General features: G+C 72.9%; 88 protein-coding genes, 2 pseudogenes and 1 riboswitch. Of the genes and pseudogenes, 45 read left to right on the top strand and 45 right to left on the bottom strand.

Features of this window, described 5'->3' with window-relative positions:
• Positions 1-15 precede the first annotated feature (15 nt).
• Both A4V12_RS21220 and A4V12_RS21225 read right to left on the bottom strand, forming a co-directional pair.
• On the bottom strand, positions 16-447 hold the full coding sequence (locus A4V12_RS21220; RefSeq protein ID WP_064070992.1) for a VOC family protein: 432 nt from the start codon (positions 445-447) through the stop codon (positions 16-18).
• Between the two features lie 59 nt (positions 448-506).
• Entirely contained in the window at positions 507-2,513 is a 2,007-nt protein-coding gene (locus A4V12_RS21225) for a PIG-L family deacetylase (RefSeq protein ID WP_079137224.1), read from the bottom strand.
• 404 nt (positions 2,514-2,917) lie between these two features.
• Between A4V12_RS21225 and A4V12_RS21230 the strand changes: the two genes are divergently transcribed.
• Positions 2,918-5,902: a bifunctional [glutamine synthetase] adenylyltransferase/[glutamine synthetase]-adenylyl-L-tyrosine phosphorylase gene (locus A4V12_RS21230; protein ID WP_064070993.1), complete on the top strand. Its 2,985-nt coding sequence runs from the start codon at positions 2,918-2,920 to the stop codon at positions 5,900-5,902.
• A gap of 37 nt (positions 5,903-5,939) precedes the next feature.
• Here the strand turns inward: A4V12_RS21230 and A4V12_RS21235 are convergent, their stop codons facing one another.
• From A4V12_RS21235 to A4V12_RS21245, 3 genes are read right to left on the bottom strand one after another with little or no spacing between them, the layout of a single operon-like run.
• Positions 5,940-6,818 (bottom strand): phosphatase PAP2 family protein, encoded by an 879-nt coding sequence (locus A4V12_RS21235; RefSeq protein WP_079137225.1) that lies wholly within the window; start codon positions 6,816-6,818, stop codon positions 5,940-5,942.
• Between the two features lie 36 nt (positions 6,819-6,854).
• A complete protein-coding gene (locus tag A4V12_RS21240; RefSeq protein WP_064070994.1) occupies positions 6,855-7,925 on the bottom strand; it encodes a LacI family DNA-binding transcriptional regulator in 1,071 nt (356 codons plus the stop codon).
• 25 nt (positions 7,926-7,950) lie between these two features.
• Entirely contained in the window at positions 7,951-9,723 is a 1,773-nt protein-coding gene (locus A4V12_RS21245; protein ID WP_079137226.1) for a glycoside hydrolase family 13 protein, read from the bottom strand.
• A 349-nt stretch (positions 9,724-10,072) separates the two neighbouring features.
• On the opposite strand from A4V12_RS21245, the gene A4V12_RS21250 reads away from it, so the two are divergent.
• From A4V12_RS21250 to A4V12_RS21285, 8 genes are all read left to right on the top strand, one after another.
• Positions 10,073-11,347, top strand: coding sequence for an extracellular solute-binding protein (locus tag A4V12_RS21250; RefSeq protein WP_064070995.1), 1,275 nt, complete (start codon positions 10,073-10,075; stop codon positions 11,345-11,347).
• Between the two features lie 24 nt (positions 11,348-11,371).
• The gene (locus A4V12_RS21255; RefSeq protein ID WP_064070996.1) at positions 11,372-12,397 is read left to right on the top strand and encodes a carbohydrate ABC transporter permease; all 1,026 of its coding nucleotides are present in this window, start codon (positions 11,372-11,374) and stop codon (positions 12,395-12,397) included.
• Positions 12,394-13,257: a sugar ABC transporter permease gene (locus A4V12_RS21260; RefSeq protein ID WP_234372276.1), complete on the top strand. Its 864-nt coding sequence runs from the start codon at positions 12,394-12,396 to the stop codon at positions 13,255-13,257. Before A4V12_RS21255 ends, A4V12_RS21260 begins: the two co-directional genes overlap by 4 nt.
• Before the next feature lie 170 nt (positions 13,258-13,427).
• Positions 13,428-15,080 carry a glycoside hydrolase family 13 protein gene (locus A4V12_RS21265; protein WP_064070997.1) on the top strand — a complete coding sequence of 551 codons (1,653 nt, stop codon included), beginning with the start codon at positions 13,428-13,430 and terminating at the stop codon, positions 15,078-15,080.
• Complete coding sequence (locus A4V12_RS21270) at positions 15,068-16,150, top strand: LacI family DNA-binding transcriptional regulator (RefSeq protein WP_064070998.1); 1,083 nt, start codon at positions 15,068-15,070, stop codon at positions 16,148-16,150. Before A4V12_RS21265 ends, A4V12_RS21270 begins: the two co-directional genes overlap by 13 nt.
• A gap of 436 nt (positions 16,151-16,586) precedes the next feature.
• Positions 16,587-18,290: a carbohydrate-binding module family 20 domain-containing protein gene (locus tag A4V12_RS21275; RefSeq protein ID WP_064070999.1), complete on the top strand. Its 1,704-nt coding sequence runs from the start codon at positions 16,587-16,589 to the stop codon at positions 18,288-18,290.
• A gap of 142 nt (positions 18,291-18,432) precedes the next feature.
• Positions 18,433-23,778: a pullulanase-type alpha-1,6-glucosidase gene (gene pulA, locus A4V12_RS21280; protein WP_064071075.1), complete on the top strand. Its 5,346-nt coding sequence runs from the start codon at positions 18,433-18,435 to the stop codon at positions 23,776-23,778.
• A 101-nt stretch (positions 23,779-23,879) separates the two neighbouring features.
• Positions 23,880-24,230, top strand: coding sequence for a 5-carboxymethyl-2-hydroxymuconate Delta-isomerase (locus A4V12_RS21285; RefSeq protein WP_064071000.1), 351 nt, complete (start codon positions 23,880-23,882; stop codon positions 24,228-24,230).
• Between the two features lie 30 nt (positions 24,231-24,260).
• On the opposite strand, the gene A4V12_RS21290 is transcribed toward A4V12_RS21285, so the two are convergent.
• Positions 24,261-24,983 (bottom strand): TetR/AcrR family transcriptional regulator, encoded by a 723-nt coding sequence (locus A4V12_RS21290; protein ID WP_064071001.1) that lies wholly within the window; start codon positions 24,981-24,983, stop codon positions 24,261-24,263.
• Between the two features lie 73 nt (positions 24,984-25,056).
• Here A4V12_RS21290 and A4V12_RS21295 point away from each other — a divergent pair, with 73 nt between their 5' ends.
• The gene (locus A4V12_RS21295; protein ID WP_064071002.1) at positions 25,057-25,350 is read left to right on the top strand and encodes a hypothetical protein; all 294 of its coding nucleotides are present in this window, start codon (positions 25,057-25,059) and stop codon (positions 25,348-25,350) included.
• A 72-nt stretch (positions 25,351-25,422) separates the two neighbouring features.
• On the top strand, positions 25,423-25,902 hold the full coding sequence (locus tag A4V12_RS21300; RefSeq protein WP_159028907.1) for a hypothetical protein: 480 nt from the start codon (positions 25,423-25,425) through the stop codon (positions 25,900-25,902).
• A gap of 140 nt (positions 25,903-26,042) precedes the next feature.
• Here A4V12_RS21300 and A4V12_RS21305 read toward each other — a convergent pair whose 3' ends face one another.
• Both A4V12_RS21305 and A4V12_RS21310 read right to left on the bottom strand, forming a co-directional pair.
• Complete coding sequence (locus tag A4V12_RS21305; protein WP_107415471.1) at positions 26,043-27,995, bottom strand: hypothetical protein; 1,953 nt, start codon at positions 27,993-27,995, stop codon at positions 26,043-26,045.
• Between the two features lie 21 nt (positions 27,996-28,016).
• A complete protein-coding gene (locus A4V12_RS21310) occupies positions 28,017-31,121 on the bottom strand; it encodes an alpha-N-acetylglucosaminidase (protein WP_064071005.1) in 3,105 nt (1,034 codons plus the stop codon).
• Between the two features lie 104 nt (positions 31,122-31,225).
• Between A4V12_RS21310 and A4V12_RS21315 the strand changes: the two genes are divergently transcribed.
• Complete coding sequence (locus A4V12_RS21315) at positions 31,226-31,744, top strand: hypothetical protein (protein ID WP_064071006.1); 519 nt, start codon at positions 31,226-31,228, stop codon at positions 31,742-31,744.
• Positions 31,745-31,844: 100 nt separating this feature from the next.
• Here the strand turns inward: A4V12_RS21315 and A4V12_RS21320 are convergent, their stop codons facing one another.
• Positions 31,845-33,437 (bottom strand): DUF1996 domain-containing protein, encoded by a 1,593-nt coding sequence (locus A4V12_RS21320; protein ID WP_064071007.1) that lies wholly within the window; start codon positions 33,435-33,437, stop codon positions 31,845-31,847.
• Positions 33,438-33,564: 127 nt separating this feature from the next.
• A complete protein-coding gene (locus tag A4V12_RS21325; RefSeq protein ID WP_064071008.1) occupies positions 33,565-34,551 on the bottom strand; it encodes an NAD-dependent epimerase/dehydratase family protein in 987 nt (328 codons plus the stop codon).
• Between the two features lie 194 nt (positions 34,552-34,745).
• On the opposite strand from A4V12_RS21325, the gene A4V12_RS21330 reads away from it, so the two are divergent.
• Together A4V12_RS21330 and A4V12_RS21335 are read left to right on the top strand one after the other, a co-directional pair.
• Positions 34,746-35,378 (top strand): hypothetical protein, encoded by a 633-nt coding sequence (locus A4V12_RS21330; RefSeq protein WP_079137227.1) that lies wholly within the window; start codon positions 34,746-34,748, stop codon positions 35,376-35,378.
• A gap of 56 nt (positions 35,379-35,434) precedes the next feature.
• Positions 35,435-36,958 carry a PepSY-associated TM helix domain-containing protein gene (locus tag A4V12_RS21335; protein ID WP_064071010.1) on the top strand — a complete coding sequence of 508 codons (1,524 nt, stop codon included), beginning with the start codon at positions 35,435-35,437 and terminating at the stop codon, positions 36,956-36,958.
• Between the two features lie 55 nt (positions 36,959-37,013).
• On the opposite strand, the gene A4V12_RS21340 is transcribed toward A4V12_RS21335, so the two are convergent.
• The 3 genes from A4V12_RS21340 to glnII form a co-directional block, all read right to left on the bottom strand.
• On the bottom strand, positions 37,014-37,589 hold the full coding sequence (locus A4V12_RS21340) for a winged helix-turn-helix domain-containing protein (RefSeq protein WP_064071011.1): 576 nt from the start codon (positions 37,587-37,589) through the stop codon (positions 37,014-37,016).
• A gap of 280 nt (positions 37,590-37,869) precedes the next feature.
• The gene (locus A4V12_RS21345; RefSeq protein WP_064071012.1) at positions 37,870-38,781 is read right to left on the bottom strand and encodes a DUF6891 domain-containing protein; all 912 of its coding nucleotides are present in this window, start codon (positions 38,779-38,781) and stop codon (positions 37,870-37,872) included.
• Positions 38,782-38,880: 99 nt separating this feature from the next.
• Complete coding sequence (gene glnII / locus A4V12_RS21350; RefSeq protein ID WP_064071013.1) at positions 38,881-39,915, bottom strand: glutamine synthetase; 1,035 nt, start codon at positions 39,913-39,915, stop codon at positions 38,881-38,883.
• Between the two features lie 237 nt (positions 39,916-40,152).
• Here glnII and A4V12_RS21355 point away from each other — a divergent pair, with 237 nt between their 5' ends.
• Positions 40,153-41,046 (top strand): Gfo/Idh/MocA family protein, encoded by an 894-nt coding sequence (locus A4V12_RS21355; protein WP_064071014.1) that lies wholly within the window; start codon positions 40,153-40,155, stop codon positions 41,044-41,046.
• A gap of 41 nt (positions 41,047-41,087) precedes the next feature.
• Here A4V12_RS21355 and A4V12_RS37630 read toward each other — a convergent pair whose 3' ends face one another.
• Positions 41,088-41,870 carry a hypothetical protein gene (locus A4V12_RS37630; RefSeq protein WP_064071015.1) on the bottom strand — a complete coding sequence of 261 codons (783 nt, stop codon included), beginning with the start codon at positions 41,868-41,870 and terminating at the stop codon, positions 41,088-41,090.
• 163 nt (positions 41,871-42,033) lie between these two features.
• Complete coding sequence (locus A4V12_RS21365; RefSeq protein ID WP_064071016.1) at positions 42,034-42,396, bottom strand: arsenate reductase family protein; 363 nt, start codon at positions 42,394-42,396, stop codon at positions 42,034-42,036.
• Positions 42,397-42,529: 133 nt separating this feature from the next.
• On the opposite strand from A4V12_RS21365, the gene A4V12_RS21370 reads away from it, so the two are divergent.
• Complete coding sequence (locus A4V12_RS21370; protein ID WP_064071017.1) at positions 42,530-42,805, top strand: hypothetical protein; 276 nt, start codon at positions 42,530-42,532, stop codon at positions 42,803-42,805.
• Between the two features lie 48 nt (positions 42,806-42,853).
• Here A4V12_RS21370 and A4V12_RS21375 read toward each other — a convergent pair whose 3' ends face one another.
• A complete protein-coding gene (locus tag A4V12_RS21375) occupies positions 42,854-44,476 on the bottom strand; it encodes an alpha/beta fold hydrolase (RefSeq protein ID WP_064071018.1) in 1,623 nt (540 codons plus the stop codon).
• 37 nt (positions 44,477-44,513) lie between these two features.
• On the opposite strand from A4V12_RS21375, the gene A4V12_RS21380 reads away from it, so the two are divergent.
• Positions 44,514-45,674 (top strand): winged helix DNA-binding domain-containing protein, encoded by a 1,161-nt coding sequence (locus tag A4V12_RS21380; RefSeq protein ID WP_234372277.1) that lies wholly within the window; start codon positions 44,514-44,516, stop codon positions 45,672-45,674.
• Between the two features lie 35 nt (positions 45,675-45,709).
• On the opposite strand, the gene A4V12_RS21385 is transcribed toward A4V12_RS21380, so the two are convergent.
• Both A4V12_RS21385 and glnA read right to left on the bottom strand, forming a co-directional pair.
• Positions 45,710-47,398, bottom strand: coding sequence for an ankyrin repeat domain-containing protein (locus tag A4V12_RS21385; RefSeq protein WP_064071020.1), 1,689 nt, complete (start codon positions 47,396-47,398; stop codon positions 45,710-45,712).
• Between the two features lie 185 nt (positions 47,399-47,583).
• On the bottom strand, positions 47,584-48,993 hold the full coding sequence (glnA, locus tag A4V12_RS21390; RefSeq protein ID WP_064071021.1) for a type I glutamate--ammonia ligase: 1,410 nt from the start codon (positions 48,991-48,993) through the stop codon (positions 47,584-47,586).
• A 209-nt stretch (positions 48,994-49,202) separates the two neighbouring features.
• Here glnA and A4V12_RS21395 point away from each other — a divergent pair, with 209 nt between their 5' ends.
• Positions 49,203-49,670, top strand: a complete 468-nt coding sequence (locus tag A4V12_RS21395) for an RDD family protein (RefSeq protein ID WP_079137229.1) — start codon at positions 49,203-49,205, stop codon at positions 49,668-49,670.
• 121 nt (positions 49,671-49,791) lie between these two features.
• On the opposite strand, the gene A4V12_RS21400 is transcribed toward A4V12_RS21395, so the two are convergent.
• The 4 genes from A4V12_RS21400 to lipB all read right to left on the bottom strand — a co-directional run bounded on the left by A4V12_RS21400 (position 49,792) and on the right by lipB (position 52,927).
• Positions 49,792-50,499, bottom strand: a complete 708-nt coding sequence (locus tag A4V12_RS21400) for a DUF4191 domain-containing protein (RefSeq protein ID WP_064071023.1) — start codon at positions 50,497-50,499, stop codon at positions 49,792-49,794.
• A 10-nt stretch (positions 50,500-50,509) separates the two neighbouring features.
• Positions 50,510-50,713 (bottom strand): SCO2195 family GlnR-regulated protein, encoded by a 204-nt coding sequence (locus A4V12_RS21405; RefSeq protein WP_064071076.1) that lies wholly within the window; start codon positions 50,711-50,713, stop codon positions 50,510-50,512.
• A 314-nt stretch (positions 50,714-51,027) separates the two neighbouring features.
• Positions 51,028-51,981 (bottom strand): lipoyl synthase, encoded by a 954-nt coding sequence (gene lipA / locus A4V12_RS21410; RefSeq protein ID WP_064071024.1) that lies wholly within the window; start codon positions 51,979-51,981, stop codon positions 51,028-51,030.
• A 133-nt stretch (positions 51,982-52,114) separates the two neighbouring features.
• Positions 52,115-52,927, bottom strand: coding sequence for a lipoyl(octanoyl) transferase LipB (gene lipB, locus A4V12_RS21415; protein ID WP_064071025.1), 813 nt, complete (start codon positions 52,925-52,927; stop codon positions 52,115-52,117).
• A 259-nt stretch (positions 52,928-53,186) separates the two neighbouring features.
• Here lipB and A4V12_RS21420 point away from each other — a divergent pair, with 259 nt between their 5' ends.
• The gene (locus A4V12_RS21420) at positions 53,187-54,668 is read left to right on the top strand and encodes a hypothetical protein (RefSeq protein WP_064071026.1); all 1,482 of its coding nucleotides are present in this window, start codon (positions 53,187-53,189) and stop codon (positions 54,666-54,668) included.
• A gap of 60 nt (positions 54,669-54,728) precedes the next feature.
• Here the strand turns inward: A4V12_RS21420 and A4V12_RS21425 are convergent, their stop codons facing one another.
• Positions 54,729-56,000, bottom strand: coding sequence for an NAD(P)/FAD-dependent oxidoreductase (locus A4V12_RS21425; protein WP_064071027.1), 1,272 nt, complete (start codon positions 55,998-56,000; stop codon positions 54,729-54,731).
• A 604-nt stretch (positions 56,001-56,604) separates the two neighbouring features.
• Positions 56,605-57,510, bottom strand: coding sequence for a TIGR01777 family oxidoreductase (locus A4V12_RS21430; protein ID WP_064071028.1), 906 nt, complete (start codon positions 57,508-57,510; stop codon positions 56,605-56,607).
• Positions 57,511-57,543: 33 nt separating this feature from the next.
• Here A4V12_RS21430 and A4V12_RS21435 point away from each other — a divergent pair, with 33 nt between their 5' ends.
• Positions 57,544-58,041, top strand: a complete 498-nt coding sequence (locus A4V12_RS21435; RefSeq protein WP_064071077.1) for a GNAT family N-acetyltransferase — start codon at positions 57,544-57,546, stop codon at positions 58,039-58,041.
• Here the strand turns inward: A4V12_RS21435 and A4V12_RS21440 are convergent, their stop codons facing one another.
• The gene (locus A4V12_RS21440; RefSeq protein ID WP_064071029.1) at positions 58,042-58,560 is read right to left on the bottom strand and encodes a DUF4240 domain-containing protein; all 519 of its coding nucleotides are present in this window, start codon (positions 58,558-58,560) and stop codon (positions 58,042-58,044) included. It lies immediately after the preceding gene.
• Positions 58,561-58,658: 98 nt separating this feature from the next.
• Here A4V12_RS21440 and A4V12_RS21445 point away from each other — a divergent pair, with 98 nt between their 5' ends.
• Positions 58,659-59,591 carry an SDR family oxidoreductase gene (locus A4V12_RS21445; RefSeq protein WP_064071030.1) on the top strand — a complete coding sequence of 311 codons (933 nt, stop codon included), beginning with the start codon at positions 58,659-58,661 and terminating at the stop codon, positions 59,589-59,591.
• On the opposite strand, the gene A4V12_RS21450 is transcribed toward A4V12_RS21445, so the two are convergent.
• The 6 genes from A4V12_RS21450 to A4V12_RS21475 form a co-directional block, all read right to left on the bottom strand.
• On the bottom strand, positions 59,582-60,547 hold the full coding sequence (locus tag A4V12_RS21450) for a helix-turn-helix transcriptional regulator (RefSeq protein ID WP_064071031.1): 966 nt from the start codon (positions 60,545-60,547) through the stop codon (positions 59,582-59,584). The genes A4V12_RS21445 and A4V12_RS21450 overlap by 10 nt on opposite strands.
• A gap of 53 nt (positions 60,548-60,600) precedes the next feature.
• Positions 60,601-63,291 (bottom strand): pyruvate dehydrogenase (acetyl-transferring), homodimeric type, encoded by a 2,691-nt coding sequence (gene aceE, locus A4V12_RS21455; RefSeq protein WP_064071032.1) that lies wholly within the window; start codon positions 63,289-63,291, stop codon positions 60,601-60,603.
• Between the two features lie 401 nt (positions 63,292-63,692).
• Complete coding sequence (locus tag A4V12_RS21460) at positions 63,693-64,316, bottom strand: GntR family transcriptional regulator (RefSeq protein WP_064071033.1); 624 nt, start codon at positions 64,314-64,316, stop codon at positions 63,693-63,695.
• Between the two features lie 178 nt (positions 64,317-64,494).
• Positions 64,495-66,333 carry a 2-oxoglutarate dehydrogenase, E2 component, dihydrolipoamide succinyltransferase gene (sucB, locus tag A4V12_RS21465; protein ID WP_064071034.1) on the bottom strand — a complete coding sequence of 613 codons (1,839 nt, stop codon included), beginning with the start codon at positions 66,331-66,333 and terminating at the stop codon, positions 64,495-64,497.
• A 58-nt stretch (positions 66,334-66,391) separates the two neighbouring features.
• The gene (gene lpdA / locus A4V12_RS21470; protein ID WP_064071035.1) at positions 66,392-67,780 is read right to left on the bottom strand and encodes a dihydrolipoyl dehydrogenase; all 1,389 of its coding nucleotides are present in this window, start codon (positions 67,778-67,780) and stop codon (positions 66,392-66,394) included.
• Positions 67,781-68,070: 290 nt separating this feature from the next.
• A complete protein-coding gene (locus A4V12_RS21475; RefSeq protein ID WP_064071036.1) occupies positions 68,071-69,606 on the bottom strand; it encodes a leucyl aminopeptidase in 1,536 nt (511 codons plus the stop codon).
• A 305-nt stretch (positions 69,607-69,911) separates the two neighbouring features.
• Here A4V12_RS21475 and A4V12_RS21480 point away from each other — a divergent pair, with 305 nt between their 5' ends.
• The 5 genes from A4V12_RS21480 to A4V12_RS21500 are packed head-to-tail and all read left to right on the top strand — an operon-like array spanning position 69,912 to position 76,505.
• Positions 69,912-71,966, top strand: coding sequence for a hypothetical protein (locus tag A4V12_RS21480; protein ID WP_064071037.1), 2,055 nt, complete (start codon positions 69,912-69,914; stop codon positions 71,964-71,966).
• Positions 71,967-72,006: 40 nt separating this feature from the next.
• Positions 72,007-73,581 (top strand): GT4 family glycosyltransferase PelF, encoded by a 1,575-nt coding sequence (gene pelF / locus A4V12_RS21485; RefSeq protein WP_079137230.1) that lies wholly within the window; start codon positions 72,007-72,009, stop codon positions 73,579-73,581.
• Complete coding sequence (locus tag A4V12_RS21490; protein ID WP_064071038.1) at positions 73,581-75,068, top strand: hypothetical protein; 1,488 nt, start codon at positions 73,581-73,583, stop codon at positions 75,066-75,068. The genes pelF and A4V12_RS21490 overlap by 1 nt, the downstream gene beginning before the upstream one ends.
• A gap of 37 nt (positions 75,069-75,105) precedes the next feature.
• Positions 75,106-75,714: a spherulation-specific family 4 protein gene (locus tag A4V12_RS21495; RefSeq protein WP_064071039.1), complete on the top strand. Its 609-nt coding sequence runs from the start codon at positions 75,106-75,108 to the stop codon at positions 75,712-75,714.
• On the top strand, positions 75,711-76,505 hold the full coding sequence (locus tag A4V12_RS21500; protein WP_064071040.1) for an endo alpha-1,4 polygalactosaminidase: 795 nt from the start codon (positions 75,711-75,713) through the stop codon (positions 76,503-76,505). The genes A4V12_RS21495 and A4V12_RS21500 overlap by 4 nt, the downstream gene beginning before the upstream one ends.
• Positions 76,506-76,543: 38 nt before the next feature.
• On the opposite strand, the gene A4V12_RS21505 is transcribed toward A4V12_RS21500, so the two are convergent.
• Complete coding sequence (locus A4V12_RS21505) at positions 76,544-76,747, bottom strand: cold-shock protein (protein WP_064071041.1); 204 nt, start codon at positions 76,745-76,747, stop codon at positions 76,544-76,546.
• 127 nt (positions 76,748-76,874) lie between these two features.
• Positions 76,875-77,696, bottom strand: a complete 822-nt coding sequence (locus A4V12_RS21510) for an adenosylcobinamide-GDP ribazoletransferase (RefSeq protein ID WP_079137231.1) — start codon at positions 77,694-77,696, stop codon at positions 76,875-76,877.
• Between the two features lie 38 nt (positions 77,697-77,734).
• Here A4V12_RS21510 and A4V12_RS21515 point away from each other — a divergent pair.
• Positions 77,735-78,493, top strand: a pseudogene (locus tag A4V12_RS21515) (hypothetical protein); the annotation flags it as partial.
• A 215-nt stretch (positions 78,494-78,708) separates the two neighbouring features.
• Here A4V12_RS21515 and A4V12_RS38990 read toward each other — a convergent pair.
• The 3 genes and pseudogenes from A4V12_RS38990 to A4V12_RS21530 form a co-directional block, all read right to left on the bottom strand.
• Positions 78,709-79,404 (bottom strand): annotated as a pseudogene (locus A4V12_RS38990) (hypothetical protein); the annotation flags it as partial.
• Between the two features lie 274 nt (positions 79,405-79,678).
• Positions 79,679-80,755: a nicotinate-nucleotide--dimethylbenzimidazole phosphoribosyltransferase gene (gene cobT / locus A4V12_RS21525; RefSeq protein WP_064071043.1), complete on the bottom strand. Its 1,077-nt coding sequence runs from the start codon at positions 80,753-80,755 to the stop codon at positions 79,679-79,681.
• A gap of 17 nt (positions 80,756-80,772) precedes the next feature.
• Entirely contained in the window at positions 80,773-81,972 is a 1,200-nt protein-coding gene (locus A4V12_RS21530) for a bifunctional adenosylcobinamide kinase/adenosylcobinamide-phosphate guanylyltransferase (RefSeq protein ID WP_064071044.1), read from the bottom strand.
• An 80-nt stretch (positions 81,973-82,052) separates the two neighbouring features.
• Here A4V12_RS21530 and A4V12_RS21535 point away from each other — a divergent pair, with 80 nt between their 5' ends.
• Complete coding sequence (locus tag A4V12_RS21535; RefSeq protein ID WP_064071045.1) at positions 82,053-82,271, top strand: hypothetical protein; 219 nt, start codon at positions 82,053-82,055, stop codon at positions 82,269-82,271.
• A 237-nt stretch (positions 82,272-82,508) separates the two neighbouring features.
• Here A4V12_RS21535 and A4V12_RS21540 read toward each other — a convergent pair whose 3' ends face one another.
• The 4 genes from A4V12_RS21540 to A4V12_RS21555 form a co-directional block, all read right to left on the bottom strand.
• The gene (locus A4V12_RS21540) at positions 82,509-83,585 is read right to left on the bottom strand and encodes a S1C family serine protease (RefSeq protein WP_064071046.1); all 1,077 of its coding nucleotides are present in this window, start codon (positions 83,583-83,585) and stop codon (positions 82,509-82,511) included.
• A gap of 59 nt (positions 83,586-83,644) precedes the next feature.
• Positions 83,645-85,426, bottom strand: coding sequence for an ABC transporter ATP-binding protein (locus A4V12_RS21545; RefSeq protein ID WP_064071047.1), 1,782 nt, complete (start codon positions 85,424-85,426; stop codon positions 83,645-83,647).
• 54 nt (positions 85,427-85,480) lie between these two features.
• Positions 85,481-86,245 carry a methyltransferase domain-containing protein gene (locus A4V12_RS21550; protein ID WP_234372278.1) on the bottom strand — a complete coding sequence of 255 codons (765 nt, stop codon included), beginning with the start codon at positions 86,243-86,245 and terminating at the stop codon, positions 85,481-85,483.
• Between the two features lie 68 nt (positions 86,246-86,313).
• Positions 86,314-86,910 carry a DUF3043 domain-containing protein gene (locus A4V12_RS21555; protein WP_079137233.1) on the bottom strand — a complete coding sequence of 199 codons (597 nt, stop codon included), beginning with the start codon at positions 86,908-86,910 and terminating at the stop codon, positions 86,314-86,316.
• A 240-nt stretch (positions 86,911-87,150) separates the two neighbouring features.
• Here A4V12_RS21555 and A4V12_RS21560 point away from each other — a divergent pair, with 240 nt between their 5' ends.
• From A4V12_RS21560 to A4V12_RS21580, 5 genes are all read left to right on the top strand, one after another.
• The gene (locus tag A4V12_RS21560; protein ID WP_079137234.1) at positions 87,151-87,945 is read left to right on the top strand and encodes a PspA/IM30 family protein; all 795 of its coding nucleotides are present in this window, start codon (positions 87,151-87,153) and stop codon (positions 87,943-87,945) included.
• A 28-nt stretch (positions 87,946-87,973) separates the two neighbouring features.
• A complete protein-coding gene (gene pspAA / locus A4V12_RS21565; protein ID WP_064071051.1) occupies positions 87,974-88,252 on the top strand; it encodes a PspA-associated protein PspAA in 279 nt (92 codons plus the stop codon).
• 202 nt (positions 88,253-88,454) lie between these two features.
• The gene (locus A4V12_RS21570; RefSeq protein WP_064071052.1) at positions 88,455-89,681 is read left to right on the top strand and encodes a sensor histidine kinase; all 1,227 of its coding nucleotides are present in this window, start codon (positions 88,455-88,457) and stop codon (positions 89,679-89,681) included.
• Positions 89,678-90,367 carry a response regulator gene (locus tag A4V12_RS21575; protein WP_064071053.1) on the top strand — a complete coding sequence of 230 codons (690 nt, stop codon included), beginning with the start codon at positions 89,678-89,680 and terminating at the stop codon, positions 90,365-90,367. Before A4V12_RS21570 ends, A4V12_RS21575 begins: the two co-directional genes overlap by 4 nt.
• Positions 90,368-90,495: 128 nt before the next feature.
• On the top strand, positions 90,496-93,618 hold the full coding sequence (locus A4V12_RS21580; RefSeq protein WP_064071054.1) for an efflux RND transporter permease subunit: 3,123 nt from the start codon (positions 90,496-90,498) through the stop codon (positions 93,616-93,618).
• A 111-nt stretch (positions 93,619-93,729) separates the two neighbouring features.
• Here the strand turns inward: A4V12_RS21580 and nadA are convergent, their stop codons facing one another.
• Entirely contained in the window at positions 93,730-94,908 is a 1,179-nt protein-coding gene (nadA, locus tag A4V12_RS21585; protein WP_079137236.1) for a quinolinate synthase NadA, read from the bottom strand.
• Between the two features lie 253 nt (positions 94,909-95,161).
• On the opposite strand from nadA, the gene erpA reads away from it, so the two are divergent.
• Positions 95,162-95,518: an iron-sulfur cluster insertion protein ErpA gene (gene erpA, locus A4V12_RS21590; protein WP_064071056.1), complete on the top strand. Its 357-nt coding sequence runs from the start codon at positions 95,162-95,164 to the stop codon at positions 95,516-95,518.
• 114 nt (positions 95,519-95,632) lie between these two features.
• Here erpA and A4V12_RS21595 read toward each other — a convergent pair whose 3' ends face one another.
• Both A4V12_RS21595 and A4V12_RS21600 read right to left on the bottom strand, forming a co-directional pair.
• The gene (locus A4V12_RS21595) at positions 95,633-97,108 is read right to left on the bottom strand and encodes a hypothetical protein (RefSeq protein WP_064071057.1); all 1,476 of its coding nucleotides are present in this window, start codon (positions 97,106-97,108) and stop codon (positions 95,633-95,635) included.
• Positions 97,109-97,184: 76 nt separating this feature from the next.
• Positions 97,185-97,391: a hypothetical protein gene (locus A4V12_RS21600; RefSeq protein ID WP_064071058.1), complete on the bottom strand. Its 207-nt coding sequence runs from the start codon at positions 97,389-97,391 to the stop codon at positions 97,185-97,187.
• A 128-nt stretch (positions 97,392-97,519) separates the two neighbouring features.
• Here A4V12_RS21600 and A4V12_RS21605 point away from each other — a divergent pair, with 128 nt between their 5' ends.
• A complete protein-coding gene (locus A4V12_RS21605; protein ID WP_064071059.1) occupies positions 97,520-98,494 on the top strand; it encodes a carbohydrate kinase family protein in 975 nt (324 codons plus the stop codon).
• Between the two features lie 55 nt (positions 98,495-98,549).
• Here A4V12_RS21605 and A4V12_RS21610 read toward each other — a convergent pair whose 3' ends face one another.
• Entirely contained in the window at positions 98,550-99,929 is a 1,380-nt protein-coding gene (locus tag A4V12_RS21610; RefSeq protein ID WP_064071060.1) for a cysteine desulfurase/sulfurtransferase TusA family protein, read from the bottom strand.
• Between the two features lie 260 nt (positions 99,930-100,189).
• Here A4V12_RS21610 and ctaC point away from each other — a divergent pair, with 260 nt between their 5' ends.
• From ctaC to A4V12_RS21630, 4 genes are all read left to right on the top strand, one after another.
• Entirely contained in the window at positions 100,190-101,161 is a 972-nt protein-coding gene (ctaC, locus tag A4V12_RS21615; RefSeq protein WP_064071061.1) for an aa3-type cytochrome oxidase subunit II, read from the top strand.
• Positions 101,158-102,906, top strand: coding sequence for an aa3-type cytochrome oxidase subunit I (gene ctaD / locus A4V12_RS21620; RefSeq protein WP_064071062.1), 1,749 nt, complete (start codon positions 101,158-101,160; stop codon positions 102,904-102,906). The genes ctaC and ctaD overlap by 4 nt, the downstream gene beginning before the upstream one ends.
• Positions 102,903-103,301 carry a cytochrome c oxidase subunit 4 gene (locus A4V12_RS21625; protein ID WP_064071063.1) on the top strand — a complete coding sequence of 133 codons (399 nt, stop codon included), beginning with the start codon at positions 102,903-102,905 and terminating at the stop codon, positions 103,299-103,301. The genes ctaD and A4V12_RS21625 overlap by 4 nt, the downstream gene beginning before the upstream one ends.
• A 137-nt stretch (positions 103,302-103,438) precedes the next feature.
• Positions 103,439-104,680 carry a L,D-transpeptidase gene (locus A4V12_RS21630; protein ID WP_064071064.1) on the top strand — a complete coding sequence of 414 codons (1,242 nt, stop codon included), beginning with the start codon at positions 103,439-103,441 and terminating at the stop codon, positions 104,678-104,680.
• A gap of 70 nt (positions 104,681-104,750) precedes the next feature.
• Here A4V12_RS21630 and A4V12_RS21635 read toward each other — a convergent pair whose 3' ends face one another.
• Complete coding sequence (locus A4V12_RS21635) at positions 104,751-105,152, bottom strand: response regulator transcription factor (protein ID WP_064071065.1); 402 nt, start codon at positions 105,150-105,152, stop codon at positions 104,751-104,753.
• A 198-nt stretch (positions 105,153-105,350) separates the two neighbouring features.
• On the opposite strand from A4V12_RS21635, the gene ctaE reads away from it, so the two are divergent.
• The 6 genes from ctaE (at position 105,351) to A4V12_RS21665 (ending at position 112,615) form a co-directional block, all read left to right on the top strand.
• Positions 105,351-105,971 carry an aa3-type cytochrome oxidase subunit III gene (gene ctaE, locus A4V12_RS21640; RefSeq protein WP_064071066.1) on the top strand — a complete coding sequence of 207 codons (621 nt, stop codon included), beginning with the start codon at positions 105,351-105,353 and terminating at the stop codon, positions 105,969-105,971.
• Between the two features lie 74 nt (positions 105,972-106,045).
• Complete coding sequence (gene qcrC, locus A4V12_RS21645; protein ID WP_064071067.1) at positions 106,046-106,855, top strand: cytochrome bc1 complex diheme cytochrome c subunit; 810 nt, start codon at positions 106,046-106,048, stop codon at positions 106,853-106,855.
• Positions 106,852-107,901 (top strand): cytochrome bc1 complex Rieske iron-sulfur subunit, encoded by a 1,050-nt coding sequence (qcrA, locus tag A4V12_RS21650; RefSeq protein WP_064071068.1) that lies wholly within the window; start codon positions 106,852-106,854, stop codon positions 107,899-107,901. The genes qcrC and qcrA overlap by 4 nt, the downstream gene beginning before the upstream one ends.
• Positions 107,898-109,529: a cytochrome bc1 complex cytochrome b subunit gene (qcrB, locus tag A4V12_RS21655; RefSeq protein WP_064071069.1), complete on the top strand. Its 1,632-nt coding sequence runs from the start codon at positions 107,898-107,900 to the stop codon at positions 109,527-109,529. Before qcrA ends, qcrB begins: the two co-directional genes overlap by 4 nt.
• A 162-nt stretch (positions 109,530-109,691) precedes the next feature.
• Entirely contained in the window at positions 109,692-110,783 is a 1,092-nt protein-coding gene (gene trpD / locus A4V12_RS21660; protein ID WP_064071070.1) for an anthranilate phosphoribosyltransferase, read from the top strand.
• Between the two features lie 191 nt (positions 110,784-110,974).
• Positions 110,975-111,092, top strand: a riboswitch (SAM riboswitch).
• Between the two features lie 164 nt (positions 111,093-111,256).
• Complete coding sequence (locus A4V12_RS21665; RefSeq protein ID WP_064071071.1) at positions 111,257-112,615, top strand: aminotransferase class V-fold PLP-dependent enzyme; 1,359 nt, start codon at positions 111,257-111,259, stop codon at positions 112,613-112,615.
• Positions 112,616-112,735: the final 120 nt, after the last annotated feature.

Consider the following 112,735-nt stretch of genomic DNA (forward strand, 5'->3'; position numbering starts at 1 on the left):
CTTTGCGGACACGACCTAGCGCTCGGACAGCTCGGAGGGGGCCTCCTGGACCGTCCAGCCGTTGCCGTCCGGGTCCTTGAAGAACATGAACGAGTTCCACGTCTCGCCCTTGCCCTCCGTCCAGCCCGCCGGGCCCACGTGCCGGACCGGGCTCACCTCCACGCCGTGGGCCGTCAGCCGCTCCCGGGCCGCCTCGATGTCGGTCACGCACAGCTGGAGGCCGTGCAGCGAACCCGGCGCCATCACCTCCTCGCCCGGCGCCGCGGGCATACCGCTCTGGAGGGCGATCGAACAGCGGGACCCGGGCGGGGTCAGCTGGATGATGCGGATCCCCGGCGCCACCTCGGTGTCCAGGTCGACCCTGAAACCGCACTTGGTGCCGTAGAAGTCCTTCGCCCGGTCGAGGTCGGCGACCGGGACGAGGACCACTTCGAGTGTCCAGTTCATGCGTTCTCCTCCATGGGTGGGTACGTCCATCAAAGCCGGACTCCACCCGCGGCGGGGGCTCATCGCTCCCAGGGCGTCCAATTCAGCCGGCCGTCCAGCCCCAGCGTCGCGAAGCCGGCCGGTGCCGCCGCCGGGGCGCCGGCGAACAGCCCCCGACCGGTCGCCCACGGCCCACCGGCCGAGGCCGCCACCGCGCCGGAGCCCGCCCGCACGACCGGCCGGCCCTCCCATGCGGCCACCGCGCCGTGGCCGGCGACACCGCCCGGCGCGTCCCGCACCGGCGAGGCGTGACCGCTCCCGGCGAAGCGGGCCGAGCGGACGTCGCCCGAGGCCGGCTTCCGGAACCACAGCCGGACCCCGTCGGCGCCGTCGGGCGAGGCGCCCAGCGCCACGGTGGTCGCCGGCAGCCCGGTCGCCACCGGTCCGGCCACCGGCCCGCCCGGGGCGGCCTGCGCCCACGCCAGCACCGTCCTCGGCGTGCCCGCGAACACGTACCCGCGGCCCTTCGCGTCCGTCGCCGCCACCGGGTCGCCCCGCAGGTCCCGCCCGCCGGCCGGCCGCCACGGCCCCCAGCCGCCGTCCGCCCGCTGGGCGCTCGCGCTCAGGGAGTGACCGCCGTCGCGCACGTACACCGTCATCAGGCCCGCCCGGTCCACCAGTACCGCCGGCAGGCTGATGTCGGACGTCGCCGTCTCGTCGTCCCGCTCGGGCGTCCCCAGCGACCGCCACGCGCCGAACCGTCCGCCCGGCTCCGACTGCACGGACGTGACGACCTCGCGGCGGTACTCCCCGTCCAGGTCGGTCCGCGTGCCGAACACCGCGATCCGGCCGTCCGGCAGCCGCACCGAGGTCACCCCGGCGTCCAGCCCCGCGCCCGGCCGCAGGACCGGCCCCGTCCACCGCGCGGCGGCGGCGCCGTCCTTGTGCCACACCGCCAGGCGGCCGTCGAGCACGGCGAACGCGTACAGCTCGCCCTGCGACGCGCCCCGCTGCACCCAGGAGGCCGAATTGCCCCGGGCGTAGCGGATCGACTGCGCCCAGCCGTGTCCGGCGGGACGGGCGGCCACCTTGCGGTCGCCGCAGCCGGCCGGGTCCTCGCAGTAGTCGGTGTGGTCCCACCAGGCGTACGTCTTCAGCGTCCGCAGCTTCGCCGCGGTGCTCTTCGGGTCCAGGGAGTGCGGCAGGCCGCCGGTCGAGTAGCCGAGGTAGTTCTGCACGGCGAACGCAGGCCGGCCCGGCCTCTCCGCGTACCGGGCGAGCGCCGCCTGCGCGAACCGGGCGCCGTACATGTGGTCCTGGTGGTCGGAGAGCTTGCCGGTCCTGTCGTTCAGGCCGGGCGTCGGGTCCATCATCCGTACGAAGGTGGGCTTGAAGCGGGCCAGGACACCGGTGAGCGTCTCGACCGTCCCGTCCTTGGTGTACGCGAAGCCGTCCCGGACCGGGGAACCGGCGGCGAGCTGCGACTCCAGGCGCTCCACCCGGCCGTCCCACAGGCCGCGGAGGCTGTGCGGCCGGTCGCCGGTGATGCTGCCCGCCTCGCGCAGCTGGAGCCAGACCAGGCTGATCCGCGGGTCGGCGCGCAGTGTGTCCAGCTCGGCCCGGCCGCCGCCGGCGGTGGCCATGGAGGTGCGGTCCCAGGGGCTGGTGCGGTTGCCGGTGGCCATCTCGGCGTAGGCCGCGCGTATGCCGTTCTGCCGGGCCTCCGAGTACGCCGCCTTGTCGGCGCGCGGGGCGGGGTCCTGGCGGCGGGCGTTGCGGCCGTCGGACTCGCCCGCGGTGAGGTAGACGGACGTGAGGCTGTGACCGGAGGCGATGGACTGCGCGGTGTCGGGGTTCATGAAGAACAGGTCGTCGTCCGGGTGGGCCATGATCTGCACCACCGCCTCGCCGCTCGTCCGGACGGGCTTGACCGCGTCTGCCTCGGGCACGCCCCGGCTCGGTACGTCGGACGCGTCCGACGACCCGGCGGTGAATGTCAGGGTGCCGCCCGTGATGCCGGCCAGCACGGCGATCGGCGCGGCCCAGAGCAGGCCGCGGCGGAACGTGGACAGGGCGGGGCGAGGCATGGGCGGCGGCTTCCGTGAGCGGACGGGGGGTGAACCGGGGGTGAAGAGGGCCGGCGCGCCCGCCGGGTTCATCCGCCCCGGTGTGCGGTGCCTCACGCCCGCGCCCGCCTCCGGGCCCGCGCCCCCGGCGCCCCGCGCCCCGGGAGCCGCGCCCCCCGCCCCGCCCTCGCGCCCACCCCCCCCCGCGCCCGGACGCCGCGGCCCGTTCCCGGGGCCTCACGGTGCGGTGCGGGCGCGGGCCGATAGGCTCGGGAGGCACGCGAAGGCGAGTGAGCCGAAGGGGCGCGCGGGCGTCGTCAGGGAGAACGCGCGGAGGTCCCGGGGGACCGGGAACCGCGCACGATCGACCGTCGACGCACGCGGCGGGCGCCCCGGAGGGGAACCGAGCCTCAGAAAGGGGCGACATGACCGGGCCGGGGCGCAGGAGCAGTACCTTCACCCGACTGCTGCGGCACGGCTTCACCGATCCGTCCGCCGCCGAGCGGCTCCTGGAACTGCCCGTGCTGTCCGCCGTGCGCGGCGACCCGGTCCTCCTCGACGCGCTCGGCGCCACCGCCGACCCCGACCTGGCGCTGCGCGGGCTCGTCCGGCTCGCCGAGGCGCAGGGCGAGGACGGCCGGCAGCTCCTCGGCACCGTCCTGAGCGCCAAGCCGCTGCGCGACCGGCTGCTCGGCGTGCTGGGCGCCTCCGAGGCGCTGGGCGACCACCTGGCCCGCCACCCGCGCGACTGGGAGGCACTGGTCACGTACGAGTCGACCGACCTGCACCCGGGCGTCGCCGACTTCGAGCGCGGGCTGGCCGGGGCGACCGATCCCGTGTCGCTGCGCGTGGCCTACCGCCGTTGCCTGCTGGCCATAGCGGCCCGTGACGTGTGCGGCACCACCGACGTCGCCGAGACCGCCGCCGAGCTGGCCGACCTCGCCACGGCCACCCTCCGCAAGGCCCTCGCCCTGGCGAGCGCCGCCGCCCCGGAGGACGCGGCGCTGTGCCGCCTCGCGGTGATCGCGATGGGCAAGTGCGGCGGCAACGAACTGAACTACGTCTCGGACGTGGACGTCATCTTCGTCGGCGAGCCCGCCGACGGCGCCGACGAGGGCAAGGCCCTCCAGGCCGCGACCCGGCTGGCCTCGCACCTGATGCGCATCTGCTCCGAGCCGACCGTCGAGGGCACCATCTGGCCGGTCGACGCCAACCTGCGGCCCGAGGGCAGGAACGGGCCCCTGGTGCGCACCCTCTCCAGCCACCTTGCCTACTACCAGCGCTGGGCCAAGACGTGGGAGTTCCAGGCCCTCCTCAAGGCCCGTCCGGTGGCCGGGGACGCCCGGCTGGGCGCCGCGTACGCCGAGGCCGTCTCACCCCTGGTGTGGCAGGCCGCCGAGCGGGAGAACTTCGTCGCCGACGTACAGAAGATGCGCCGCCGCGTGGTGGACAACATTCCCGTCGCCCACGTCGACCGCGAGCTGAAGCTCGGTCCCGGCGGGCTCCGGGACGTCGAGTTCGCGGTGCAGCTGTTGCAGCTGGTGCACGGGCGCAGCGACGCCACCCTGCACAGCGGCACCACCCTGGAGGCGCTGAAGGCGCTGGCGGCCGGCGGCTACGTGGGCCGCGCCGACGCCGCCCAGCTCGACGAGGCCTACCGCTTCCTGCGCGCGATGGAGCACCGCATCCAGCTCTTCCGGCTGCGCCGCACCCACCTCGTCCCGGAGGGCGAGGAGGACCTGCGCCGGCTGGGCCGCTCCCTGGGGCTGCGCACCGACCCGGTCGCCACGCTGAACCGGGAGTGGCGGCGGCACGCTGCGGTGGTGCGGCGGCTGCACGAGAAGCTGTTCTACCGGCCGCTGCTGGACGCCGTCGCCCAGCTCACGCCCGGCGAGACCCGGCTGAGCGCCAAGGCCGCCGGGCAGCGGCTGGAGGCCCTGGGGTACGCCGATCCGGCCGCCGCCCTGCGGCACCTGGAGGCCCTGTCGTCGGGGGTCACCCGGAAGGCCGCGATCCAGCGGACGCTGCTGCCGGTGCTGCTCGGCTGGTTCGCCGACTCGGCGGACCCGGACGCCGGCCTGCTGGGCTTCCGCCAGGTGTCGGACGCGCTCGGCAAGACGCCCTGGTACCTGCGCCTCCTGCGCGACGAGGGCGCGGCGGCGGAGAACCTCGCCCGGGTGCTGTCCGCCGGGCGCCTCGCCCCCGACCTGCTGCTGCGCGCCCCGGAGGCGGTGGCGATCCTCGGCGCGCCCGAGGGCCTGCGGCCGCGCGGCCGGGACCACCTGGAGCCGGAGATCCTCGCGGCGGTCGGCCGCGCGGAGGACGCCGAACTGGCGGTCGCCGTCGCCCGCGGCGTACGGCGCCGGGAGCTGTTCCGCACCGCCGCCGCCGACATCATCGGCTCGTACGGCACGGAGGACAGCCCCGCCGAGGCCGATCCCGGTGCCCTGGTGGACCGTGTCGGCCAGGCCGTCACCGACCTGAACGCGGCGACCATCGCGGGCGCCCTGCGCGCCGCCGTGCGCGAGCAGTGGGGCGACACGCTGCCCACCCGGTTCGCGGTGATCGGCATGGGCCGGTTCGGAGGCCACGAGCTGGGGTACGGCTCCGACGCGGACGTGCTCTTCGTCCACGAGCCGCGCGAGGGCGTCGACGAGCAGGAGGCGGCGCGGGCGGCGAACGCCGTGGTCGCGGAGATGCGCCGGCTGCTCCAGCTGCCCACCGCCGACCCGCCGCTCCTCATCGACGCGGACCTGCGCCCCGAGGGCAAGAGCGGCCCCCTGGTGCGGACCCTGAAGTCGTACGCCGCCTACTACCGCCGCTGGTCGCTCGGCTGGGAGAGCCAGGCGCTGCTGCGCGCCGAGCCGATGGCCGGCGACCCCGACCTGGGCCGCCGGTTCATCGAGCTGGCCGACCCGCTGCGCTACCCCGAGCAGGGCCTGGACGAGGCCGCCGTGCGCGAGATCCGGCGCCTGAAGGCCCGGATGGAGACCGAGCGGCTCCCGCGCGGCGCCGACCCCGCCCTGCACACCAAGCTGGGGCGCGGCGGGCTGTCGGACGTCGAGTGGACGGTGCAGCTCCTCCAGATGTGCCACGGCCACCACGTGCCGGGCCTGCGCACCACCCGCACCCGCCAGGCCCTGGCCGCCGCCCGCGACGCGGGCCTGATCGGCGAGCAGGACGCCCGGACGCTCGACGAGGCGTGGGTGCTGGCGACCCGGGTCCGCAACGGCGTGATGCTGGTACGCGGCCGGGCGGGCGACACCTTCCCGTCCGACACCCGCGAGCTGGCGGCGGTCGGCCGGTACCTCGGCTACGGGCCCGGGCACGTCGGCGAGATGGTCGAGGACTACCGGCGTACGACGCGCCGGGCCCGGGCGGTGGTGGAGGAGCTGTTCTACGGCGGCTGAGTCCGCCGCCCGGGCCGGGCCCGGGCTGCGGCCGGCGTCAGCGGCGCGCCCTCCACAGGCGCGGGGCGTCGGCCGCCACGTGGCGGGCCAGCCGGTGCGGCATGCTGCCGTACCAGACGAACGCCAGGGTGTAGCCGAACGCCAGGCAGATCATGCCGCCCACCGCGTCCAGCCAGAAGTGGTTGGCCGTGGCGACGATGACGACGAGCGTGGCGGTCGGGTAGAGCAGGCCGAGGATCTTCGCCCAGGGCGCCTTGGCCAGGGCGAAGATGGTCAGGCCGCACCAGAGCGACCACCCGATGTGCATGGACGGCATCGCGGCGTACTGGTTGGACATGTTCTTCAGGTCGCCCGACGCCATCGAGCCCCACGTGTGGTGCACCAGCACGGTGTCGATGAACCGCTCGGAGGTCATCAGGCGCGGCGGCGCCAGCGGGTACAGGTAGTAGCCGAGCAGGGCGACGCCGGTGGTGGAGAACAGGACCAGGCGGGTGGCGGCGTACCGCCCCGGATGCCACCGGTACAGCCACACCAGGACACCGATGGTGACGATGAAGTGCAGCGTGGCGTAGTAGTAGTTCATGCCCACGATCAGCCACGTCACCGAGTCCACCGCGTGGTTCACGGTCTTCTCGACGGCGATGCCGAGGGACTGCTCCGCCCGCCAGATCCAGTCGGCGTTGCGCAGCGCCTCGGCCTTCTGCTCCGGCACGGCGTTGCGGATCAGCGAGTACGTCCAGTAGCTCACCGCGATCAGCAGGATCTCGAACCAGATGCGGGGCCGCCGCGGGGCGCGCGCACGCTGCCACACGGTCCGGCTGTCCGCCACGCGGGCCGGACCCTGTTCGATGGGTGATTCCACCGGTGGTGCCGGGGCCTCGCGGCCTTCCAGTGTCCTCACAGTCGTGTCACCCATGGGCCAAGAGTCTGCCAGATAGGTCTACTCGGTCGATCATCCGTCAGTCTGGTCCTCATCGCCATCGCTACGCCTTTCGGAGGACCTCTGACCCTGGGGTCCCGAGGCGGTGGAACCGCGTACGACCAGCTCGGGCATGAAGACGAACTCGCTGTGCGGGGCGGGGGTGCCGCCCACTTCCTCCAGCAGGGCCCGCACCGCCGCCTGGCCCATCGCCTGGACGGGCTGGCGGATGGTGGTCAGCGGAGGGTCGGTGAAGGCTATGAGGGGGGAGTCGTCGAAACCGACGACGGAGACGTCCCGGGGGACGTGCAGTCCCTTCTGGCGGGCGGCCCGGATGGCACCCAGTGCCATCATGTCGCTCGCGCAGACGACCGCGGTGCAGCCCCGCTCGATCAGCGCGGTCGCGGCGGCCTGCCCGCCCTCCAGGGTGTACAGCGAGTGCTGGATCAGCTCCTCGCACTGCTCCGGGTCGAGCCCCAGCCGGGCCTGCATGCCGAGCCGGAAGCCCTCGATCTTGCGCAGCACGGGGACGAACCGCTTGGGCCCGACCGCGAGGCCGATCCTGGTGTGCCCGAGGGAGGCGAGGTGCGTGACGGCGAGCTGCATCGCGGCCCGGTCGTCGGGGGAGACGAACGGCGCCTGCACCTTGGGGGAGAAGCCGTTGATCAGTACGTAGGGGACGCCCTGGCCGCGCAGCTGGTCGTAGCGCGTCATGTCGGCCGTGGTGTCGGCGTGCAGTCCGGACACGAAGATGATGCCGGAAACGCCCCGCTCGACCAGCATTTCGGTGAGTTCGTCCTCGGTGGAGCCGCCCGGGGTCTGGGTGGCGAGGACGGGCGTGTAGCCCTGGCGGGTCAGACCCTGGCCGATGACCTGGGCCAGGGCCGGGAAGATGGGGTTGTCCAGCTCGGGGGTTATCAGCCCGACCAGTCCGGCGCTGCGCTGGCGCAGGCGGACGGGACGTTCGTAGCCGAGCACGTCGAGCGCGGCCAGCACGGACTGACGGGTGGCCGCGGCCACACCGGGCTTGCCGTTGAGCACGCGGCTGACTGTGGCTTCGCTGACCCCCGCCTGGGCTGCGATGTCGGCTAGCCGCGCGGTCATGGAATGCGACTGTACCGGCCGCACGTCAGCTTGCCCACCAGATGCAGGACTCGGCGGGCAGCAGGACGGTCCGCCCGCCGTCCCCGGAGGCCGCCGGAACCGCCGACTCCCGTGCGGGGGGCGGCACTTTGACCCCCGGGACGGCGCCCCCGCCGAGCGGTCCGGCACCCTCGGGGGCACCGCCGCCGGGAAGCCCGTCGCCCGGTGCGCTCGCCAGCAGCACCCGGCCGCCCGGGGCGCGCAGGGCGACCGGACGGTCCGTGACGTTGACCGTGCACACCAGGTCGCCCCCGGCCGGCCCGTCGCCCGCGCCCTCGGCCCGCCGGCGGAAGGCCAGCACCCCGTCGGGCGCGGGCAGCCACTCCACCGCGTCGCCCGCGCCGAGCGCCGGGTGCTCGCGGCGCAGCGCGAGGGCGCTGCGGTACAGCTCCAGCGTCGAGTCCGGGTCGCCGGTCTGGGCCTCCACCGACAGGCCGCCCCACGACGCCGGCTGCGGCAGCCAGCTGTCGCCGGGGCCGAACCCGTACGAGGGGCCCGCGGCCGTCCACGGGATCGGCACCCGGCAGCCGTCGCGCAGCCCGTCCTGCCCCTCGCCCCGCAGGAAGGCCGGGTCCTGGCGCACCTCGTCCGGCAGCTCCGTGACCTCGGGCAGCCCCAGCTCCTCGCCCTGGTAGACGTAGGCCGACCCGGGCAGCGCCAGCATCAGCAGCGCGGCCGCCCGCGCCCGGCGCAGCCCCGTGGCGCCCTCGCCGTACCGCGTGGTGTGGCGGACCACGTCGTGGTTGGACAGCACCCAGGTGGTCGGCGCGCCCACGGAGGTGGTGGCCCGCAGTGAGTCGTCGATGACCCTGCGCAGCGCGTCCGCGTCCCACGGGCAGTTGAGGAACTGGAAGTTGAACGCCTGGTGCAGCTCGTCGGGGCGTACGTACAGCGCCAGCCGCTCCGCCGACGGCGCCCACGCCTCGGCGACGGCGATGCGCTCGCCCTCGTAGGTGTCCAGGAGCCGCCGCCAGGCGCGGTGGATCTCGTGGACGCCGTCCTGGTCGAAGAAGGGCAGCTGCTGCGTGCCGATCAGCCGGGCCTGCTCCCCGTGCCCGATGTCGGGCATCCCGGGGGCCTTGACCATGCCGTGCGCGACGTCGACGCGGAACCCGTCGACCCCGAGGTCCAGCCAGAACCGGAACACCGACTCGAACTCGGCCCTGACCTCCTCGTCGTCCCAGTTGAGGTCCGGCTGCTCGGGGGCGAACAGGTGCAGGTACCACTCGCCGTCGGGGACCCGGGTCCAGGCCGGGCCGCCGAAGACGGACTCCCAGTCGTTGGGCGGCAGGGAGCCGTCGGGTCCCTTGCCGGGGCGGAAGTGGTACCGCTTCCGCCCCCGGCCGGCCAGGGCCTCGCGGAACCACGGGTGCCGGTCCGAGGTGTGGTTGGGGACGATGTCGACGATCACCCGCAGCCCCAGGTCGTGCGCGGTGCGCACCAGGTCGTCGGCGTCCGCGAGGTCGCCGAAGAGGGGGTCGACGGCGCGGTAGTCGGCCACGTCGTAGCCGCCGTCGGCCTGGGGCGAGGCGTAGAAGGGGGTGAGCCACACCGCGTCGGCGCCCAGCCGCGCCAGGTGGGGGAGGCGCTCGCGGGCCCCGCGGAGATCACCGATGCCGTCGCCGTCGCTGTCGGCGAAGGACCTGACGTACACCTGGTAGATGACGGCCTCGCGCCACCATCCCGTGCGGTCGCCGGAAGGGCTTGCGGGGCGCAGGTCCTCCGGCGCCTGTACGGACGAGGTCAGCTCGTGGGCCATGTGCGGTGTCCCTCTCGGTGGGCCGGGATGGGGGCTACGTACATCTAACGAGGTGGGGGCGGTAATGAAACGGTCCTGCAAGCCTTTACGAAAAGGCTTGCAGAGGTCTCCCGGCCCGCGCAAGGCCGCGTCACCGCGTCTGTCAAGCGATGCGACGGCAACTGTAGGGACACGCGGATGTAACGATCAGCCGCCCTTGCAGAAATTTGCCGCAAGGTCTTTCGGCGCGTTTTCATCCCTGTTACGTTCCTGGCAACCCGGCGCACCGCGAGGGAGCGGTCTGCAGGAGGCACGAGATCCAGACATGTGATCCGCCTTCGTCTTCCCGGGATCAGTTGAAGGAGTTCACATGCGGCGTGGCATAGCGGCCACCGCGCTGGTCGCGGCCCTCGGTCTGACGACTGCGGCCTGCGGAGGCGGCGGCGACAACCAGGGCGGGACGAACAGCTCCGGCGAGCTGTCCGGCACCGTCACTTTCTGGGACACCTCGAACGAGGCCGAGAAGGCGACGTACCAGTCCCTGGCCGAGGGCTTCACCAAGCTGCACCCGAAGGTCAAGGTCAAGTACGTCAGCGTGCCGTTCGGCGAGGCCAACGCCAAGTTCAAGAACGCGGCCGGCGGCAACTCGGGCGCCCCCGACGTGATGCGCACCGAGGTCGCCTGGGTCGCCGACTTCGCCAGCCTGGGCTACCTCGCCCCGCTGGACGGCACCCGCGCCGTCGACAACCCGGGCGACTGGCTGCCGCAGGCCGCCGCGAGCACCAAGTTCGACGGCAAGACCTACGCGGTGCCGCAGGTCATCGACACCATGGCGCTCTTCTACAACAAGAAGATGCTCAAGGACGCCGGTGCCGAGGTCCCCTCGACCCTCGAGGCGCTGAAGGACGCGTCCGCGAAGGTCAGCAAGAAGTGGCCCGGCAAGAGCGGCCTGTACCTGCGCGGTGACGACCCGTACTGGTTCCTGTCCTTCCTCTACGGCGAGGGCGGCGACCTGGTCGACGCCAAGGGCAAGAAGATCACCATCGACGACCCGTCGGGCGTCAAGGCGTACAAGACCATCAAGGACCTGGTCGACTCGAAGGCGGCGATCACCGACGCCTCCGACGGCTGGAACAACATGCAGAACGCGTTCAAGTCCGGCAAGGTCGCCATGATGCTCAACGGCCCGTGGGCGATCGCCGACTCCCGCGCCGGTGCCGAGTTCAAGGACCCGAAGAACCTGGGCATCGCGCCCGTCCCGGCCGGCAGCGCCGGTCAGGGCGCCCCGCAGGGCGGCTGGAACCTCTCCGTCTACGCCGGTTCCAAGAACCTCGACGCGTCCTACGAGTTCGCCAAGTACATGAGCTCCGCCTCGGTGCAGCAGCAGACCACCGAGAAGCTCAGCCTGCTGCCGACCCGCCTCTCGGTCTACACGAAGCCGAGCGTGTCGGGCAACGAGATGGTCCAGTTCTTCAAGCCGGCCGTGGACAAGGCCGTCGAGCGCCCCTGGATCCCGCAGGGCAACGCCCTCTTCGAGCCGATCCGCCTCCAGATGGCCAACGTCCTCACGGGCAAGACCGCGCCGGAGAAGGCCGCCCAGGAGACCGGCGACGCCTACCGCAAGATGCTCAAGGACTACAAGTAAGCACTGGGAAGGGCTGACCGACCAATGGCTGTCGAGACCAGCCAGTCGGTGACGAAGGCCGCGGGCGCCGAGCGCGCCCGCGGCCGCGGTCACCGCACTGCGAAGAACCCGGGATCCCCGGCCCCCGGCCGGCTGCGCAGGGCGCTGAGCACCCACTGGTACGCCTGGAGCATGGTCGCTCCCGTGGTGGCCGTGATCGGTGTGATCATCGGGTACCCGTTGGCACGCGGCGTCTACCTGTCGCTGACGGACGCCAACGAGGCCAACGTCGAGCGCACCATCGGCGTGAACCACATCCCCGCGACGTACAAGTTCGTCGGTCTCGACAACTACACGGCCGTCCTCACCGACGAGGTGTTCTGGAACCGGCTCGGCTGGACCCTCGTGTGGACGGTCGCGTGTGTCGCCCTGTCGGTGTCCCTGGGCCTGGCGCTGGCCGTCATGCTCAACCGCAACATCAAGGGCCGGACCCTCTACCGGATGGCCCTGGTCCTGCCCTGGGCCGTCCCGCCGTTCGTCTCGGTCTTCACCTGGAAGCTGCTCTACAACGAGCGCAACGGCCTCTTCAACCAGCTGCTGGCCGGCGGCGGCATCGACGGCATCTCCTGGCTGAACGACCCCACCTGGGCCAAGGTGGCGGTCATCGCGGTCAACGTCTGGCTGGGCGTGCCGTTCATGATCCTCTCCATGCTGGGCGGCCTGCAGTCCATCCCCGGTGAGCTGTACGAGGCCGCCGAGATGGACGGCGCGAGCGCCTGGCAGCGCTTCCGCCACATCACGCTGCCCGGCCTGCGTCCCGTGTCCGCCACGGTGACGCTGCTGAGCTGCATCTGGACCTTCAACATGTTCCCGGTGATCTACCTGCTCACCCGGGGCGGTCCCGGCGACTCCACCGAAATCCTCGTCACGTACGCGTACCGGCTGTCGTTCATCGTCAGCCCGCGCGACTACGCGGCATCCGCGGCCTGGGGCGTGGTCATCCTGCTGCTCCTGTCGCTCTTCGCGGTGGTCTACCGCCGCGCGCTCAAGAAGCAGGGAGACATGTGGTGACCGACAAGACCTCTACCACGGGCAAGGTGCGGCTCCGCGGCGAGCGCTCGCCGCTGGCCTCCGTCGGGCTGCACCTGACGCTGCTGACCGCCGCCGTCATCGCCGTCTTCCCGCCGCTGTGGCTGGTGATCACGTCCTTCAAGCCGACGAACGACGCGTTCGACACCTCGCTCGTCAAGAACTTCACCTTCGCCAACTACAGCCACGTCGTCTCCGACACCCAGTTCCTCTCCTGGGTCGGCAACTCCCTGGTCGTCGTCGGGCTGACCACCGTCATCGGTGTCTTCATCTCCGCCACCACCGGCTACGCCGTCAGCCGCTTCCGCTTCCCCGGGCTGCGCCCGCTGATGTGGCTGCTGCTGATCACCCAGATGTTCCCGGTCGCCGTGCTGATCGTGCCGCTGTACAACCTGCTGGCCACGCTCGGCATGCTCAACCAGCCCGTCGGGCTCGTCATCACGTACCTCACCGTCGCCGTGCCGTTCTGCGCCTGGATGATGAAGGGGTACTTCGACGGCATCCCCGCCGAGATCGACGAGGCGGGGCGCGTCGACGGCCTCACCCCGTTCGGCACGTTCTGGCGGCTGATCATGCCGCTGGCCAAGCCGGGCCTCGCGGTCACCGCGTTCTACACGTTCATCACCGGCTGGGCCGAGGTCGCCTACGCGTCCGCGTTCATGACCGGCGAGGAGAACCTCACCCTCGCCGGCGGCCTCCAGACCTTCGTGAACCAGTACACGGCCGACTGGGGCTCGCTGACCGCCGCGGCCGTGCTGATCGCCGCACCCGCCGCGGTCGTGTTCGGCCTCGTCCAGCGTCACCTGGTCTCCGGCCTGACGGCCGGCGCCACCAAGTCGTAGGGGGGACGGCGGACCACGTGCGTCACGCCCTCCCCGCGCGCCGGACACGTCCCGCGCGGCAGGGGCGGGCCGCACGTCGTCCCGACGCCCCTCCCGTATTCCGGTCCGCGGCGCCGGTCCGGCCCCGTCCCGGGCCGGCGGCCGCTCCACTCCTCCACTCCAGGGAAGACATGACCCAGCACCTCGCTGCCCCCGCCGCCCCCGCCACCGGCACGCACACGGGCTGGTGGAGAGACGCGGTGATCTACCAGGTCTATCCGCGCAGCTTCGCCGACGGCAACGGCGACGGCATGGGCGACCTGGAAGGCATCCGCAGCCGTCTGCCGTACCTGAAGGACCTCGGCGTCGACGCCGTCTGGCTCAGCCCCTTCTACGCGTCGCCGCAGGCCGACGCCGGGTACGACGTCGCCGACTACCGCGCCATCGACCCCATGTTCGGCAACCTCCTCGACGCCGACGCCCTGATCCGCGAGGCCCACCAGCTGGGCCTGCGCATCATCGTCGACCTGGTGCCCAACCACTCGTCCGACCAGCACGAGTGGTTCCAGCGCGCGCTGCGCGAGGGTCCCGGGTCGCCGCTGCGCGAGCGCTACCACTTCCGCCCCGGCCGCGGCGCCGACGGCTCCGAGCCGCCCAACGACTGGGAGTCCATCTTCGGCGGCCCGGCGTGGACGCGCGTCGAGGACGGCGAGTGGTACCTGCACCTGTTCGCCCCCGAGCAGCCCGACTTCAACTGGGAACACCCCGCCGTACGCGACGAGTTCCGCTCCATCCTGCGCTTCTGGCTCGACATGGGCGTCGACGGCTTCCGCGTCGACGTCGCCCACGGCCTCGTCAAGGCGGCCGGGCTGCCCGACATCGGCGCCCACGACCAGCTCAAGCTGCTCGGAAACGATGTCATGCCGTTCTTCGACCAGGACGGCGTCCACGAGATCTACCGCAGCTGGCGCAAGGTCCTGGAGGAGTACGACGGGGAGCGCGTCCTGGTCGCCGAGGCCTGGACCCCGACCGTCGAGCGCACCGCCAACTACGTGCGCCCCGACGAGATGCACCAGGCGTTCAACTTCCAGTACCTGGGCACCTACTGGGACGCCGCCGAGCTGCGCAAGGTCATCGACGCCTCGCTCTCCGCGATGCGCCCCGTCGGCGCCCCCACCACCTGGGTGCTGTCCAACCACGACGTGACCCGCCACGCCACCCGGTTCGCCAACCCGCCCGGCCTCGGCACCCAGCTGCGCACGGCCGGCGACCGGGAGCTGGGGCTGCGCCGCGCGCGGGCGGCGACGCTGCTGATGCTGGCGCTGCCCGGCTCGGCGTACGTCTACCAGGGCGAGGAGCTCGGCCTGCCGGACGTCACGGACCTGCCCGACGAGGTGCGCCAGGACCCGTCGTTCTTCCGGGCGACCGGCCAGGACGGCTTCCGCGACGGCTGCCGGGTGCCGATCCCGTGGACGGCGGAGGGCTCGTCGTACGGCTTCGGCGGCGGCGGCAGCTGGCTGCCCCAGCCGGACGCCTGGGGGACCCTGAGCGTCGAGGCCCAGACCGGTGACCCGGGCTCCACCCTGGAGCTGTACCGCAGCGCGCTCGCCGTGCGCCGCGAGCAGCCCTCGCTGGGCGCCGGCGACGGCGTGGAGTGGCTGGACGCGCCCGAGGGCGTGCTCGCCTTCCGGCGCGGCACCTTCGTGTGCCACGCCAACACCACGGGCGAGGCCGTGCGGATACCGGTGCCCGGCCGGATGCTGCTCGCCAACGAGCAGGTGCGCACCAGCGTGGACGGCACCGCCGAGTTGCCCGCCGACACCACCGTCTGGTGGGCGGTGTGACGATCCTGTCGCCCCGTGGCGACGCACGGACCGAGCCGCGGGGCGACGGAGGAGGGGGCGCCCCGCGGCTCGCGGACATCGCCGCGCAGGCCGGCGTCAGCGAGGCCACGGTCAGCCGGGTCCTGAACGGCAAGGCGGGCGTCGCCGGGCCGACCAGGACCCGTGTGCTGGCCGCCCTCGACGTGCTCGGCTACGAGCGGCCGGTGCGGCTCAAGCGCCGCAGCGCCGGCCTGGTGGGGCTGGTCATCCCGGAGTTGACCAACCCCATCTTCCCGGCGTTCGCCCAGGTCATCGAGCAGGTCCTGGCCGGGCACGGCTACACGCCCGTGCTGTGCACCCAGATGCCGGGCGGTGCCACCGAGGACGAGCTGGTCGAGCAGCTGGAGGAGCGCGGCGTCACCGGCATCGTGTTCCTCTCCGGGCTGCACGCCGACACCAGCGCCGACCCGTCCCGGTACGTCCACCTGGCGTCCCGGGGCGTGCCGTTCGTCCTCATCAACGGCTTCAACGAGCACATCGACGCGCATTTCGTCTCGCCCGACGACCGCTCGGCCGCCCGCATGGCGGTGCGGCACCTCGTCGAGCTGGGGCACGAGCGGATCGGGCTGGCCATCGGGCCCACCCGGTACGTCCCCTCGCGGCGCAAGGCCGAGGGCTTCACGGCGGCGCTGCGCAGCCTGCTGGGGGTCGGCACCGAGGAGGCGGAACTGCGCGTGCAGCAGACCCTGTTCGGCGTCGAGGGCGGGCACGCGGCGGCCGGGACGCTGCTGGACCAGGGCTGCACGGGAATCGTGTGCGCCAGCGACCTGATGGCCCTCGGCGCCATACGGGCGGTGCGGGGGCGGGGGCTCGACGTGCCCCGCGACGTGTCGGTCGTCGGCTTCGACGACTCGCCGCTGATCGCGTTCACGGACCCGCCGCTGACGACGGTGCGCCAGCCGGTCCAGGCGATGGCCACGGCGGCGGTGGACGCGCTGCTGGAGGAGATCGACGGCAATCCGGTGCAGCGCACCGAGTTCGTGTTCCAGCCGGAGCTGGTCGTACGGGGTTCCACCGCACAGCGCAGGTGAGAGCGGTGAGCGGGGTGCGGGGGCCCGGGGCCCGCCCGTGATCGGGCGCGGCGGGGTCCTGTCGGCCCCGGGCCTCCCGGTTCATGACGCCGCCGGTCCCTGGTCGGGGCCGGCCGGCGTGCCCGGCCCGGCCGGCCGGGCGCGTGGGGCCCCGGGGTACGGGGACCCCCGGCCGACCGGACCGGAGTCGTCGTTGAACGTAACACCACTGCAAGTGCTTGCGAAAGGTCTTGCAGAGCTGAATCCGGCGGATTTCCTCTCTGTGAACCGCATGTGTCCAAGGGGTTGACCGCGCACCTGGGGACTCGTACGGTCACGACCGAAAAGTATTGCTGCTTTCTTGCAGCAAGAAGATTCACAGGGCCTTGCGGGCATGGCGCGTTGCCGTACGAGGCTGCACCGTCGCTACCGCACCTCCCATTCCCCAGGAGGAAACATGGCCCGCAAGACCGTGGCCGCCGCGCTCGCCCTCGTGGCCGGAGCCGCCGTGGCCGTCACGGCACCCCCCACCCCCGCCGCCGCGGCCCCGCCCGGCGACAAGGACGTCACGGCCGTGATGTTCGAGTGGACCTTCGCCTCGGTGGCCAAGGCGTGCACCGACAGCCTCGGCCCCGCCGGGTACGGCTACGTCCAGGTCTCCCCGCCCCAGGAGCACATCCAGGGCAGCCAGTGGTGGACCTCGTACCAGCCCGTCAGCTACCGCATCGCCGGCCGCCTCGGCGACCGGGCGGCCTTCCAGTCCATGGTGAACACCTGCCACGCCGCGGGCGTCAAGGTCGTCGTCGACACCGTCATCAACCACATGGCGGCCGGCAACGGCACCGGCACCGGCGGCACGGCGTACACCAAGTACGGCTACCCCGGGTTGTACTCGGCGCCCGACATGAACGACTGCACCGCCCAGATCTCCAACTACCAGGACCGGGCGAACGTCCAGAACTGCGAACTCGTCGGGCTCGCCGACCTCGACACCGGCGAGGAGTACGTCCGCACCAAGATCGCCGGCTATATGAACGACCTGCTGACGCTCGGCGTCGACGGCTTCCGCATCGACGCCGCCAAGCACATGCCGGCGAACGACCTGGCGGCCATCAAGGCCAAGCTCACCAACCCGGGCGTCTACTGGAAGCAGGAGGCGATCCACGGGGCCGGCGAGGCCGTCTCGCCCAGCGAGTACCTCGGCAACGGCGACGTCCAGGAGTTCCGCTACGCCCGCGACCTCAAGCGCGTCTTCCTCGGCGAGAACCTCGCGTACCTGAAGAACTTCGGCGAGGCCTGGGGCCACATGGAGTCCGGCAGGTCCGGCGTCTTCGTCGACAACCACGACACCGAGCGCGGCGGCGACACGCTGAACTACAAGAACGGCTCCGCGTACACCCTCGCCAACGTCTTCATGCTGGCCTGGCCGTACGGCTCCCCGGACGTCCACTCCGGCTACGAGTGGACCGACAAGGACGCCGGCCCGCCCGGCGGCGGCAACGTCGGCGCCTGCTACAGCGACGGCTGGAAGTGCCAGCACGCCTGGCGCGAGATCGCCTCCATGGTCGCCTTCCGGAACGTGGCCCGCGGTCAGGGCGTCACGAACTGGTGGGACAACGGCGGCGACCAGATCGCCTTCGGGCGCGGCACCAAGGCGTACGTGGCCATCAACCACGAGACGTCCGCCCTCACCCGGACGTTCCAGACCTCGCTGCCCGCCGGCGACTACTGCGACGTCCAGAACAACCGGCCCGTGACCGTCGACGGCTCCGGCCGCTTCACGGCGACGCTCGCCGCCGGCACGGCCGTCGCCCTGCACGCCGGCGCCCGCACCTGCGGCGCCGGATCCACCACGCCGCCGCCCGCCACCACGGGCGCGTCCTTCGCCGTGAACGCCACCACCGCCCCCGGCGAGAACATCCACGTCACCGGCAACCTGGCCGCCCTCGGCAACTGGAACACCGCCGCCGCGCCCAAGCTGGACCCGGCCGCCTACCCGGTGTGGAAGCTCGACGTGGCACTCCCGGCCGGCACGTCCTTCCAGTACAAGTACGTCCGCAAGGACGCCGCGGGGAACGTCACCTGGGAGTCCGGCGCCAACCGCACCGCGACCGTCCCAGCCTCCGGCACCGTCACCCTGAACGACACGTTCCGCTCCTGACCCCGGGTACGCCCGCACATCCGCCGCCCCGCGCCCTCCCCGGCCCGGGGCGGCTCGCAACCCCGTCTGAAGCAACCCTCCTCGAGGAGATCCGGCCTTGATACGCCCCCGATCCCTGCCGCGCGAGCCGCGCGACCCGCGCATGTCGCGCGTCCCGCGCAGAACCGCGGCCGCCCTCGCGGCGGCCACGGTCGCGGCACTCGTCCCGGCCCTGCCGGCGACCGCCGCCCCCGCGCCCCCCGCCCCGCCGTCCGACAAGGCACTCGCGGGCGAGCCCGCCCGGCACGACCTGACCCGCGAGCAGTTCTACTTCGTCCTGCCCGACCGGTTCGCCAACGGCGACCCCCGCAACGACCGCGGCGGACTGACCGGATCCCGCCTCACCACCGGCCACGACCCCGCCGACAAGGGCTTCTACCAGGGCGGCGACCTCAAGGGGCTCACCGACCGGCTCGACTACATCAAGGGCCTGGGCACCACCGCCATCTGGATGGCGCCCATCTTCAAGAACCAGCCCGTCCAGGGCGAGGGCAAGGACGCCTCGGCCGGCTACCACGGCTACTGGATCACCGACTTCACCCAGGTCGACCCGCACTTCGGCACCAACGCCGACCTCGAAAGACTCATCGACAAGGCCCACGCCAAGGGCATGAAGGTCTTCTTCGACGTCATCACCAACCACACCGCCGACGTCGTCGACTACAAGGAGAAGTCCTACAACTACCTCTCCAAGGGCGCCTTCCCCTACCTCACCAAGGACGGCGTCCCCTTCGACGACGCCGACTACGCCGACGGCACCGAGCCGTTCCCGAAGACCGACCGCGACTCCTTCCCGCGCACCCCGGTCGTCCCCGATGCCAAGAAGAACCTCAAGGTCCCCTCCTGGCTCAACGACCCCACGATGTACCACAACCGGGGCGACTCGACCTTCGCCGGCGAGTCCTCCACCCAGGGCGACTTCGCCGGCCTGGACGACCTGTGGACCGAGCGTCCCGAGGTCGTCGACGGCATGGAGAAGATCTACCAGCGCTGGGTGCGCGACTTCGACATCGACGGCTTCCGAATCGACACCGTCAAGCACGTCAACTCGGAGTTCTGGACCCAGTGGGCCACCGCCCTCGACGCGTACGCCGCGAAGCGCGGCCGGGACGACTTCTTCATGTTCGGTGAGGTCTACTCCGCCGACCCGGCCGTCACCGCCCCCTACGTCACCCGGGGCAGGCTCGACGCCACCCTCGACTTCCCCTTCCAGGACGCCGCCCGCCGGTACGCCTCCCAGGGCGGTCCCGCCACCAAGCTCTCCGAGCTGTTCGCCCAGGACTACCGCTACACCACCGACAAGGCCAACGCCTACGAGTCGGTGCCCTTCCTCGGCAACCACGACATGGGCCGCTTCGGCACCTTCCTGAAGCAGGACAACGAAGGGGCCGGCGACGCCGAACTGGTCAAGCGCTACCGGCTCGCCAACGAGCTGATGTTCCTCAGCCGCGGCAACCCGGTCGTCTACTACGGCGACGAGCAGGGCTTCACCGGCGCCGGCGGCGACAAGGACGCCCGCCAGACCCTGTTCGCGTCGAAGACCGCCGACTACCTCGACGACGACCAGCTCGGCACCGACCGCACGCACGCCACCGACGCGTACGACACCGGCCACCCCCTCTACCGCTCCATCGCCGCCCTCGCCCGGCTCACCAAGGCCCACCCGGCCCTCCGCGACGGCATCCAGACCGAGCGGCACGCCGACCCGGGCCAGGGCGTCTACGCCTTCTCCCGCACGGACGCCAAGGCGCGCACCGAGTACGTCGTCGCCGTCAACAACGCCACCACCGCCAAGACCGTGGAGCTGACCACCGACTCCCCGGACACCGCGTTCCGCTACCTGTACGGCGGCACCGGCACCGTCACGACCGGCGGCGACAGGCTGAAGCTGACGGTGCCCGCCCTGTCCTCCGTGGTCCTCAGGGCCGGCAAGCCCGTCCCGGCCCCGGCCACCGCCCCCACCCTCACGCTCAAGGCCCCGGCCGCCGGCGCCACCGGCACCGTCGAGGTCACCGCGGACGTCGACGGCGGCAGCCTGAACCGCGTCGTCTTCGCCGCCCAGACCGGCAACGGCAAGTGGCAGACCCTCGGCTCGGCCGACCACGCCCCGTACAAGGTCACCCACCACGTCCCGGCCTCCGTGGCGGCAGGCACCGCCCTGCGCTACAAGGCCGTCGTCATCGACAGCACCGGCCGCACCGCCGGCGCCCTCGCCGCCACCACCGCCGGACAGGCACCGAAGCCCGGCAAGCCCAGCGCCGTCGACCGCGACTACGCCGTCGTCCACTACCAGCGGCCCGACGGCGACTACGACGGCTGGCAGCTGCGGACGGGATCCACCACCACCGCCGCCTTCACCGGCCGCGACGCCTACGGCGCCTTCGCCTGGGTCAAGGTCGAGGACGGCGCCACGTCCGTCCCGTACACCGTCGAGAAGAACGGCACCCCCGACGGCCCGCAGCGCACCCTCGACCTCGCCGCCACCGGCGAGGTGTGGATCAAGCAGGGCTCCGACGCCCAGCAGAACAAGGCACCGGACGGCGCCTACCCGCCGCAGGACCAGGGCAAGGCCGTCATCCACTACCACCGCCCCGACGGCGCGTACGACGGCTGGGGCCTGCACACCTGGACCGGCGCCGCCACCCCCACCGACTGGTCCAAGCCCCTCCAGCCCGTGAAGAAGGACGCCTTCGGCCTCACCTTCGAAGTACCGCTCGCCGCCGGGGCCACGTCCCTCTCCTACATCGTCCACAAGGGCGACGAGAAGGACATCCCCGCCGACCGGTCCCTCGACTTCGGCACGTACGGCAAGGAGGTCTGGCTCCTCACCGGCGACACCGGCTACCTGCTGCCCACCACCGGCGCCGCCCCCGCCCTCGACCTCACCAGGGCCGAGGCCCAGTGGATCGACGCCGGCACCGTCGTCTGGAAGGTCAAGTCCGCGCCCGGCACCAGCACCCAGCTCGTCTACGACGCGGACGGCGGCATCACCGCCCCGGACGGCGCCCTCTCCGACGAGGGACGGTGGCTGCGCCTGAACCCGGGCACGCTCACCGACCCGCAGAAGGCGAAGTACCCGCACCTCAAGGAGTACCCGGCCTTCACCCTCGACCCCCGCGACGCCGACCGGGTCCGCACCGCGCTGCGCGGCCAGCTGCTCGCCACCCACCGCGCCCCCAACGGCGCCCTGCTCGCCGCCACCGGCGTCCAGATCCCGGGCGTCCTCGACGACCTGTACGGCGCCGGCGCCAAGCGGAAGGCCCTCGGCCCCGTCTTCCGCGACGGCACACCCACCCTCTCCCTCTGGGCGCCCACCGCCCAGAGCGTCGCCCTCGACCTCGACGGCCGGCGCGTGGCGATGAAGCGCGACGCGGCCACCGGCGTCTGGTCGGTCACCGGCAACAGGAGCTGGAAGAACAAGCCGTACCGGTACGAGGTCAAGGTCTGGGCGCCCACCGTCCAGAAGGTCGTCACCAACAAGGTCACCGACCCCTACTCCACCGCCCTCACCGCCGACTCCGCCCGCAGCCTGGTCACCGACCTCGCCGACCCGAAGCTCGCCCCCAAGGGCTGGACCTCCCTGAAGAAGCCGGCCGCCACCCCGCTGCGGGACGCGCAGATCCAGGAGCTGCACGTCCGCGACTTCTCCGTCGCGGACCGCACCTCCAAGCACCCGGGCGGCTACCTCGCCTTCACCGACACCGCGTCGGACGGCATGAAGCACCTGAAGAAGCTGGCCGGCAGCGGCACCTCCTACGTGCACCTGCTGCCCGTCTTCGACATCGGCACCATCCCCGAGAAGAAGTCCGCTCAGGCCACCCCCGACTGCGACCTGAAGGCGTACGCCCCCGACTCCGACGAGCAGCAGGCGTGCGTGTCCAAGGCCGCCGCCAAGGACGCCTTCAACTGGGGCTACGATCCGCTGCACTACACCGTCCCCGAGGGTTCCTACGCCTCCGACCCGGACGGCACGCGCCGCACGGTCGAGTTCCGGCAGATGGTCCAGGGCCTCAACGGGGCCGGGCTGCGCACCGTCATGGACGTGGTCTACAACCACACCGTGGCGAGCGGCCAGTCGGACAAGTCCGTCCTCGACAGGATCGTCCCCGGCTACTACCAGCGGCTCCTCGCCGACGGCACCGTCGCCACCTCCACCTGCTGCGCCAACACCGCGCCCGAGAACACCATGATGGGCAAGCTCGTCGTCGACTCGGTCGTCACCTGGGCCAAGGCGTACAAGGTGGACGGCTTCCGCTTCGACCTGATGGGCCACCACCCCAAGGCCAACATGCTGGAGGTCAGGAAGGCCCTCGACGCCCTCACGGTCGCGAAGGACGGCGTCGACGGAAAGAAGATCATCCTGTACGGCGAGGGCTGGAACTTCGGCGAGATCGCCGACGACGCCCGCTTCGTCCAGGCCACCCAGAAGAACATGGCCGGCACCGGCATCGCGACCTTCTCCGACCGCGCCCGCGACGCCGTGCGCGGCGGCGGCCCCTTCGACGCCGACCCCGGCGTCCAGGGCTTCGCCTCCGGCCTGTTCACCGACCCCAACACGTCCGAGGCCAACGGCACCCCGGCCGAGCAGAAGGCCCGCCTCCTGCACTACCAGGACCTGATCAAGGTCGGCCTGTCCGGCAACCTCGCCTCCTACACCTTCACCGACACCTCGGGGAAGAAGGTCAAGGGCTCCGAGGTCGACTACAACGGCGCCCCCGCCGGCTACGCCGCCGCCCCCGGCGACGCCCTCGCCTACGCGGACGCCCACGACAACGAGACCCTGTACGACGCGCTCGCCTTCAAGCTCCCGGCGGCCACGTCCCCCGACGACCGCGCCAGGATGCAGGTCCTCGCCATGGCGACGGCCGCGCTCTCCCAGGGCCCGGCGCTCTCCCAGGCGGGCAGCGACCTGCTCCGCTCCAAGTCGCTGGACCGCAACTCCTACGACAGCGGCGACTGGTTCAACGTCCTCAACTGGGACTGCCGGGCCGGCAACGGCTTCGGGCGCGGCCTGCCGCCGGCCGCCGACAACAAGGACAAGTGGTCCTTCGGCAAGCCGCTGCTGACCTCCCCGTCCCTCACGGTCGGCTGCCCGCAGATCACCGGCGCCTCCGCCGCCTACCGGGACCTGCTGAAGCTCCGTACGACGGAGAAGGCCTTCAGCCTGTCCACCGCCGAGCAGGTCCAGGACGCCCTGGACTTCCCGCTCTCCGGCACGGAGGAGACCCCCGGCGTGATCACCATGCGCCTCGGTGACCTGGTCGTGGTCTTCAACGCCACGCCCGCGAAGCAGACGCAGACCGTCGGCGCCCTGGCCGGCGAGGACCACGTCCTCCACCCGGTCCAGGCGAACGGCTCCGACGCCACCGTCAAGACCTCCTCCTACGAGGCGGCCACCGGCACCTTCACGGTCCCGGCCCGCACCGTGGCGGTGTTCACCCGGCGGTAGACCCGCGGCGGGGCGCCACGGACCGGACACCTGCTCCGGCCCGTGGCGCCCCGCTCTATCGTGGCCCGGACCCACGACACGGACCCACGGGAGTGCCACCCATGCCGCAGATCACCGTCGACTACTCCGCCTCCCTCGACGACGACTTCGACCGCCGGGGCTTCGCGCTGGCCCTGCACCCCCTGGTCGTCGAGACGGTCGGCGCCCGGCTCGCCGCCTGCAAGACCCGCACCCGCCGCGCGGAGGACACCGTGACCGGGGACGGCTCCGCCGACGACGCCCTGATCCACGTCGGCATCGACCTGCTGGCCGGGCGCAGCGACGAGGCCAAGGCCCGGCTGACCGAAGCGGTCCTCGCGCTCGTAGCGGAGTACGTCGAGCCGGCCGAGGGCCGGGTGCTGCACGTCTCCGCCGAGGTCCACGACCTCGACCCCTCGTACCGCTCGCGCTGACGCGCACCGGGCGGCACCGCCGGACACTCCCTAGACGGGCGTCTGCGCCGTCACCGCCGGGATCTTGGTCAGCAGCGTCGCCAGCCGGTCGACCAGGTCACCGAACGGCCCGTCGGCCGGCTCGTCGGCCAGCATGTGGATCAGCAGCGACGCCATCTCCCCGTCGTACGCCGCGCTCACCGACGCCAGCGCCGCGAAGTCGTGCACCAGCTGCAACTGCAGCTCCTCGCGCGGGATCCGGCGCCCGTCCAGCCAGAGCAGCGCCGTCGACTCGGCGAGCGACACCCACGACCGCACGACCAGCTCCAGCCGGGCGGGCGGGTCCGTGACGCCGAGATGGGCGAGGATCTGCTCGTACGCGGCCTGGCGCACCTCGTCGATCATCGCGTTCGTCGCGGTCGAACCGACCGCCGGCCCGCCGCGCATCAGCGCCGAGAACCCCGGCCCGTGCTCCTCCACGAAGTCGAAGAACCGCCCCATGACCCGCAGCAGCCGCGCCCCCAGCGGACCGCGGCGCGGCTCGACGAACCGGGCGGCCAGCTCGTCCGCCGCACGCCGCAGCGCCGCCTCGTACAGGCTCTGCTTGCCGGGGAAGTAGTGGTAGACCAGCGGCCGGGAGATGCCCGCGGCGGCGGCGATCTCGTCGATCGACACGTCCTCGGGGGAGCGGCGGCTGAACAGCTCCAGCGCCACCCCGATCAGCTGCTGCCTGCGCTCCTCGACGCCCATCCTGCGCCGCGCCCCGGTCGTCATGCGAACAGCCTAACGTCCGCCACCCGCGGCCCTTCGAACAGTGGCCCATACACAGTTCGCTACGCTGCCGGACATGACCACCCCCGACCCCGGAACCCCGGCACCGCGCCCCGGCCTCAGCCCCCGCCGGGCCCGCCATCTGCGGATCGCCGCGGCGTCCGTCCTGCTGGTGGCGCTGGCGGTCGTCCTGGTCCTCCGACTGGCCAGCCGGACCTCCGTACTCGTGGTCGGCGTCTACGGACTCGCCATGATCCTGTGCGGCGTCGTCATCGAGCTCAGCCGCAACGGCCGCACCCGCCTCGGCACCTGGCTCCTCGCCGCCGGCCTCGTCGCCGCCCTCGCCGCCGACTGGCTGCTGCTGCCGTAAATGACCGGAGACCGCGCCGGAAAGGATCTACGCTTCGACGTGCCGAACAGGTGATCAAGGGGAGGGGTGTTCGTGCGCAAGACGTTCAAGGGGGTCGCCGCCGGGGCGGCGCTGATCGGTGCCACCGTGCTGGGGTCGGGTACCGCCGTGGCGGCTCCCAACTGGCAGCCCGTCGCCGGGCCGTTCTACGACTGCGAGACGGCCGTGGAGCACCCGGCCGCGCCGAAGGTCAGGTTCCAGGGGTGCCTCGTCGTGAGCAGCCTCGGCAAGGCCCAGGTCGTGCTGGTGGCCAACAACTTCTCGGGCAAGCCCGTCACGATGAGCGGCCGCATCGTCAGTGACTTCGGTTCCGCCGACTGCAACGAGAAGACGCTGCCGACGGGCACGAACCACGCCTGCTACGGACCGACCGACGTCGTCGAGGACTGCTGGGAGTGGCACGCCAGCCAGGGCGGGCCGTACGGCGGTTACGTCACGCTCACCGTCAACGGTGTGCCGCACCAGGTGAAGTCGTCGGCGGTGTGCCTCAACTGGGGCGAGCCGCCGTTCTGACGGGAAGGGCGGTGGGGCACCGGCCGCCGGTGCCCCACCGCCTCACAGGTCCGGCACCAGCCGCCCCCGGGCAGCGCGAGACGCGGAGCTGCGCCGGAACCGACGAGCGGGACGCGGGTGCGCGGCCCGCTTTCGCCGGGTCAGCGCAGGGAAGTGATCCTCGTGCCGTCCTCCAGCCGCCCGGTCAGCTCCACCCGCTCGGCCGGCTTGCCCGGCAGCTCCACCGCCAGCAGCCGGTCGCGCTCCACGCCGCCCGTCACCCCGCCCGCCACGGCGACCGACGCCACCTGCCGGCTGCCCGCCGCCAGCATCCACCACCGCCCGTCCGGGGAGCGCCACAGCGCACCCGCCAGGACCTTCGGGTCCTTCGTCCCGCACGCCGGGGAACCCTCCGCCTTCCCCACCAGCGCACCGGCCCGCGCGGGCGGCGCCTGGAACTGCGCCAGCGCCACCCCACCCGTACCGCGCCAGGTCTCCGCGCGCGTGCACAGCCACGCGGCACGCGCCGCCGTGTCCGCCGCACCGGGCAGCTCCTGCTCCGCGAACCGCCAGGAGTTCACCGCCCGGACCCCGGTCGTGCGCACCTGCTGCAGCAGACAGGCCGTCCGCGCCCACTCCGCACGCGCCGTGACACCGGCGTCCGCCAGGTCGGCCGGCGCGGCCGGGGGGCCCGACGTCAGCCGGGCGGGCACCAGCTCGCCGAGGTCGGTCAGGGTCCGGGTCGCCGAGCCGTCCCGCACCTCCAGCACGTCCCACTCCCGGCACTCGCTCGGCGCCGCCGGACTGAGCAGCGCGCTCGTGACGCCGTGCGCGTCCCGCGCCACCGGGCGCGTCGCGGCCAGCGGCTGGACCAGGTCCCGCACCGCCACCTCCCGCACCCAGGGCGCCGTCAGGTACCGCACATTGGCGTGGCTGCGCCCCACCACCAGCGCGGCCGCCGACGCCGTGTCCGCGCCGTCCGTCCGCGCGAAGTCCAGCGCCGCGCCCTCCGTGCCGTCCATCGGCTCCGCGTACCGCACCGCCCGCAGCCCGTCGTGGAACAGCACCACCCGCGCATGGTCGACCTCACCGGCGAACAGCAGCTGCGGCGGGCCCATCGGCGGCCCCGGCGGCGTACCGGGCGTCGCCGACACCTGCACGCCCGCACCCGGCCGCGCCCACACCGCCAGCGCCCGCCGCAGCAGCGCCCGGTCACCGGTCAGAGCACCGCGCGCGGGCCACACCGAGAAGTCCGTACGGTCCGAGCGCTGCCAGGCGGCCGGGGCGACCCGCCGCAGATTGCCCGGGTCCAGGGCGGCCTCGGCCACCGGGTTGCGGGCGTACGACGGAGCGGCCGCCCCGTCCGGGCCCCAGCCGTCGCCCGGCAGCGCCAGCAGCGTCCCGCACACCACGGCCGCCGCGAGCGCGGCGAGCGCCGCCCTTCCGTGCCGGCGCCGCCGCATCAGGTCCGTGGGGCGGGCCTGCAACGAGCACGGATCGAACTCCGGCGACTCCAGCAGGCCGGCGGCGCTCAGCTCCCCCGGCGCGTCCACCCCGTCCGCCTCGGCCAGCGCCGCCTTCGGGTTCGCCACCCCGGCGTCCGCCAGCACCCGCCGCACCTCGGCGTCGCCCTGCCGCTCCAGCCCGCGCAGCACGTAGGCGGCGCGCCCCGGCCCCGACAGGGCCGACAACCGCTGGTCGAGGGAGAGCTCGTCGGCGCCCCCCGCGCGCGGGAACAGCCGCAGCCCCCACACCTGCGGCAGCAGCGGCGGCAGCTGCGCCCGCCTGGGCAGGGCCCTCAGGCGCAGCGGCAGCCCGGCGTCCAGCGCCTGGCGCAGCACCCGCACCCGCACGTACGCGTACCCGGGGTCGACCGCGTCCTCGGCCCGCCGCTGGCCCGGCATCCCGCCGGCGCCCGGCGTGCGGCGGCGCGGCAGCGCGCGCTGCACCAGGGAATGCGCGGTCAGCACACGGCGGTTGCGCCCGAGCGCGGGCGGCAGGACCAGGTAGGCGATCCGGACGAGCCTCGGGTAGTGCTCGACGAGGGCGGCCTCGGCCTGGTCGACGTCGACGGGTGCGGGGGCGGCGAGTTCCTGGGTGCTCACGTTCAGCAGAACGAGCGATTACGGGGATGGTCACCTGCCGGGCGTGTCCCGCCAGCCGGTCACCGCGCTGAACACGGCCGTCCCGCGCGCCCCGCCGGCCCCGTTCGTCGCGGTCATGAACAGTCCGGCGTCCTGCGCGGCCGCCGCGCCGGGCACCCGGACGGTGGCGACCGTCCGCCAGGTGGCGCCGTCGTCCGTGGAGCAGGAGCCGGTGACGGCGTCCCCCGCGCGGGACAGCCGCAGCAGCACCGGCGCCCGGACGCCGGTGATCCTCCGGTAGGTGTCGAGGGTGCCGTCGCCGTTCGCGTCGTGGGAGAGGACCACGCCGTTGAGCGGGGTCACCGCCAGGTTGAGGAAACCCGCCGCCCCGGGCGTCGGCAGGGAGTTCCGCGCCACGATCCCGGCTCGCGCCCAGGGGCCCGTCGCGTCCTGCGAGTCCACCCGTACGGTCAGGACCGCGCCGTCGCGCAGCACCCCCTCCTGGTAGAGGGCGCCGAACTCGGCGGTGGCCTTCCACAGGTCCTGTCCGCCGCCGTTCACGGCGTACCGGCCACCCGCCCGGCCGAAGACGGCCCCGCTGTTGGTGCAGGTGCGCCACCGTCGGTCCAGGGGGCCCGCCAGGTACAGGTGGCCCCGGTGGACGGCGGTGACCGGCGCCTCGCCCTTGGGGCCGTAGGTGGCGCGCAGTTCGTACGGGAGCGGTACGACGGGGGCGGCCGGCGGGCCGGCCGGGGCGGTGACGCCCCAGGAGACGGTCCCCGCGCCGGCCGCCGGGACGGACGGGAGCCCCAGCGGCGGCTGGTCGCCGAAGCCGGTGAGGACGAGCCCCACCGGGCCGGTGGCGCGCAGGCCGTTGACGTTGCGGAAGGTGGCGGTGACCTCGGCGGCGGCACCCGGGAGGAGGGCGGCGGGAGTGCTGGAGACGGTGACGGCACCCTGGAAGGGGGCGCGGGAGAGGGTCTCGTACACGCGCGTGGCCGTGCGGTGGGCGTCGTGGAACGGCCGCAGGGGGTAGGTCTCCGTCCCGTACGTCCAGGGCTCCTCGACCGCGTACCAGTCGAAGGCCCGGGGGGCCCGGCCCTGCGTGAGGGCGTCCTCCATCTCGTCGAGGTACGCCCGCCACTGGGGGAGGTGGAAGTCGGCGATCAGGCCGGACCAGTCGCGGTTGGCGTAGTTGGCGAGGCGCCCCCCGTCGGCGGTGGGGCGGTCGCCCCAGGTGGTGACGAGGACGCGGGCGGTGCGCTCCAGGCCCTCGCGGTGGGCGTCCGCCAGCCAGGGGCCGAGGAGGAAGGCGTGGTGCGAGCCGGTCATGTCGTCGCTCAGCCGCATCAGCCGCAGCCACAGCCGGGACAGCGCGCGGAAGGCGGCCGGGTCCTGGGCGGCGAACGCGTCCCGCAGCCGGCCGATCAGCTGCCAGGAGCGGTTGGCGAGGACCTGGCGGCCGAGGTCGGTGAGGTCGTGGCGGTACGCGTCCGAGCGGCGCAGCGGCTCCCGCACGCCCAGCAGCGCGGCGAACGCCGCGTCGAAGCGGGCGGGGTCGAAGGCGGGGGAGTGGGTGGCGTAATGGGCGCCGGAGGCGGCGTCGAGGCGGGGCCGCGCGGCGAAGACCGAGTCGTGCGGGCGGCCGTCGCGGCTGGTGATGCGGTACGCGGTGTCCCGCAGGACCGCGAAGGCCTCACGCGCGCGTGCGTCCCGGCCGCCGTAGCGCAGGTCGGCGTACCGCTCGAACCAGCGGGTCCGGTCGACCGGCTCGCGCCGCCAGGCCAGTTCGGTGAACAGCTCCAGGGCGGCCGGGTCCCGTTCGGCGGCCTCCGGCATGTAGGCCGTTCCGGCGAGGGCGGAGCCGGGCCTGTCGCGCCAGGCGGTGAAGCGCTCGGTCCACAGGTGGGTCTTGGCGCCGATGGTGGTGCGGCCGCCGAAGTTGGGGATGGTGCCGAAGGCGTAGGGGACGCCGCCCCAGTCCTTCTCGCGGTCGGTGACGGTCTCCAGGTCGGACAGCCCGTCCACGACGAGGAGCCCGGTCCGGTCGAGCGCGTCCAGCAGGTCGCGGCGCGGGTTGTCCTGCCAGCCGAGGATCACCCAGGTCGCGCCGGGGCGGGCCGAGCGCAGGGCGGCCTCCACCGCGCGGGCGGCCTCGGCGACGGGCACGTCGCCGGCCGACCCGCCCTCGTGGAGCAGGTCCATCTTGAAGTGGCGGACATCGCCGAAGAGCTCCTCCTGGTGCCGGTAGAAGGCCTTGGCCACGCGCGCGAAGACCTCCCCGCGCGGGTCGAGCCAGTCGGGGCGCCGCAGGCCCGCCCAAACGCCCTGGGGGACCGTCCGGGCGCCGGGATTGCGCTCCGCGAAGCCGTCCGGGACCGTGCCGAAGTAGCCGGGGAGGACGGGGTGCATCCCCAGTTCGCGCAGCCGGTCGGTGATGCGGCGGCCCAGTGCGGCGCGGCGGGCGAGCAGGGCGGGGGTGAGCGGGCCGCCGTAGCCGCTCATGTTCTGGAGCAGCCACCACGGCTGGTGGGAGGGGGCGGGCAGCCAGGCGCGGGCCTCGGCGTCGGTGTACCCGAAGTCCCGCAGGAGCCGGTGGTAGACGGCCTCCTGCCCGGTGGTGACGAGGACCTCGTTGCAGCCGTGCAGGGCGAGGACGTCGATCAGCCGTTCCCAGCGGGCCCAGTCGGCGTACGGCGCCGTGTACCCGTCGTGCGTGTCGTTGAGGGCGAACCGGTGCGGGACGGTGGCCTCGCGGGCGAGCGGTTCGCCGGGCGCGGGCAGGCGCGCCGGGAGGTCCGTCTGCCGGCCGGCCCAGGAGATGTGCGCCCCGCACCGGTACTTCAGGTACCAGTGGACGCCGGTGAGGGCGGTGGCCGGGCCGGTGGCGGCGACCTCCACGCGGCCGGCCGAGCCGGTGACCCGGAAGCGGTCCGGCCCGCCGTCGAGGCGGGTGAGCGCGAACTGGTCCGCGTGACGGGGCAGCAGCCGTCCGAGGGCGGCACGGGCCGGGGCCATGGGGTCCTCCTCCGCGCGGGCCGGGGCCATGGCGCCCTCCGCCGCGCGGGCCGGGGGCTGCGCCGCCCCGGCGAGCGCGGCGCCCGTGCCGAGCGTGCCGGCGGCTCCCAGCAGCGTTCGTCTCGACAGGTCGGTCACGGCGCGCTCCTCCACAGTGCTGACGGCACATCAGGTGACGGACGTGGCGCACGTTACTCGGCGTTCGCACCCGGAACAGGGGTGCGAACCGGCACGATGGCCAGATGCGTACGGAACGAACTCGTTTGGCGTTGGTGACGGCCGCCCTGGTGGCCCTGGCTCTGCCCACCGCGGTGGCGTGCGGCGCGGGCGGGGACGAACCCGACGCCGCGCCGAAGACGGCGACAGGCACCCTTGAGGAGCTGGCGGCGAAGGTCGCGTGCGAACCGAACATACAGACGGACGCGGAGGAGATCCGCCAGGCCAACTGCCGGACGAAGGACGGCGCGTACGTGCTGGCCACCTTCGCCACCGACCGCGGGCAGCGCGAGTGGATCAACGAGGCGAACGACTACGGCGGCTCGTACCTGGTCGGCCGCAAGTGGGTGGCCGTGGGTGAGGAGAAGGTCGTCACGGCGCTGCGCGACCGGCTCGGCGGCGACATGGAGGCCGGCTCCTCGCACCACTCCGGCAGCGGTGACGGCAAGGGCCACGGGGAGGGCGGCGAGGGCGACGGCGGCCACGAGGACGGCGGCAAGGGCGACGGCGGCCACGGCGGCCACTCGGGCGAGCACGGCGGCTGACCGCACACCGACGCCGAAGGGCCGGACCACCGGGTGGTGGTCCGGCCCTTCTTGTGTGAGCGGGGTCGCCGATCGGGTGGATCCGATCGGACGGTTCCGGTCAGGCGCAGCGGCGCCCGCCGTTGATGCAGCTCACCATCTGCTGCATCAGCCGGTTGTTGAAGACGTTGATGAAGTCTCCATGGTCGGTGATCGGCTTGTGGAGCTGCTCGGGGAACGAGTCCACGGCGAACACGGAACCCTGCGGCACGTCGTAGACGATCCGCTGGACGAGCTGCGGAATGGCCTGGAACCCGTTGGGGCAGTTGCCGTTCCCGTCGGCGAACGCGACGTGCGTGCGGTGGTTGGCGCTGTCGGTGTTCTGGCCGTCCCAGCAGCTCTGGAACTTGAACGACCGGACGACCTGGCTGCCCTGGGGACAGATCGGGTACTTGTCCTTCAGCTGCCGGTCCTCGAAGCCCGTGCAGCTCCAGGACGCGTTGGCGTTCGCGTCACCGTTGGTGAACGCCTTGGCGTCGCCGGTGATGATGCGGAGGAACTTCGGCATGGCCGTGACCTTGCCGACCGGGCTGCCGACGAAGTTCATCGTGACCTGGCTCGGCGTGAGGATCTCGCCGACGTTCTTGTCCTTGCCGCCGCCGTCCGCGTTGGCGTCGTTCTCGTTCTGGCCGTTCTGAAGGCGCAGGACCGGCCAGAAGTAGGTCGACTTGTCGCCCTGGTTGCGGCAGGTCGTCTGCCCGTTGGCGAGGTCGTCGTCGCTGGCGAAGGCGTCGTTGGCCTGGTTGCCCACGTAGTCGTGCATGTGGTGGGCGCCGTTGCTCACGCCGGGCGCGACGATCACGTTGTCGGGGTTGAACTTGCCGTTCTGGTTCGTCCCGCAATCGGTGGTGAAGGTTCCGCGCGAGGCGCCCTGCAGCTTGCGCGGGTTGCGGACGTTGGGCTGGACGCTCTGGATGTCGACGAAGTCACCGGCCACGGGCCCGTTGCCCGCCTGCCCCTGACCCTGTCCCTGACCGCCCTGGTCCTGGCCCTGGTCGCCGCCGTTCTGGTCCCCTCCGTTCTGGTCCCCTCCGTCCTGACCGCCGTCGTTCTGGCCGTCGTTCTGGCCGTCGCCGTTCTGGTCAGCGCCGTTCTGGCCGTCGTTCTGGCCGTCCCCGTTCTGGTCCCCGCCGTCCTGGCCGCCCTCGTTACCGTCCTTCACCTGGGCGGTGTCGTCCGCGCGCAGGGCACAGGGGGCCAGGCTCTGCAGACCGTCCGGGCGCTGGGCGGCGCGATCGATGGCGATCACGATCCGCTCGATCGCGGCGACCCGCTTGTCCTTCAAAGGATTCAGAATGGCATTCTGAGCAAAAGCCGGATCCTGCTGGATCTGTTCCTTCTGATCGGCGAACCGCTGGTACGCCTCGGTGATCTGGGTGTCCATGTTCGCCAGTTCCCGGTCCACCTCGGCGCGTGCCTGGTCGGGCACGGCCGGAAGACCGTTGGCGACTTCGGGACAGTCGATGGTCGACATCTGCTGCCCGGCGTTCAGCGGCTTCTGTTGCTGCTGCTGGGAGCCGGACCAACCGGACCAGCCCTCTCCGGCGGAAGCGTAGACGTTGGCCGCGACCAACCCGCCGCCGCCCAGTATCAGGGCAGCCGAGGCGGCGATCGCCCGGTTGGCCAGTGTCGAGCGTTTTCGTGTGCGTCGCATGGAACTCCAATCCTGGGCGGGGTGAACCGCTCCGTTCCATACGGCCTCCCTGCACAACTCGTTCACCGCACACGGGAATTCGTAGAAATCTACGTCCTCAAAGCGGGCGAAGCACGACTCCCCGCCCTCACGGGCCCAGGACCTCCGCCTCCTGCTCCGGGGTGATCCCCACGGCCGGCCGGTCCGTCCGCTGCGGCGCCGTCCCGCCCAGTCCGCACAGCCACGCCCAGGTGTCCGCGACCGTCTCGGCCGCCGGGCGGCACCGCAGCCCCGCGGCGAGGGCCTTGCTCACGTCGCCGGTGTGCATCGCGTCGTACGCCTCGCCCGGCGGGAGCCAGATCGGCAGCCCCGACCAGGGCTCGATGCCCGCGCCGAGGACGGTCTCCGGGTCCCTCCAGCGCAGTTCGGCGTCCGAACCGGTGACCCGCACACAGGCATCCAGCAACTCGCCCATGGTCGTGTGCCCCGGCTCGCTCACCAGGTTGTACGGGCCCGACAGCCCCGCCTCGCAGGCGTCCAGCAGCCACGCGGCCATGTCGCGGACGTCGATGTACTGGAGGGCCAGGTCGCGCGGCCCCGGGGCGAGCACCGGGCCGCCCCGCGCGATCCGGTTCAGCCACCACGGCAGGCGGCCGACGTTCTCCCACGGGCCGATGATCAGCCCGGCGCGGCCCGACAGCACCCGTTCCTCGCCGAACGCGGCGACCGCCGCCAGCTCCCCGCCCCGCTTGGCCTCCGCGTACGGCACACCGGTGGCGTCCGGCGAGGACGCGACCAGCGGCCCGTCCTCGGAGAGCCCGGCCGCCGGCGGCCAGGTGTGGACGCTGCGGCTGGAGACGTACACGTAACGCCCGGCCCGGCCGGCGAGCAGCCGTGCCGCGTCCCGCACCGCGACCGGGTCGGACGACCAGGTGTCGACGACCACGTCCCACTCGCCCCGGGCCAGCGCCGCGAGCCCGTCCGGCCGGGTGCGGTCACCCAGCAGCGGGACGACACCGGCGGGCGGCTCGTGGCGGCCCCGGTGAAAGACCGTCACCTCCCAGCCGCGGCCGAGCGCCGCCTCCACGACGGCGCGTCCGGCGAACTCCGTACCACCCAGCATCAGCAGTCTCATGCGCCGACTCTGCCCCGCCCGTCCCGCCTCCGACCAGCGGTTCTGCTGCCAGAAGAACGGGCCGCCTCCCGTCCTCGCCGACGGGATGGCAGCATGGGCCGACGATGACGAACGCCCAATCGCCGATGCGCGCCCTGCGTGCCGCACTTTTCGCGGCCGTATGCGTGACATTGGCCGCGGTGGGGCATTCGTCCATGTCTGCCCATGGTGTTCCGCCCGGCTCGCTGCTCCTCGCCTTCGCCGCCACCGTCGCGCCGGCCTGGGCCGCCGCGGGCCGCCGCCGTGGCGCGGCGTTCATCGGTACGGGACTGCTCACCGCGCAGGGCGTGCTGCACCTGACGTTCACGGCCGGCGGTGGGCACCACTCCCACGTCCCGGCGGCGGGCACGGCCCCGGACCCGATGCCCGCCATGGCGCACGGCGCCGGCGGCCTGGCGGGCGGCGCCGGTGCGGCCGGAGAGCCGCACGCGGTGGCCGGACCCGGCGGCCCGGCCGCCCTCCTCGCCGACCTCGCCGGCCTCGCCGACGGCGTCACCCCCGGCATGGCCGCCGTCCACCTGCTCGCCGCCGCCGTGTGCGCGCTCTGGCTCGCCCGCGGCGAGGCGGCGTTCTTCCGGCTCGCCCGCGCCGTCGCCGCCCTGGCCTTCACCCCGCTGCGGCTGCTGCTCGCCGTCGTCCTGCTGCCCGAGGCCCCCCGCCCGCCGCGCCCGCGCGCCCGTGACCTGCGCCGTGACCACGGCGTCGTCCTCGCGCACAGCGTGTCGCGGCGCGGCCCGCCCGCGGTCGCCGTACCCCGAGCCACGGTCCCCGGAGCGACGCACGTCTGACCCGGGGGCCGCTTCCCCGTGCAGACCTGCACTCGACGCCGACTCCTAGGACAGTCATGGCCATTGACGACCGCACGGCGGCCGTACCGGCGGAAGACCCCGCCGCGACCACCCCCGCCGAAGCCACCCCCGACCAAGCAGCTTCACCCGAAGCCACCTCACTTGAAGCCACCCCCGCCCCCACGGGCACCGGGTCCACCTGGGGCGCCCTGCGCCCCCTCTTCCTCCGCGTCCACTTCTACGCGGGCCTCCTCATAGCCCCGCTCCTGCTGATCGCCGCGACGAGCGGCCTGCTCTACGCCCTCTCCTTCCAGGCGGAGAGAATCCTCTACGGCCACGAACTCCGGGTCCCGGTCGGCGACACGGTCCTCCCGCTGTCCCAGCAGGTCGACGCCGCCCGCCGGGCCCACCCGGACGGCACCGTGACCGCCGTGTGGCCCTCCCCGGAGGACGGGGCCACCACCCGGGTCCTCATGAGCAGCCCGGCCGTCGAGGAGGGCAAGTCGCTCGCCGTCTTCGTCGACCCGTACACCGCCGAGGTGCGCGGAGACCTGCCCAGCTACGGCAGCTCGGGCGCCCTCCCGCTGCGCACCTGGCTGTCGGAGTTCCACGCCGACCTGCGGCTCGGTGAACTCGGGCGCCACTACAGCGAGATGGCCGCCAGCTGGATGTGGGTGGTCGCCCTCGGCGGCCTGGCCCTGTGGATCGGCCGCAGGCGCGCCACCCGGCGCGCCCTGTTCCTCCCCGAGCGCGGCCTCACGTCCCGCCGCCGCACCCTCTCCTGGCACGGATCGGTCGGCCTGTGGGCGGTGACCGGACTCGTCATCCTCTCCGCCACCGGTCTGACCTGGTCCCGGTACGCGGGCGAGAACATCGACGTCCTCCAGACCCGGCTGGGTGGCGCCACCCCCACCGTCTCCGCCACCCTCGACGGCGCGGCCGCGGGTGGCGACACCGGCCACGAGGGCCACGGCACGGGCCACGACACCGCCCCCGCCCCCCAGGGCCCGGACGTCGGCATCGACCAGGCTGTCGAGGCCGCCCGCGGCGCCGGTGTGGCCGGAAAGATCGCCGTGACCCTCCCGGCCGAGGGCAAGGGGTACGTCGTCAAGGAGACCGACACCCAGTACCCGGTGCACCTGGACTCGGTGGCGATCGACCCGGCCGACGGCGCGGTGATCGACGAACTGCGGTTCGCGGACTACCCGTTGCTCGCCAAGCTGACCCGCTTCGGTATCGACGCCCACATGGGCGTCCTGTTCGGGCTCGTCAACCAGCTCCTCCTCGCCGCCCTCATGGTCGGGCTGATCGCCCTCGTCGTGTGGGGTTACCGGATGTGGTGGCTGCGGCGGCCGACGAAGGAGCGGAGGCTGAGCGCGGGCCGGCCCGTGGCGCGCGGTGCCTGGCGCAAGGCGCCCGTCACCCTGCTCCTGCCGCTGGCCGCCGCGACGGCGCTGGTGGGCTGGTTCGTGCCCATGCTCGGCATCAGCCTGCTGGCGTTCCTCGCCGTGGACGTGGTCCTCGGCCGGGTGGCCATGGCCCGCACCCGCCGAGCCGCCCGGGAGGCGTCCGCGCGGTAGCCCCGGCCGTCCGCCGCGGGCGGGGGCCCTGCGTCCCCGCCCCCGGCCCGGCCGGTCACGGCGCGTACTTGTAGCCGACCCGCCGCACGGTCTGGATCGTGTGGCGGTGCTCGGCGCCCAGCTTGCGCCGCAGCCGGGCGACGTGGACGTCCACGGTGCGCCCGTCGCCCACGTGTCCGTACCCCCACACGGTGGTCACCAACTGATCCCGGGTGTGCACCCGGTGGGGGTGCGCGACCAGGTGCGCCAGCAGCTCGAACTCCAGGTACGTCAGGTCCAGCGGCTGCCCGTCCACCTGGGCCGTGCGCCGGGCGCCGTCGATCGTCACCGGACCGCCGGCCGGCGCGGCTCCCGCACCGGCCGGGTGCTGCTCGGCCGGCACCAGCACCAGGTACCCGACCATCGGCGGCCGGCCCGGCAGCGACGGCACGCTCTGCGGTGGCGCCGGCACCCAGGTGGCGCCCGGCGGCAGGAAGTCCGCGACGTCGACACCGCCGGGCAGACGGAGGGGTTCGTCGTGCTCGTCGACGGCACGAAGCCGGTGGCGGCCGGCCACCGGCGCCGCCTGAGCGGCCGGGACGGAAACGGCGGGAACGGCGGAAACGGCGGAAAGGGTGCGGGTGTTCGCCATGATGAGGTCAGCTTTCGCGCGAAGGGACGGGAGAGGACGTCACATGCGCGCCGGCCGAAGGCCTGTCCGGCTGTCGGGGCAGGGTGCCGAAGGCGTTAGAGGGCCGGCGCGTTCATCGCGCGGCAACACACCCGGTCGAAGTCGTGGTGCTGACGGGACGGCCAGAACGGCTGGAGGTCACTGCGACCCGTCGCGGTGTTCTGAAGGCTGGCCATGCCCCTATTGAAGCAGATGCCGGTGCACGGCACCCGCCCTTCTCACCCACCGGAACGGCACCGTCTCACGGCAGCCGCTTGCGCCACTCCAGCCCCGTCACCATGATCACCCGCTCCGGCGACCCGTCCCAGTCCACCGTCAACTCCTCGGCGCGCAGCGCCGCGACGACCTCCCGCCCGACGGCGGCCGTGGTCCGTGCGGAGCCGTCGAACCCGCCGTACAGCAACGGCAGGCCGTACCCGGCCGCCGCGCCCTCGGTGCCCTGGCTGTGGAAGAAGACGAAGCCGCGCGCGTCCCCGTCCGCCTCCGCCCCGATCTCCGACGTCCCGCAGGTGCGGCAGCAGGTGAAGTTCTCCCGGGCCACGATCCCCCGCGCGTCGAGCGCCGCGAACGCCCGCGCGACGCGCTCCGGGTCCGTCGTCCCCTCCCAGCCCGCCTGCTCCTCCAGCCGCTCCCGCCACAGCCGGTCCGTCAGCACGCGCGCCTGCGCCGGTGAGACCGGCCGGTCGTCCCCGCCGGCCGCCCAGTCCTCCGCCACCTGGGCGAGCTGCGCCCGGTTCGCGTACCCGCACACCAGCAGCTCGCGCACCCGCTGCCCGACCTGCTCGCGCAGCTGCGCGTCGAGCTCCGGCACCGGCTCGGGCAGCGGCAGACCGGCGCTCCGCCAGACCAGCCCGGCGTCCCAGCCGCTCTCCCGCCGGGCCCACCGCACCATGCGCTCGGCGACCTGCGCGGCGTCGTCCTGCTCCACCACGAAGTGCCGCTCGGGCGCCCCGTCACGGTGCTCCAGCTGGTAGCCGCCACCGTCCTCGTGCCACACCTGGACGAAGACGTCCGGCTCGTCCGGTATCCGCTGCACCACCAGGAAGCGGTCCCCGTGCCCCCCGATGCGCCGCACGAGGTCCTCGAGCCGCTCCGCCGTGACGCGGGCGCACTCCTCGCCGTTCCGCTCCGTCTCCACCCTGATCGCAAGCATGGGCCCACAGTGGCAGACACCACTGACAGCGACCGCGACGGCCGGAGGGCGCCCACCGCGACGGTGGGCGCCCTCCGGCCGTGACGGCGGTGCGGCGGATCAGACCTGACCGGCCTTCTCCAGCGCGGAGCAGCAGGTGTCCACCAGCAGACGGGTCACCGTGTACGGGTCGACGTTGGCGTTGGGGCGGCGGTCCTCGATGTAGCCCTTGCCGTCCTTCTCGACCTGCCACGGGATGCGGACCGAGGCGCCGCGGTCCGAGACGCCGTAGCTGTACTCGTTCCACGGGGCGGTCTCGTGCAGACCCGTCAGACGGTCGTCGATGCCGGCGCCGTAGTTCTTGACGTGGTCCATGGGCTTGGAGCCCTCACCCAGCGACTCGCACGCGGTGATGATCGCGTCGTAGCCCTCACGCATCGCCTTGGTGGAGAAGTTGGTGTGCGCACCGGCGCCGTTCCAGTCGCCCTTGACCGGCTTGGGGTCCAGGGTGGCGGAGACGTCGAAGTCCTCGGCGGTGCGGTAGAGCAGCCAGCGGGCGACCCACAGCTGGTCGGAGACCTCCAGCGGCGCCAGCGGGCCGACCTGGAACTCCCACTGGCCCGGCATGACCTCGGCGTTGATGCCGGAGATGCCCAGGCCCGCCTTCAGGCAGTTCTCCAGGTGCGCCTCGACGACGTCACGGCCGAAGATCTCGTCCGAGCCGACACCGCAGTAGTAGCCGCCCTGCGCGGCCGGGAAACCGCCCTCGGGGAAGCCGAGCGGGCGGGAGCCCTTGAAGAAGGTGTACTCCTGCTCGATGCCGAAGATCGGCTCCTGCGCCGCGAACCGCTCCGCGACCTCGGCCAGCGCGGCCCGCGTGTTCGACTCGTGCGGCGTCATGTCCGTGTTGAGGACCTCGCACAGCACGAGGATGTCGTCACCGCCGCGGATCGGGTCCGGGCAGGAGAAGACCGGCTTCAGCACGCGGTCGGAGGCGTGGCCCTCGGCCTGGTTGGTGCTGGACCCGTCGAAGCCCCAGATGGGCAGATCGGCGACGCCGGTCGGGGCGGAGCCGGCCAGTATCTTCGTCTTCGAGCGCAGCTTGGCGGTCGGCTCGGTGCCGTCGATCCAGATGTACTCAGCCTTGATGGTCACGGGGGCCTCATCCTTTGCGGGTGCAGCGGTATGCCGCGCAGCTTCGCAATACGGGATTTCCCGACCGTTGCCCGTTTGTGAACCCCGTGTTACTCAGGTTTCCTGTGTTTCGGCGGCCCGCTGTGCGTCCGCGGCCCCGCGCGGCCGGGCCCACCGTGCCCGGGGCGTACCCCGCCGGCCCGAAGGTATGCGACACCCGTCCGGTGCGGCGGTCGCACAGCGGGCAGACTGGCGGACATGGACAGCACGCCGCGCATCGGACTCCTCGGCACCGGCCCCTGGGCGGACCGCACCCACGCACCCGCGCTCGCCGCGCACCCCGGCATCACCTTCAGCGGGGTGTGGGGCAGGCGCCCGGAGGCGGCCGCCGCCCTGGCGGCCACCCACGGCACGAAGGCGTACGACGACGTGGACGCGCTGCTGGCGGCGAGCGACGCCGTCGCGTTCGCCCTGCCCCCGGACGTGCAGGCGCCGCTCGCGGCACGGGCCGCCGCGGCCGGCTGCCACCTGCTGCTCGACAAGCCGGTCGCCACCAGCGTGGCCGGCGCCCGCGAGGTCGCGGAGGCGGCCGGCCGGGCGGGGGTCGCGTCCGTCGTCTTCTGCACCCTCCGGTTCGCCTCCGGCACCGCCCCCTGGGTGGAGGAGCAGGCGGCCGCGGGCGGCTGGTACCTGGCGCAGGCGCACTGGCTGGGCGCGCTGTTCTCGCCGGGGTCGACGAGCGCGTACGCCGCGTCGCCCTGGCGCAGGGAGAAGGGCGGGCTGTGGGACGTGGGCCCGCACGTGCTGTCGGTGCTGCTGCCGGTGCTCGGGGACGTGACGGAGGTCGCGTCGGCCGTCGCGGGCCCGGGGGACGCCCGGCACCTGGTGCTGCGGCACGCGTCCGGCGCCGGCAGCACCGTGTCGCTGAGTCTGAGCGCCCCGGTCGGGGCCTCGGACGCCGGCGTCGTGCTCTTCGGCGACCGGGGGCGGGTGGTGATGCCGTCGTGGGCGGACGCGGTCGGGTCGTTCGGGGCGGCGGTGGACGCGCTCCTGGCGGCGGTGCGGAGCGGGAGGGCGCACCCCTGCGACGTGCGGTTCGGGCTGCGCGTGACGGAGATCCTGGCGGAGGCGGAGACGCGGCTCGCCGACTGAGCCGCGCCTCCTGTCCCGGGGGGTACGGGGGCGGGGCCCCGTCAGCCGACGCGCTCGATGCGCGCCTTGCGGATGAGGAACTTGCCGGGTTCGCGGACCTGCTCGAACGCCGCGTTGTTCAGCAGGGCGCAGCTCCCGGAGGTGGAGGTGACCTCGACGGTCGTGGACTTGTTGTTGTCCAGGTTGGTCACCTTCAGCTTGGTGCCGGCCGGGAACTGGTTGCTGGAGGCGGCGGGGGCGCCGCCCTCACCGGAGAGGGTCACGGTCGACCCGGCGCAGACCACCTCGCCGACCTCGCCGCCGGCCTGCTGGCCCTGCCCGGCGCCCGCGCCCTGGCCGTTGCCGTTGCCCGCGCCCTGGCCGTTGCCCTGCTCCGCGCCCTGGCCCGCGCCCTGACCCTGGCCGTTGCCCTGGCCCGCGCCCTGTCCATTGCCCTGCCCGGCGCCCTGGCCCTGGCCGTTGCCCTTTCCGGCATCCTGCCCCGCTCCGGCGCCCGGCGCCTGACCGCCCGCCTGGGCGCCGCCCTCGGCACCGCCCTGGGCGCTGCCCTCGCCGACCTCGCACCCGGCGGCCTCCTGCTGGCGCTTGATCTGCGCGATGACCGCCTCGCGGTTGGCGATGCGCGCCTCCGACTGGGCGTCGGGATTGGCCCGCTGGCCGGCGATGAACTTCTCGTTGTTGCTCAGCGCCGTGGCCAGGCCGTCGCAGGCCACCGACGCCTGGCTGGTCCCGGTCATCACGATGGCCGTGCCGCCGACCATCGCGGCCGCGCCGACGAGCAGGGCCAGCTTCTTCTTCCCGCTGAGCGTCTTCTTGCGTGACACGTAGGGGCTCCTGTCCCCGGCCGTTCGGGGGAGTGACGGCCGGATCGGTTCCGTGTGTGCCCCTACGTACGAGTAGCGAAGGCCCTTTACTCAACTCCCGTGAAAGTCAATGCATTTGACCGGAGCGAAAACGCCCCGAACGGGGACAGGACCGGGCCCGGCGTCAGGACCGGCCGAGCGCGTCCCGCACCGCCTCGTCCGTCCTGGCCACCACCGCCGTACCGTCGTCGGCGGTGATGATCGGGCGCTGGATCAGCTTCGGGTGCTCCGACAGCGCCGTGATCCAGCGCTCGCGCGCACCGGCCTCGCGCGGCCAGTCCTTCAGCCCCAGCTCCTTGGCGGCGGCCTCCTGGGTGCGGGTGATGTCCCACGGCTCCAGACCCAGGCGGGCGAGCACGTCGCGGATCTCGTCGGCCGACGGGACGTCCTCCAGGTAGCGGCGGACGGTGTAGTCGGCCCCCTCCTCGTCGAGCAGGGTCAGCGCGCCACGGCACTTGGAACAGGCGGGGTTGATCCAGATCTCCATGCCCGCCACCGTACCCCCGCCGCCGCTCAAAGCCGTGCTGGCCAGGGCCGATTGTCAGTGGGCGGCGGTAAAATCAAAGGAGTTCGTGAGGGCCCGGGGGAGGGTCCACACACCGCGCACCAGGAGGTCGCCGATGGCCGTAGCCGCACTCACGACACTGCCCCTCGAACCCTTCAAGCCCCTGCAGAAGAAGCCGCTCCCGGCGGGCCGGCCCCGCGAGTGGTACGTGTCCCACAACCGCCGCCTGAAGGCCATGCGGCTCGCCATCGCCCTGCTGGACTCGGGTGTCTACCACCCGTCCCAGGCCGACGACGACACGATACGGAACACGGCGGAGCGCATCGGCATCCACCCGCCGTCCGACATCACCTGCCGGATGGTCCGGGTGCTGATCCACAGCAGCCGCTGAGCACCGTCCGTGCCCGCCGCCCGGCAGCCGGGCGGCGGGCACGGACCCCTACCTCCCGGGCCCCTCCAGCAGCGCGCCCACGTACGCCTCCAGCCGTGCCGCGAGCACCCGGGGCGTCAGGTCCGCGCGCCCCAGCTCCCGCCAGGACCGCCCCACCTTGTCCGCGTCGGGGGCGAACGCCAGCGCGTCCAGGAGCCGCCAGTACAACCGTGCCTCCGGATCCGCGGCCAGTACGCCGCCGTGCGCGACGTACCGCCCGGCGAACCCGAGCCCGCACTCCGCCCCGTACAGCAGCGCCAGAGCGGTGGAACAGTGCGCCACATCCAGGTCGGCCGGCCCCCAGGAGGTCTCCACCCAGTCCACGACACCGCTCACCCGCAGGTCCTCGCCCCCGCCCGTGAACAGGACGTTGCCCGGGTGGAAGTCCCGGTGCAGGAAGCACCCCTCGTACGCCGGGGCCTCACGCCCGATCACCTCCACCGCCCGCGCCCACAGCCCGGGCCGCTCCGTGCCCACCGGCACCCTCACCCGCTCCGGCGACGTCCACGCCTGGTACGGGCGGGGGCGCGCGCCCCGCGGCACCGGAACCCGGTGGACGGCCACCAACTGCCGCGCCAGCAGCCCGAGCCGCGCCTGAAGGTCCTCCTCGCCGACCCGTACGGCACCCGGCAGACGGGTCATCAGCAGCGACGGCGCGTCGCAGAACTCGGCCGCCGCGTCCACGGCCAGGCACTCCGGCACCGGGATCCCCGTACCGGCCAGCAGCGCCAGCACCTCCGCCTCCCGCGCGAGCAGACCCGCCGCGTGCCGCCGGTAGAACGGCTTGACGAACGACCGCAGGACGAGGTCCCGCCCGTCGCCCCGCGGTCCCGCCACCCGAAGCAGCCGCATCTGCGACGTCCAGCCGCCGGCCAGCAGGCGCGCCGACCGCACCCGCTCGCCCTCGCGCAGCGACTTCGCCACCCAGTCCGGCGTCCTCGGCGGCGCCGTGACCGCGTCGACGAACCGCCGCCGGTCGTCCGCCCCGGTCGCGAACCACGCCCCCAGCCGGTGGCCCGCGCGCTCCACGTCCAGCCGCCGGTACTGGGAGCGGGCCGTGAGCGCGTCCTCGACGGCCTCGGTGACGGCGGGCGGGATCACCTCGTCGCTGCCCGGCACGGCCAGCACCGCCGTCCCCTCGAACGCCCGCAGCGCGTCCGGCGCGGCCGAGTCCCGCCAGCCGTCCGCACGGCGGATGATCTCCGTGAACCCGTGCCCGAACCGGACCCCCCACGCCTCCCGCGCGTACACCGCCGGCGCGCACAGCCCCACCGCCCGCACCCGCCCGCCGTAGTGGGCTACCAGGTCGGCGACGGTCTGACCGCTCATGCTGAACCCGACCAGCACCAGCTCGTCACCCTCCGGCACCACCCGGTCGACGACCGCGCGCGCCTGCACGAACCGCCGCTCCAGGCTCAGTTCGGCCGGATCACCACTGCTCCGCCCGTGCCCAGAGAAGTCGGGAGCCACCACCCGGAAGCCCCGCGCCGCGAACTCGTCGAGCACCGGCACCAGCCGCTCGGCACTGCCGTTCCCCGCCCCGTGCAGTACCAGCACGGTCACACCGGGCGCACCCCCGGGATCCCGCCGCACGAGAGCTATCCGTTCCCCGTCACACTCCACCGCATCCATGGTTACGTTCTAGACCATGCCGAGCCACCGCCCCCGCATGACCGACGAAGAGCGCCGCGACCGCATCGCCGTGCGCCACCACCTCGCCCCCGAGGCCCGCGCGACCACGGTCGAACAGGTCGCGGCGTCCCTGACCGCCCTGCACGGCACCGACCCCGCCACCGTCCACCTCGCCGCGGGCGCCCGCCTGGCCGACCCCGCGGGCCCGGTGGCCGCCATGGAACGGGCCCTGTACGAGGACCGCACCCTGATCCGCATGCACGGCATGCGCCACACGGTCTTCGTCCTCCCCGCCTCCCTCGCCCCCGTCGTCCAGGCGTCCACCACCCACGCCGTCGCCGCCCGCGAACGCGCCTCCCTGCTCAAGCAGCTGGCAGCGGGCAGCTCCCTCGACGCGCGGTGGCTGGCGGACGTCGAGCGGTCGGTCCTCGGCCACCTCGCCCGGCGCGGCGAGGCGACCGCCACCGAACTCGCCGAGGACGAACCGAGGCTGCGCGAGCAGTTCGTGTACGCCCCCGGCACGAGCTACGAACAGCGCCAGACCGTCTCCACCCGGCTGCTGCGCCTGCTCGGCACCGAGGCCCGCGTCGTCCGGGGCCGCCCGCTCGGCTCCTGGACGTCCAGCCTGTTCCGCTGGGCGATCGCCCCCGCGCTCCCCGACCTGCCGCCCGCCGAGGCCCGCGCCACCCTCACCCGCGCCTGGCTCGCCTCCCACGGTCCCGCGACCGAGGCGGACCTGAAGTGGTGGACGGGCTGGAAGGTCACCGACGTACGGGCGGCCCTCGCCGCCGTGGACGCCGTCCCGGTGGACCTCGACGACGGCACCACGGGCCACGTCCTGCCCGACGACACCGGCCGGACCCCGGCCCCGGCCCCCTGGGCGGCGCTCCTCCCCGCCCTCGACCCCACCCCCATGGGCTGGCAGGCCCGGGACTGGTACCTCCCCGCCGCCCACCGCACCGCCCTCTTCGACCGCAGCGGCAACATCGGGCCCACCGTCTGGTGGAACGGCCGCATCATCGGCGGCTGGGCCCAGCGCCCCGACGGCGAACCGGTCTGGCGCCTCCTGGACCCCGACCCGGGCCACGACGCCCTCACCGCCGTCGAGGCGGAAGCGGCCCGCCTCCACTCCTGGCTCGGCACCACCCGCATCACCCCCCGCTTCCGAACCCCCCTGGAACGCGAACTGTCCGCCTGACGCGGGCACGCGCCGCCCGCGGGCACGCGCCCGTCCTACCCCTCCGGTATCACCGGGCGCACCCACCTCCGCGGCGGGCCGGTCACCGGCCGGCTGTCCGTCAGGCGCATCCCGGCGAGCCGGCAGGCGTACGCGATCTGCCGGGCGCCGTGATGGGTGCTCCAGTCCCAGCAGCGCGTCAGCCACCACTCGGCCGTCACCTCGGGCCCCGGGGTCAGGGCCACCTCGCCCTCCCAGACCGCCGCCCCGTCGGCCAGGGCCGCCCCGAACGTCCCGCCCTTGGGGTTGAAGTAGATTCCGCACGCCCGCGTGGACCGGGACAGCGGCCGCAGTACCTCCGCCATGCTGACGTCGAAACCCATGGGCTGGATCAGCACGCAGCCGCCCGGCACGCCGGTCACCCCCACGTACTGCTGCGCCTCGTCGAAGTCGTCCGGGTCGAAGCCGCCCGGCCCCGTGCCGTACGGGCCCGGATGCCGGTCGAGGTCGAGCACCGGGCAGTCCGCCGGGTCGGCGCCGAGCCGGCGGACCGCCTCCTCCTCGTCGAGACCGGCCACGAAGGCGACGCCCAGGCCCTCGGTGTGCACCCCGGCGAAGACCTCGACCAGACGGTCGGCCTCGTCCTGGAGCGCCCGCTCCTCGGGCGTCGGCTCCACCGCCCCCGGCAACCCCGCGAACAGCGGTGCCAGCGCCGGGACGGTCATCGCCAGGTCGCCCGGCGACCGTCCGGCGCACTGCGGCGTCCACCCGTCGGCCCCGGCCTCCAGCAGCAGCCGGGCCGTTTCCTCGTTCCCGTGGCACACCGCTTCCCACAGCGCCGTGAAGCCTCCGGGGTCCCGCCGGTCGACATCCGCGTCCGGCATACGGCTCAGGAGCTCCGCGACGGTTTCGGCGGAGCCGTGCGAGGCGGCGTCGTGCAGTCCGTCCGACGGGTCGGCCCCGGCATCGAGGCGGGCGCGCACCAGGCGGAGGTCCCGCCAGCCCTCTCCGTACCGCAGACCGCCCCAGTCGCTCCGCGGCGCGTACCGGTCGTCCTCCGGCTCCGCGCCCGGACGACCGGTGGCGGCTGACGCCACCAGCCGCGCGGGCCCGGCGATGAGCCCCCGCATCGCGTCACCGCCGTCGTCCGCCGGCGCCGGAGGCGCCAGGTCCGGCCAGATCTCCACCGCCCGCGTGGCGGCCGACCGGATCCCGCTCGCGTCGAGCGCCGTGTGCGTTTCCGGGATGCCCGCTTCCGGCCACTCCACCACCAGGGTCAGCTTCCCCTCGGGCGGCAACGCGGACAGCCACAGAGCGACCTCGTCGTGGAACCCCCCGCCACTGCCCTGGAGCACCCGCAGCCTCATCCGCCGCCCCGGCGCCCCCGCCACCGGCCACGGCTCCCCGTCCAGCGACGTGACCCGCCGCCCGTCCGCCGGCACCAGGCCCACCCGCAGCCCCCGGGGATCGGGCCGCCCGAACGTGATGTGCTTCTCCCTTCGGATCCGGCGCCGGAAGACGACGAAGTGCAACGTGACCGAGTCGGGCCACACCGAGCAGCCCGCCAGCATCAGCCGCGTGTGCTCACTCCGCCCGGCCTCCACGGCCAGGCTCACCACCCCCGGCAGCACGTACTCCGAGGGCGGTAAGTCCCGGACCGCGTCCTCCCGCGGCGCGAGATCCAGGAACACCGGCCTCGGCGGCTCCGGCTCCGGCTCCACCACCAGATCGTCGAAGAACCCCACAGCACCCTCCCCGATACAGCCGCACGCGGCCACCACTTCCGACGGGGACGACTCTGACAGAGGGGTCTGACAACCCCGGTCCGCACAACCGGCGAGGGCCGCCATCCGTGTACGGATGACGGCCCTCGGGGGTCGGAGCGAGGCGCGGCGCGGCGCTCGTGGGGCGCCGGGAAGCGCGCTGCTTCCTAGAGGTCGAAGTACAGCTCGAACTCGTGCGGGTGCGGGCGCAGCTGGATCGGGGCGATCTCGTTGGTGCGCTTGTAGTCGATCCACGTCTCGATCAGGTCGGACGTGAAGACGCCGCCCGCCTGGAGGTACTCGTTGTCCTCCTCCAGCGCGTCCAGGACGGCCGGGAGGGAGGTCGGGACCTGCGGGACGCCCGCGTGCTCCTCGGGGGCCAGCTCGTACAGGTCCTTGTCGATCGGCTCGGCCGGCTCGATCTTGTTCTTGACGCCGTCGAGGCCCGCGAGGAGCAGCGCCGAGAAGGCCAGGTACGGGTTGGAGGACGGGTCCGGGGCGCGGAACTCGACGCGCTTGGCCTTCGGGTTCGAGCCCGTGATCGGGATGCGCATCGCGGCGGAGCGGTTGCGCTGCGAGTAGACCAGGTTGACCGGGGCCTCGAAGCCGGGGACCAGGCGGTGGTAGGAGTTCACCGTCGGGTTGGTGAAGGCCAGCAGCGACGGGGCGTGCTTGAGGATGCCGCCGATGTAGTAGCGGGCGGTGTCCGACAGGCCGGCGTAGCCCTGCTCGTCGTAGAAGAGCGGGGAGCCCCCCTGCCACAGGGACTGGTGGACGTGCATGCCGGAGCCGTTGTCGCCGAAGATCGGCTTGGGCATGAAGGTCGCGGTCTTGCCGTTGCGCCAGGCGACGTTCTTCACGATGTACTTGAAGAGCATCAGGTCGTCGGCCGCGGCGAGCAGCGTGTTGAACTTGTAGTTGATCTCGGCCTGGCCGGCGGTGCCGACCTCGTGGTGCTGGCGCTCGACCTGGAGGCCCACGCGCTCCAGCTCCAGGGAGATCTCCGAACGCAGGTCGGCGAAGTGGTCGACCGGCGGGGCCGGGAAGTAGCCGCCCTTGTAGCGGACCTTGTAGCCGCGGTTGTCCTCGACCGCACCGGTGTTCCAGGCGCCGGCCTCGGAGTCGATGTGGTAGAAGCCCTCGTTGGCCGAGGTGCTGAAGCGGACCGAGTCGAAGACGTAGAACTCCGCCTCGGGGCCGAAGTAGGCGGTGTCCGCGATGCCGGTGGAGGCGAGGTAGGCCTCGGCCTTCTTGGCGATGTTGCGCGGGTCGCGGCTGTACTGCTCGCCCGTGATCGGGTCGTGGATGAAGAAGTTGATGTTCAGCGTCTTGTCGCGGCGGAACGGGTCCAGACGGGCGGTCGACAGGTCCGCGCGCAGCGCCATGTCGGACTCGTGGATCGCCTGGAAGCCGCGGATCGACGAGCCGTCGAACGCCAGCTCCTCGGACGGGTCGAACGCCGTGGCCGGAATCGTGAAGTGCTGCATCACGCCGGGAAGGTCGCAGAAGCGGACGTCGATCATCTTGACGTCGTTGTCCGCGATGTACTTCTTGACGTCGTCGGCGTTCTGGAACATCCAACTCCTCCTACTCCCACCCGGGGGAGGGCGGGGTTGTAGCTCGGTCGTGCGGCCAGTGCGGTGGCACACGCTGGTTCAGACCCTAGGGACGGGGGATTTCTCAAGCGTGACCCATTTGTTTCGACCAAGTTAACCGGAGCGCGCGCCCCTCTGCCCGGCCGGACCCGGGTCGAAGTGATCGAAAGCGGGCACAGTACGGTGGTCGGGTGGACAACAGGCAAGCAATCGGATCGTGGCTCTCCGGGCCGCGCGCGGCCGCCGAGGAGATGGGTGCCGACTTCGGCCACCGGGGCGAACGGCTCGGCCTGCCGCAGGACGGCCCGGGCTCCATGGCCCCGCTGGGACGCCGCTTCGGCGCCCTGTTCCTGGACTGGACCCTCTGCATGGTGATCGCATACGGCCTGATCGCGCCGGGTGATCAGGCGGCGGCCGGGAACTGGGCCGTGGCCGTGCTGTTCGTACTCAACGTGCTCACCGTCGGCACGCTCGGCAGCACCCCCGGTAAGCGGCTGCTCGGCCTGCGCGTGATCTCCGTCGACGGCGAGCGGCTGGGATTCGGCCGGGTCGCCGTGCGCAGCCTGCTGCTGTGCCTCGCCCTTCCGGCGCTCATCTGGGACCGCGACGGCCGCGGGCTGCACGACCGGCTCTCCCGCGCCGTGCAGGTGCGGACCTGACAGGCGCCTGAGGGGCGTACGAGCAGAGACCGCGCAGCGCGAGGACGCGTACGAGGAAGGGGCGCCCCACCGTGACGGTGGGGCGCCCCTTTCCTCGTACATGCGGCGCGTACGCGTCCGCCTAGCGCATCTTGCCGCCGCGCGGCATCCGCATGCCCTTGGGCATCGGGCCCTTCGGCAGCGGCATGTTGCTCATCAGGTCGCCCATCGCCCGCAGCCGGTCATTCGCGGTGGTGACCTGCGGGCCGGAGAGCACCCGGGGCAGCTTCAGCATGGTCGTGCGGACCTTCTTCAGCGGAACCTGGCCCTCGCCGTCGCCGACGATGATGTCGTGCACCGGGACGTCCACGACGATGCGGGCCATCTTCCTCTTCTCGGCCGCCAGCAGCGTCTTGAGCCGGTTGGGGTTGCCCTCGGCGACCAGCACGATGCCGGCCTTGCCGACCGCGCGGTGCACCACGTCCTGCTGGCGGTTCATCGCCACCGCGGGAGTGGTCGTCCAGCCGCGCCCCACGTTCTGCAGGACGGCGGCCGCCGCGCCCGGCTGGCCCTCCATCTGCCCGAAGGCCGCCCGCTCGGCGCGGCGCCCGAAGACGATCGCCATCGCGAGGAAGGCCAGCAGGAAGCCCAGGATGCCCAGATAAACGGGATGCCCGACCAGGAAGCCGATCGCGAGGAGGACGCCGAAGACGACGATTCCCACGCCCGCGACGACGAGACCGACCTTCGGATCGGCCTTTCGGGTCATCTTGTACGTCAGAGCGATCTGCTTCAGTCGCCCGGGGTTCGCAGCGGCTTCACCGCTGTCTGATTTTGCCTTCCTCGCCATGTTGTGAAGTTTACGTGGCCCGGGAAGTGCGGCCCGCCACGGCCTCCAGTACGTGCTGCGCCTCCACCCGGTCCTTGGCCCGGCGCCGGTCCTCCAGGACGGAGGTCCAGGCGTTGCGGCGGGCCGTCCGCTGGCCGCCGCCGAGGAGCAGCGACTCGACGGCGCGCAGCGCGTCGGTGACGCGCGGCAAGGCGTTGGCCCGGACCTCGCTGATGTCGGGTACGGGGCGCTGGTGGCGCGCCTGGGCTGCCGTGCGTACCTGCTGGGTCGCGGCCTGCATGTCGGGGGTCCTCCCTGGGAGCGGGTTCTGCGGGAGTGGGGGTTGTGCGCGGCGCTCCGCGCGCGGCGGCGTGTGCGCGGGGCGTACAAGCATCGTCACAGATCGGTGTTACCAGTGCGTGACCGACCGGTCAAACGCCGGTGAAGGCCGGGCGTGTGTCCCCGGACACGCCCGCGGCCCGTGCACGCCCCCCACCTGGGGGGTGTGCACGGGCCGCGGGAACGGTGCCTTCCGGCTTGTGCGCCGATTCACACGGCGGTCTGGCTCCGCCGCTCCATCGCCTGCTGGAAGAGACGGCCGGCCCGGTAGGAGGATCGGACCAGCGGACCCGACATCACACCGGAGAAGCCGATCTCGTCGGCCTCCTCCTTCAGCTCCACGAACTCCTGCGGCTTGACCCACCGCTCCACCGGGTGGTGGCGGACCGAGGGGCGCAGGTACTGGGTGATGGTGATGAGCTCGCAGCCCGCGTCGTGCAGGTGCTGGAGCGCCTCGCTGACCTCTTCGCGGGTCTCGCCCATGCCGAGGATGAGGTTGGACTTGGTCACCAGGCCGGCCTCGCGGGCCTTGGTGATGACCTCCAGCGACCGCTCGTAGCGGAAGCCGGGGCGGATGCGCTTGAAGATCCGCGGCACGGTCTCGACGTTGTGGGCCAGCACCTCGGGGCGGGCGGAGAAGACCTCGGCGAGCTGCTCGGGCACCGCGTTGAAGTCGGGGATCAGCAGCTCGACCTTGGTGTGGCCGCCCTCGCGGCCGGCCGTCAGGGCGTGGATCTGGCGCACGGTCTCCGCGTACAGCCAGGCGCCGCCGTCCTCCAGGTCGTCGCGCGCGACGCCGGTGATGGTGGCGTAGTTCAGGTCCATCGCGACGACCGACTCGCCGACGCGGCGCGGCTCGTCCCGGTCCAGCGCCTGCGGCTTGCCCGTGTCGATCTGGCAGAAGTCGCAGCGCCGCGTGCACTGGTCACCGCCGATGAGGAAGGTGGCCTCGCGGTCCTCCCAGCATTCGAAGATGTTGGGGCAGCCCGCCTCCTGGCAGACCGTGTGGAGCCCCTCGCTCTTGACGAGTTTCTGGAGCTGGTTGTACTCGGGGCCCATCTTCGCCCGGGTCTTGATCCACTCGGGCTTGCGCTCGATGGGGGTCTGGCTGTTCCGGACCTCCAGGCGCAGCATCTTGCGTCCGTCGGGTGCGACTGCGGACACGGCTGGCTCCTACGGCTTCGATTCCTCGGCGAACACCAGGGTACGCCCGATAAAAGTGTGGCCTTCTCGACGGCCGTCGTTACGCCTGGCCAACCTCTGGCCCAAGGGGTGCATTCCCGGCGCGCCGAGCGGCCTAGGCGGTCGCCACGGGCTCCGCGTCCCGCCCGGTCTCCCGGGGCCTGAGCTCGGCGTTCTCCAGTACGTCACGCAGATGGCGCTCCACCACGGGCAGCACCTCGGCGATCGTCACCTCGCGGCCCAGCTCCTCCGAGAGCGAGGCCACACCCGCGTCCCGGATGCCGCACGGGACGATCCGGTCGAACCAGGTGTTGTCCGGGTTCACGTTCAGCGCGAAGCCGTGCATCGTGACGCCCTTGGCCACCCGGATGCCGATCGCGGCCAGCTTGCGGTCCTCGCGGCGCTGTCCGGCGTTGGACGGGGCGTACTCGGGCCCGTTCATCCGCGGATCGAACTCGTCGTCGTGCAGCCGAGGGTCGAAGTCCAGCGACAGACCGCCGAGCGGCGGCCGCTGCTCCACCGGGTCGCCCAGCACCCACACACCGCTGCGGCCCTCGACGCGCGAGGTCTCCAGGCCGAAGTCCGCCGCCGTGCGGATCAGCGCCTCCTCCAGGCGCCGCACGTGCGCCACCACGTCCACCGGGCGCGGCAGCTTCATGATCGGGTAACCGACGAGCTGGCCGGGACCGTGCCAGGTGATCTTGCCGCCCCGGTCGACGTCGATGACCGGCGTGCCGTCCAGGGGCCGCTCGCTGTCCTCGGTACGCCGTCCGGCCGTGTACACCGGCGGGTGCTCCAGCAGCAGGCAGGTGTCGGGAACCTCGTCGGCGAACCGGGCGGCGTGCACCTCGCGCTGCATGTCCCACGCCCGCTGGTACTCGACCGCTTCCGCGCCGAAGCCCGCATGGACGAATCGCAGCTCACTCACGGCAACGCCTCCCTAGAACCTTGCAGAGTGCATTCATCGCGCCCCACGCCACTGTACGGCGGAGCCGGCGGCCGCGGACGGGCAGGTGCGCCCCTTGCACGGATCCGGGGCCGCCCGTCAGCGGCGCCCTCAATCCTCACACGATCGGATGAATCTGGGGCGAAGGTGGCGGTACGGGCGTCGATGGCAGCTAAATTCGCGCCGTTCCAAGGGGGTCTGCACCCCGGCCCATAAGGCAAGGCAGGAGACCGCACAGCCGATGACGGATCGCCCCCCGCAGCGCACCCCCAACCGCCAGCTCGCCGCCCTCATCGCCGAAGCCGGCTTCTCCAACGCCGGCCTCGCCAGACGCGTCGACCAGCTGGGCCTCGAACACGGGCTGGACCTGCGGTACGACAAGACGTCCGTGACCCGCTGGCTGCGCGGACAGCAGCCGCGCGGCACCACACCGGCGCTGATCGCCGAGGTCTTCACCCGCCGCCTCGGGCGCCGGCTGTCCGCCCAGGACCTCGGCCTGGACGCCTGCGCACCGGTCTACGCCGGACTCGAGTTCGCGGCCACGCCCGAGGAAGCGGTCGACATCGTCAGCGGCCTGTGGCGCAAGGACTCCGGCAGCCACGCCGAACTCCGCAAGATCGCCTTCACCCCGGCCGGGCTCGTCGTCCCGAGCCGCGACTGGCTGATCGGCCGCGCCGACGAGCGCGTCGGACGCGGCGACCCCCAGCACCCGGCCGAACCCCGCGTCCCGGCCCAGGGCCGCGCCCCCGCCGTGTCCCTCACCGCCGTCCCGGCAGCCGCCGCCGTACCGCGCCAGCGCTCCACCGACCGCGGGCCCGGACAGCGCGTCACCGGCGGCGACATCGCCGCCCTCCGGTCCGTGGGTGAGCTGTTCCGCACCCTCGACCACGCCTACGGCGGCGGGCACGCCCGCCAGGCCCTCGTGCGGTACCTGGAACACGAGGCCGAGCCCATGCTCCGCGGCGTGTACGGCGAGACGGTCGGGCGCCGGCTCTTCGGCGCGGCCGCCGACCTGACCCGGCTGGCCGGCTGGACCTCGTACGACATCGCCGCCCACGGCCTCGCCCAGCGGTACTTCGTCCAGGCCCTGCGGCTCTCCCAGGCCGCCGGCGACCGAGCCTACGGCTCGTACGTCCTGATCACCATGAGCCGCCAGGCCGTCTACCTCGGCCACGGCCGCGAGGCCGTGCAGCTCGCCCGCGTCGCCCAGCAGGGCGTCGGCTCCTCCGCGCCGCCCGTCGTCCAGGCGATGCTCCACGCCGTCGAGGCACGCGGCCACGCCGTCCTCGGCGAGGTACGCGCCTGCACCTCCTCCCTCGTCCGGGCCGAGCGCGCCCTGGACGCCGCCCGGCCCGGCGACGACGTGCCGTACTGGGCTCGGTTCTTCGACGATGCACAGCTCGCCGACGACTTCGGCCACTGCCACCGCGACCTCCAGCAGTACCGGGCCGCCGCCCAGCACGCGGAACGCTCCCTCCAGCTGCGCGCGCCGGGCTTCGCCCGCAGCCGCCTCTTCTGCCGGATCGTCCTCGCCACCGCCCGCCTGGGCCTCGGCGAACTCGACCAGGCGTGCGCGCTCGGCGCGGAGGCCGCCCAGCAGGCCGCTGAGATGCGCTCCGCCCGCGCCGTGGAGTACGTCCGCGACTTCGAGCGTCGACTGGAGCCCTACCGGGACGCGACCGCCGTCCGGAACTATCGGGACCGGGTGGGGGCCATCGGCTGACCCGGCCCGCCCGGCCCCGTGCCCGCCCGGCCGGCGGCCCGGGGCCGGACCTGACGCCGCCTAGGCGGCCGCGCGCAGAGGGGGTGCCGTGTACGCCACCGGAACACCGAGGTCCCGCATGACCGCGTCCGCGGCCCGCCGCCCCGACCGGTACGCGCCCTGCACGGTGCTCGTGTCGCGGTGGTCGCCGCACACGTACAGCCCGCCCAACAGCCGCACCGGCCGCCGCGGATCGTGCGGCGGCGGCATCGCCGGCACGGCCTCCGGATCGTGGTGGACGGCCAGCAGCTCCCAGTCGCCGGTCCCGGCGCCGTACAGGCCCGCCAGCTGCCTGCGCACCCGCTGGTCCAACCGGTCCGGCGGGGCGCCCAGCACCGTCGAACTGATCAGTACGCGCCCGTGCGGCGCCCGCGCCGGGTCGACCTCGCTCATCACGGCCGAGTGCGACACCGGCCCCGTACGGTCGGCGTCCAGGACGAGCGCCGCGTCCGGCAGCGGCGCGACGGGCGCGGTGTGGTGCAGCACCGTGACCGGGTGGAAGCCCGGCACGCGCAGCCCCGGCAGCAGCTCGGCGGCCGCCCGGGCGCCGGTGGCCACGATCAGGGAACGGCAGCTCAGCTCCCCGTGCTCGGCCGTGACCACCTTGTTGATCGACGCGTCCTTCACATGGACCCCGGTCTTCACGGTGCCCGGCGGCAGCGCCGCCGCCAGCCGCTCCGGAAGCGCGGCGGCCCCGCCCGCGGGGACGCACAGCCGGCCACGGGCGAAGTCCCGCAGCGCCAGGTCGGCGCAGTGACTGGACGTCGTCAGGTCCGGGTCCGACAGCAGCGCCGCCAGCAGCGGGCGGACGAACCCGCTGACGGTACGCGCCGGCAGCCCGCGACCCGCGAGCGCGTCCGCCGCCGGGCGCTCCGGGCGGGCCAGCAGCCGGGAGTCACCGGTCGCCGCCAGCCGGGTCAGCACGGCGCTCAGCCGCGCCTGGTCCAGCGGGCGGGGCGTGCTCGCCAGGGCGCGCGCCCTGGCCCAGCGGGCCGCGCTCCTGCCCACCTCGCCGGTGCGGTGCAGCCGCCCCTCGCTGTGCACCAGGACGCCCGGCTCGAAGAGCCGCAGGTCGGTGCCGCCGAGGGCGGGGTACGAGGTGCTGAACAACTGGCCGGTCCGGTCCAGCCGGAAGCCGTCGACCCGCTCGGTGGCCATCCGGCCGCCGATGCGGGAACCGGCCTCCAGAACGCTCACGGTCACTCCCGCGCTGGTCAGCCGATGAGCCGCGGAAAGTCCCGCGACTCCGGCTCCTACGATGACGACGTCCGCGTGGCGTGCGTGCTTGAGCACGTGTCCCTCCCCGGGGTGGCGGTTCGGTGCGTGGGGGGCTCATGCCCTTAACAGGGCGGAGGAATACCCGCGTTCGGGCTTCGAGCGTATGAGCGGGCAGTGTGCCCGGTCACACGCGCGCGCGGGGGGTCACCGAAGCAACGGGGGTCGCACGCGGCCGGAATCCTCCGGGCGGCCGCGGCGGCTCTTCGCCCGACGGTCGGGCTCGCTCCGGTGGTGCGGGTCGCCCTGCCGGGCGCCGGTTTCCGTGGGGCCCGCCCGGTGCCGGTTGCCGTGGGGTCCGCTCCGTGGCGGGTGTCCCGGGCTCTCGCTTCGCTCGTTTTACGCCCGGAACACCCCCCACTGCGCGTTCCCCTTCCGGGGTGGGCCCGGGGTGGTTTGCGCCGGTGGGAGGGTGTCGGGGCCGGAGGCGGGGGGTGCTCGGACGTAAGACGAGCGAAGCGAGAGTCCGAGCATCCCCCGCCGCAGGACCCGGCACCCGCCCCCACCCACCGGGCAGGAGCCGAACGGCCAGGCACCCCCACCCACCGGGCAGGCGCCGAACGGCGAGGCACCCCCCGGGCGCGGCGCCCCGCGGCGACCGAGCCCCGCCGGGCGACCCCCGCTAGGCCGCCGAGGCGATGGCCGCGTCGATCGTGGGGAAGGCGAAGCGGAAGCCCGAGTCCAGCAGCCGGGACGGCAGTACGCGCTGGCTGCCGAGGACGTCGGACGCGAAGTCGCCCAGCGCGATCCGCAGCGCCGGGGCGGGCACGTGCAGGAGGGCGGGGCGGCGCAGGACGCGGCCCATCGCGGCGGTGACCTCCCGGTTGGTGACCGGGTCGGGGGCCGTGAGGTTCACCGGGCCGGCCAGGGACCCGGTGTCCAGGATGTGCCGCAGCGCGGCCACCTCGTCGTGCAGGGCGATGAAGCTCCAGTACTGCTCGCCGTTGCCGAGCCGGCCGCCCAGACCGGCGCGGAACAGCGGGAACAGCCGGCCCCACGCACCGCCCTCGCGCGCCACGACCAGCCCGGTGCGGGCGTACGCGACCCGGATGCCCGCCTCCTCCGCGGCCGTCGCGGCAGCCTCCCACTCGACGCACACCGACGGCAGGAAACCGTCCCCCGCGGGTGCCGTCTCGTCGACGGCCCGCGTGCCGGTGTCGCCGTAGTAGCCGAGCGCCGTCCCGCACAGCAGGACCTTCGGCGGGGTGTCCAGCGAGGCGACGGCCCGCGCGATCGCCGTCGTGCCGAGCACCCGGCTGTCGCGGATCTCCCGCTTGTACGCCTCGGTCCAGCGCCGCTCGCCGACGCCCGCGCCCGCGAGGTGGACGACGGCGTCGCAGCCCTCCAGGCCGGCCGTGTCGACGTGCCCCCGCGCCGGGTCCCACTCGACCTCGTCACCGGACCGCGCCGGCCGGCGCACCAGCCGGACCACCTCGTGGCCGTCCGCCCGCAGGGAGCGGACCAGGGCCGAACCGATGAGCCCCGTGGCGCCGGTGACCGCGATACGAGCGATACCGATATGTTTCATGGCCCCATCCTGCCGCGTGGCACAGTGTCGGGCATGACCACCCCGCTCATACGTCCCGCCCGTCCCGAGGACGACGACGCCCTCGGTCAGCTCGACCGCGACACCTGGTCGCCGCTGCACGCCGTGGTGCCGAGGCCGCAGCCGCCGTTCGACCCGTTCTTCGACTCGAACCACCGCCCGCAGGACTTCCTGGTCGCCGAGGCCGAGGACGGCACCCTGACGGGTTACATCCGTCTCGTGCCCCCCACGCGTCTCGCCTGCAACCGGCACGTACGCCAGATCCAGGGGCTCGCCGTCGCCGACCGGGCGCGCGGGCGCGGCGTGGCGCGGGCCCTGCTGCGCGCGGCGTGCGAGGAGGCCGCCCGCCAGGGAGCCACCCGCGTCACGCTGCGGGTCCTCGGTCACAACAAGCCCGCGCGCAGCCTGTACGCCTCGGAGGGCTTCGTCGTCGAGGGCGTCCTGCCGGGGGAGTTCTTCCTGGACGGGCGGTACGTCGACGATGTGCTCATGGGCCGCGCCCTGCCGGTCTGATCACACGCCGAAGCGGTCCCACAGCCGGGGGAAGCGCTCTTCCAGCGCCGTGTCGTCGTCGAAGTCGAACGGCGTGCCCTCCGGTTCGGGGGCCTGCGGCGGGATGCCCAGATCCGGCGCGACGGCACCGGTGAGCTGCTCGTACGCCTCGTCCGCCGCGTACCCCAGTTCCTCGCCGTCCCCGTCGATCTCCTCGTCGAAGTCGTCCAGCAGCTCCGCCAGCGAGTCCGGCTCGTGCACCGCGCCCTCGAACACCTCCCGGCCCTGGCCGATCAGCCAGCAGCGGAAGTAGTCGAACGCGTCGTCGCTCGCACCGCCCAGCAGCACGGCGGCCGCGCCCCACAGGTCCCAGGTGTACGCCCGGTTGTAGCGGGCCTCGAAGTGCCGGGCGAAGTCCAGCACGGAGTCGGGGTCGAGCCGCAGCAGCCGTTCGACGAGCAGTTCGGCGTGGTCCTCGGGGTCGCCCTCGGCGGCCTCGCGGGTCGTGTCGATGATCTCCCAGAACTCCGTTTCGTCCATCACGGGACAAGCATCCTGGGTCGCGGGTGACCGTGCACGCGGAGCGGCCGAAATGAAACCGGACAGAGGATGTCTTCTTTGCCGGGCACCGTGGTCTTATGACGAACGACTCGACGCACAGCAGCGCACTCGCCGGCACCATCGCCCTCGTCGCGGGCGCCACCCGGGGCGCGGGCCGGGCCATCGCCGTACAGCTCGGCGCCGCCGGGGCGACCGTGTACGTCACCGGCCGCACCACGCGGGACGGCGTCAGCGAGGTGGGGCGCCCGACCGAGACCATCGAGGAGACCGCCGAGCTGGTCACCGCGGCGGGCGGTGAAGGCATCGCCGTACCGGTCGACCACCTCGTACCCGACCGGGTCCGCGCGCTGGTCGCCCGGATCGACGAGGAGCACGGGCGCCTCGACGTCCTGGTGAACAGCCTGTGGGGCGGCGACCACCTCATCCCCTGGGGGAAGAAGATGTGGGAGACCGACCTCGACCAGGGACTGCGGATGCTGGAGCTCGGGGTGCGCAGCCATGTCATCACCAGCAGCTGCGCGCTGCCGCTGCTGATCCGCAACCCGGGCGGGCTGGTCGTGGAGATGACGGACGGAACGGCCGAGTACAACACGCGGTTCCGCGAGAACTTCTACTTCGACCTCGCCAAGACCGCCCCGCTGCGCATGGCCTTCAGCCTCGGCGAGGACCTGAAGGAGGTGGGCGGCACGGCGGTGGCGCTCAGCCCCGGGTACCTCCGCTCGGAGGCGATGCTGGACATCTACGGCGTGACGGAGGAGAACTGGCGGGACGCCGTCGCCGAGCACCCGCACTTCGCGATCGCCGAGTCGCCCGCGTACGTCGGGCGGGCCGTCGCCGCGCTCGCCGCCGACCCCGGCCGGCACCGCTGGAACGGACGGTCGCTCTCCAGCGGGCAGCTCGCCCAGGAGTACGGCTTCACCGACACCGACGGGTCGCGGCCCGACGGCTGGGCGTACTTCATCGACGTCGTGCACGGGGGCAAGGACGCCACCGCCGACGACTACCGGTAGAGGCGGGCCAGCCGGTCCGCCGCGTCCGCGAGCAGCGCGCGCAGCGAGGCCGGCTCCAGCACCTCCGCCTCCGGCCCCAGCCGGAGGAGCTGGCCGTATGCGACCTCCTCCGACTCCACCGGCAGCGTCACCGTCACCCGGCCCTCGGCGTCCGGCGGGCCCGCCGCCCCGAGCGCCTCCTCGGCGGCGGCCCGGTCCGTGACGTACGGCAGGGCGCGCGCCCCGGCCTCCGTCAGCCGCACCACCGTCTCCGTACGCAGGATCGAGCGGGCGAAGTCGGCCGCCCGCTCCTCCCAGAACGCCGGCAGGTCGAAGTCCCCGTCCCGGACGAAACCGTCGTCGGCGAGGGTCACGGCGGTGAACCGGTCCACCCGGTACACCCGGAACGACCCCTCGGAGCGGGCGCACAGGTACCAGACGCCCGCCTTCAGCACGAGCCCGTACGGCTCCAGCTCGCGCGTCACCTCGGCGTCCCGGCGGCGGTAGCGCGCCGAGACCCGCCGGTCGCCCCACACCGCCTCCGCGACCACCGGCAGCAGCCCGGGCGTCTCCGGCTCCTGGTACCAGCCCGGGGCGTCCAGGTGGAACCGCTGCGCCACCGAGGACGGCGCGTCCCGCAGCGACGGCAGCAGCGCGGCCGACACCTTCAGACGGGCCGCCGAGGCCGCGTCGTCCAGGCCCATGCCGCGCAGCGCCCCCGGCACGCCGGACAGGAACAGTGCCTCCGCCTCACTGCGCGCCAGGCCCGTGAGCCGGGTCCGGTAGCCGCCGACGAGCCGGTAGCCGCCCGCCCGGCCCCGGTCGGCGTACACCGGCACGCCGGCCTCGGACAGGGCGAGGGCGTCCCGGGTGATGGTGCGCTCCGAGACCTCCAGCTCGCGGGCGAGCTCGGCGGCCGTCATCGACGGGCGGGACTGGAGCAGGAGCACCATCTTGATCAGCCGGGCAGCGCGCATGTCCACATCATGCAAGAAGCCCCCGCCGGAGCGGGGGCCTCGTGCGACGGTCCTTACAGGCCGTAGCGCTCGCGGGCTTCCTTCACCTGGGAGGCCGGCACCTCGCCGCGCTTGGCCAGCTGGGCCAGCGCCGCGACCACGATCGACTCGGCGTCCACGCCGAAGTGGCGGCGGGCCGCCTCCCGCGTGTCCGACAGGCCGAAGCCGTCGGCGCCGAGCGAGCTGTAGTCCTGCTCGACCCACTGCGCGATCTGGTCCGGGACCTGGCGCATGTAGTCGCTGACCGCCAGCACCGGGCCGGGGGCGTCGGCCAGCGCCTGGCGGACGTACGGCACCCGCTCCTCGCCGCGCAGCAGTGCCGCGTCGGCCTCCAGCGCGTCGCGCCGCAGCTCGGTCCACGAGGTGGCGGACCACACGTCGGCGGTCACGCCCCACTCGGCGGCCAGCATCTCCTGGGCCTTCAGCACCCAGTGGATCGCGGTGCCGGAGGACAGGAGCTGGAGGCGGGGGGCGTCCGCCGTGACGGGGGTGCCCTCCTTGAACCGGTATAGGCCCTTGAGGATGCCCTCGTCCACGCCCTCGGGCTTGGCCGGCTGCGGCATCGGCTCGTTGTAGACGGTCAGGTAGTAGAAGACGTTCGGGTCCTCGCCCGGGGCCGCCTCGCCGTACATCCGGCGCAGACCGTCCTTGACGATGACCGCGACCTCGTACGCGAACGCCGGGTCGTACGTCAGCGCCGCCGGGTTGGTCGCCGCGATGACGGGGGAGTGGCCGTCGGCGTGCTGGAGGCCCTCACCGGTCAGCGTGGTGCGGCCGGCGGTGGCGCCGACGAGGAAGCCGCGGCCGAGCTGGTCGCCGAGCTGCCACATCTGGTCGGCCGTGCGCTGCCAGCCGAACATCGAGTAGAAGATGTAGAACGGGATCATCGGCTCGCCGTGCGTGGAGTACGCGGTCGACGCGGCGATGAAGTCGGCCATGGAGCCGGCCTCGGTGATGCCCTCGTTGAGGATCTGGCCGTCCTTGGCCTCGCGGTAGTACATCAGCTGGTCGCGGTCGACCGGCTCGTACGTCTGGCCCTTCGGCGAGTAGATGCCGAGCGACGGGAACAGCGACTCCATGCCGAAGGTGCGGGCCTCGTCCGGGACGATCGGCACCCAGCGCCTGCCGGTCTGCTTGTCGCGGATCAGGTCCTTCATGAGCCGGACGAAGGCCATGGTCGTGGCGACCGACTGCTGGCCGGAGCCCTTGTCGAACGCGGCGAACGTCTTGTCGGCCGGGGCCGGCAGCGGGTCCAGGGCGTGCATGCGGCGCGCCGGGGCGGGGCCGCCGAGGGCCGCGCGGCGCTCCTGGAGGTAGCGGACCTCGGGGGAGTCGGCGCCGGGGTGGCCGTAGGGCACCTGGCCGTCGACGAAGGCGGAGTCGGCGATGGGCAGGCCCAGCAGGTCCCGCATGCCCTTGAACTCGTCCACCGAGAGCTTCTTCATCTGGTGGTTGGCGTTCTTGGACTCGAAGCCCTTGCCGAGGGTGAAGCCCTTCACCGTCTGCGCGAGGATCACCGTCGGGGCGCCCTTGTGCTCCAGGGCGGCCTTGTACGCGGCGTAGACCTTGCGCGGCTCGTGGCCGCCGCGGGAGTACTGGAAGCACTCGATGATCTTGTCGTCGGAGAGCAGCTTCGCCATCTCGACGAGGGCGGGGTCCTTACCGAAGAAGTCCTCGCGGATGTAGGCCGCGTCGCGGGTCTGGTACGTCTGGATCTGCGCGTCCGGTACCTCGCGCAGCCGGCGTACCAGCGCGCCCGTGGTGTCGAGCTGGAACAGCTCGTCCCAGGCGTTGCCCCACAGCGACTTCACGACGTTCCAGCCGGCGCCGCGGAACTGGGCCTCCAGCTCCTGCACGATCTTGAAGTTGGCGCGGACCGGGCCGTCGAGGCGCTGGAGGTTGCAGTTGATGACGAAGGTGAGGTTGTCCAGCTCCTCACGGGCGGCGAGCGCGAGGGCCGCCGTCGACTCGGGCTCGTCCATCTCGCCGTCGCCGAGGAACGCCCACACGTGGGAGTTCGAGACGTCCTTGATGTTGCGGTTGGTCAGGTAGCGGTTGAACCGCGCCTGGTAGATCGCGGAGAGCGGGCCGAGGCCCATCGACACCGTCGGGAACTCCCACAGCCAGGGCAGGCGGCGGGGGTGCGGGTAGGACGGCAGGCCGTTGCCGCCGGACTCCTGGCGGAAGTTGTCCAGGTGCTGCGCGTTCAGCCGTCCGTCGAGGAAGGCGCGGGCGTAGATGCCGGGGGAGGCGTGGCCCTGGATGTAGAGCTGGTCGCCGGAGCCGTCCTGCTCCTTGCCGCGGAAGAAGTGGTTGAAGCCGGTCTCGTAGAGCCAGGCGGCGGAGGCGAAGGTGGCGATGTGGCCGCCGACGCCGTACTTGGAGCCGCGGGAGACCATGGCCGCCGCGTTCCAGCGGTTCCAGGCGGTGATCCGCGCCTCCATCTCCTCGTCGCCGTCGAAGCCGGAGCCGGCCTCGGCGGCGGTGGGGATGGTGTTGACGTAGTCGGTTTCGAGCAGCTTGGGCAGCGCGAGACCGGCGCCCTCGGCGCGCTCCAGGGTGCGTCGCATCAGGTACGCGGCGCGGTGCGGCCCGGCGGCCTTCGCGACGGCGTCGAGGGACGCCTGCCACTCGGCGGTCTCCTCGGGGTCGCGGTCCGGCAGCTGGTCGAGCTCGCTCGGCTGGATGCGGGTGGGGTCGGTCATAGTCGCCGCCTTCCGGAGTCGAAGGGGTTGGAGCCCTTGGTCTTGGCAGGACAGGGCGAGGGGACCTCTGTTGAAGTCCGCGGACGACTGTACGACCGTGATCGATGATCGATCAAAGCGTTGAGCGAAAAATCTTCGCTCCAGAGCCAAAGTCGGCATTCGGTGCCACGAAAATGGGCACCCGGTGCCTTGTTTTCGCAGGTGACCGCAGCGAATGAGCGCGCGCGGCGCCCGATGAGCGGGAGGCGCGCGCCCCCTTTCTTTGAGGCTCGGTTCGCCTCCGGGGACGCTTCAGCGTGCGCCGACGGTCGATCGTGCTCGGTCCCTCGTTCCTCGGAACCTCCGCGCGTTCTCCCTTTCAGCGCCCGCGCGCCCCTTCACCTCACTCGCCCGGCGCGAAGCTAGGCGCGCGGAGCGCAGCCGAGCACGTGTTCCTTCACCAGGACCCCGATCCGGGGGTCGCGGCGGCGGAACGCCTGCACCAGTTCCTCGTGCTCCTCCGCGTACGACTTCTGTACGGTGCCGAGCCAGCGGATCGACAGTGCCGTGAAGACCTCGATGCCGAGGCCCTCCCAGGTGTGCAGCAGCACGCTGTTGCGCGCGGCCCGCACCAGCTCCCGGTGGAAGCCCACGGTGTGCCGCACCTGCGCCGTGCCGTCCGCCCGCGCGTCCGCCTCGTACAGGGCCGCCACGTGGGGCTCCAGGGCCGAGCAGTCCTCGCCCAGCCGGTCCGCCGCCAGCTCGGCGGCGATCTGCTCCAGGCCGGCCCGCACCGGGTAGCTCTCCTCCAGGTCCGCCGCCGTGAGGTTGCGCACCCGGACGCCTTTGTTGGGTGCCGACTCGATCAACCGGAGGCTCTCCAGCTCCCGCAGGGCCTCCCGCACGGGCGTCTGGCTGACCGCCAGCTCGGTGGCGATGCGCCGCTCCACGATCCGCTCGCCCGGCTTCCAGCGGCCGCTGACGATGCCCTCCACGATGTGCTCGCGGATCTGCTCGCGCAGCGAGTGGACGACGGGCGGGGTCATGGGGGCTCCTTCGCGGCTGCGGCGGTCGTTCGCCATTATTCCGCCCGGTCAGGCCGTACGGCGGCCCCGGGCGGGAGACACCGGTCACGCCGTCGTGCCGTGAACACGACGGCGGCGCCCCCGGTCCGGAGAAGCTCCGGACCGGGGGCGCCGCCGTCGTACGCCTCGATGCTGGGGACTACAGGCCGAGGTCGACCTCGAACTCGCCCGCCTCCAGGATCGCCTTGACGGCCGTCAGGTAACGGGCCGCGTCGGCGCCGTCCACCAGACGGTGGTCGTAGGAGAGCGACAGGTACGTCATGTCGCGGACCGCGATGGTCTCGCCCAGGTCCGGGTGGTTGATGACCACCGGGCGCTTGACGGTGGCGCCGATGCCCAGGATGGCGACCTGGTTCGGCGGCACGATGACCGTGTCGAACAGCGCGCCGCGCGAGCCGGTGTTGCTGATCGTGAAGGTGGCGCCGGACATGTCGTCCGGGGTGAGGCCGCCGCCACGGGCCTTGCCGGCCAGCTCCGCGGTCTTCTTGGCGATGCCGGCGATGTTCAGGTCGCCCGCGCCCTTGATGACCGGGGTCATCAGACCCTTCTCGGCGTCCACGGCGATGCCGATGTTCTCCGAGTCGAAGTACGTGATCGTGCCCTCGTCCTCGTTGATCCGGGCGTTGATGACCGGGTGGGCCTTCAGCGCCTGGGCCGCCGCCTTGACGAAGAACGGCATCGGGGACAGCTTGACGCCCTCGCGGGCGGCGAACGCGTCCTTCGCGCGGCCCCGCAGCTTCATCAGCTTGGTGATGTCGACCTCGACGACCGAGGTCAGCTGGGCCTGCGAGTGCAGGGCCTTCATCATGTTGTCGCCGATGACCTTGCGCATCCGGGTCATCTTGACCGTCTGGCCGCGCAGCGGGGACGCCTCCAGAGCCGGGGCCTTGGCGGCGGCCGGGGCGGCCGCGGCGGGAGCCGGGGCAGCGGCGGCGGCCTTCGCGGCCTCGGCGGCGGCGACGACGTCCTGCTTGCGGATGCGGCCACCGACGCCGGTGCCCTTGACCGACGCCAGGTCGACGCCGTTCTCGGCGGCGAGCTTGCGGACCAGCGGGGTCACGTAGGCGCCGTCCTCCGCCGGGGCGGAGGCCTGCGGGGCGGCCGGGGCGACCGGCGCGGCCGGAGCGGGCGCCGGGGCGGCGGGCGCGGGCTGCGCCGGAGCCGCGGGGGCGGCCTGGGCCGGAGCCGGAGCGGGAGCGGGAGCCGCGGGGGCGGGAGCCGGGGCCGCGGGGGCGGCCGGGGCGGGAGCCGGAGCGGCCGGAGCGGGAGCCTCGGCGGCGGGCGCCGGCGCCGGGGCGGCCGGGGCCTGCGCGGCGGCCGGAGCGGCACCCGGGGCGCCGATGACGGCCAGCTTGGCGCCGACCTCGGCGGTCTCGTCCTCGGCGACCACGATCTCCAGCAGCACGCCGGAAGCCGGCGCCGGGATCTCGGTGTCGACCTTGTCCGTGGAGACCTCGAGCAGCGGCTCGTCCTCCGTGACCTCCTCGCCGACCTCCTTCAGCCAGCGGGTGACGGTGCCCTCGGTGACCGACTCGCCCAGCGCGGGCAGCACGACGTCGGTGCCCTCGGCCGAACCGCCGCCGGCGGCGGCCTCGGCCGTCGGGGCCGGGGCGGGCGCCTCGGCCTCCGTGGACGGGGCGGCCTGCGGGGCCTCGGGGGCCGGGGCCTCCTGCGTCGGCGCGGCCTCCTGCGCCGGCGCGGACTCCTGCGCCGGGGCGGCCTCGGCGGCCGGGGCGCCCGAGCCGTCGTCGATGACGGCCAGCTCGGCGCCGACCTCCACCGTCTCGTCCTCGGCGACCTTGATGGAGGCCAGGACGCCGGAGGCGGGGGCGGGGATCTCGGTGTCGACCTTGTCCGTCGACACCTCCAGCAGCGGCTCGTCGGCCTCGACGCGCTCGCCCTCGGCCTTCAGCCAGCGGGTGACAGTGCCCTCGGTGACGCTCTCGCCGAGCGCCGGCAGGGTTACGGAAACCGACATGGTTTCGGTTGCTCCTAACGAATTGCGGAAAGTGGTCGTCGCGCCCGGACTGAAGGCGTCAGTCGTGGGAGTGGAGGGGCTTGCCGGCCAGGGCCAGGTGGGCCTCGCCGAGCGCCTCGTTCTGCGTCGGGTGGGCGTGGATCAGCTGCGCGACCTCGGCCGGCAGCGCCTCCCAGTTGTAGATCAGCTGCGCTTCGCCGACCTGCTCGCCCATGCGGTCACCGACCATGTGGACGCCGACCACGGCACCGTCCTTGACCTGGACGAGCTTGATCTCGCCCGCGGTCTTGAGGATCTTGCTCTTGCCGTTGCCCGCGAGGTTGTACTTCAGGGCGACGACCTTGTCCGCGCCGTAGATCTCCTTGGCCTTGGCCTCGGTGATGCCGACGGAGGCGACCTCGGGGTGGCAGTACGTCACCCGCGGCACGCCGTCGTAGTCGATCGGAACGGTCTTCAGACCGGCCAGCCGCTCCGCCACCAGGATGCCCTCGGCGAAACCGACGTGCGCGAGCTGGAGGGTCGGGACGAGGTCGCCCACGGCCGAGATCGTCGGCACGTTGGTGCGCATGTACTCGTCGACCAGGACGTAGCCGCGGTCCATCGCGACGCCCTGCTCCTCGTAGCCGAGGCCGGCCGAGACCGGGCCGCGGCCGATGGCGACGAGCAGCACCTCCGCCTCGAAGGTCTTGCCGTCCGCCAGGGTGACCTTGACCCCGGTGTCGGTGTACTCGGCGCTCTGGAAGAACGTACCGAGGTTGAACTTGATGCCGCGCTTGCGGAACGCGCGCTCCAGAAGCTTCGAGCTGTTCTCGTCCTCGACCGGGACCAGGTGCTTCAGGCCCTCGATGATCGTGACGTCCGTGCCGAACGACTTCCACGCGGAGGCGAACTCGACGCCGATGACACCGCCGCCCAGGATGATCGCGGACTCCGGGACCCGGTCCAGGGTCAGGGCGTGGTCCGAGGAGATGATGCGGTTGCCGTCGATCTCCAGGCCGGGGAGCGACTTCGGCACGGAACCGGTGGCGAGGAGGACGTGGCGTCCCTCGACCCGCCGGCCGTTCACGTCCACCGAGGTGGGGGACGACAGCCGGCCCTCGCCCTCGATGTAGGTCACCTTGCGGGAGGCGACCAGACCCTGCAGGCCCTTGTACAGGCCCGAGATCACGTCGTCCTTGTACTTGTGGACGGCCTTGATGTCGATGCCCTCGAAGGAGGCGAGCACGCCGAACTGGTCGGCCTCACGGGCCTGGTCCGCGACCTCACCGGCGTGGAGCAGCGCCTTGGTGGGGATGCAGCCGTTGTGCAGGCAGGTGCCGCCGAGCTTGTTCTTCTCGATCAGTGCGACGTCCAGGCCCAGCTGCGCACCCCGCAGGGCCGCGGCGTACCCGCCACTGCCACCGCCGAGGATCACTAGGTCGAAAACGGTGCTGGCGTCGTTCGCCACGTCACGTCCTCCATGCATGTGCGCCGGTCGCCGGTCGTCCACGACCGGGCGGCGGCTGGTGTTCGGCCGCTGATTCTTCGGCCCTGTGGTGGGGGCCCTGTCCTGCCGAGAACCCATCTTCGCACTTGTTGCCGGGACGCGGGACGCGGGGCCGTTCTTCTTGGGGCCCGGCCCCCCTCCGGGGCGCCGAAGAGGGCACCGGCCCGCGGCCGGGGGTGATCCCGGGCACACGACGGCCCCGGGTGCGTCCACCCGGGGCCGTCGGGGTGACCGCGCGGTCACCGCGGGTGTCAGCCGAGGTCGCCCGCGGCGGTGCGCTCCGCCAGCTTCACCAGGGTGCGGACGGCCGAGCCGGTGCCGCCCTTCGGGGTGTAGCCGAACGGGCCGCCCTCGTTGAAGGCCGGGCCGGCGATGTCCAGGTGGGCCCAGGTGATGCCCTCGCCCACGAACTCCTTCAGGAACAGGCCGGCCACCAGGCCGCCGCCCATGCGCTCGCCCATGTTGGCGATGTCGGCGGTCGAGGAGTCCATGCCCTTGCGCAGGTCGGCCGGGAGCGGCATCGGCCAGGACTGCTCGCCGACCTCCTCCGCGATCTCGTGGATCGCGGTACGGAAGGCGTCGTCGTTCGCCATGATGCCGAAGGTGCGGTTGCCCAGCGCCAGCACCATGGCGCCGGTCAGCGTCGCCACGTCGACGATCGCGTCGGGGTTCTCCTCGGACGCCCGGGTCAGGGCGTCGGCCAGGACCAGGCGGCCCTCCGCGTCGGTGTTCAGCACCTCGACGGTCTTGCCGCTGTACATGCGCAGCACGTCGCCGGGGCGGACGGCCGAGCCGGACGGCATGTTCTCGGCGAGCGCCAGCCAGCCGGTGACGTTCACCGGCAGGCCGAGGCGGGCGGCCGTGACGACGGCGGCGAACACGGCGGCGGCGCCGCTCATGTCGCACTTCATCGTCTCGTTGTGACCGGCCGGCTTCAGCGAGATGCCGCCCGAGTCGTAGGTGATGCCCTTGCCGACCAGGGCGAGGGTCTTCTCCGCCTTCGGGTGCGTGTAGGCGAGCTTCACCAGGCGCGGAGCGTGCTCCGAGCCCTGGCCGACGCCGAGGATGCCGCCGTACCCGCCCTTGACGAGGGCCTTCTCGTCGAGGACCTGCACCTTGATGCCGTGCTCCTTGCCGGCCGCGGTCGCGATGGCGGCGAAGGACTCGGGGTACAGGTCGTTGGGCGGGGTGTTGATCAGGTCGCGGGCGCGGTTGATCTCCTCGGCCAGCGCGACGGCGCGCTCGGCCCCGGCCTTGTACGCCTTGTCGCGCGGCTTGGCGCCCAGCAGGGCCACCTCGCCCAGCGGGCCCTTGGCGTCCTTCGCCCCGCGGCCGTCCTTCGCGGACTGGTACGCGGTGAAGGCGTACGCGCCCAGCAGCGCGCCCTCCGCGACGGCCTCGGCGTCCTCGACCGCCTCGATCGGCAGGGCGAACGCGGCCTTCTTGACGCCGCTCAGCGCGCGGGCGGCCACGCCGGCGGCGCGGCGCAGCGCCTCGGCGTCGTACGTCTCGTCCTTCTCGGGGGCCGTGCCCAGTCCCACCGCGAGGACGACCGGGGCCTTCAGGCCGGACGGCGAGGGCACCTTGGTCACCTCACCCTCGGAGCCCGAGGCGCCGAGGGTCTCCAGGACGGTGGCGAGCTTTCCGTCGAACGCCTTGTCCACGGCCTCGGCGCCCGGTGCGACCACGAGCCCCTTGCCGCCCTTCGGGCTCCTGGCGACGCCGACGACGAGGACGTCGGCGCGCAGGGTCGCCGCGCCGGCGGTGCTGAGAGTGAGAGCAGTCACGGTGGTGAAATCTCGCTTCCATTGAGTTCTGAGGCGGTCGAGGGGTGGGACGACCGGGTCCTGCCGCATCGTAAGTGGAGCCCGGTGCACACCGTGAACGAGCCTACGCGTGCTGTCCCGTTTCGCTCACGGCAGCGCCAATTCACTCATCCGTGGCGTCTCCTCAACGTTTGCTGCGTCAACCGCTGAGAGCTGCGTCACACTCCCTGCAATCGTGCAAGGGAGCAACGTACCCCTTTGCATCATCTCCACAGATCCTCCGGGCGGCCGCCCGCCCACGGAGGACCCACGAGGGGGGAATTCACATGCACACGTCCGGACTCCGGCGCGCCAGAACGGCGGGAACCCTGCCGGCCGCGACCGTCCTGGCCACGGCCCTGCTGGCGACGGTCGTCCCCGCCGGTCCGGCCGCGGCGGCCGAACTCGCGCCGCGCGTCGACCTGACGGTACTCGTCGTGGACGACGGGGGCGGCGCGGTCGGGGCGATCACCTCCGAACTCAAGGGATCCGGCACCCCCTACCGCACCGTCCGCCTCACCGACCCCGCCCGCCCCGTCATCGACGCCGCGTTCCTCGCCGACACCGTCGACGGGCGCCCGCGCGCCAAGTACCAGGGCGTCGTCCTGCCCGACGAGGCGCCGCAGGGCCTGGCGGCGGCGGAGCGCGCCGCCCTCACCGCGTACGAGCAGAAGTACGCCGTGCCCCAGGTCGACGCCTACACGTGGGCCCACCCCGGCGTCGGCCTCGACTACACCAGCGAGGGCGGCCGCTCCGGCGTCCTCGACGGCGTCCGCACCGACGTCACCGCCGCCGGCCGGTCCGGCCCCTTCCGCTACCTCGACGGACCGCTCACCTTCGAGGACAACGCCCCCGACATCGCGGAGAGTTACGGCTACGCGGGCCGCCCCCGCGAGGGCTACACCAGCTACCTCGACATCCCCGTCGAGGGCGGCGGGCGCGCCAGCCTCGTCGGGCAGTACGCCCACGACGGCCGGCGCGAGCTGGTCGTCACCTTCGCCTACAACCAGCACCAGCGGCAGTTCCGCGCCCTGGCCCGCGGCATCGTGGAGTGGCTGACCGGCGGCGTCCACCTCGGACAGAACCGCAACTACCTCTCCGTCCACGTCGACGACGTCTTCGCCCCCGACGCCCGCTGGGACACCGAACGCAACTGCACGCCCGGCGACATCGACTGCGTCGGCGGGGGCGGCGACTCCACCCCGCCGATCCGGATGACCGCCGCCGACGCCCAGTACGCCGCCCAGTGGCAGCGCTCCGCCGGCTTCACCCTCGACATGGTGTACAACGCGGGCTCCGGCGAGGAGTGGAAGGCCGAGAACGGCGGCAGCGACCCGCTCACCGCCCAACTGGTCGCCGACCGCGCCCAGTACCGCTGGGTCAACCACACCTACACGCACCCCTTCCTCGGCTGCGTCCAGGACACCTCCACCGTCCCGTGGAGCTGCGCCAAGGACGCGTACGGCAACACCCGCTACATGAGCCGCGCCGAGATCGCCGCCCAGATCCGCAACAACCACACCTGGGCGGTGAACCGGGGCATCGCCGTGGACCGCGCCGAACTGGTCACCGGCGAGCACTCCGGCCTCAGGACCCTCCCGCAGCAGCCCGCCGACAACCCCAACCTCGCCGGCGCCCTCGCCGACACCGGCGTCAAGTGGATCGCCTCCGACAACTCCCGCGAACCCCAGCAGCGGCCCGTCGGAGCCGCCAGGACCGTCCCGCGCCACCCGATGAACGTGTACTACAACGTGGGCACCGCCGCCGAGATGGCCGACGAGTACAACTGGGTCTACGCCTCCCGCGAGGACGGCGGCAGCGGGGTCTGCGAGACCAACCCCGCCTCCACCTGCCTCGACGAGCCCCTCGACGTGAACACCGGCTACGCCTCGTACATCGTCCCGCAGGAGGCCCGTATCGCCCTCGGGCACGTCCTGGGCAACGACCCCCGCCCGCACTACGTCCACCAGTCCAACATGGCGGAGGAACGCCTCCTGTACCCGGTGCTGGACCGGATCCTCGCCGACTACCGCGGCCTGTTCGCCGACAACACCCCGATCGTCAACCCCCGCCACCGCGACGCCGGTACGGAACTGTCCCGCCGCGCCGCCTGGGACAAGGCCCTCGCCGAGGGCAGGGTCACCGCGTACCGCATCGGCAACACCGTCACCGTCAAGGCACCGGCCGGGGTGACCGCCCCCGTCACCGCGCCCGAGGGGACCAGGAAGAACCTGCTGCTCGGCACCGCGGCGTTCGGCACCGCCTACGCCGGCGCCCGCTCGGCGTGGACCGCGCCCGAGGCACTCCAGTCCGCGATCACCCTCACGCTGCCCACCACCTGACGCCCGACGCACGACCACGTTCACATCCGGGGGGACACCGATGCCGAGCAGCGGACGCCATGTCACCATGCTCACCGAAGGCACCTATCCGCACGTCCACGGGGGCGTCAGCACCTGGTGCGACCAGCTCGTCCGGGGCATGCCCGAGGTCGACTTCCACGTCCTGGCGCTGACCGGCAGCGGCCGCGAACCGGTCACCTGGGAACTTCCGCCCAACCTCTACCGGCACACCAGTTTCCCGCTGTGGGGCCCGGCCCAAGGGCGCGGCCGGCCCCTCATCGGGCGGGAACGGCGCCGCTTCACCGACACCTACGAGCGCTTCCTGCTGTCGGTGCTCGACCCGTCGGCGGGCTGCGACTTCGGCGAGAGCCTGTACGCCCTCGCGTCGCTCGCCCGGCGCGGCCGGCTCTCCTCGGCCCTGCGCTCCGAGTCCGTGCTGCGCTCCCTGATGTGGATATGGACGATGCCGCACCTGGAGACCGCGGCCGCCCGCCCCACCGTCCACGACGCCCTCACCGCCACCGACCTCCTCGAACACGCCCTGCGCCCGCTCGCCGCCCGCATCCCCGCCGACAGCGTCGCCCACGCCGTCTCCAGCGGGCTGGCCACGCTCCCCGCGCTCGCCGCCCAGCACTTCGACGGCGTACCGTTCCTCCTCACCGAACACGGCATCTACCTGCGGGAGCGCTACCTCGGCTACCGCAGCGCCGCCCAGCGGTGGCCGGTCAAGGCCCTGATGCTCGGCTTCTACCGGGAGCTCAACACCCTCGGCTACCGCAAGGCCGACCTCATCACCCCCTGCAACCAGTACAACCGGCGCTGGGAGGAGCGCGGCGGCGCCCCCGCCGACCGCATCCGCACCGTCTACAACGGCGTCGACCCGCACGCCTTCCCCCTCGCCGGACCCGAGCCGGACGTGCCCACCCTCAGCTGGTGCGGCCGCGTCGACCCCATCAAGGACCTGGAGACGCTCATCAGGGCGTACGCCATCGCCCGCGCCGAACTCCCGGAGCTGCGGCTGCGGTTGTTCGGCCCCGTCCCGGCCGGCAACGAGGACTACCGGACGAAGCTGGAGAAGCTCGCCGCCGAACTGGGCGTCACCGACGGCATCACCTACGAGGGCCGGGTCTCCGACGTGGCGAGCGCCTACGCGGCCGGCCACCTGGTGATGCTCTCCTCCATCAGCGAGGGGTTCCCCTTCTCCCTGATCGAGGCCATGTCCTGCGGGCGCGCCACCGTCTCCACCGACGTCGGCGGGGTGCGCGAGGCCGTCGGCGACACCGGGCTCGTGGTGCCGCCCCGCGAACCGGCGGTGATGGCCGAGGCCGTGCTGACCCTGCTGCGGGACGACGAACGGCGGGCCGAGCTCGGCCGGCGGGCCCGGCAGCGGGTGGTCGACCTGTTCACCCTGCGCCGCTCCGTCGACGGCTTCCGCCGCATCTACCGGGAACTGGCCGGACACCCCGAACCGGAGCAGCCGGCCGAGGACGTCCGCGACTGGACCCTGCAACTGCGGATCGCCGACCCCTGGCGCGCACGCGCCGCCGAGGACGACCTGCTCGGCGGGGACGGCCTGCACCCCGAGGACGGGTTCGTCACGGAGGAGGCGGCCTGATGAGCGGCTCCCTGTGGCTGAAGGCCGAGTCCGCCGGGCTCGACACCCTGCCCGCGGTACCCAGGCCCCGGCCCAGCTGGGCGGCCGCCGACCCCATCGACGAGCTGACCACCCGCCTGGAGGAGGTGATAGCGGCCGCCGTCCACCCCGACGAGATAGCCGCCGTCCTGGAGTCCGACGGCATGACGGACGACCACATAAGGCTCACCTACGGGCGGGAGAACTCCTTCGCCCTGGCCGAGGACCTCTACGCGCGCGTGGAGCGGCGCTACCCCGAACCGGACGGCCCGCCCGCCGACCCCTGGCACACCGGCCTCGGCGGGTGCCTGCTGCGCGGTCTCGTCTTCGCCCTGCCCGGCCTCGCCTACGTGCTGGGCGCCCCGCTGCTGGCCGGCCCGGCCGCCGCGCCCGGCCTCCCCGCCGGCACGGTGCCGCTGCTGGCCGGTGCGGTCACCGGCTGGGTGTGGAACCAGGCCCTGTCCCACCGCGCCTACTCGTGGCTCGGTCTCGGCGACCGGGCGGCGGCCGCGCGGACCCTCCTGCGCGGCGCCCCGGCCGGTGCCCTCGTCGGCGCCCTGGTCGCCTTCGCGGCCGCGGCGGCCGGACCGGGGGAGTGGGGCGGCGCCGTGTTCGCCGCGGGCCAGGCGGTGTACCTGGCCGCCGCGACCGTGCTGCTCGTCCTCGACCGGGAGAAGGCGCTGCTCGGGGCGCTGGCCCCGCTGATCGCCGGCACCCCCGCCGCCCACTGGCTCGGGCTGCCCGACCCGGCGCGGGCGGCCCTGCTCGGCACCTCGCTGGCCCTGGCGGTCGGCCTCGCGGCGCGCGAACTGCTGCCGTGGACCGCGCCGGCCGGGGAGCGGGCACCGGCCGGGGAGCGGGCACCGGCGGGGAGGGCCGCGCCCCGGCTCGCCGCGTCCGTCCCGTACGGGCTGTTCGGGCTCGGCACGGGCGGGCTCGTCCTGTACGCCGCGATCGGCGACGTCGTGGCCGAGGGCGCCGGCGCCTCCGTGGCCGGGCCGACCGCCGTGGCGCTCACCCTGTCCATGGGGCCCGCCGAGTGGCTCCTGCACCGGTTCCGCAGCGAGAGCCTCGCCGGACTGCGCGCCTCCACCAGCGCCCGCGCCTTCCGCCGGACCACGGCCGTCACACTGTCGCTGTGCCTCACCGTCTACCTGGCGGTGCTGCTGGCCCTCGCGGTGACCGGCACCCTGCTCTGGCCCGGCGCCCCGGACATCGGCGGCACCCGGCTCGCGTCGCTGCTCCTGATCGGTACGGTGCTGTGGGCGGCGCTGCTGCTCCAGTCCTTCGGCGCGGTGCTCACCGCGGCGGTGGTCTGCGGGGCGGCGGCAGCGGCGCAGACGGTGGCGCTGGCCACGGGGACGGGCGACCCGAGGCTGGTGGGCGCGGGCGTCGCCGGGTCGGCCGCCGCGGTGCTGGCCGTGGTCGGGGCCGTCCTGCTCGGGCGGGCGACCGCACACCGTACGTAGACGCGTACGGAGACGGAGACACACGAAGGAAACGCACGTGGACCTGCTGGTGCCCTACTACGAGCACCCCTCCGCCCGCCCCGCCGAGTGGGACGCGATCGTCGCCGCGGCGCCCCTGCTGTACGGGGTGGTCGTCAACCCGGCGAGCGGCGCGGGGACGGCACCCGACCCGGCGTTCGTGAGCGTCGCGGACCGGCTGCGCGCGGCGGGGGTGTGCGTCCTCGGCTACACCGACACCGACTACGGCCGCCGCCCGCACGCCGACGTCCTCACCGACCTGGTCCGCCACCGCGACTGGTACGGCGCCGACGGCGCGTTCCTCGACCAGGTCCCGACCGACCCCGGCGCCGTGCCGCACTACCGGCGCCTCGGGGTGGCCGCCCGCGCGGCGGGCGCGGCCACCCTGGTCCTCAACCACGGGGCCCAGCCCGACCCCTCGTACGCCGAACTGGCCGACCTGCTGGTCACGTTCGAGGGTTCGTGGGACACCTACCGCGAGCTGGACCTGCCGGTCGCCGATCACTTCTGCCACCTGGTGTACGCGGCCCCGGCGAGTGCACGCCTCGCGACCCGTGTGAAGTGCGCGGTCCCCGGCGGCGGGGCACATCCCTGGGGAACCCTCCCGTATCCCCTGGAGTGCCCGTGAACCGCCGCGTACCGCTCCTCCTGGCCGCACTGCTGCTCCTGCTGGCCGGCTGCACCGGCACCTCCGACGACGAGCCGGGCCCGCAGCGCGCCGGCCGTTGGCAGCCGGTCCCGGGCCAGCCCTGGCAGTGGCAGCTCAGCGGTCGGCTGGATCCGACGGTGGACGTGCCGGTGTACGACATCGACGGCTTCGACCACCCCGCGTCGACCGTCGACGACCTGCACCGGCGCGGCCGCAAGGTGATCTGCTACCTGTCCACCGGTGCCTGGGAGGACTGGCGGCCCGACGCGGGGAAGTTCCCCGCCGCCGTGCTCGGGCAGGGCAACGGCTGGGACGGCGAGCGGTGGCTCGACATCCGGCGCACCGACGTCCTCGGGCCGCTGATGGCCACCCGCCTCGACATGTGCCGGGACAAGGGCTTCGACGCGGTGGAACCCGACAACATGGACGGCTACGACAACCGGACCGGCTTCCCCCTCACCGCCGCCGACCAGCTCCGCTACAACCGCCTCATCGCCCGCCTCGCGCACGACAGGGGCCTCGCCGTGGGGCTCAAGAACGACCTGGACCAGATCCCGCAGCTGCTCGGCGACTTCGACTTCGCGGTCAACGAGCAGTGCGCGGAGTACGACGAGTGCCCCTCCCTCAGCCCGTTCGTCGACGCGGGCAAGGCCGTCTTCCACGTGGAGTACGAACTCGGCACGCGGGAGTTCTGCCCGCTGGCGAAGCGGCTGCGGCTGAGCTCGATGCTCAAGCGGTACGAGCTGGACGCCTGGCGCAAGCCCTGCTGACGGCGTCCCGGGGCGCACACCGCCCCGGGACGTGTCCGCTAGGCGGGCGAGACGTTCTCGGCCTGCGGGCCCTTGGGGCCCTGCGTCACCTCGAACTGGACCTTCTGCCCCTCCTGGAGCTCGCGGTACCCGGAGGCGTTGATGGCGGAGTAGTGGACGAACACGTCCGGGCCGCCGCCGTCCTGCTCGATGAAACCGAAACCCTTTTCCGGGTTGAACCACTTCACGGTGCCAGTAGCCATGCTGATCTATCTCCTTCTTTCCTGCTGCCGTCCGACTACCAGGGTCCGGCGCCCCCCAAACCCCGGCCCGCCCGAACGGGGGGCCGGGGGCCGGGACGACCAGCCACCGAAGGCCGGCCACCGAAGGTCAGCCGCCGAAGGTCAGCACGACGAGCGCCGCCGTGGCCGCCGTCTCCTCCACGGCACCGAACACGTCACCGGTCACCCCGCCGAACCGGCGCACGCAGCGGCGCAGCAGCCACTCCGCCGCCACCAGGGCCAGCACGCCCGCGGCGAGGTGGCGCAGCGCGCCGTACGGCCCGTCCAGCGCGCCGCCCGCCCCTGCCGCGGCCGCCAGGACCAGCAGCGCCGCCGCCGCGGCGGCGCCCGCCGGGACGGTGCCGGCCACGACCGCGCCCAGCCCCTCGGGGCGGGCCGCCGGGACGGTGGCGCGGGAGGCGAGGGTGAGCGCGAGGCGGGCGACCGCGCCGGTGACGGCGGCGCCCGCCATGCCGTACGCCCAGCCCTGCCCGGCGTACAGCTCGTACAGCGCGGCGACCTGGGCGAGCAGCACCAGGAGCAGGGTGATGACCCCGAACGGCCCGATGTCGGACTGCTTCATGATCCGCAGCGCGTCCTCGGCGGGCCGGCCGCTGCCCAGCCCGTCCGCCGTGTCCGCGAGCCCGTCCAGGTGCAGGCCCCGGGTCAGCACGGCGGGCACGGCGGCCGAGGCCACCGCGGCGAGCAGCGGGCCCGCGCCCAGCAGCAGGAGCAGCCCGCCGGCCGCGGCCGAGGCGAGGCCCACCACCAGGCCTGCGAGCGGCGCCCAGAGCATGCCGGCGCGGGCCGCCTCGCGGTCCCACCGGCCGACCCGTACGGGCAGCACGGTGAGGGTGCCGAAGGCGAAACGCAGGCCGTCGACGCTCGTACGGGCGTGGTTACGGGTGCGGGAAGTGGTCACCGCGCGCAGGGTAGTCGGTGGGAACGCCGAGAACTGGAGCGGGTGGCATGGGGCACTGGTTCTACCGCAACATCATCGAACCGGGGAAGCTCCCGCTGCTGGTCGCCCTCGGCTCCTTCGTGCTGACCTTCCTGATCACCCGCACCGTGACCCGGCTGATCCGGGCGGGCAAGGGCCCCTTCCGCAACGTCCGGCCCGGAGGGCTGCACATCCACCACGTGGTGCCCGGCGTCATCCTCACCCTGATCGGTGGTTTCGGCGGGGTGGCGGTGGGACGGCACGAGGCGGGGGCCATCACCTGCGCGGTGCTCCTGGGGATGGGGGCGGGGCTGGTCCTCGACGAGTTCGCGCTGATCCTGCACCTCGACGACGTGTACTGGACCGAGCAGGGGCGCCAGAGCGTGGAGGTCGTGGTGCTGACCACCGCGCTGCTCCTGCTGGTCCTCGGCGGCTTCTCGCCGTTCGGCGTCGACGAGCTGACCGCCGAGGAGCGCCAGGGCCGCAGGAGTTTCCTCCTCACCCTGGCGCTGAACTTCCTCTTCGTGCTCATCGCCCTGTTCAAGGGCAAGTTCCGGATGGCGATCCTGGGCCTGTTCCTGTCGCCCGTCGCGATCTTCGGGGCGCTGCGCCTGGCCCGCCCCGGCTCCCTGTGGGCCCGTCGCTTCTACCGGAACCGGCCCAAGGCGCGCGCCAAGGCGGGGCTGCGGGCCTTCCACCACGACCGCCGCTGGGACAACGCCAGGCGCCGCTTTCAGGACCTGATCGCAGGAGCGCCCGACCGTGTCCTGCCGCTGCGCCAGGCGCCGGACGACCGCACGCCGACAGGCAGTACGCCGGATGACCGCGCGCCGGACGAGGGCCCGCCCGGCGAGGACCCGCCCGCGCCGCCGCCGGTGGCACCGCCGGCCGGGGACCAGGCTTCCCGGGACACCGCGCCCGGCCGCCCCGACCCGTCCGCCGGCCACTCCACCCGGTCCGATCCATCCGCCGGCCCGTCCGCCCAGCCCGACCGATCCGCCCGGCCCCGGCCGTCCGATCCGTCCGATCCGTCCGATCCGTCAGACCCGCCCGACCGGCGCTGACGCCAGGACTCCACCGCGCACACCACCAGCACCGCCGCGATCGCCGCCAGGTGCTCCTTGCCCGCGAGGTTGCACTTGACCAGCACCTCGACCACCATCGCCACGATCACCAGGCCGCCCGTGACCCACGCCCGGTGGCGCCGGCACACGTACACCGCGAGCCCGACGACCGCGGCCGACGGCCCGGTGTCCACGACCAGCGCGTCGGAGGCCGGCAGGCCCAGCCCCAGCGGTGCGTCGGGTCCGAGCGCGAGGCCGATCCGCGCGTACATGGTCCCGGCCAGTGTCGCCGTGTAGGCGATCAGCAGCGTGCGCGGCCGGCCCAGGCACACCTCCGCGATGCCGAACACCAGCAGGATCTGCGCCAGCGCGCCCCACACCGGCAGGTCCAGCGCCGGGACGAACAGCGACAGCGGGGTGCGCAGCAGCGCCTCCCACAGCGGGTCCTCGGCCCGCACGGAGCCGATGTGCTGGACGGGCCCGTACCCCCAGGGCTGGTTCTGCACCACCTGGAAGACCGACGTCAGGCACACGGCACCGAGCGTCATGGCGACCGCCCGCCACTTCCGCGTGACCAGGGCGGTCCGCACCGCCGCGTACAGCGCACCCCACTCGCGGCGCGCGAACCGCCTCAACGTCGCCGGCCTTCCGGGCGCCGGTGCGTGCGTCCGGCCGGGCGGGGTGCCTTCCGGGACCCCGCCGCGCGGCCCGCGGACGGACCGGTGCGCGGCAGGTCGGATCTCTTCTCGAACGGCATGGATCGCGGCTCCCCGGGTCGGTCGGTACTCGGCGTCGGCGCGGCGTCCGGGGACCGGCCCCGAGCGTCGCGCCACGTTCCAAGACCGACCCGGCCCGGGGGAAGTTCAGTGCCGCCCGCGTGATCCGGATCTCTCCGGTGGTCCCGGTGGGTCAGTCCTCGTCCGCCGGCCGCTGCTCGGGCAGCGGCTTCTCCGGAAGCTCGGCCGCGAACGCCGCCGCGGCCTGGACCAGGGGGAGCGCCAGCAGCGCCCCGGTGCCCTCGCCCACGGTGACGCCGTGGTCGAGCAGCGGGTTGAGCGCCATCCGGTCCAGCGCCTTGGCCTGCGCCGGCTCACCGCTGACCTGGCCCGCCAGCCACCAGTCCGGCGCACGGAACGCGGCCCGCTGCGCCACCAGCGCGCACGCCGCCGACACCACGCCGTCCAGAATGACCGGCATCCGGCGCACCGCGCTCTGGAGCAGGAACCCGGTCGTCGCCGCCAGGTCGGCGCCGCCGACCGCCGCCAGCAGCTCCAGCTGGTCGCCCAGGACCGGCCGGGCCCGGCGCAGCGCGTCGCGGATCGCCGCGCACTTGCGCATCCAGGCCAGGTCGTCGATCCCCGCACCGCCCCGGCCGGTCACCACCGAGGCGTCGGTGCCGCACAGGGCGGCGATCAGCGTGGAGGCGGGCGTCGTGCCGCCCACGCTGAGGTCGCCGAGCACGACCAGGTCGGTGCCCGAGTCGGCCTCCTCGTCGGCGACCGCCATGCCGAGACGTACGGCCTGCTCCGCCTCCTCCGGGGTCAGGGCGTCCTCGACGTCGATCCGCCCGCTGCCGCGCCGCACCCGGTGGCGCACCACGTCGGCGGGCAGCAGCTCCGGGTCGCAGTCCACCCCGGCGTCGACGACCCGCACCGGGACGCCCGTGCGCCGGGCCAGCACGGCCACCGGGCTCGACCCGTCCAGCACGCCCCGCACCAGCTCGTACGTGCCGCCGGCGGGCCGTCCCGACACGTCCAGCCCCGCCACCCCGTGGTCACCGGCGAACAGCACCACCCGCGGCCGCTCGACCGGCCGCACCGGCACGGCACCCTGGGCGGCCGACAGCCACTCGCCCAACTCGTCGAGGCGCCCGAGCGCGCCGGGCGGCACGGTGAGGCGCTCCCGGCGTTCCTCGGCGTCACGCCGCGTACCGCTGTCGGGGCGCTCGATCAGATCGGAGAAGTCGTCGAGATTCAGCCTGCTCATTCGCTGAACAGTACCGGTCACCCACGCAGGCCGAGGGCCTGCCCGGCGACCACCAGGAGGACGTGCTCGCACTCGTCGGCGAACGCCGCGTTCAGCCGTCCCAGCTCGTCCCGGAACCGTCTGCTCCCCGCGTCCCCGGGCACGATCCCCGCCCCCACCTCATTGGTCACCGCGACGACCGTACGGGAGGTGGCGCGCACCGCAGCGACCAGCTCGGCCACCCGCTCGCGCAGCTCCCGCTCCCCGCTCCGCGCCCAGGTGTCGTCGTCCCAGGCGCCCACCCGGTCCATCGCGTCGGTCAGCCACAGCGACAGGCAGTCGATCAGCAGCGGCGGCCCGTCCTCCCGCAGCAGCGGGGCGACCTCGCACGTCTCCTCCGTGCGCCACGAACCGGGCCGCCGGTCGCGGTGGGCGGTGACCCGGGCGGCCCACTCGGTGTCCCCGTCGCGCGAGCCGCCCGTGGCGACGTACACCACGTCCGGGAACGCCTCCAGGCGCCGCTCGGCCTCCAGGGACTTGCCCGACCGCGCCCCGCCGGTCACCAGCGTGCGCCGGGGCACGTCGGGCACCTCGTGGTACTCGCCCACGACCAGCGTCGTCCCGTCCGGCACGGCCCGCGCCCCGGCGGCGGCCAGCCGCCGGTCCAGCTCGCGCGGCGAGGGCACGTCGTGGTCCAGGTGCACCGCGACCAGGTCGGTCGCCGGCCCCACGCCGCCGGAGGCCCGCAGCCGGGCCGCCCCGTCCGGCCGGGCGATCACGTCGGCGACCACCATGTCGTACGGCCGCCCCGCCTCGCCGACCCCGGCGGGCGCGCCGCCCGGCGGCAGGTACAGCAGGCGCAGTCCCTCCGGCGACGTCACCTCGTACCCGGTGCCGGGCGAGTCCATCGGCACCGCCCGCACCCGGTGCCCGCTGATCAGCGTGAGCTCCCGCCCGTCCGGTACGCGCCCCGCCGACGGCAGCCCGGGGGGAAGCTCCAGGGCCGGCCCGTCGTGCGGGTGGGTGAGCAGCACCTGCCGTACGCCGGTGAGTGAGCGCCCCGCCCGCGCGGCGGCCAGCGCGGCGCCGGGCGTCAGGTCGAGCAGCAGCGCCCCGTCCACGAGCAGCGCCGTGGCGGCGCGCGCCGCGCTCCCTCGGGCGGTGGCACAGGCGGCGCAGGGGCAGTCGGGGCGGGGCAGGCCCTCGGGGGCGCCGGTTCCGAGCAGAGTCACTTCCACGGGACGATCCTCCCGCGTCCCCGCGCGGGGTGCGCGCCCGGCTACGCTGCGGGCAGGAAACCGATCATCTGGAGGTCCACATGGCATGGACGTGGCGGTTCGAGCGGTCCGACGGCACGGAGGTCCAGCCGGCGGTCGAGCCGGAGGAGTTCACCACCCAGGGCGACGCGGAGTCGTGGGTCGGCGAGAACTGGAAGGACCTCAAGGACGGCGGCGCCGACCAGGTGGTCCTCTTCGAGGACGACACGAAGATCTACGGTCCGATGAGCCTCCACGCGGAGGACGCGGCGCAGGGCTGAGCCCCCGGGCGGGGCCGGCACCCACCGCCGGCCCCGCCGCCCGGAACACCCGTCGCCGGAGCGCCTCAACGGGGTCGCCGGGAACGCCGCCGCCGCGGCGGGCCGAGCGGACCGCAGGCCCGGAGCGCCGCGCGTCCGGCCGCCCGCAGGGCCGCGCCCGCCCGCCGGGCCGCGCCCGGCGCCGGCGCCGGACCCGTCCCGTTCCGCCCGCCGGACCCGTCCCGTTGCGCCGTCCCCTCAGATCTCGCCCAGGGTGACCCGGGCCTTCGCCGACCGGCCGCCGCGGGTGTACGTCACCGTCACCTCGTCGCCCGGCTTCGCCGACGCCAGGGCCTCCAGCAGGGAGGTCATCGTGGTGATCACCTCGTCGTCCACCCTCGTGATGACGTCTCCCGGCCGGAGGCCCGCGTCCGCCGCCGCGCCGCCCGGTGACACCTCGACGATCGCGACGCCGCCCGGCTGGTAGTCGTCCGTCAGGACCGTACGGCCGGTGATGTTCAGGGCCGCCCGGCCGGAGTCGGTGACGCGGCCCGTACGGACGATCTGGTCGGCGACCGTCCGCACCATCGAGGCGGGGATCGCGAAGCCGATGCCCGGCGCCGCGCTGCCGCCCAGCTCCGGGTCGGCCGCCGCGAGCGTCGGGATGCCGATGACCTCGCTGTCCAGGTTCACCAGCGCGCCCCCGCTGTTGCCCGGGTTGATCGCCGCCGACGTCTGGACCATGTTGCCGATCGTCGCGCCCGTCCCGCCGCCCGACCGGCTCTCGCTGACGGTCCGCCCGGTCGCCGAGACGATGCCCTGGGTGACGCTCCCGGACAGGCCGAGGGGCGAGCCCATGGCCAGCACGATCTGCCCCACCTCCACCTTCGACGAGTCGCCGAACGTGGCAGGCTTCAGGCCCTCGGGGCGGCGGTCCAGCTTGATGACGGCGAGGTCCTGCTCCGGGTAGCTGGAGACCAGCTTGGCGGACAGGGTCTGCCCGCCCGTCGCCACCGTGACCCGGAAGGTCCGCTCCCGGCCCACGACATGGGCGTTGGTCACGATGTGGCCCTGCTCGTCGTAGACGACCCCCGAGCCGAGACCCGCCCGCGCCTCGATCTGCACCACGGAGGGGAGGACGTCCCTGATCGCGTTGCGGTAGTCGTCCTCCAGCTCGGCCGCCCGGGCGGCCCGCGGAGCCGCCGCGCGGGCCGTCGTCCCCCGGGGCTCCGCCGCCGCCGCGCCGAGCGGCGGCGGGCCGGCCGAGCAGCCGCCCACCAGAGCGGACGCGCAGACCGCGGAGGCCAGGGGAGCGAGCACACGAAGGGCATCCATGTCCGGAGTATCCCTTTCGTCAACCCGGTGTGCCGCCCCCTGCGCACCCGATCAGGGGGTCACCCCCCGGCGGCCGTGAGGAACTGCGTCGCCGCCAGCTCCCCGTACAGCGGGTCGCCGGCGACCAGCTCCGCATGGGTGCCCACCGCCCGTACCCGCCCCGCGTCCATCACCACGATCCGGTCCGCGAGCGTCACGGTCGACAGCCGGTGCGCCACCACCAGGACCGTCACCTCCCGCGCGACCTCCGCCACCACGTCCCGCAGCGCCAGCTCGTTCACGGCGTCCAGCTGCGAGGTCGCCTCGTCGAGCAGCAGCAGCCGCGGCCTGCGCAGCAGCGCCCGGGCGACGGCCACCCGCTGCCGCTCACCGCCCGACAACTGGGACCCGCGGTGCCCGACCGGGGTCTCCAGGCCCTCCGGCAGCCGGTCCACCAGCGCGTCCAGCCGGGCCCGCACCAGCACCTCGCGGATCTCCTCCTCCGTGGCGTCCGGCGCGGCGAAGCAGAGGTTCTCGCGCAGCGTCCCGGCGAGCACCGGGGCGTCCTGCTCGACGTAGCCGATCGCTCCGCGCAGCTCGGCCAGCGGCCAGTCCCGCACGTCCCTGCCGTCGACCAGGATCCGGCCCCCGGTCGCCTCGTAGAACCGCTCCACCAGCCCGAACACCGTCGTCTTGCCCGCGCCGGACGGCCCCACGAACGCCGTCATCCCGGGGCCCGGCACTTCGAAGGAGACGCCGTGGTGGACGTACGGAAGGTCGTCCCGGTAGCGGAAGACGACGTCCTCGAACACCACGGACGCGGGCGGCCCGCCCCGGGGCGCCGCGGGCCCGCCGGGGCTCTCTGCGGCCAGCCGCTCGGCCTCCTCGATACGGGCCACGGCCGCCGAACCGACCTGGTACTCGGTCGCCGCCGACACCAGCTTGGAGATCGGTTCCGTCAGGTAGAAGAGGTACAGCAGGAAGGCGACCAGGTCCGCCACCGAGATGGCGCCCGACGCCACCCGCGCCCCGCCGATGCCCAGCACCGCGAGGAACGACACCTGCACGGCCAGCCCCACCGAGGAGCCCGACACCGACTGCCACTTGGCCGACCGCAGCCCCTGGCGCCACGCCTCCACGGCGGCGGCCTCCACGACCGCCGCCTCGCGCTCCTCCGCGCCCGACGCCTTCACCGTGCGGAAGGCGCCGAACACCCGCTCCAGCCGGGTCGAGATCTCGGCGACCGCCTCCTGCGAGCGCCGGGTGGCGCGGGAGATCTGCGGCATCACCAGCGCCATGGCCCCGCCGATCAGCACGATCACACCGAGCGTGACGCCGAGCAGGACCACGTCCATCACGGCCATCATCACGAGCGTCGCCAGGAACGCGAGACCGCCCGTCACCGCCGAGACGATCGAGTCGGTCGTCACCGCCCGCAGCAGCGTGGTGTCCGAGGTGATCCGCGACATCAGGTCGCCCGGCTGCGTCCGCTCCACCTCCGGCAGGCGCAGCCGCAGCAGCCGGCCGATCAGGGTGCGCCGGGCGGCGAGGACGACGGACTCGGCGGTGCGTTCCAGCACGTACGCCCCGACCGACTCGATCGCGGTCCCGAGCACCACCAGCGCGGTGAGCACCAGCAGGATCCGGCCGATCGGCTCGTCCTGCCCGAGGCGCTCCACCAGCGCCCTGGCCGCGAGGGGCTGGAGTATGCCGGTGGCCGCGCCGATCAGCGCCAGCAGCGTGCCGAACCCGACGGTCCACCGGTGCGGCCGGAAGTGCCGGTACAGGGCCCGCCAGGTCTCACGGGCGGGCAGCCGGGGCGTGCGGTCCGTCTCCGTCTTCGAAAAGCTCGCGTCGCTCACGTCGGAGCAGGACGCGAAAAGCCCCTGTTCACCTGAGCCGCCGCCCGGCGGGCGTCAGCCCCGTACCCCGCACAGGTGCAGCAGCGCCGCCACCCTCCGGTACGGCTCGGTGCGGCCGGCCCGGTCCTCCGCAGCCAGCAGCCGTTCCAGCTCGTCGGCCGGGGGCAGCTCCTCCCCGTTCGGTACGAGGTCGGTGAAGACCCGCACCCCGTACCAGGCCTGCAGCGGCGCCGCGATGCCGGCGAGCGTCGCGGTCAGGTCCTCCAGCCGGTCCGCCCGCACCGGCAGCCCGAGACTGGATGGGGGTGCCCCCTGCTCGAGCGAAGCCGAGAGCTTGGGGGAATAGGCGTCCGACTCGAACGCCGCCAGCGCCCCCGGCCAGTCCCCGGCCAGCCCCGGCCGCATGGCCAGCGCGTCCCCGTTGCGCACGAGCAGCGACAGCAGACCGCCCGGCGCGAGCATCCGGGCGAGCCCCGCCAGCATCGCGTCCGGCTCCTCGACGTACATCAGCACGCCGTGGCACAGCACCACGTCGAAGCTGCCCGGCAGGAAGTGGACACCGGTCTCCCGGCCGTCCCCCTCGATCAGCCGGAACCGCTCCCGGATGCCGGCCGGCTCGGAGGCGAGCGCCTCATGGGCGGTCCGCAGCATCTCGGGGTCGGACTCCAGGCCCGTGAGGCTGTGTCCGGCCCGGGCCAGGCGCAGTGCCTGTGTGCCCTGGCCCATGCCCACGTCGAGTATCCGCAGCCGCTGCCCCACCGGGTAGCGGGCGGCTATCTGCTCGTCCAGCTGGCGTGCGACGAGCTCCTGGCGGACCACGTTGCGCAGTCCGCCGAGCCCGTCCAGCCAGTCACCCGATGCGCCTCCGAAACCGGAGACCAGGGTGCTCAGGGCCGCTCACCGCGCTTGACCTGCGGCTTGGGCAGCCGCAGCCGGCGCAGCTGGAGCGTACGCATCAGGCCGTACGCCACGGCGCCGCGCTTGGGCTCGTCCGGGAAGCGCGTGCTGAGCTGCTTCTTCAGCCGGAGCCAGATGCCGACCGAGTCGACGACGATGAGGGCGATCACCGCGAGCCACAGCAGCAGCGCGATGTTCTTCAGCTGCGTGTTGGGCAGGCTGGACAGGATCAGGATCACGACCGCCAGCGGCAGGAAGAACTCGGCGACGCAGAAGCGCGAGTCCACGTAGTCGCGGACGAAACGGCGCACCGGTCCCTTGTCACGGGCCGGCAGGTACCGCTCGTCGCCACTGGCGAGAGCCTGGCGCTGCCTGGCCAGGTCCGCGCGGCGGGCCTCGCGCTGGCGGCGCATGGCCTCCTTGCGGTCGGTCGGCACGGTCTGGGCACGGCGACGCTGGGTCTGGGCCTCACTCCGCTTCGGGGTCGGGCGGCCCTTGGGGGCCTGCGGGTCGCGGGGCTGCTTGGAGAGGTCCGCCGTCACCTGGTCGGTGGGGGCCTTCTCATCCTTCGAACGGCTACGGAACACAAAGCCCAAGGGTACGGGGTGCGTCGCGGGTACCCCACCCCCGCGGGGAACGATCCGGCAACGGCCCGCGTCCCTCCCGTAGGGATCCCTACTCCTTGCGCCTGATCACCACCCCGAACAGTCGTCCTTGGGGAGGAGCGCATCCGCGTCCGAACAGTGCGGTAATGGATGTGGGGCCCGTACTGTGGGTTCTGTTGGGTGCTGGAGCCGAAGTCCGTCAGAAGGGGGCGCGCGAAGCCCATGAGCGGTGTCATGAAGCGTATGGGGATGATCTTCCGCGCGAAGGCAAACAAGGCCCTTGACCGGGCCGAGGATCCGCGCGAGACCCTCGATTACTCGTACCAGAAGCAGCTGGAGCTGCTCCAGAAGGTCCGCCGCGGCGTCGCCGACGTGGCGACCTCGCGCAAGCGCCTGGAGCTCCAGCTCAACCAGCTCCAGAGCCAGTCCACCAAGCTGGAGGACCAGGGCCGCAAGGCGCTCGCCCTGGGCCGCGAGGACCTGGCGCGCGAGGCGCTCTCCCGCCGGGCCGCGCTCCAGCAGCAGGTCTCGGACCTGGAGACGCAGCACCAGACCCTCCAGGGCGAGGAGGAGAAGCTGACGCTCGCCGCGCAGCGCCTGCAGGCCAAGGTCGACGCCTTCCGCACCAAGAAGGAGACGATCAAGGCCACGTACACCGCCGCCCAGGCGCAGACGCGGATCGCCGAGTCGTTCTCCGGCATCTCGGAGGAGATGAGCGACGTCGGCGTCGCCATCCAGCGCGCCGAGGACAAGACCGCGCAGCTCCAGGCGAGGGCCGGCGCGATCGACGAGCTGCTGGCGTCCGGGGCGCTCGATGACCAGTCGGGCCTGCAGAAGGACGACATCCAGGCCGAGCTGGACCGCCTGTCGGGCGGTACGGACGTCGAGCTGGAGCTCCAGCGGATGAAGGCCGAGCTGGCCGGCGGGACCACGTCGCAGCAGGCCCTGGAGGGCGGCGCGGGCACCACGCAGGACCAGTCGCAGTCGCAGTCGCAGACCAGGTTCGACAAGAGCTGACAAGAGCCAGAGCTAAGGACGGCGCGTCATGATCGTCAGGATCATGGGGGAGGGCCAGGTGAGGCTGGCGGACAGCCACTTCGCCGAGCTCAACAAGCTGGACGACGAACTGCTCCAGGAGATGGAGGGCGGCGACGGAGAGGGCTTCCGCCGCACGCTGCACGCCCTGCTCGACACGGTGCGCCAGCTGGGCGAGCCGCTGCCGGACGATGCGCTCGAACCCTCGGAGCTGATCCTGCCGGCGCCCGACGCGACCCTCGAAGAGGTCCGCGCCATGCTCGCCGAGGACGGCCTGATCCCCGGCTGACGTCCCGGCGGCGCCCGCCGCCGGACCCGACACCCACCGGGCCCCGCCCCCCGCACCACGGGGGCGGGGCCCGGCCGCGTCCTCCGCCGCCTCCCCACCGCGCAGGCCGCCCCGGCCCCGCCCCGCACCCCGCCCGCGCGGTGAGCCGGGCTCCGGCCACCGGGGACCGCTCCCGGCGGGCGAGGCCGTACCGTCTTCTCCCGTGACCACCCTCGGAGAACGGTTCGCGCGCGGGCGTGGCCGGCTGCGGCAGCATCCGCTCGCGTTCGACGCCGCCCTCGCCCTCGGCGTGCTCGTGTGCATGGTGGCCGGTTCGTTCGTCGACCGGCACGGCGGGCCGCACGGCGGGCCCGACTTCGGGGGGCGCACCCCCGGTGCGAGCAGCGTGCTGCTCATGCTGATCGGCGCCGCCGCCCTCGTACCGCGCCGCCGCAGGCCGCTGGGCGTCCTGCTGTTCACCGGAGCGGTCACGCTCGTCGAGCACGTGTCCCAGGACCCGCCGGCCCCGGTCGCGATGAGCGCCGTGGTCGCCCTCTACACCGTCGCGTCCCGCACCGACCGGCCCACCACCTGGCGGTTCGGCCTGCTGACGATGGTGGTGCTGACGGGCGCCGCGATGCTGTTCGGCGCCGCGCCCTGGTACAGCCAGGAGAACCTGGGCGTCTTCGCGTGGACCGGCATGGCGGCGGCCGCCGGCGACGCCGTCCGCAGCCGCCGCGCCTTCGTGGACGCCATCCGCGAGCGCGCCGAACGCGCCGAGCGGACCCGTGAGGAGGAGGCCCGCCGCCGGGTCGCCGAGGAGCGGCTCCGCATCGCGCGCGACCTCCACGACGTCGTCGCCCATCACATCGCGCTGGTCAACGTCCAGGCCGGTGTCGCCGCCCATGTGATGGACAAGCGGCCGGACCAGGCCAAGGAAGCCCTCGCGCACGTCCGGGAGGCCAGCCGCTCGGCCCTCGACGAGCTGCGCGTCACCGTGGGCCTGCTCCGCCAGTCCGGCGACCCCGAGGCGCCCACCGAGCCGGCCCCCGGCCTCGCCGTCCTCGACGAGCTGCTGGACACCTTCCGCAACGCCGGCCTGCCGGTGGAGCTGGCCCGCACCGACCAGGGCACCGAGCTGCCGGCGGCCGTCGACCTCGCCGCGTACCGGATCATCCAGGAGGCGCTCACCAACGTGCGCAAGCACGCCGGCCCGGACGCCCGGGCGGAGGTGAGCGTCGTCCGGGTGGGCCGGACCGTCGAGGTGACGGTCCTCGACGACGGCGCGCCCACCGGGCAGGCGGCCGACGGCGGCGGCCACGGCCTCCTCGGCATGCGCGAACGCGCCACCGCCCTCGGCGGCGCCCTCTCCGCGGGGCCCCGCTACGGAGGCGGTTTCCGCGTCCAGGCGATACTGCCCGTCACGGCACGGACAGGGGAGGCCACATGACCATCAGGGTGCTGCTCGCCGACGACCAGGCGCTGCTGCGCAGCGCGTTCCGGGTGCTCGTCGACTCCGAGCCGGACATGGAGGTCGTGGGCGAGGCGGCCGACGGGGCGGAGGCGGTGGCCCTGGCCCGCTCCCGGCGGGCCGACGTCGTGCTGATGGACATCCGCATGCCGGGCACGGACGGTCTGGCCGCCACCCGGCTGATCAGCGAGGACCCCGACCTGGCCGGCGTGCGCGTCGTCATGCTGACCACCTTCGAGGTGGACGAGTACGTGGTGCAGGCGCTGCGCGCGGGGGCCTCCGGTTTCCTCGGCAAGGGCGCGGAGCCGGACGAACTGCTGAACGCCATCCGGATCGCCGCCGCCGGCGAGGCGCTGCTGTCGCCGGTCGCCACCAAGGGCCTGATCGCCACGTTCCTGGCGCAGGGCGGACACGGGGACCCCGCCCCGCGGGACGGCGGCGTCTACGCGGAGCGGCTCGCCGCCCTGACCGTACGGGAACGGGAGGTGCTCGTCCTGGTCGGCGGCGGCCACTCCAACGACGAGATCGCCGAGCGGCTGGAGGTCAGTCCGCTCACCGTCAAGACCCACGTCAACCGGGCCATGGCGAAGCTCGGGGCCCGGGACCGCGCCCAGCTGGTCGTCACGGCCTACGAGTCGGGGTTGGTACGTCCCAGGGTGGAGTGAGCGCGCACACCCGTGTACTCCGTTCGGTGTATGCCGGGGATAAGCAAACGGGACCTGGGGGCGACGGAACCGCCACCTCCATGGCTGATCGTATGAAGACCGCCGATCCGCCACGGAAGAGAGACCCCATGTCCTGGCTGTCCAGATTCAGCCTCGCGCAACGGGCCCTGATAGGGCTGATGTCCATCGTGGCGATCGTCTTCGGGGCGATCGCCATCCCGCAGCTCAAGCAACAGCTGCTGCCCTCCATCGAACTTCCGATGGTGTCGGTCCTGGCCCCCTACCAGGGCGCGTCCCCCGACGTGGTCGAGAAGCAGGTCGTCGAACCGCTCGAGGACAGCATCAAGGCGGTCGACGGCATCAAGGGCGTCACCTCCACCGCCAGCGAGGGCAACGCCCTGATCATGGCGACGTTCGACTACGGCGACGAGGGCACCAAGCAGCTCGTCGCCGACGTCCAGCAGGCCGTCAACCGCGCCCGCGCGCAGCTGCCGGACGAGGTGGACCCGCAGGTCGTCGCCGGTTCGACCGACGACATCCCGACGGTCGTCCTCGCGGTCACGTCCGGCAAGGACCAGCAGGCGCTCGCCGGTCAGCTGGAGCGGACCGTCGTCCCGGCCCTGGAGGACATCGAGGGCGTCGGCCAGGTCTCGATCGACGGCGTCCAGGACCTCCAGGTCTCCGTCACGCCCGACGAGCGCAAGCTCGCCGCCGCGGGCCTGAACGCCATGACCCTGTCGGAGGCGCTGCAGGCGGGCGGCGCGACCGTCCCGGCCGGCTCGTTCACCGAGGCGGGCAAGAGCCGCACGGTCCAGGTCGGCGGCGGCTTCACGTCCCTGAAGCAGATCCAGGACCTGGTCATCAAGCCCCCCAAGGGCGACGCGGTCCGCCTCGGCGACATCGCCACCGTGAAGCAGGAGGAGTCCCGCAGGGTCTCCCTGACCCGTACGAACGGCAGGCCGAGCCTCGCCGTCATGGCCACCATGGACAACGACGGCAGCGCCGTCGCCATCTCCGAGGCGGTCAGGGACAAGCTCCCCGGGCTCCGCGAGGACCTGGGCGCGGGCGCCGAGCTGACGGTCGTCTCCGACCAGGGACCGGCGGTCTCCAAGTCGATCTCCGGTCTGACCACCGAGGGCGCGCTCGGTCTCGTCTTCGCCGTCCTGGTCATCCTGGTCTTCCTGGCCTCGCTCCGCTCCACCCTGGTCACCGCGGTCTCCATCCCGCTCTCGGTGGTCCTCGCCCTGATCGTGCTGTGGACCCGCGACCTGTCGCTCAACATGCTGACCCTGGGCGCGCTGACCATCGCGATCGGCCGGGTCGTCGACGACTCGATCGTGGTCCTGGAGAACATCAAGCGGCACCTCGGCTACGGCGAGGAACGCCGGTCCGCCATCCTCACGGCGGTACGCGAAGTGGCGGGCGCCGTCACCTCCTCCACCCTCACCACCGTCGCGGTCTTCCTCCCCATCGGCCTGGTCGGCGGCATGGTGGGCGAGCTGTTCGGCTCGTTCTCCCTCACCGTCACCGCCGCGCTGCTGGCCTCGCTCCTCGTCTCGCTGACCGTCGTCCCGGTCCTCTCGTACTGGTTCCTGCGCGCCCCCAAGGGCACGTCGGCCGACCCGGAGGAGGCACGCCGCAAGGCGGAGGAGAAGGAGAACCGCAGCGTCCTCCAGCGCCTCTACGTGCCCGTGCTGCGCTTCGCGACCCGCCGCCGGCTCACCAGCGTCGCCCTCGCGCTCGTCGTCCTCGTGGGCACCTTCGGCATGGCGCCGCTGCTCAAGACCAACTTCTTCGACCAGGGCGAACAGGAAGTCCTCTCCATCAAGCAGGAGCTTCCGGCCGGCACCGGCCTGGAGGCGGCGGACGCCGCGGCGAAGAAGGTCGAGAAGGTCCTGGCCTCGGTCGACGAGGTGAAGGACTACCAGGTCACCGTCGGCTCGTCCGGTTTCATGGCGGCCTTCGGCGGCGGTACGGGCGCCAACCAGGCCTCGTACCAGGTGACGCTCGACGACTCCGGTTCCTACGAGGCGGCCCGCGACCGCATCGACGCCGAGCTGGGCAAGCTCGACGGCATCGGCGACACGACCATCGCGGCGGGCGACGGCTTCGGCAACCAGGACCTGAGCGTCGTGGTGAAGGCGGCCGACCCCGCCACCCTGAAGAAGGCCTCCGAGCAGGTGCGCGCCGAGGTCGCCGGGCTGAAGGACGTCACCGACGTCCAGAGCGACCTGTCGCAGTCGGTGCCGCGCATCTCGGTCCGGGCCGACGCCAGGGCGGCGCGTGCCGGGTTCACCGACGCCACGCTCGGCATGGCGGTCGCCCAGGCCGTACGCGGCACCCCGGCCGGCAAGGCGATCCTGGACGACACCGAGCGCGACGTCGTCATCACCTCCGCCACCCCGGCCAGGACGCTGGCCCAGCTCCGGCAGCTGCCGCTCGGTCCGGTGAAGCTCGGTGACGTCGCGAAGGTCGAGCTGGTCCCCGGCCCGGTCTCGATGACCCGTATCGACGGCTCGCGCGCCGCGACCATCACGGCGAAGCCGACCGGCGACAACACGGGCGCGGTCAGCGCCGACCTCCAGTCGAGGATCGACGCGCTGGACCTCCCCGAGGGCGCCACCGCGTCCATCGGCGGGGTGTCCGAGGACCAGGAGGAGGCGTTCGCCAACCTCGGCCTGGCGATGCTGGCGGCGATCGCGATCGTCTTCATGCTCCTGGTCGCGACGTTCCGCTCGCTGGTCCAGCCGCTGATCCTGCTGGTCTCCATCCCCTTCGCGGCCACCGGGGCCATCGGCCTCCTGGTCGCCACGGGCACCGCGATGGGCGTCCCGGCGATGATCGGCATGCTGATGCTGATCGGCATCGTGGTCACCAACGCGATCGTGCTGATCGACCTGATCAACCAGTACCGGGCCCAAGGCCTCGGCGTCATCGAGTCGGTCATCGAGGGCGGTCGCCACCGCCTCCGCCCGATCCTGATGACCGCCCTGGCGACGATCTTCGCGCTGCTCCCGATGGCACTCGGGATCACCGGCGAGGGCGGCTTCATCGCCCAGCCGCTCGCGGTCGTGGTGATCGGCGGCCTGGTGACCTCCACCCTGCTCACCCTGCTCCTGGTGCCGACGCTGTACGCGATGGTGGAGCTCCGCAAGGAGCGCCGCCGCGCCAAGCGCGAGGCCAGGCGCGCCGCCAAGTCGGCGCCGAAGCCCTCGGAGCGCGAGGACACCCCGGCCCCGGCCAACGCCTGACGAACCCGCACGGCCCCGCCCTCGGCCCTCCGCCGGGGGCGGCGCCACGCCAAGAGGGGCGCCCCGCGGCAATGCGGGGCGCCCCTCTTCGCGTACGTACCGGACGGGCCGCTACGGCAGCGCCAGCATCCGCTCCAGGGCCAGCTTGGCGAAGCTCTCCGTCTCGCGGTCGACCTGGATCCGGTTGACCAGGTTGCCCTCGGCCAGCGACTCCAGCGCCCACACCAGGTGCGGCAGGTCGATCCGGTTCATGGTGGAGCAGAAGCAGACCGTCCTGTCGAGGAAGACGATCTCCTTGCCCTCGCTGGCGAAACGGTTCGCCAGGCGCTGGACCAGGTTCAGCTCCGTACCGATCGCCCACTTCGAGCCGGCCGGGGCCGCCTCCAGGGTCTTGATGATGTACTCGGTCGAGCCGACGTAGTCCGCCGCCGCCACGACCTCGTGCTTGCACTCGGGGTGCACCAGCACGTTGACGCCCGGGATCCGCTCCCGCACGTCGTTGACCGAGTCCAGCGAGAAACGCCCGTGCACGGAGCAGTGGCCGCGCCACAGGATCATCTTGGCCCCGCGCAGCTCCTCCGCCGTCAGGCCGCCGTTCGGCTTGTGCGGGTTGTAGAGGACGCAGTCGTCCAGGGACATGCCCATGTCCCGGACGGCGGTGTTGCGGCCCAGGTGCTGGTCCGGCAGGAAGAGGACCTTCTCGCCCTGCTCGAAGGCCCAGTCGAGGGCGCGCTTGGCGTTCGAGGAGGTGCAGATCGTGCCGCCGTGCTTGCCGGTGAAGGCCTTGATGTCGGCGGAGGAGTTCATGTACGAGACCGGGACCGTCACCTCCGCGATGCCCGCCTCCGTCAGGACGTCCCAGCACTCCGCGACCTGCTCGGCCGTGGCCATGTCGGCCATGGAGCACCCGGCCGCCAGGTCGGGCAGCACGACCTTCTGGTCGTCGGTGGTGAGGATGTCGGCCGACTCGGCCATGAAGTGCACGCCGCAGAAGACGATGTACTCGGCCTCCGGCCGCGCCGCCGCGTCCCGGGCGAGCTTGAAGGAGTCGCCGGTGACGTCCGCGAACTGGATGACCTCGTCGCGCTGGTAGTGGTGGCCCAGGACGAAGACCTTGTTCCCCAGCTTCTCCTTGGCCGCGCGGGCGCGCTCGACCAGGTCGGGGTCGGACGGGGACGGGAGGTCACCGGGACACTCGACTCCCCGCTCGCTCTTGGGGTCGGCCTCGCGGCCGAGCAGCAGCAGGGCGAGGGGCGACGGCTGGACGTCCAGGGGCTGGGCGGTGGTCACGTCACGCACCCTTTCTTTTCTGCGGAGAGCCTTTTCGTCTAAATGACGCTATCTATCATAACCGCTTCACGTCACTTTGACGATGTCCATAGTGTCGATGTGACACATCCCCTCTCCACGTGCCGGTGCTTGCCCGGAGCCCGGTGTGCGAGCATGAAAGGGAAAGACAAGCGCTGTGCCCGGAATGAATCCGCGGCCCCGCCGGTTGCAACCGGTCGGCAAGCAGTCTCCGTACAACCCGGGAGAGAAGCAGATGTCCGTATCGGACGAGAAGACCACTGTCAGCGACGGCATCCTCCTGTCGGACGCCGCCGCGGCCAAGGTCAAGGCCCTGCTCGACCAGGAAGGCCGCGACGACCTGGCACTGCGCGTCGCCGTTCAGCCCGGTGGCTGCTCCGGCCTGCGTTACCAGCTCTTCTTCGACGAGCGTTCGCTCGACGGTGACGTCGTCAAGGACTTCAACGGCGTCAAGGTCGTCACCGACCGCATGAGCGCCCCGTACCTGGGCGGCGCCTCCATCGACTTCGTCGACACGATCGAGAAGCAGGGCTTCACCATCGACAACCCCAACGCCACCGGCTCCTGCGCCTGCGGCGACTCCTTCAGCTAGGCCCCGGGCGTCCGCGGTGCGGGCGCACGGGCCGCGCGGGGTGACAGAAGGCAAGGGCGGCGGCCCCGGAGAGATCCGGGGCCGCCGCCCTTTGCGCCCGTCGTGCCCGGCCGGTCAGCGCCGGGGCACCCGCTCGCCGCTCGCCGCGTCCACGACCTGGCGGCTCCCCAGCGGCTGGTCCAGGGTCACCGTCCCGGTGATCTCCTTGGCGATCAGGATGCACACCCGGCCCGGCTCGATCGGCGTCTCGACCACCTTCAGCCGCACCTGCGTACCGCTCTCCTCGGCCTCGACGGTGTACTTGCTGCACACCCCGCCCCAGAACCGGGCCGTCAGGATCCGGCCGTCCAAGCCGTACGACTCGACCTGCCGCGGCGCCTTCCCGGTCCCCGGCGTCTCCGGGGCGTCCGGCGTCGCCGGCGGCGGAGCGGGCACCAGGTGCGCGGGCGCCACCGCCGGATAGGTGATCGTGAACGGCCGCGCGTCGCCCTTGGGCGCCACCTCGAACAGCCACGACGGCACGAGCGCCGACCGCCCCGCCGTGTGGTGCGCCGCCAGCCCGAAGACCGCCCCGGAGACCGTCACCGTCTCCTTGGCCGCCGGGGGAGTGCCCGGCTTGCAGGGTGCCACCGGCTTCGTCCCGGAGTCCTCCAGCGGCGCGGGCGTGGCACACCCGCCGATGTTCCCGCCGCCCGGCCGCTTCCCGTCGCCCGCCCCGGCGTTCAGCAGCTTCAGCGCCGCCGCCGCGCCGATCACCGGGTACGCGTGGCTCTCCGCCGGGGCCTTCAGCCGCCCGCTCGCGCCGGTGAGGGAGCCGTCGGAGCCCACCTGCACGCCGGTCGACCAGCCGTACGTCGGGAGCCCGCCGACGACCGGGTCCGCGTTCACCACCCGTACCGCGCCCATCACCTGCGTGGCGTCCAGCTCGGCGTCCTGCTGGCCCAGCGCGGCGAGGACCGGGGCGGCGGCCTTCTTCGCGGCGGCCTCGTCCACCGGCCGCCCGCCCAGGCCCTCCGGGGTGGCCGCACCGGTCGAGGGGCACTCCTTGCCCTTCAGGCAGTTGTCCCCGGCCGGCGCCGTCCCGAACGTCCAGGCGCCCGGCGCCTGCCGGTCCACCTGGAGGGTCGCACCCGAGCCGTCCTTGTCCGGCCCGACCTTCCACACCGAGCCGACCGCCCTGGGCGTGCCGCCGACGCCCAGCGCTCGGGCCAGCCGCGCCACCTCGTCGGCGCCGACCGTGCCCTGCGGGCGGTACACGTGCGCCGAGCCGGGCCCCTCGGGCAGCGGCCCCGCGGCGCGGTACACCACCCCGCCCGGGTCCGGTTCCCCGGGGGCGATGCCCGGGCCGCCCGGCCCCGTACCGCCCTCGGTGTGACCGTCCAGCGCCAGCGGCGGCGGCTGCGTACCGCCCGCCGCGGGGGCACCGCCCCGCCGGTCGCCGCCGTCCGAGGCGGCCGTGGCGAAGTACGCGCCCCCGCCCCCGGCGAGCAGCACGGCCGCCGCCACCGAGGCGACGGCCAGCGGCGAACGCTTCCGGCGAGGGTTCTCCTGTGTCGGCTCGCTGGCCGGCTCCGGCTCCGTACTGCTCACCGCAATGCTCCTTCGTACGCCGTGGCCCCTTTACGGGAGACACCCGTGGGACGGAGCACGGGAGCGTGCGGTTCCCTCAGGCGCCGTACTCCGGCGTGGCGGCGATCAGCCGGGCGGAAGCGGCCGGGACGACCACCCCGTGGATCAGGGACGGCGACACCGGGGCGGGCGCGCTCTCGGCCGGCACCACCCAGTGGGGAACCATGCGCGCGCTGTCCCCGCGCAGCTCGGCCAGGGTCGGATCGGACTCGTACTGCTCGCGCGTGACGGTGAAGTTCGACATAAGCGCACCGTACGCACGTGAGTGCCGACCTAAAAAGACCTACTATCGGGTAGTTTCCGCCTGTGGGGGGCGCCGCCGACCCGGTAGCGTGAACTGTCAACTCCACCTTCCCGCAGGAGCACCCAGCCGTGCGTATCGCAGTCACCGGCTCCATCGCCACCGACCACCTCATGACCTTCCCCGGCCGATTCGCCGACCAGCTGGTCGCCGATCAGCTGCACACGGTCTCCCTCTCCTTCCTGGTCGACAACCTCGACGTCCGCAGGGGAGGGGTGGCGGCCAACATCTGCTTCGGCATGGGGCAGCTCGGCACCCGTCCCGTCCTCGTCGGGGCGGCGGGCTCGGACTTCGACGAGTACCGCGCCTGGCTGGACCGGCACGGCGTGGACACCGGGTCCGTACGGATCTCCGAGGTGCTGCACACCGCGCGCTTCGTCTGCACCACGGACGCCGACCACAACCAGATCGGCTCCTTCTACACCGGTGCGATGAGCGAGGCCCGCCTCATCGAGCTCAAGGCCGTCGCCGACCGGGTCGGCGGGCTCGACCTGGTCTCCATCGGCGCGGACGACCCCGAGGCGATGCTCCGCCACACGGAGGAGTGCCGCAGCCGGGACATCCCGTTCGCCGCCGACTTCTCGCAGCAGATCGCCCGCATGGACGGCGACGAGATCCGCACGCTCCTCGACGGCGCGACGTACCTGTTCTCCAACGAGTACGAGAAGGGACTCATCGAGTCCAAGACCGGCTGGACCGACGAGGAGATCCTCTCCAGGGTCGGCCACCGCGTGACCACCCTCGGCTCGCGGGGCGTCCGGATCGAGAAGGCCGGCGAGCCGGTCATCGAGGTCGGCTGCCCGGAGGAGCACGCCAAGGTCGACCCGACCGGCGTCGGCGACGCCTTCCGGGCCGGCTTCCTGTCCGGCCTGTCCTGGGGCGTCGGCCTGGAGCGCGCGGCCCAGGTCGGCTGCATGCTGGCCACCCTGGTCATCGAGACGCTCGGCACCCAGGAGTACACCCTGAGCCGTGCCCCCTTCATGGACCGCTTCACCAAGGCGTACGGCCACGAGGCCGCCGACGAGGTCCTGCGGCACCTGCCGTAACCGCCCGCCCGCCCGCGACCCGGGCCCGCAACCGCTCCCGGGTGGCGGGCGGAACCTACGACGTCCGGCGGACCGTGTACGCGGTACCGCGCTCCGCCGGACGCTCGCCCACGTACTCCTGGCCGCGCATCCCGCACCAGGCCGGGATGTCCAGCCGGGCCGCCTCGTCGTCGGAGAGGACCGTCACGGTGCCGCCGACCGGGACGTCGCCGAACACCTTGGCCAGCTCGATCACCGGGACCGGGCACCGTCTGCCGAGCGCGTCCACCACGAGCGACCGGTCGCCCCCGGCCGCCGGCCCGGACGCGGGCGCGCCGAACCGCTCCCGGATCCCCGCCACGACGCCCGGCAGCACCTCCAGGAACCGGTCCACGTCCGCCTCCGCCGTACCGGGCGGCAGCGACACCCGGACGTTGCCCTCCGACAGCACCCCCATCGCGCGCAGCACATGGCTGGGCGTCAGCGTCGAACTCGTGCACGACGAACCGGAGGAGACGGAGAACCCGGCCCGGTCCAGCTCGTGCAGGAGCGCCTCCCCGTCGACATAGAGACACGAGAAGGTCACCAGGTGCGGGAGGCGCCGCACCGGATCGCCGGCCACCTCCACATCGGGCACGAGCTCCGGCACCCGCGTCCGGATCCGCTCCACCAGCTCCCGCAGCCGCGCGCCCTCCCCGGCCGCCTCCGCGCGCACCGCCCGCAGCGAGGCGGCCGCCGCGACGATGCCCGGGATGTTCTCGAACCCGGCCGAGCGCCCCGACTCCCGCTCGTCCGCCGGTCCTTGCGGCGCGAACCGCACGCCCTTGCGCACCACCAGGAGCCCGACCCCCGCGGGGCCGCCCCACTTGTGGGCGCTCGCCGCCAGCAGCGACCAGTCGCCCGCCACCGGCCCCCACGCCAGCGACTGGGCGGCGTCCACCAGCAGCGGCACGCCCGCCTCCCGGCACGCCGCCGCCACCTCGGCCACCGGCTGCTCGGTGCCCACCTCGTGGTTGGCCGACTGGAGGCAGGCGAGCGCCGTGTCTTCCCGCAGCGCGGCGGCGTACGCGTCCGGCGCCACCCGCCCGCCCCGGTCGACCGGGACCTCGGTCACCGTCCCGCCGGCCGCCCCGTGCGCGGCGGCCGAATGGAGCACGGACGAGTGCTCCACCGCCGACACGACCAGGTGCCGACCGGTCCGCCGGCGCCCGGCGAGCGCCCCGGCAACCCCGGAGTGCACCGCCGCCGTCCCCGAAGGAGTGAACACCAGCTCGTCGGGACGGCACCCGACGGCCTCCGCGGCGGCCTCCCGCGCCGCGTCCAGCAGCAGCCGGGCACGCCGTCCCTCCCGGTACAGGCGGGCGGGGTCGGCCCACCCCTCGTCCAGCGCGGCCTGCAGGGCCTGGCGGGCGACCGGGTGGAGCGGGGCGGCGGAAGCGGAATCGAAGTAGGGCACACGGCCACGCTAACTCCGCGGGACCCGAACACGGCCGCCGACCGGGACGGCAGCCCGCCGGGCCCCCGGAATTCCGGCCCGGAACACCCCTTCGGGGTGCCCTGCGGCGCGTTGGGCACCCTCCCCGCGCGACCCCAAATAGCGTCCAGTAGGGTTTGGTCCGCATAAACATCCAAACCCCTGCCCGCGTCAGGGCCGGCGACCGACCAGCGTGACGGCCGCAGCCGACCGCGCGGGCGAGACTCTCGGGAAGGCGCTACGTGAGTCCCAACGGCTCCGACCGCTCGTCGCGGCGCCCGATGCGGCGGAAGCTGCCGCAGGTGCTGACTGCGGGCCTGATCCTGGCTACCGCCACCGGTTGCTCGTACAACTGGGAGGATTTCCCCCGCCTTGGTATGCCCACCCCGGTGACGGAGGAGGCCCCGCGGATCCTCTCCCTCTGGCAGGGCTCGTGGGCGGCTGCGCTCGCCACGGGCGTGCTGGTCTGGGGCCTGATCCTGTGGAGCGTCATCTTCCACCGGCGTAGCCGCACCAAGGTCGAGGTTCCTCCGCAGACCCGGTACAACATGCCCATCGAGGCGCTGTACACGGTGACCCCGCTCATCATCGTCTCGGTGCTCTTCTACTTCACCGCGCGCGACGAGTCGAAGCTCCTGGCCCTCTCGGACAAGCCGACCCACACCATCGGTGTGGTCGGTTACCAGTGGAGCTGGGGCTTCAACTACATCGAGAACGTCGACGGCAAGGCCGACACGGGCAACGCGCCCGCCAAGGAACTGGCCGTCATCCCCGACAAGTACCAGAAGCAGTTCCCCCAGGGAGCCGAGGGCGTCTACGACTACGGCATCCCGGGCACGCGGAACCCGCAGAACGGCAACCCGGGCCCGACCCTGTGGCTGCCGAAGGGCGAGAAGGTCCGGTTCATCCTGACCTCGCGTGACGTCATCCACTCGTTCTGGGTCGTCCCCTTCCTGTTCAAGCAGGACGTCTTCCCCGGTCACAACGTGAACGTCTTCGAAGTGACCGCGACGAAGGAGGGCACCTTCAAGGGCAAGTGCGCCGAGCTCTGCGGCGTCGACCACTCCCGGATGCTCTTCAACGTCAAGGTCGTCTCCCCGGAGCGCTACCAGCAGCACCTGAAGGAGCTGGCCGAGAAGGGGCAGACGGGTTACATCCCGGCGGGCATGGAGATCACCGACTCGGCCAGGAACTCGGAGAGCAACCAACTGTGAGCATCCTCAACGAACCTCAGGGTGCCGCCACGGCAGCCGACGGCTCGCGTGAGCCGTACGAGAACGAGCTGCCCGTCCGGCGCAGGCACCCCGGCGGTGTGGTCGTGAAGTGGCTGACCACCACCGACCACAAGACCATCGGCACGCTTTACCTGGTCACGTCGTTCGTCTTCTTCTGCATCGGCGGTCTGCTGGCGCTCTTCATGCGCGCCGAGCTGGCCCGTCCGGGTACGCAGATCATGTCGAACGAGCAGTTCAACCAGGCGTTCACGATGCACGGCACGATCATGCTGCTGATGTTCGCGACGCCGCTGTTCGCCGGTTTCGCCAACTGGATCATGCCGCTGCAGATCGGCGCGCCCGACGTGGCGTTCCCGCGGCTGAACATGTTCGCGTACTGGCTGTACCTTTTCGGCTCGCTCATCGCGGTGGCCGGCTTCCTCACCCCGCAGGGTGCGGCCGACTTCGGCTGGTTCGCCTACACGCCGCTGTCGGACGCGATCCGGTCGCCGGGCGTCGGCGCCGACATGTGGATCATGGGTCTGGCCTTCTCCGGCTTCGGCACGATCCTCGGCTCGGTCAACTTCATCACCACGATCATCTGCATGCGCGCACCCGGCATGACGATGTTCCGCATGCCGATCTTCACCTGGAACGTGCTGCTGACCGGTGTGCTGGTCCTGCTCGCCTTCCCGGTCCTCGCCGCCGCGCTCTTCGCGCTGGAGGCCGACCGCAAGTTCGGCGCCCACATCTTCGACCCCGCCAACGGCGGCGCGTTGCTGTGGCAGCACCTCTTCTGGTTCTTCGGCCACCCAGAGGTGTACATCATCGCCCTGCCGTTCTTCGGCATCGTGTCGGAGATCATCCCGGTCTTCAGCCGCAAGCCGATGTTCGGTTACATCGGCCTGGTGGCCGCGACCATCGCGATCGCCGGCCTGTCCGTGACGGTGTGGGCGCACCACATGTACGTCACCGGCGGTGTGCTGCTGCCGTTCTTCTCCTTCATGACCTTCCTGATCGCGGTACCGACCGGTGTGAAGTTCTTCAACTGGATCGGCACCATGTGGAAGGGGTCGCTGTCCTTCGAGACACCGATGCTCTGGACGATCGGCTTCCTGGTCACCTTCACCTTCGGTGGTCTGACCGGCGTCATCCTGGCTTCCCCCCCGATGGACTTCCACGTCTCCGACTCGTACTTCGTCGTCGCGCACTTCCACTACGTCGTCTTCGGCACCGTGGTCTTCGCGATGTTCGCCGGATTCCACTTCTGGTGGCCGAAGTTCACCGGCAAGATGCTGGACGAGCGCCTGGGCAAGATCACGTTCTGGACGCTGTTCATCGGCTTCCACGGCACGTTCCTGGTGCAGCACTGGCTCGGCGCCGAGGGCATGCCGCGCCGTTACGCGGACTACCTCGCCGCCGACGGCTTCACCCTGCTGAACACGATCTCCACGATCGCCTCGTTCCTGCTGGGCATGTCGATCCTGCCGTTCTTCTACAACGTCTGGAAGACCGCCAAGTACGGCAAGAAGGTCGAGGTCGACGACCCGTGGGGCTACGGCCGCTCGCTGGAGTGGGCGACCTCCTGCCCGCCGCCGCGGCACAACTTCCTCACGCTGCCGCGCATCCGCTCGGAATCCCCGGCCTTCGACCTGCATCACCCTGAGATCGCCGCCGTCGGCCAGCTCGAGAACCACGGGCAGAAGGACACCGCGCTGTTCGGTGGCAAGGAGGTCGGCAAGTGAAGATCCAGGGCAAGATGTTCATCTGGCTGAGCATCTTCATCCTCGCCATGGCGATCCTCTATGGCGTGTGGTCGAAGGAGCCGGCCGGTACGACGGCGCTCTTCCTGGCCTTCGGCCTGTCGATCATGATCGGCTACTACCTGGCCTTCACGGCCCGGCGAGTGGACGCCATGGCGCAGGACGACAAGGAGGCGGACGTCGCGGACGAGGCCGGTGAGGTCGGCTTCTTCTCGCCGCACAGCTGGCAGCCGCTCTCCCTGGCGATCGGTGGTGCCTTCGCCTTCCTGGCCGTCGCGCTCGGCTGGTGGCTCCTGTACTTCTCCCTGCCGCTGATCCTGATCGGCGTCTGGGGATGGGTCTTCGAGTACTACCGGGGCGAGAACCAGAACCAGTAGGACCGGGCGGCCCGCGGGCCGCGCCCGGCAAGGGGCCCGGTGACCTCCGTACGGAGGTCACCGGGCCCCTCTTTCGAAGTCATCCTTTTGGAGTCATCCGGCGTGCCGCTGCCATCACACCTTCCTACGGTGTGGTTATGAGCAACACGCCCCGCATGCGCATCGCCACAAGCTGCACCCTGCTGGTCGCCGCCGTCGGCGCGAGTGCGACCGCGTGCGGTGGTCCGGACGGCCACCCCCTGTCCACCAAGCCGTACGACGCGGCCCGCCAGGTCGCGTTCAACGCCCCGTCCGGCACCGCCAAGGCGGCCCTCGACAAGCCGCTCGAAGTCACCGCCAAGGGCAAGGACGGCCGCATCACGGACGTCACGGCCGTCGACACGGCCGGGCACTACCTCGCGGGCGAACTGTCCGCCGACGGCAGCCGCTGGCGCTCCACGGCCCCTCTGGTGGCCGGGACCCGCTACACCGTCAGGGTCGCCACGGAGGACCGCAAGGGCGCTCCCGGCGCCCGTACGCTCACCTTCGAGACCGCCCGGGCGAAGAAGGTGCTGAACGTCGCATTCGGCCCGGAGGCGGGCAAGTACGGCGTCGGACAGCCCATCACGGCGGAGCTCAGCGCCCCGGTCACCACCAAGGAGGGCCGGGCCGCCGTCGAGCGCTCCCTGAAGGTGCGCTCCACGCCCGCGGTGACGGGCGCCTGGTACTGGGTCGACGACAAGAAGCTGCACTATCGCCCGAAGGAGTACTGGCCCGTCGGCGCGTCCGTCACCGTCACGGGCAATCTCGCGGGCGTGAGGGTCGCGGGCGACCTCTACGGCGGCTCGGCCAAGTCCCTGAACCTCAGCATCGGCGACCGCGTCGAGGCCATCACGGACGCCGGCAGCCACCGGATGACGGTCAAGCGGAACGGAAAGGTGATCAACACCATTCCGGTGACCACCGGGAAACCGGGCTTCTCCACCCGTAACGGGATCAAAGTGGTGCTGGGCAAGGAGTACTTCGTCCGGATGCGCAGCACCACCGTCGGCATCGCGGCGGGCAGCAGCGAGTCGTACGACCTGCCGGTGTACTACGCCACCCGGGTGACGTGGAGCGGCGAGTACGTCCACGCCGCCCCCTGGTCCGTCGGGTCGCAGGGGTCCGCCAACGTCAGCCACGGCTGCACCGGCATGTCCACCAGCAACGCCGCCTGGTTCTACGAGAACGTCCGCCCGGGCGACCTGGTCCACGTCATCAACAGCGAGGGCAAGGAGATGGACCACTTCGGCAACGGCTTCGGCGACTGGAACCTGCCCTGGGACAAGTGGCAGGCGGGCAGCGCCGCCCGCGCCGACGCCCCCCGCACCGAGCAGATGAGGCTCCGGCCGGCCTTCTAGGGCCCGGTTCCGCCTGCCGCCTCCGGGCCGTGCCCCGGAGGCGGACCGGGCCGCCTCGGGCCGCCGAGAGCTACGCCTCCACGGCCAGCCGGCTGCGCAGCAGGCCCGCCAGGGCGTCCGCGAACTCCACCGGGTCGACCGGGAGGGTCACCGCGGCGTCCGCGCGGCTCCAGGTGGCCAGCCAGGCGTCCTGGGGGCGCCCGATGAGCACCAGCACGGGCGGGCAGCGGAAGACCTCGTCCTTGATCTGCCGGCACACGCCCATGCCGCCCGCCGGCACCGCCTCGCCGTCCAGGACGCAGACGTCCACACCGCCCAGTTCCAGCCGCTCCAGCACGGCCGGGAGCGTCGCGCACTCGACGTACTCGACCGGCGGAACGTCGGACGCGGGCCTGCGCCCGGCCGCCAGCCGCACCTGCTCGCGGGTGTTGGCGTCGTCGCTGTAGACCAGGACGGTGGCGCTCGACTGCATTGTTCCTCCGAGTACGTCGGCGGCATGGGGCAGGAAGGCAGGTACCGATGCGCCGGATGCTACTCCTCCCCACCGCCCCTCCACACCGGTTCGGACACCCCTTCGAGCCCCTTCCGATGGGCCGTTCGGGCTGGACGGAACCCACCAACACACCGAACGGCACCCCCCGGAGTGAGGGCGGGATAAGCGACCGACATAATGTCGGTCGTGGCGACAGCAACGACAGTAGAAACCGGGCACGCGCACCCGTCGGTCAATCGGCCGAACCTCACCAGCGTCGGAACCATCATCTGGCTGAGTTCCGAGCTGATGTTCTTCGCGGCCCTCTTCGCGATGTACTTCACCCTGCGATCGGTGACGGGTGCCGAGTTCTGGGCAGAGAAAGCCGACACGCTGAACTTCCCGTTCTCGGCTACCAACACCACGATCCTGGTGCTCTCCTCGCTCACCTGCCAGCTCGGCGTGTTCGCCGCCGAGCGGGGTGACGTGAAGAAGCTCCGCACGTGGTTCGTGATCACGTTCGTGATGGGTGCGATCTTCATCGGAGGCCAGGTCTTCGAGTACACCGAGCTGGTGAAGCACGAGGGCCTCTCGCTCTCGTCGGACCCGTACGGCTCCGTGTTCTACCTGACCACCGGCTTCCACGGCCTGCACGTGACGGGCGGTCTCATCGCCTTCCTGCTGGTCCTCGGCCGTACCTACGCGGCCAAGAGATTCACTCACGAGCAGGCAACCGCCGCCATCGTCGTGTCCTACTACTGGCACTTCGTCGATGTCGTCTGGATCGGCCTCTTCGCCACGATCTACATGATCAAGTAGTCGGGCCGTACCTCAGGTACACCCGACACATCCAGCAAGCACCGACGCAGAAGATCCTGACACCGGGGTAATCCGTGAAAAAGCTCTCCGCACGACGACGCCATCCGCTGGCGGCGGTCGTCGTCCTACTCCTCGCGCTGGCGGCCACTGGGGGGCTGTACGCCGCGTTCGCGCCCGCGGGCAAGGCGCAGGCAGACGAAACCGCCCAGTCCCTCGCCATCGAGGAGGGCAAGAAGCTCTACACCGTCGGCTGCGCCAGCTGCCACGGAACCGGCGGTCAGGGAACCACTGACGGCCCGAGCCTGGTCGGCGTCGGCTCCGCAGCCGTGGACTTCCAGGTCGGCACCGGCCGCATGCCGGCGCAGCAGCCCGGCGCCCAGGTGCCGAAGAAGAAGAACATCTACTCGCAGGCCGAGATCGACCAGCTGGCCGCGTACATCGCGTCGCTCGGCGCCGGTCCGATCACGCCGACCGAGAAGCAGTACAGCCCGGAGGGCGCGGACATCGCCAAGGGTGGCGACCTGTTCCGCACCAACTGCGCCCAGTGCCACAACTTCACCGGCGAGGGCGGTGCCCTGACGCACGGCAAGTACGCCCCCAGCCTCGAAGGCGTGAGCGAGAAGCACATCTACGAGGCCATGCAGACCGGCCCGCAGAACATGCCGTCCTTCCCCGACACCACGCTGCCGGAGAAGGAGAAGAAGGACATCATCGCGTACATCAAGACCGTGAACGGTGACGAGACCGCCACCCCCGGCGGCTTCGCGCTGGGCGGTCTGGGCCCGGTCAGCGAGGGCCTGTTCGGATGGATCTTCGGTCTGGGTTCCCTGATCGCTGTCGCCGTCTGGGTCGCGGCCCACACCGCTAAGGCCAAGAAGTCATGAGTAGCCAAGAGATTTCAGAAGCAGACCTGCCGCACGAGCAGGCCACCACGCACGGCACGGCGGTGGCGGAGCACCCGTTCGCCGACCCGGGGCTGCCGCCCCACAAGCCGCGCATCCAGGACATCGACGAGCGGGCCGCCAAGCGCTCCGAGCGCACGGTCGCCCTGCTGTTCACGCTGTCGATGCTGGCCACGATCGGCTTCATCGCCTCCTTCGTGATCTTCCCGGTCGACAAGATCGTCTACGTCTGGCCGCTGGGTCACGTCAGCGCGACCAACCTGTCGCTGGGTCTGACGCTGGGCCTCGCGCTCTTCTGCATCGGCGCGGGCGCGGTCCACTGGGCCCGCACCCTGATGTCCGACGAGGAGATGGCCGACGACCGGCACGCCATCGAGGCGACGCCCGAGGTCAAGGCCAAGGTCATGGCGGACTTCGCGGACGGCGCGCGCGAGTCGGCCATCGGCCGCCGCCCGCTGATCCGCAACACCATGTTCGGCGCGCTGGCCATGGTGCCGCTCTCCGGCGTGGTGCTCCTGCGCGAGCTGGGCCCGCTGCCCGAGAAGAAGCTCTTCCACACCGGGTGGAGCGAGGGCAAGCAGCTCATCAACATGAACACCAATGAGCCGCTGCGTCCCGAGGACGTCGCGGTGGGCTCGCTCACCTTCGCCAAGCCCGAGGGCCTGGAGGAGTCCGACCACGACTTCAACAACAAGATCGCCAAGGACGCCTTGATGATCGTCCGGATCCAGCCGGAGGACATCAAGGACAAGCGCGAGCTGGAGTGGTCGCACGAGGGCATCGTCGCCTTCTCGAAGATCTGCACCCACGTGGGCTGCCCGATCTCCCTGTACGAGCAGCAGACCCACCACGTCCTCTGCCCGTGCCACCAGTCCACCTTCGACCTCTCCGACGGCGCCCGCGTCATCTTCGGCCCGGCCGGGCACGCCCTCCCGCAGCTGCGGATCGGCGTAGACGACGAGGGCTTCCTCCAAGCGCTCGGCGACTTCTCCGAGCCCGTCGGCCCTGCATTCTGGGAGCGCGGATGAGCACCACGACCGCAAGCGACGCCAAGCGCAAGGCGCCCGCCGGCGAGCGGGTCGCCGACTGGGCCGACGGCCGGCTGGGGATCTACGGCCTCGCCAAGGCCAACATGCGCAAGATCTTCCCGGACCACTGGTCCTTCATGCTGGGTGAGATCTGCCTCTACAGCTTCCTGATCATCATCCTCACGGGTGTGTATCTGACGCTGTTCTTCCACCCGAGCATGAACGAGATCGAGTACCACGGCTCGTACGTGCCGATGCAGGGCATCCGCATGACCGAGGCGTACGCCTCGACCCTGGACATCAGCTTCGACGTCCGCGGTGGCCTGCTCATCCGGCAGATCCACCACTGGGCCGCGGTGGTCTTCCTCGCGGGCATGTTCGTGCACATGATGCGCGTCTTCTTCACCGGCGCGTTCCGCAAGCCGCGTGAGATCAACTGGCTGTTCGGCTTCCTGCTGTTCGTCCTCGGCATGTTCACCGGCTTCACCGGTTACTCGCTCCCGGACGACCTGCTCTCCGGCACCGGTGTCCGCTTCACCCAGGGCGCGATCCTGTCCATGCCGATCGTCGGCACGTACATCTCGATGTTCCTGTTCGGCGGGGAGTTCCCGGGCCACGACATCATCGCCCGGTTCTACTCGATCCACATCCTGCTGCTGCCGGGCATCATGCTCGGCCTCGTGGTGGCGCACCTGATCCTGGTCTTCTACCACAAGCACACGCAGTTCCCCGGCCCCGGCCGGACGAACAAGAACGTCGTCGGCATGCCGCTGCTGCCGGTGTACATGGCGAAGGCCGGAGGCTTCTTCTTCCTGGTCTTCGGTGTGATCGCGATCATCTCCGCGCTGTTCACGATCAACCCGATCTGGGCCCTCGGCCCGTACCGCCCGGACCAGGTGTCCACCGGCGCCCAGCCCGACTGGTACATGGGCTTCGCCGAGGGTCTGGTCCGTGTCATGCCGGGCTGGGAGATCAACCTGTGGGGCCACACGCTCGTCCTGGGCGTGCTCATCCCGCTGGTCGTCTTCGGCATCATGCTGGCCGCGATCGCGCTCTACCCGTTCATCGAGTCGTGGATCACCGGCGACAAGCGCGAACACCACCTGCTGGACCGGCCGCGCAACGCGCCGACCCGGACCGCGCTGGGTGTCGCCTGGGTCACCGGCTACATGGTCATGCTGATCGGTGGTGGCAACGACATCTTCGCCACCCACTTCCACCTGTCGATCAACTCGATCACCTGGTTCGTCCGGATCTTCTTCTTCCTCGGACCGGTCATCGCGTTCATCGTCACCAAGCGGATCTGCATGGGCCTCCAGCGCCGCGACAAGGACAAGGTGCTGCACGGACGCGAGTCCGGCATCATCAAGCGCCTGCCGCACGGTGAGTTCGTCGAGATCCACGAGCCCCTCAGCCAGGCCCAGCTGCACGCGCTCACCGCGCACGAGCAGTACGCGCCGGCCGAGATCGGCCCGACGGTCGACGAGAACGGCGTGGAGCGCAAGCCGACCCGTACGGAGAAGCTCCGGGCGAAGCTCAGCAAGGGCTACTACGGCGAGGGGAACCAGGTTCCCAAGGCCACCGCCGAGGAGTACAAGGAGATCACCAGCGGCCACGGCCACCACTGATCACCCGCCCCCGGGGTGTACCCCGGGGGACCCGAGGTCGCCACACCACGAAGAGCCCCGTCCACTCGATGGACGGGGCTCTTCGCGGTGCCCGGGGGTCGATAAGGTGGTGGTGATCCCCGTACGCCCCGTACGGACGTCACGACGACACCAGGAGCGGCCATGAGCGCTGTGCACCCCGCTGGTGGGGGAGCCCCCCGCGAAGCGAGGGGGAGCGACATCGCGGCGGGCCGCTCGTGGCCCGAGGTCCTGAACGCCCTGCTGGAGGGGCGCGACCGGAGCGCCGACGACACGGCCTGGGCGATGGACCGCATCATGCGGGGCGAGGCCACCGACGCCCAGATCGCCGGCTTCGCGGTCGCCCTGCGCGCCAAGGGCGAGACGGTCGAGGAGATCACCGGCCTGGTGCGCGCCATGTACGCGCACGCCAACCTCATCGAGGTGCCCGGCCCGTCCGTCGACCTCGTCGGCACCGGCGGCGACGGAGCCAGGACCGTCAACATCTCGACCATGTCCGCGATCGTCGTCGCCGGTACCGGCGCCAAGGTCGTCAAGCACGGCAACCGCGCCGCCTCCTCCGCCTCCGGTTCCTCGGACGTGCTGGAGAAGCTGGGCGTCAACCTCGACCTCACGCCCCGGCGGGTCGCCGAGGTGGCGGAGGAGGCCGGTATCACGTTCTGCTTCGCGGTGAAGTTCCACCCGGCGCTGCGGCACGTGGCGGCCGCCCGCAAGGAACTCGGCATCCGGACGACGTTCAACTTCCTCGGCCCGCTGACCAACCCCGCGCGCGTGCAGGCCCAGGCGACCGGGGTCGCCGACGCCCGGATGGCCCCCATCATGGCCGGGGTGCTCGCCGGGCGCGGCTCCTCGGCGCTGGTGTTCCGCGGTGACGACGGGCTGGACGAGCTCACCACCACGGCCACCTCGAAGGTGTGGATCGTCCGGGACGGCGCGGTGCGCGAGGAGACCTTCGATCCGAGGGACGTGGGCATCGGCCTGGTGCCCGTCGAGGCCCTGCGCGGCGCGGACGCCTCGTACAACGCGGACGTGGCCCGGCGGCTGCTGGCCGGCGAGACCGGTCCCGTGCGGGACGCGGTGCTGCTCAACGCGGCGGCGGCGCTGGTCGCGCTGGAGCCGTCGGACGCCCCGCTGGTGGAGCGGATCGCGGAGGGCATCGCCCGGGCGGCCGAGTCGGTCGACTCCGGTGCGGCGCGGGCGGCGCTGGACCGCTGGGTGGCGGCGAGCAACGCGTAGGCGGGCCGCGGCCCCTGATCGCCCGTGGGGGCGGTGCCCGGTGGGCGCCGCCCCCACGGGCGTCCTCGGGGGCGGGGTGCCCCGCACGGGCGCCCCCGCCCCCGAGGACCTCCATGCCGGATGGTGGGACGGTGTCCCGGCATCCGGACACGGGTTGCGCGCGGGCGATCACGTGGCTTAACTTCTCGGCAGGTCATGAGTGACAGCGACCACGGCCCCGGCCCGCTGTCCGGCAACCCTCCGTCCGTGGCGGGGTGCCCCGGGTGAAGACCAGGCCGTCGGCGGCGAAGCCGGCGGCAAGCGCGGACCCCTGCACACCCTGGGGTCCTGGTCCTCAAGGGAGCAGTCTCGTGAGCAAGCGAATGCGATAGGGCGTCTCCGCCCCTCCTCCGGCACACCCTCCTTCCTTACGCCGCGCCGCACCCCCCGTGCCTCCGCGCGACGAATTCGCCTGCCCTGTACGGGAGTTCGCCATGTCTGTCACCGCCGTCGCCGCCGACCAGTCCGTCTGTGCCCCGCTGCCCGTCCTGGGCCGGGACGTCACCGTGCCGCTCGTCACCGGCGGCGAGGTCACCTACGCCGCGCTCGACTACGCCGCCAGCGCACCGGCCCTCCAGCGGGTGTGGGACGACGTGGCCGCGTACGCGCCGTACTACGGCAGCGTGCACCGGGGCGCCGGGTACCTGTCGCAGCTGTCGACCGACCTGTTCGAGAACAGCCGCGCCGCGGTGGCGGAGTTCCTCGACTGCCGGGAGGCCGACCAGGTCGTCTTCACCCGGTCGACCACCGACTCGCTGAACCTGCTGGCCGCCGCGCTGCCCGCCGGCTGCCAGGTGTTCGTCTTCGAGACCGAGCACCACGCCTCGCTGCTGCCCTGGGGGAACGCGCGGGTCACCTACCTCGACGCGCCCCGTACGCCCGGGGAGGCCGTCACGACCCTGGAGCGGGCCCTCGCCGACCGTGACCCGTACGGTCCGGCGCTGGTCTGCGTGACGGGTGCGTCGAACGTGACGGGGGAGCTCTGGCCGGTACGGGAGCTGGCCGCCGCCGCGCACGCCCACGGCGCCCGCATCGTCCTGGACGCCGCCCAGCTGGCGCCCCACCACCCGGTCTCCGTGAGGGACCTGGACGTCGACTGGGTGGCCTTCTCCGGGCACAAGCTGTACGCCCCGTTCGGCTCCGGCGTCCTCGCCGGGCGGGCCGACTGGCTGCGCGAGGCCGAGCCGTACCTGGCCGGCGGCGGCGCGTCCCGCAAGGTGGCGCGGCGCGCCGACGGCGGGGTGGACGTCGAGTGGCACACCACCGCCGCCCGCCACGAGGCCGGCTCGCCCAACGTCATCGGCGTGTACGCCATCGCCTCGGCCTGCAAGGCGCTCGCCGAGGCCGGGTTCGACGACCTGGTGGCGCGCGAGCGGTACCTCGTCGCCAAGGTGCGCGAGGGGCTCGCCGGCGTCCCCGAGGTGAAGGTGCTGTCGCTGTTCGGCGACGAGGCGCCGCGCGTCGGTGTCATCTCCTTCGTCGTGCGCGGCTGGAACAGCTCGCACTTCGCGGCCGCCCTGTCGGCCGAGTACGGCATCGGGGTCCGCGACGGACTGTTCTGCGCCCACCCGCTGGTGCGCACCCTGCTGGGCGGCGACCCGCAGGACGTCGGCGAGTGCGGCGCGCCGGACGGGGGCACCACCTCCCTCAACGCCATCCGGGTCAGCTTCGGGGCGGGCACGCCGGACGAGCACGTCGACCGGTTCGTACGGGCCGTGAAGGAGCTCGTCCGGGACGGTGCGCGGTGGAAGTACCGCACGGAGGACGGGCGTTGCGTGCCGGACCGCGGCTGACGTCACCGCGGGGCGGGTGAGCGCACGGCCGGCGGGGCGGGCACGGCGGCCGGCGCGTGCCGGCCGCGGCCCCCGCCGCCGCCCGCCGCGGGCGCGCGCGAGCCGGAGCACGCGGAGGCA

This window comes from Streptomyces noursei, assembly GCF_001646665.1.
GTDB lineage: Bacteria > Actinomycetota > Actinomycetes > Streptomycetales > Streptomycetaceae > Streptomyces > Streptomyces lavendulocolor.

Excerpts from the sequence above, each read along its gene's own strand:
- A4V12_RS21220 (WP_064070992.1), bottom strand. The coding sequence starts at position 447 with ATGAACTGGACACTCGAAGTGGTCCTCGTCCCGGTCGCCGACCTCGAC.
- A4V12_RS21225 (WP_079137224.1), bottom strand. The coding sequence starts at position 2,513 with ATGCCTCGCCCCGCCCTGTCCACGTTCCGCCGCGGCCTGCTCTGGGCC.
- A4V12_RS21230 (WP_064070993.1), top strand. The coding sequence starts at position 2,918 with ATGACCGGGCCGGGGCGCAGGAGCAGTACCTTCACCCGACTGCTGCGG.
- A4V12_RS21235 (WP_079137225.1), bottom strand. The coding sequence starts at position 6,818 with ATGGGTGACACGACTGTGAGGACACTGGAAGGCCGCGAGGCCCCGGCA.
- A4V12_RS21240 (WP_064070994.1), bottom strand. The coding sequence starts at position 7,925 with ATGACCGCGCGGCTAGCCGACATCGCAGCCCAGGCGGGGGTCAGCGAA.
- A4V12_RS21245 (WP_079137226.1), bottom strand. The coding sequence starts at position 9,723 with ATGGCCCACGAGCTGACCTCGTCCGTACAGGCGCCGGAGGACCTGCGC.
- A4V12_RS21250 (WP_064070995.1), top strand. The coding sequence starts at position 10,073 with ATGCGGCGTGGCATAGCGGCCACCGCGCTGGTCGCGGCCCTCGGTCTG.
- A4V12_RS21255 (WP_064070996.1), top strand. The coding sequence starts at position 11,372 with ATGGCTGTCGAGACCAGCCAGTCGGTGACGAAGGCCGCGGGCGCCGAG.
- A4V12_RS21265 (WP_064070997.1), top strand. The coding sequence starts at position 13,428 with ATGACCCAGCACCTCGCTGCCCCCGCCGCCCCCGCCACCGGCACGCAC.
- A4V12_RS21275 (WP_064070999.1), top strand. The coding sequence starts at position 16,587 with ATGGCCCGCAAGACCGTGGCCGCCGCGCTCGCCCTCGTGGCCGGAGCC.
- pulA (WP_064071075.1), top strand. The coding sequence starts at position 18,433 with ATGTCGCGCGTCCCGCGCAGAACCGCGGCCGCCCTCGCGGCGGCCACG.
- A4V12_RS21285 (WP_064071000.1), top strand. The coding sequence starts at position 23,880 with ATGCCGCAGATCACCGTCGACTACTCCGCCTCCCTCGACGACGACTTC.
- A4V12_RS21290 (WP_064071001.1), bottom strand. The coding sequence starts at position 24,983 with ATGACGACCGGGGCGCGGCGCAGGATGGGCGTCGAGGAGCGCAGGCAG.
- A4V12_RS21295 (WP_064071002.1), top strand. The coding sequence starts at position 25,057 with ATGACCACCCCCGACCCCGGAACCCCGGCACCGCGCCCCGGCCTCAGC.
- A4V12_RS21315 (WP_064071006.1), top strand. The coding sequence starts at position 31,226 with ATGCGTACGGAACGAACTCGTTTGGCGTTGGTGACGGCCGCCCTGGTG.
- A4V12_RS21320 (WP_064071007.1), bottom strand. The coding sequence starts at position 33,437 with ATGCGACGCACACGAAAACGCTCGACACTGGCCAACCGGGCGATCGCC.
- A4V12_RS21325 (WP_064071008.1), bottom strand. The coding sequence starts at position 34,551 with ATGAGACTGCTGATGCTGGGTGGTACGGAGTTCGCCGGACGCGCCGTC.
- A4V12_RS21330 (WP_079137227.1), top strand. The coding sequence starts at position 34,746 with ATGTCTGCCCATGGTGTTCCGCCCGGCTCGCTGCTCCTCGCCTTCGCC.
- A4V12_RS21335 (WP_064071010.1), top strand. The coding sequence starts at position 35,435 with ATGGCCATTGACGACCGCACGGCGGCCGTACCGGCGGAAGACCCCGCC.
- A4V12_RS21340 (WP_064071011.1), bottom strand. The coding sequence starts at position 37,589 with ATGGCGAACACCCGCACCCTTTCCGCCGTTTCCGCCGTTCCCGCCGTT.
- A4V12_RS21345 (WP_064071012.1), bottom strand. The coding sequence starts at position 38,781 with ATGCTTGCGATCAGGGTGGAGACGGAGCGGAACGGCGAGGAGTGCGCC.
- A4V12_RS21355 (WP_064071014.1), top strand. The coding sequence starts at position 40,153 with ATGGACAGCACGCCGCGCATCGGACTCCTCGGCACCGGCCCCTGGGCG.
- A4V12_RS21365 (WP_064071016.1), bottom strand. The coding sequence starts at position 42,396 with ATGGAGATCTGGATCAACCCCGCCTGTTCCAAGTGCCGTGGCGCGCTG.
- A4V12_RS21370 (WP_064071017.1), top strand. The coding sequence starts at position 42,530 with ATGGCCGTAGCCGCACTCACGACACTGCCCCTCGAACCCTTCAAGCCC.
- A4V12_RS21375 (WP_064071018.1), bottom strand. The coding sequence starts at position 44,476 with ATGGATGCGGTGGAGTGTGACGGGGAACGGATAGCTCTCGTGCGGCGG.
- A4V12_RS21380 (WP_234372277.1), top strand. The coding sequence starts at position 44,514 with ATGACCGACGAAGAGCGCCGCGACCGCATCGCCGTGCGCCACCACCTC.
- glnA (WP_064071021.1), bottom strand. The coding sequence starts at position 48,993 with ATGTTCCAGAACGCCGACGACGTCAAGAAGTACATCGCGGACAACGAC.
- A4V12_RS21400 (WP_064071023.1), bottom strand. The coding sequence starts at position 50,499 with ATGGCGAGGAAGGCAAAATCAGACAGCGGTGAAGCCGCTGCGAACCCC.
- A4V12_RS21420 (WP_064071026.1), top strand. The coding sequence starts at position 53,187 with ATGACGGATCGCCCCCCGCAGCGCACCCCCAACCGCCAGCTCGCCGCC.
- A4V12_RS21430 (WP_064071028.1), bottom strand. The coding sequence starts at position 57,510 with ATGAAACATATCGGTATCGCTCGTATCGCGGTCACCGGCGCCACGGGG.
- A4V12_RS21435 (WP_064071077.1), top strand. The coding sequence starts at position 57,544 with ATGACCACCCCGCTCATACGTCCCGCCCGTCCCGAGGACGACGACGCC.
- A4V12_RS21440 (WP_064071029.1), bottom strand. The coding sequence starts at position 58,560 with ATGGACGAAACGGAGTTCTGGGAGATCATCGACACGACCCGCGAGGCC.
- A4V12_RS21445 (WP_064071030.1), top strand. The coding sequence starts at position 58,659 with ATGACGAACGACTCGACGCACAGCAGCGCACTCGCCGGCACCATCGCC.
- A4V12_RS21450 (WP_064071031.1), bottom strand. The coding sequence starts at position 60,547 with ATGCGCGCTGCCCGGCTGATCAAGATGGTGCTCCTGCTCCAGTCCCGC.
- aceE (WP_064071032.1), bottom strand. The coding sequence starts at position 63,291 with ATGACCGACCCCACCCGCATCCAGCCGAGCGAGCTCGACCAGCTGCCG.
- A4V12_RS21460 (WP_064071033.1), bottom strand. The coding sequence starts at position 64,316 with ATGACCCCGCCCGTCGTCCACTCGCTGCGCGAGCAGATCCGCGAGCAC.
- sucB (WP_064071034.1), bottom strand. The coding sequence starts at position 66,333 with ATGTCGGTTTCCGTAACCCTGCCGGCGCTCGGCGAGAGCGTCACCGAG.
- A4V12_RS21480 (WP_064071037.1), top strand. The coding sequence starts at position 69,912 with ATGCACACGTCCGGACTCCGGCGCGCCAGAACGGCGGGAACCCTGCCG.
- pelF (WP_079137230.1), top strand. The coding sequence starts at position 72,007 with ATGCCGAGCAGCGGACGCCATGTCACCATGCTCACCGAAGGCACCTAT.
- A4V12_RS21490 (WP_064071038.1), top strand. The coding sequence starts at position 73,581 with ATGAGCGGCTCCCTGTGGCTGAAGGCCGAGTCCGCCGGGCTCGACACC.
- A4V12_RS21505 (WP_064071041.1), bottom strand. The coding sequence starts at position 76,747 with ATGGCTACTGGCACCGTGAAGTGGTTCAACCCGGAAAAGGGTTTCGGT.
- cobT (WP_064071043.1), bottom strand. The coding sequence starts at position 80,755 with ATGAGCAGGCTGAATCTCGACGACTTCTCCGATCTGATCGAGCGCCCC.
- A4V12_RS21535 (WP_064071045.1), top strand. The coding sequence starts at position 82,053 with ATGGCATGGACGTGGCGGTTCGAGCGGTCCGACGGCACGGAGGTCCAG.
- A4V12_RS21540 (WP_064071046.1), bottom strand. The coding sequence starts at position 83,585 with ATGGATGCCCTTCGTGTGCTCGCTCCCCTGGCCTCCGCGGTCTGCGCG.
- A4V12_RS21560 (WP_079137234.1), top strand. The coding sequence starts at position 87,151 with ATGAGCGGTGTCATGAAGCGTATGGGGATGATCTTCCGCGCGAAGGCA.
- pspAA (WP_064071051.1), top strand. The coding sequence starts at position 87,974 with ATGATCGTCAGGATCATGGGGGAGGGCCAGGTGAGGCTGGCGGACAGC.
- A4V12_RS21575 (WP_064071053.1), top strand. The coding sequence starts at position 89,678 with ATGACCATCAGGGTGCTGCTCGCCGACGACCAGGCGCTGCTGCGCAGC.
- A4V12_RS21580 (WP_064071054.1), top strand. The coding sequence starts at position 90,496 with ATGTCCTGGCTGTCCAGATTCAGCCTCGCGCAACGGGCCCTGATAGGG.
- erpA (WP_064071056.1), top strand. The coding sequence starts at position 95,162 with ATGTCCGTATCGGACGAGAAGACCACTGTCAGCGACGGCATCCTCCTG.
- A4V12_RS21600 (WP_064071058.1), bottom strand. The coding sequence starts at position 97,391 with ATGTCGAACTTCACCGTCACGCGCGAGCAGTACGAGTCCGATCCGACC.
- A4V12_RS21630 (WP_064071064.1), top strand. The coding sequence starts at position 103,439 with ATGAGCAACACGCCCCGCATGCGCATCGCCACAAGCTGCACCCTGCTG.
- A4V12_RS21635 (WP_064071065.1), bottom strand. The coding sequence starts at position 105,152 with ATGCAGTCGAGCGCCACCGTCCTGGTCTACAGCGACGACGCCAACACC.
- ctaE (WP_064071066.1), top strand. The coding sequence starts at position 105,351 with ATGTCGGTCGTGGCGACAGCAACGACAGTAGAAACCGGGCACGCGCAC.
- qcrA (WP_064071068.1), top strand. The coding sequence starts at position 106,852 with ATGAGTAGCCAAGAGATTTCAGAAGCAGACCTGCCGCACGAGCAGGCC.
- qcrB (WP_064071069.1), top strand. The coding sequence starts at position 107,898 with ATGAGCACCACGACCGCAAGCGACGCCAAGCGCAAGGCGCCCGCCGGC.
- trpD (WP_064071070.1), top strand. The coding sequence starts at position 109,692 with ATGAGCGCTGTGCACCCCGCTGGTGGGGGAGCCCCCCGCGAAGCGAGG.
- A4V12_RS21665 (WP_064071071.1), top strand. The coding sequence starts at position 111,257 with ATGTCTGTCACCGCCGTCGCCGCCGACCAGTCCGTCTGTGCCCCGCTG.